Origin of the sequence: Micromonospora sp. DH13, from assembly GCF_020873825.1 — a bacterium.
Lineage (GTDB): Bacteria > Actinomycetota > Actinomycetes > Mycobacteriales > Micromonosporaceae > Micromonospora > Micromonospora haikouensis.
The window spans coordinates 1-113,271 of sequence record NZ_JAHWGR010000004.1 but is presented as its reverse complement, the minus strand read 5'-3'; the positions used below and the strand labels follow the sequence as shown (position 1 = coordinate 113,271).

Here is a 113,271-nt window from a genome sequence, read left to right as displayed (position 1 = left end):
CAGATGAAGCTGAGGGCAAGCCCTGGTCGAGGGCTCCGGTGTGAAGTTCTGCTTGGTCGCTGAACCAACTACCGGAGACCGCTACCAGTAGCGACTACCGCCACGCCGTCAACCGCGCCAAACAGGCCCACTACCAGCGAAGACACCGAATCCACCAGCTACGGCTGGAGTATTAGGCGGCGGCGCGGGGAGGCTACCCGCCCGGCAGTGGCGAGGTTGGTGTGGACGGCCGGATGTTCGGGGCCGCGGGTTCCCGGACAGGCCGAAGGAGTCCTCGCAGACTGCGACCATGCCGGTGACCGCCAGCCCTCGTCAGTTTCCCGACGACCCCAACTGCCGCGCCTGCGCGATCGCCGCTTCGACGGCCTGCCGGGCGCTGGTGGTACGCGCGACGACCAGTACCAGAACCTGCTTGATACCGTCCAGGGCCTGCAGCAACGGACCGGGCTGCCCGCCCTGCAGGACCATGGCGACCATGGGTCGCCGAGGTGAAACCGCCAGCCCGGTCATGCTGTAGCCGGCGGGTTCCCTGCACTGGCGGCCACGAGCAGGGACAGTTCGCGGACCAGATCGTCCATGGCTTGGCCACTCTGGGCGCGGACCAATCCGAGTGCGAGGTCGGCCAGCAGGTAGAAGCCGAGGGTGCGGGCCTGCTCGCTGGGGAACGCGGCGAGCAGTTCCTCGGCGCCGACGAGGTCACCGCGGTGCTTGGCCGCGATGACTCCGGCGGCGCGTTGGAGCAGCTCCGCTGCCGTGGGGGTGGCTTCACTCACCCGGGTCAGACCTTCGGACTCGTGGCGCGGGCGGCGTCGAAGCGGGCGATCACGTCCGACCAGTTGACCAGGTTCCACAGCCGGTCGACGTAGTCGGGGCGCACATTCTTGTACTGCAGGTAGTAGGCGTGCTCCCAGGCGTCGAAGACCAGCAGCGGCGTGGAGCCCTGGCCGACGTTGCCGTGGTGGTCGTAGACCTGCTCGACGATGAGTCGCTGCCCGAGCGGCTCCCAGGCCAGCACACCCCAGCCGGAGCCCTGCACGCTCTTGGTCGCCGCGGACAGTTGCCCGGCGAACGCGTCGAAGGAACCGAAGTGCTCGTCGATCGCCGCCGCCAGTTCGCCATCGGGCCGGTCGCCGCCGTCCGGGGACAGGTTGCCCCAGAAGATGGTGTGCAGCACGTGGCCGGACAGGTTGAACGCGAACGTCTTCTCCAGCCCGACCAGGGTGCCGAAGTCGCCCTTGGCGCGGGCCTCGGCGAGCTGTTCGAGGCCATCGTTGGCACCCTTGACGTACGCGGCGTGGTGCTTGCTGTGGTGCAGCTCAAGGATCTGTCCGGACATGGCCGGCTCCAGCGCACCGTAGTCGTAGGGCATGTCGGGCAGGGTGTAGACCGCCATCAGGATCCCCTCCGGTAGTACTGCCATAACTTCGCTGTTGCCACTATCTTGCAACAAGACGGCGGCTGTCGTGGGGAGTGGGGGCACCCTCGTGCGTTTCTTGCAACACAAGTTCGATCACCTTCACGGCCTCGCCCAGTAGCGCTCGGTGGCGAATCGGCTCGGGACGGATCATCAGGGTTTACAGCTGTTCGTGATGACCTCAATGTGGGACACCACGGCTTCCTCGTCCTCGACGCCCACGCGGAACATATCGATGACCAGGTCTGGACGCCCCGCGCCGACACGGCGCCGCACCGCGATCTGCTCTGTCGGGCCGCAGCCGGATGCCGGGGGCGGTCAGCTGTATGCCGTCATGCGTGGATACCGCCCGGTGAGGAGGTGGTCGCCGAGTTCCTGGGCCTTGTATGCGACGGGATCGTGCAGGGTGAGCGTGCGGGCGTCGCGCCAGAACCGGTCGAGGCCGGTGGCGCGGGCCGTTGCGCGCGCGCCGGTGAACTCGAAGATCCGGCTCGTCGCCTCCGTGGCCAGCCGGCTGGAAACGACCTTCGCGGCGGAGACGGTCAGTGCCGCCCGGCCGCGTTCGGTCGGGGTCAGGGCGGGGCCGCGGGTGTCGGCCTCGGTGAGGGCGCGGGTCGCCTGGTCGGCCAGGAGACGGGCCGCATCCAGGGTCGCGGCGAGCTCTCCGTAGCCCGCGAGCACGTGCGGGTCGTCGACGGCCCGCACGACTCCGCTCGCGGGCCAGGGGCGCGAACGATCGCGGGTGTATCTGGCGGCCTCGTCGATCGCGCCGGCAGTGATGCCGACGAGGACCTGCGCGAGGACTGCCTGGAAGGCCAGCGACACCAGGGACAGGCGTAGGTGGCGAGGGCTGGACTCGTCTTCGGCTGCCGGGAAGGTGCCCAGCACGTCGCCCTGGCTGACCCGGACGTCGTCGAAGGCGACGCTGCCGCTCGCCGTCAGGCGTTGGCCCAGGTTGTCCCAGTCCGGAGGGTGCGAGAGGCCGCCACCAGCGCGGTGCATGACGACGACGAGGCGGGCCGTGTGGTCCTCGCGCATCGCGCTGACAAGCAGGCGGTCGGCGACGGCGCAGCCGGTGGCGAACGCGCCGCGGCCCGAGACGCGGAGCCCGTCGCTGGTCGTGGTGGCCGTGATGGTGTCGCGTGGGTTGCTGACCGCGGCTACGAACACCCGGCCGGTGGCGGCCTCCTGGCGTAGCGAGGTCGCCAGCTCGGCGTTGTCGTAGAGCGTGGCCCGCCACAGGTGCAGGTAGTGGTAGCCGAGGAGGTGACCGATCGAGGCGTCGACGGCCGCCACGATCCGGGTCACGGCGTGTGTGGTGGGGTGGTCGTCGGGGTCGAGGGCGAGTAGGCCGCTGTCGCGCAGCAGGTCGATCTCGGCGTCCGGGGGCTGGTTGGCGTGGTCCCGCTCGACGGCGTCCGCGCGGAGCCGCTCGGCGACGGTGTGGGCGGTGGTGATCGCTTCTGCCGGGTTCATGACACCCCTGTCGGTTCGGGTGCGGGGCGGCGGAGCATCCGGTCCGCGAGGATCACGACCGGTGGCAGCAGCAGGCACTGGGCGGCGATGGCCAGCCAGAAGCCGGCGAGGTTCCCGGCGGACTCGAACAGCTGGTAGAGGCCCCCGCCCGCGAGGCCGCTGAGGAACGCGCCGCCGCCTTCGGCGAGCCGCTGCTGGCCGAAGACGACCGTGGGGGATCTGTCGGTGCGGGCGAGCGCTTCGAGGGTGTTCTTGAGGAAGAGCACGGAGTTGCCCGCGCCGATGGCGAGGACGCCGGCGGCGATCGCGATCTCGTTGCCTCCGGTGAAGGCGAGCATGCCGACGGCCAGGCCACCGAAGCCGAGGGCCATCGCGTGCGGGTACCGCATCCGCTCGACCCGCTGGGAGATCAGCGGCTGGATCACGGCCAGGATCAGCGAGTACGCCATCATGGCCGCCCCGTAGAACACGGCCAGCACCCGGCCCTCGGCGTACGACGACAGGTACTGGTAGAAGTGCATGTGCAGGTAGAGGGTCAGGGCGGTCACGGCGAACGGCAGCACCGCGATTCCGTGCAGGGCGCGGCGCAGCGGCTCGACCACCTCGTGGTCGGCTCGCCGTTCCCGGGGCAGGAGTGCGTGCCCGATCGTCATCGCCAGGTGCAGCACGGTGGCGACGGCGAACATCACGGTCGGGTCGTGGATGAACAGCGCGCCCGCCACCGGCCCGAGGGCGATGCCGACGTTGCCCGTGGCATAGCTCGCGGAGACCAGCCGTGGCCGCTCGTCCGGGGTCGCGCCGAGCACGGTGTAGCCCCGCACGCTGGGCGAGTAGACCGCCGAGGCCGCCGAGCGCAGGAACAGCGCGGCGATCGTCAGCGCCGGCCACGCGCCGCCGGCGAGGAAGCCCAGCGAGCCGAGCGTCTGCAGCACCATCGCGGCGAGCAGGCACCGTTGGAGGCCGAGTCGCTCGGCGAGGGCCGCGCCCGGCAGCCCGCCGGCGAACTGCACGAACGTGGCGAGCCCGAGGATGACACCCACCTGGTCCATGCCCAGGTTCATCCGGTCGCGGAGCAGGACCGCCAGGTACGGGTACACCGAGAAGTTGATCAGGTTGACGAGGAACCCGCTGCCGAGCAGCGCGAGTTGCACCCGGGTGAACCGGCGGATGCCGGTCACGCCTTGGTTCCCCGGACGATCAGCCTGGTGGCCGCGCCGTCGTACGGTCCGCCGTCGAAGTCGCCGAAGCACTCGACCTGTTCGAACCCGGCCTGCGCGACCATGTCCGTCAGCTCCGCTGCGCTGTAGACCCAGCAGGTGAGCGAGGTGTGCTGGGCGCGGTCGCCGCGGACCAGCGTCCAGTCGGTGCGGTACCGGGTCCAGTCGTCGAGGATCGTGTCGCGCATGACCACCATGCCGCCGGGCACGTCGACGATCTTCGGCGGCCCCACCCAGGAGGCGTAGACCTCCTTGCTCAACAGGTCGACGATCAGCGTTCCACCGGGCACCAGGCAGCGGTACGCGTTGCGCAGGACCTGGAGGTTGTCGTCGTGCTCGTCGAAGTACCCGAAGGACGTGTACATGTTCACCACGACGTCGAACGCGTCCGGCGACACGTACTCGCGCACGTCCGCGCGGACGAACGACGGCCCGGACCCGGTACCGGCCGCCTCGGCTTCGGCGCGGTCGAGCAGCTCGCGGTGGAGGTCCACGCCGGTCACCCGGTGGCCCTGACGCGCCAGCGGCACCGCGAAGAAGCCGACGCCACAGCCCTGGTCGAGCACGCGGCTTCCGGGCGGGAACGCCAACAGCGGCGAGGTGGCCACCAGCTCGGCGGCGTGCCGGGCCCGTTCGGCGGAGAAGAGCACGTCCGAGAAGCCGGACCACAGGGACAGATCCTCGTACCAGCTCACCGTGGCCTCCCATCGCGCGGCGCCCCGCGTCCTGTCGACATGTCGTATCGATGACCGGGAAAGTTCCTCACGACGGCACGACGCCCAGTCCGGGTGCGTCGCCCAGGACGATCCGGCCGCCTTCGAGACCGAGGCCCCGGAAGGGTGGTTCCCGCAGGTACAGGTGGCCGTCGAGGTCGATGTGGTCGGCCAGCGGTGCGAGCTGCGCGGCCTGGCTGATGGCCAGCTCCGACTCGCACATGCAGCTGATCATGGTGCCGAGCCCGGCCCGCCGGCCGGCCTGCATCACCCGCCGGGCGCCGCGGATCCCGCCGGCCTTGCACAGCTTCACGACGAAACCGTCGGCGTACGACCGGGCGGCCTGGACGCTCGCCTCGTCGGTGCAGCCCTCGTCGAGGAAGACCGGCAGCCGGTCGGGCACCTCCCGGTAGCGGTGGTAGTCGTCGATCGCGGTCACCGGGAACGGCTGCTCGATCAGTTGGATGCCGAGCCGCCGCAGGTGGGGGGTGAGCGCGCGGGCGGTGTCGAGGTCCCACGCCTCGTTGGCGTCGATGCGGACCGGCAGCGGGGTGACCGCCCGGATCGCTTCGAGGGATGCGATGTCGCCGGGGCCGCCGACCTTCACCTTGAAGGCGCCCACCGCCGGCGCGTTGCGGACCGCGTTCGCCGCCGCTTCGGGTCCTGCCATGGAGATCGTGTAGACGGTCGGTCCGAGCGCTCGGGCCGCGCCGGACAGCTTCCAGGTCGGCTGACCGGCGGCTTTGCCGATCCAGTCGTGCACGGCGCCGTCGAGTGCCATCCGGGCACCTGCGGGCGCGTCCCACCGACCGATCCGGTCGAGGACGTCCTCCGGGTCCCGCAGGTCCCGTCCGAGCACCGCCACCGCGTCGGCGTCGATTGCCGCCACGACGTCGTCGGCGGTGACGCCGTCGTACCCGGTCGGTGTGCCTTCGCCGTAGGCGGTGATCCCGTCGTGCGTCAGGGTGACCATGCAGGTCCCGACGGAGTCGATCTCGCCCCGGGAGCTGCGCACCACCTCGATGAGCCGCAGTGTCTCGCGGCGGACGGACAGTTCCATGGGCGAGTCCTCCCGATTGTGCGGCTTGCCGGAACCAGCGCAGGCCCGGCGACGACTATCAGACGCGGCGGACATCAACGGCGGCGAATGGAGTGGTGATGGAGTGGTTCGAGGACGAGGCGTTGTGGACCGGGTTCGCGGAGGTGATGTTCTCCGCCGGGCGTGCCGCCGAGGCCGAGGCGCGGGTGTCGACGTCTCCGCTGCTGCGCCTGCCCGCCGGGGCCGCCGTGCTGGATCTGGGGTGCGGGCCGGGGACGTACACGATTCCGCTGGCCCGCCGGGGCGCGGCGGTCACCGGCGTGGACCTCAGCGCGGCGCTGCTCGACCGGGCCGCGACGGCCGCGTCCGCCGCCGGTGTCGGCATCCGGCTCGTCCGGGCCGACATGCGTGAGTTCGTCGAGCCGGACCGGTACGACCTTGCGATCAGCATGTACACGTCGTTCGGGTTGTTCGCCGACCACGACCAGAACATGCGAGTGCTGCGCAACGTGCTGACCAGCCTCAAGCCCGGCGGTCGGGCGCTCATCGACCTGTACGGCAAGGAGATCGCGGCCCGCGACGGCCTCGCCCCGAAGATCGTCGACGTCGACGGTGGCACGCTCGTCGTGCGCGGCACGGTCCTCGCCGGCTGGACCCGGTTCCGGGACGACTTCCTCCTGGTCCGGGGCGGTCAGGCGCGCACGGCCGTCGTCGAGCACGCGCTCTACAGCGCCGCCGAGCTCAAGGGGATGCTCCGCGAGGCGGGCTTCGCCGACGTGGACTGCTTCGGCGGCTTCGACGGGGAGCCGTACGACAACCACGCCCGGCGGCTGATCGTGCGCGGCCGACGCGGCTAGCACGACTGGCGGGTGCGGACGTGGACCGCGCCCGCCGCGGCGACGGCACGGTGCGTGGCGATCTCGGCGGTCGGTCCTTCGGCGAGCACGATGCCGGCGTAGCCACGCCCGTCGGCGACGTGCGCGATGTGGGCGCCGATGGCTTTGGTCGGATACCAGCGCGGTTGTCCCGGATAGCGGTGCAGGTCGTCGGTCCCGTGCACGGCGACGAGTTCACCGGCCTGCTGCGGGTAGGCCAGGACGAACGCCACCGCGGGGCCTCCGGGCAGGGCCGCGTCGAGCAGGCGGGGGCGGCGGCCGAGCGCGAGGTCGACGAGGCCGGCGTAGACGTTGACGCCGAGCGCGCGGCACATCGCCTCGCCGACCAGCGCGCCGCCGATGCGGGGGTTCACCTCGATCAGCTGCGGCCCGTCGATGGTCATGGCGATCTCGATGTGCGCGAACCGGTCGGTGTAACCGAGGGCCGCCAGCACCGCGCCAGCCCACGCCTCGATCTCGCGGAGCTCGTCGGGTGGCAGCGCCACGGGGAACGCGGTCACGTCCTCCCGGAACCACGGCTGGGCCGACATGAGCCGGCTCGACAGTCCCAGCAGCCTGGTCTGCCCGGCCCAGGTCACGGTCTCGGCGCTGTAGACGGGCCCGGGCAGGAACGGCTCGGCGAACAGGCTCCCGAACAGCGCCGTGTCCGCGGCCTCGCGGCGGAGGCGGGCGAGGTCGTCGGCGTCGCGGACGAGCCACACGTTCGCGCTGCTGGTGCCGGCGGTGTCCTTGACGACAGCGGGCATCCCGACCGCCGAGGCGAGCCGGTCGAGGCTCACCGTGGCCACGTCGTCCACGGGGAAGGGCACGACCCGGCTCAGGCCGCTGCGGTGCAGCAGGTCGCGGACGCGCGCCTTGTCGCGGGCCAGCCGGATGACCGCCGGGTCGATGCCGGGCAGGCCGAACTCGGCGGCGAGTTCGGCGCCGGTCACTCCCCAGGTGTCCGTCGAGCTGATCAGGCCGCGCAGGTCGCCGATCGCGCGCAGGGCTCTGGTGACCTCCCGGCGGTCGTGCGTGTCGACCGGTATCACGTCGATCGTGCCCGGCGGCAGCGTGGCCAGCTCGTGGAGGTAGAGCGGCTCGACACCGGTCAGCAGCGCCAGCCGCTCACCGCAGGAGTGGGCGGCCCTGGCGAGGTGGGCGAGGCCGAAGGAGAGCATCTCGATGCACGCGATGGTCACGATGGATAGGTCGGGCGGGTGGGGCCCAGGGTTCCCGCCGATCGACGTCCATCGTTGATTCCGAGCGCGAGCAGGGTCTTTGTGTACGGATGTGCGGGCTGGTCGGTGACCTGCCCGGTCGGGCCCTGCTCGACGATCCGACCGCCCCTCATGACCGCGATCCGGTCGGCGAGCTGCGCGACGACCGCGAGGTCGTGGGTGATGAACAGGCAACCGAACTCAAGCTGGTCCCGCAGGTCGCAGAGCAGGTTGAGGACCTTCGCCTGCACCGACACGTCGAGGGCGGTGACCGGCTCGTCGCAGATCAGCAGCCGCGGTTGCAGCGCCAGCGCGCGGGCGATCGCCACCCGCTGCTGCTGCCCTCCGGAGAGTTGCCCGGGTCGGCGGTCACCCAGCGCGGGATCGAGCCCGACGAGGTCCAGCAGCTCGTCCACGCGCGCGGACCGGGACCGCGCGTCACCGATCCGGTGGATCTGCAGCGGCTCGGTGATCGCCTGCCGGATCGTCTGCCGAGGGCTGAGCGTCAGGAAGGGATCCTGGAACACCATCTGGATCTGACGACGGTGCGCCCGCAACGCCCGGCCCCGCAACGCGTGCACGTCGACGCCCGCGAGGTGAACCGTCCCGGTGCGGGGGCGGTGCAGGCCGGTGACGACCCGCGCCAGCGTCGTCTTGCCGCAGCCGGACTCGCCGACCAGCCCGACGATCTCACCGGCCGCCACCCGCAGCGTGACGTCCTCGACCACCGTCCCGACGGCACCGTAGCCGGCGCTCACCCGATCGACTGCTAGCACGAGCCCTCCCTGGTCGGCGGGTGCAGGCACGCCGACCGGTGCGCGGTCGCCGGAAGCAGCGGTTGCAGGGCCGGGGGCTCGTGGTCGCAGCTGTCCTGGCGTAGCGGGCACCGGGGCGCGAAGCCGCAGCCGGCGAGGTCGTCCGGGCCGCCTCCGGCGAGGCCCGGCATGGTGCGGAACCGGGTGCCCGGCGCCGTCCTGGGACGGGGCACGGCGTCCAGCAGCCCGCGCGTGTAGGGATGGTCCGGCTCGTCGATCAGGTCAGTGGCCGGGCCCGATTCCACGATCCGGCCGCCGTACACGACGGCCACGGTGTCGGCGACCCGCGACACCACCGCCAGGTCGTGACTGACGATGATCATCGCCATGCCCAGCTCGTCGCGCAGCCGCGCCAGCAGGTCGAGCAGCTGCGCCTGCACGGTCGCGTCGAGGGCGGACGTCGGCTCGTCGGCGACCAGCAGCTCCGGCTCACCGGCGAGCGCGATGGCGATCTGCGCCCGCTGACGCATGCCGCCGGACAGCTGGTGCGGGAACTGACGGGCGACCGCCAGCGGATCCGGCAGACCGGCCAGCCGCAGCAGCTCCCCGCTGACCCGGCGGGTCGCGGCCCGCCGTCCGCCCCGGCCGGCGTTGCGGACGGCCTCGTCGACATGCGCGCCGATGGTCCGCAACGGGTTGAGGAACGCGCCGCTGTCCTGGAAGACCACGCCGACCCTGCGGCCGTTGATCCGGCGCCGCTCGCCCGGGGCGAGACCGATCAGCTCGTGGGTGTCCAGCAGCGCGGAGCCGGTCACCGCCGCGCTCGGGTCGAGCAGCCCGAACGGCGCGAGAGCGGCCGTGGTCTTGCCGCTGCCGGTCTCGCCGACGAACGCGAGCACCTGCCCGCGCCGCACCTCGTAGGACATCCCGGCGACGACGCGCCGGGAAGCGCTGCCGTCGGGGTACGTGACGGACAGGTCCCGCACCCGCAGCACGGTGCCCGGATCGGGGGACGGCACCGACCGGGTGGCGCGGCGGATCCGTCCCGGGCGGACCAGGCGGATGATCGACGGTCGTTCCGCACCGGCCGCGAGCCGTTCGCCGAGCAGGTTGCTGGCGAACACCACGGCCGTGATCGCGACACCGGGCGGATAGGCCAGCCACCACGCGGAGGCCAGGAACGGCCGCCCCTCGATGAGCATCTGGCCCCACTCCGCGGACGGCGGGGCGACCCCGAGGCCGAGGAAACTCAGCGTGGCGACGGCGAGCACGACGGTGCCGACGTCGGTGCTGGCGTAGACCAGGCAGGGCCCGAGCGCCAACGGCAGCAGGTGCCGGCCGACGATCCGGCCGTGACCGGCGCCGAGCAGGCGCAGGGCGTCCAGGTGCGGGCTGCCGCGCAGGCTGGCGACGCGGGCCCGCGCGATCCGGGCGTACGGCGCCCACGACCACAGCGCGAGCGCGAGGATCAGGTTGTCCACGCCGGGGCCGCGTACTCCGATCACCGCGAGCGCCACCAGCATCCCCGGCAGTGACACGACCACGTCGATCACCCGGGAGACCACGCGGTCGACCCATCCGCCCGCGTAGCCGGCCACGGTGCCGACGACCGCACCGGCGGTCAGTGAGATGGCCAGCACCGCCGCCGTGATCGCCAGGGAGATCTGCGCGCCGTAGAGCAGCCGGCTGAGCTGGTCGCGGCCGAGCTGGTCGGTGCCGAGAAGGTGCTCGGCAGACGGCGACGCCAGACCGGCCGCGAGGTCGTTGGTGGTGGGGTCTGCCGGGGCGATCAGCGGCGCCAGCAGTCCCGCCACCGCGAACACGACCAGCGGCACCGCGACCAGCGTCGTCCGCGCCCTGCCGCGGTTCACGACGAGCTCCGGCGGGCGCGTGGGTCGATGAGGCCGTGCAGGACGTCGGCGCACCGGTTGGCCAGGATGAACCCGCCGCCCATGACGAGCACGGCGGCCTGCAGCGCCGGCACGTCCCGCGCCCCGGCCGCCTGCACGAAGTAGGCCCCGAGGCCGGGCCAGCCGAAGATCTTCTCCACCACGACGGTGGCGACCAGGAGGCTGCCGATGCCGAACCCCGCCACGGACAGGATCGGCCCGGCCGCGTTGGGCAGGCCGTCCCGGAGCACGATCGACAGCGGGCTGCTCCCCCGCGCCTGCGCCGCGCGCACGTACGGCCGGCCCAGCGCCTCACGCAGCGTGACCGCGACGACCCGGCTGAGCACACCGGCCGCCGGCAGACCGAGCACCGCCATCGGCATGAGCCACGTCCGCGGGCCCGCCATTCCCGACGTCGGCACCAGGTGCAGACGCAGCGCCAGGAACAGCACCAGCAGGTAGCTCAGCCAGAACGCCGGCACCGACGTGACCAGCAGCGCGCCGATTCGTAGGGCACCACGCAGCGGCCCTCGCGGCAGCACCGCCCCGGCGACGCCGACCGCCAACCCGACCACGAGCGCCACCGTCGCGGAGCCGGCGACCAGCCCGAACGTGACCCCCAGCCGGTCGGCGACCTCGGGTCCCACCGGCGTGTTCGTCCGCAGCGACAGCCCGAAGTCGCCGGTGCACGCGTCGGCGAGCCACCTCAGGTACCGCACCGGGGCGGGGTCGTCGAGGCCGAGCTCGACGCGGACCGCCTCGATCTGCTCGGGCGTGGCCGGTCGTCCGGCCCGGGTCGCCGCGAGCACCGCCGCCGGGTCGCCACGGGCGAGCAGGACCAGCGCGAACGTGCCGACCGACATGGCCAGCAGCACCCCGACCGTGTCGGCGGCCCAACGCGCGACGTACCCACCGGCGGCGACCAGGCGATCGGGCACCCTCACTCGACGGTGACTCCGGTCAGCTCCAGGTCGACGTCGGTGGGCGGCACCGCGAAGCCCTTGACGGCGTCCCGGACGGCCCACAGGCGCGGCCGGTAGACCAGCGGCACGAAGCCCGCGTCGGCGGCCACCGCGTCGTAGAGCGCCTGGTATGCCGCGCTGCGGGCGGCCGGAGTGGTGGCGTAGAGCGCCTTGTCGACCAGGTCCTCGGTGGCCGGGGTCGCCCACAGCGGGGCCCGGGCGCCGGAGGTGAACAGCGAGACGATCGACCCGGACGGGTCGTACGGCGCGCCGAGCCCCTCGAAGAACGTGATGTCGTACGCGCCCTCGGCCCGCTCGTCGTAGTAGGCGGCGGAGTCGACCGGGGCGATCTCGACCGTGATACCGACCTCCTTGAGCGACGCGGCGATCGCGGCGGCCATGGCGCGCGGGTCGAGCTGCCCCTCGGCCGGTGCGGCGGGGATGAGCATCCTGAGAGAGAGCTTCTTGCCGTCCTTGACGCGGGCGTCGCCGCTGGGCGTGTAGCCGGCCGCGTCGAGCGTGCGGCGGGCGGCGTCCTGGTCGACGACGACCGGCAGGTCGGTGCCGGAGTCGGGGACGCCCGGCGGGAACACCCGCCGGGCCGGCTCGCCGTAGCCCAGCAGCAGCGCCTTCGCCAGGGCGGCGGTGTCGACCGCCTGCCGGACCGCCTCGCGGACGGCCCGGTCACCGGCCGGGCCCTTCGCGTTGAACCCGAGGATGACCGAGACGTCGGGCGCGCCGGTGAGCAGTGCGACGTCGGCGCGGTCCGTCAGCGACCGGGCCTCCACCGGCGTGATCGGGGCCAGGTACGAGCCGCCGATGAGGTCGAGCTCGCCGTTGCCGAGCGCGTCGATGCGGGCCTGCGAGTCGGGGATGACCTTGAACTCGAGCTTCTCCAGCTTCGGCTTCGTCCCCCAGTAGGCGTCGTTGCGGGCCAGCGTGACGCCGGTGGCCGACTGGGATTCCACCGTCCAGGGCCCGGTGCCGACCGGTTTCTGGAACTCGCCGCTCACGGTCGCGGACTTCGGGCTGAGCAGCCGCACCGGCCGCACGATCGACAGCTCCTGCAACAGCGGCTCGTACGGCTCGGACAGCGTCAGCCGCACGGTGTCCGCGTCCGGGGTGTCCACGGCCGAGATGATCTGCGAGGCACGGAAGAACGTGAACTTCTTGTTCCCGACCCACCGGTCGAAGTTCCACTTCACGACGGCGGAGTCCAGTGGCGTCCCGTCGCTGAAGACGACCCCGTCGCGCAGGTCGAACGTGACCTGCTTACCGCCCTCGGCGACGGTCCACGACTGCGCGAGCCCCGGCTCCAGCTTGCCGCCCTCCGCGTAGGTGACCAACGGCTCGTAGATCGCGTCGAGCAGCAGGAAGTTGCCGGTGAACGCGTGCGGGTCCAGCGCTCCGGACTCCGCGCTCAGGCCGATACGCAGCACCGTGGAGCTGGCGCCGGCGGCACCGGCGTCGACGGTGCACGCACTGACCAACATGATCGACGCTACGAGAGGGGCGAGCGAGCGTAGTCGTGACACGGGCTCTCCTGGGCGGACGCTGACCAGACGGCTCGGCGGCGATTCGTCGGCCACCGCTGGAGTAGTCGGCGGCACAATGCCCCTGGTTCCCCCGAGATCGGTCAATTCGTCATTCGCGAAGATTCCCTGCGCACCGGAACCGGCACGGCCGTGGACGCGACCTGAACGAAGCGCTAGACATCGACCTGGATGACTGGCCTTGGATGCCCGCGCTCCGCCGCCCCCACCAGCGGCACAACACGAGGGACGACCACCCATGCCATTCACGGTCCCGCCCGAAGCCGTCACGACCGTCCACAGCCATGTCACCGACGCCCTCAGGACGCCACGCCTCATCCGCCTGTCGGACAACACCATGCTCGTCCGGTTCGAGACGCTGAAGATCTACGCCGCCCTCGGCGCCGTCCGGGCTTTGCTCGCCGACGGCACCGTACGGCCGGGAGACACCGTCGTCGACAGTTCGAGCGGCATCTACGCCCTGGCCCTGGCGATGGTCTGCCACCGCTACGACCTCCGCTGCCACATCGTCGCCTCGACCACCGTGACACCGACGATCCGGTCGCAGTTGGAAATCCTCGGCGCGACAGTGGACCAGATGCCAGCCGAGTCCGACCTGCGCCTCGATCAGGACCGCAGGGTCGCGCGAGTACGCCAACTGCTGCGCGCCCACCCCGAGATGCACTGGATGCGCCAGTACCACGACCCCAACCACTGCCTGGGATACGCGGAACTGGCCGACCTCGTGCGCATCGCGCTTGCCGGCAGACCCCTGACGGTAGTGGCCAGCGTCGGCACCGGCGCGTCGAGCGCCGGCCTGATCCAGCCGCTACGCCAGCACGACCCGTCGACCAAACTCGTCGGGGTCCAGCCGTTCGGCAGCGTCAGCTTCGGCAGCGAGCGCTTCCAGGACCCTGAAGCCATCATCGCCGGCATCGGCAGCGCCATCCCCTTCGACAACGTCCGCCCCGACCTCTACGACCGGTTGCACTGGCTGACGTTCCACTACGCCATGGCCGGCACGGTCGACCTGATGCGGACGCACGCCGTCTTCGCTGGCCTGTCCACCGGAGCGGCCTTCCTGGCAGCAGCATGGGAGGCGCAGCGCCACCCCGAACGCGAGCACCTCGTCATCGGCGCCGACACCGGGCACCGATACGTGGACCGGGTATTCGCCCGGCACGAGGAGGCCCTGGACCCGGCTCCGCTCAAACCCACCGAGATCGACGCCCTCGCAGACCTCGCATTCCCATGGTCGACCATGGACTGGGACCGGCGCGCCCACCCGGACCATGCACCACCCACCCGCACCGTTTCACGTCCCTACCCGGAGATGTACCGAGCACCCGATCATGAACAGGGATGCTGAGGGGTCATCAGCCCGGCCGGCACGGACAGATCGCCGTCGTGCAGGACCTCGATCCAGGCGAGAGGGCCGTTGGCAACGACCAGGCCGAGCAGGCACACCACCAGCCCCGGGCACTGGTCGCCGAACTCGGCGGCGAACGCCTCGAAGCGGGCTTCGGCGGCGGCGCACTGTTGGTGCACCGCCTGCGGCCAGACCCGGAGCCTCGCCCTCATCGATCTCCGGGCCCGCCGCACCCCCTCCGACCTGCAAGGTCAGCCTGAAGAAGGCTCAGCGATCGTGTCAGGAACCGCCCGCCGCTTCCGTGGCGCTTCCGCGGGTTTGAGCGGCGACCATGGTGACGAGGGTGTCGATCAGCTCTTCGGCGGTGGTGTGCCATTTTTCGCCTTCGAGCTGGCCGGTGAGTTCCATGCCGGCGATGCCGTCGGCGCTGGCGAGGAGTAGGGCGGCGTATCGGCGGGCGTGGTGTTCGCCGGTCACGGCGGCGACGACCTGGAGGGATTCGTCCTGCGTGGGCTGGGCAGCCCGGGCGAAGGCGGTGGGATCGCTGGCGGGGCTGCTGAACATCAGACGGTAGAGATGGGGTTGGCGGCGGGCGAGGTTGATGAATGCGGCGAGGAGGGCCCGCAGCTTTGCGGCCGGCGTGAGGTCGGGGTCTCGGTGGATGGCGCCAATTCGTTGACCGAGTTCGTCCCAGGCATGGCTGCCGACCGCGATCATGAGGTGCTCTTTGTCCGGGAAATGCCGGTAGGGGGCTCCACGGGTGACCCCTGCGCGCGCTCCAACGGCACGGAGGGTCACGGCTTCGAGGCCGCCGCGGTCAAGCAGCTCGGCCGCCGCTTCGAGCAGGGCCTGGCGTGTCGCGGCGGCGGTTTCAGCCCGGATCATGCGTTCATCCTATGGCCGGGTCAGGACGCCTTTGCCGACCGCAGGCGAGGGGGTGTGGCTACCGCCCCGGGGGTTGCTACGGCTGTTGGGCCAGCGACTCGAGGTGGTGGCCCAGGTTCCGTTCGAGGTCGTCGATCCCGATCCGGGCGATGAGTTTGCCGACGGCGCGCCCTCGAGCCTCGACGCCAGGTCCCGTGGTGGATCGGGCGGACTCGACGAACGACGCCAGCAGGTTCTCCTCCGGCGGCAGGGTAGAGCGGTTCACCTGGGTTTTGACCGCCGTGATGGCTTGTTTGTCGAAGCTGGCGATACGCCGGGCGACAGCGGCGACGAAGTCGTCGAGTTCGGCGTCGGGGATCGCCCGGGTGACCCAGCCGTACTGTGCGGCGCGGTCCGCGTCGTAGTCCTGACCGGTCAGGAGCACCTCCAAGGCCCGGTCGCGGCCGAGGAGGTGTGTCAGTCGCTCGGTGCCGCCGGCGCCGGGGACCAGACCGAAGCCGACCTCGGGCTGGCAGAAGATCGCCTGTTCCCGGCTGGCGTAGCGCAGGTCGAAGGCGGCGGTGTACTCCGCGCCGCCGCCACGGGTGCGGCCCCGGATCGACGCGATGCTGACGAACGGTGCGGCAGCCAGGCGCATGCCGAGTTCGACGAACCCGGGCAAGGGCCCGCTGCCGGCCATGTCCACGATGGCCGGGATCTGGTCGCTGTCGACGTGGTTGAAGAAGAATCCCGGCGTTGCACTGTCGAAGATGACGACGCTGACCTGTTCCTCGCCGCTCAGCCGGTCGACGATGTCCGACAGTTCAGCCACGGTGTCCGCGCCGATCAGGTTGAACGGTGGACTGGCGAACGTGACTCGACGTACCTTCGTCGCCTGGTCGTCCACTGTGAACTGCCTCGTGGAGGATCCTTCCGCTGGCCGGGTGGCGTAGGCGCGAGGTTCAGCGGCCCATAGTGTGGGAGTGCGCCATTTGCCGGAGTCCTTCTTCCACGGTGATCGCCGGCTGATAGCCCAGTCGAAGTCGTGCTCGGGTGATGTCGTAGACGCGGTCGCGGCCCATGAACGAGATGATCCAGGGGGTGAGCGGTGGTGCGGTGGCGCTGCGACGCGCCTTCGCAGCGGTCTGCATGAGCGTGGCCAGAGGTGAGGCCACTGCCCGGGAAACGCTGTTGGCCGCGCTGACGTCGACGCCGCGGGTGGCGAGCAGAGGCGTGAAGAAGTCACGGGCGGGGCGGGGGCTGCCGTCGGTGACGTAGCAGATCAAGCCGTGATCCCCACGGTCGAGTGCCAGCGTGATGATGTGGGCGAGGTTGTCGACGTGGCAGAAGTCGACCCTGTGCCGCCCTCCGTCGATCCAGGAGAATCGGCCGGCTGCGACGGAGTCGATGAATCCCTGCAAGGTGTGGGTCATGCCCTGGCCCCACAGGAACGGCGGCCGGATGACGACCAGAGACGTGTTCCCGTGCGGCAGGGCAAGCAGTTCCTGCTCGGTGCGCAGCTTCACGCGGCTGTAGGCGATGTTCGCCCTGCCCGTGTCGGAGCTCTCGTCGACGGTGTGGTCGTGATTGGTGCCGGTGGAGACACTGGCCGCGGACACCAGGACGAATCGCTTGACCCGTGCCTCCACGGCGGCCTGGTAGAGGGCGCGGGTCGGCAGCAGGTTGCGGTCGACGAAAAGCTGGTCGGATCCCCAGAAGGCCATGAAGGCCGCCGAGTGCACCACGGCGTCGACCTCGCCGAGAGTCTGTAGCCACGCGGGCCCGCTGCCGGAGTTGACCAGGTCCAACAGGTCGCCGCTGACGGGGAGCCCGCCGGCCGATGTGATCGCGTCCGCGGCCGCCGCGGACCGCGCGAGCGCGTGCACCGTGTGCCCGTCGTTGACCAGCCGCCGGAGGATTGCTCCTCCGGCGAAGCCCGATCCGCCCGTGAGAAAGATATTCATCGACACTCCTCGACGATTGCGTGACGCCCACGGCATACGTGCGGATGCCGGCTTCCGCAGGCCGAGGACCCCGGCCCTGCAAGATGACGGCGTCATCACAGCCAGCGTAGGCAATCGAGATGACACCGTCAACGCTCTGGGATGACTTTGTCATCATCGGGATAGCTCGGTGCCGACTCAGGCCTGCTCGAACGCCGACAACCCGTCGAGGAATCGACCAAGGGCGGAGGACTGGGGGCCGGGACAGCCAGCAGGGTTGACCGAGGCATCCCAGCCACGGTCAGGTGGGTGCCGGCCTGGTCGGGCTAACCCGCCCGGAGGGTGAGCAGGGTGATCTCGCTCGGCGCGAAGATCCGGAATGGCGGGCCCCAGAAGCCGGTCCCCCGGCTCGTGTAGAGCTGGGTCCGGCCGTGCCGGCTGAGGCCCTGCACGACCGGCTGGTCGAGCCGGACCAGGTAGTGGAACGGCCACATCTGGCCACCGTGGGTGTGCCCGGACAGTTGCAGATCCACGCCGGCCGCGACCGCGTCGCCGATCTGCTTCGGCTGGTGCGCCAGCAGCAGCACGGGCAGCCGCGGGTCGGTGCCGGCGAGCGCCGCCGCGTGGTCGGCCCGATGACCGGCGAGGCCGGACGAGGCGGCGGTCACGTCGTCCACCCCGGCGACGACGAGCCGTGCGCCGCCCCGCTCCACCACGAGGTGCCGGTTGTGCAGTGGCTCCCAGCCGAGGGTCCGCATGTGGTCGACCCAGCCCTGCGCCTGGCCGTAGTACTCGTGGTTGCCCGTCACGTACACCCGGGCCAGCCGGGCCTGCACGGCGCCCAGCGGCGCCGCCTGTGCCCGGCGCTGGTCGACCGTGCCGTCGGCGATGTCGCCGGTGTGGCAGACGATGTCGGGGGCCAGGTCGTTGACCACCTCGATGGTGCGGGCGGACCAGCGGGCCCGGTCGATCGGGCCGTAGTGGGTGTCGGTCAGCAGCACCACCCGGACCCCGTCGAGACCGGCACCCAACCGGTCGATGGTGACGTCCACCCGCCGGACCCGGGGCAACCGCATCGCCTCGACGTAACCCCAGACAGCCAGGACGATCGAGACGGCCGCCGCGCCGACCGCCACGGCTCGGGACCGCACCGGATCGGCGACCCCTGCGGCGGCCAGCGGGAGCCGGGCCACGTTGCCGAGCAGCGCCCAGACGAAGAGGATCCAGACCAGGCCGAGGAGCGTGTCCCCCGCGCGGGCCGCCGCGTCCAGCCGCCGGCGGCCGTGCCCGAGAGACATCAGAACGGGGAACGCGACCACCGCGACGACGAACACCGCCGTGCCGGCGGCCACCACCGGCGCCGGCCACCGCGCCGCCACCGTCAACGTCCACCACGGCAGCCCGAACAGCAACGCCAGGACCGCGATCAGCGTCGCCCCGGACACCAGCGGTCGCAGCAGCCCTCGCGCCGGCCGCACCTGTACGGCATCGCCAGCAGCCATCGTCGTCCTCCCGTCGGGCTCCGTGCAGCATGACACGGTCCGGGCCTGATCGACCACGCGCGGAAAGCGGAACGGATCCAGCCCGTAGGTGATCGATCCGCGCCCCGGGGGCGCCTCGGCTCGGGTGCGGCATGCCCTCCCGAGCGGCGCTGCCCGGCGTCCGGGTGCCCCGCCCCGGGCGGTCACCCGCCCTGCGCGGTCTCCTGCAGTTCAGCGGGCGCCCGCATCCGCCACGCATCGGTGATCAGTTCGGCCAGCCGCTCGACCGACACCTCGGTGAGGCGCAACATCACCAAGGGAAAGCCGTCGTAGCCGGTCGCCGTGAAGAACAGGTCGGGCTCGCCGAGGAGCAGCGCCTGCTTCTCCGCCTCGTCGCCGACGTAGAGCACCGCGATGTCGGTGCGGATGACCCGTGGCTTCCCCGGCAGGCGTTCCGGATAGGACCAGACGAATCCCTTGTTCTCCACCCGGAAGTCGAAGCCGTCGCTGTCGATCTCCACCACGTGGGGCAGCGCGAGCGCCAGACGGCGCACATCGTCGGCATCAGCCATCCGCAGAGGCTACAACGAGGCCTGATGACCCCCGTCCTTCCCCGAGGCATCCAACGCCGGCGATCCGGGTCGCCCGATCCCGCGAGGTCACCTGTCGCCTCCGGTGTCGGCCGGACCTACCGCATCCACCGCCGCCACGGCGTCCAGGTCCGCGACAGGCCGGCGGTGGGGCTGACCTGCCGCGGCGAAGGTTTCCCGAGCCACCTGGTACTGCCGCAGGGTCGCCTCCGCGATACGGTCCCAGGAGTAGGCCGTCCGCGCATGGGAGCCGGCTCGTTCGCCCAGGGTGCGGGCGCGGTGCGGATCCGCCAGCACCCAGCGGATCCATCCGGCCAGCGCGATGTGGTCCTCGGGCGGGGTGAGGATCCCGGTCTCCAGGTGGTCGATCTGCTCGGGGATCCCGCCGATCCGCGCGCCGATGACCACCTTGCCGACGGCCTGCGCCTCGCAGACTGCGATGGGGAAGGGATCGAACCTGCTCGGCACCAGCGCGATCTGCGCGTCCGCGTACAGCGTCTCCAGCCGGCTCCTGGCCACGTAGCCGAGGAAGGTGACCCGGTCGCGGACGCCGAGCGACCGCGCGAGACCTTCCAGTTGGGGCCGGGCCGGGCCGTCGCCCGCGACCACGAGACGGACGGGAAGATCGCGCAGCAGGCTCAACGCCGCGATCGACAGGTCACAGCCCTTCTGGTGGACCAGTCGTCCCACCTGGAGAAGTTCGACCTGCGGGGGGCGCGGCCCACCGCGCGACGACGCCGGGGCGTCCCGGGCGGTGTCGTGGAACTCCGTGCCGTTGGGGATGACCACGAGGTTCTCGACCGCCCGGCCGACGGACGTACGGACCCCCCGCGCGAGGGACTGGCTGACCGCGATGACGACGGTGCTGCGCTCCAACCCCCACCGTTCGAGCCGTTGTTCGTAGTCGAGCATGACCCGGTCGGAGGTGTCCTCGTCGAGGTGGGTGCCGCCCGCCGAACGGTCGTAGTGCTTCGTCATGACCAGCGGGAGATCCCACAGGTCTGCGACGGCACGTGCCGCCAGGACGGCTCGCGAGTCGTGGCAGTGGACCAGGTCGAAGCTGGCGGGCAGCTTCCCGGCGGCCGCCGCCATGCCCACGTTGCGGTGCAACATGCTCAACGTGGCTGACGCCTCACCGGGGAGGGACAGGATCTCCGCGCCCAGCGTCCCGCAGTAGTGGTCGTCACCGCCGCGGCCGCTCTCCGGTTTCGCCCCCGTCGTGATGACCGTCACCGAGACGCCCAGCCTGCGCAGAGCCCCGGCGAGGGCTGCGGCATGCACTCCGATGCCGCTGCGGGGCCGGGGAGGGTAGTCACTGCTGATCATCAGTACACGCATGCCGTCAACCACCGGGGAAGGAGACGAGGGCTCTTGATGGGGCGAAGCTAGTAGTGACCCAGCCGCTGGATGTCGTCCGACCGGGGATCGAGGCGCTTCCAGTCCGTCACGAACGACGGGGCGAAGCCCAGTGCGGTCAGGATCCGTTCGCCCCCGGACGCCTTCTGGAGCGAGCCGTGCAGCAGCGCCTCGTTGATCACCAGAGCGTCCCCGGCCCTCGCCCGGACGAATTCCAGCGACGGGAAGTTCTCCCTCGTGAGGGCCGCCCTCGGGTTGCCTGTCTCCGAGACCCACGCATTCGGCGAACCCGAGTCACCGTCCGGAAACCAGGCGAAGTTGGCCTTGTGCGATCCCTGCAGGTAGCAGAAGGGTCCATCGTCGTCACTCAGGACGTCGCTCAGATAGATCAGAACCTTGACGAACATGCAGTAGAGCTTCCCGTCATGGAACGTGTGCATATAGCTCATGTTCCGTCGGGCGACCCGGTCCCCCGCGTAATGCAGAACCTCGCCGCTGCCGTTGTGGAGATAGAAGACGCTCTGCCGGGTGCGCCGCAGCGCATAGCTCTCGATGAGCCGGTACGGCTGGTTGACGAGCGGTTCGACCAGCGCTCGCACCGCCTCACTGGCCGCCAACTCGGCGAAGTGGGCGCTGTTCCCCACCAGGTCTTCGACCTTCTCCTTCTCACCGTCGCCGAGTGCCGCCGTCGACGACAGGCGACGCACTTCGCCCCGGCACACCTCGACGGCGTCAGGGGAGAGGAACCCGGGTATCCGCAACAGCCCCATGGTGTCGAACAGGTACAGCTCGCGGGTGGACATGGGCTGCGTCTGCGACGGAGGGATGAGCATTGGGCCTCCTGAGGTCACGACCTCGGTACGGTCCACCCGGCATATCCGCCGCGCCGCTGGACAAGGGCCTCGTGGAACTCTGGGTGTGGTCCGGCGAGCCCGGACCAACTCCGAGCGTAGGAGGGGGCAAAGTCCGGACGGCGACACTGGCAGGTTCATGCCAGCCCGCCCGCGCAGCTCGGCGTGGACGCGAAGGCTAACCGGCGAACTCCCCCGGCACCGCCGCGCCCTCGTTCGGTCCACCGTCTCGACGTGTCCGGCCGAAGAGGAGGCCCTGAACAGCCGCCTCGTATCCCGCCTGGAAGCGGCTCTGCGCGCCGAGACGGGTCATCCACCGCGCCACGCTCCGGCGATAGGTGCGCAGGGACATGCCGACCCTGCGCGCGGCGGCCTCGTCCTTGAAACCGCTGACGAGCTGGTGCAACACCTCCCGGCTCAGCGACTCGGTGGACTCGTCGCCTGGGAACTCGGCGGGCAGGGCCAAGGCATGCGCGTGCATCGACCGAAGCATGAGCCCCAGGAAGGGAAGCTCCCGGCCGGCGAGGCCGCCACTGTCATACCCGCGCTGGTTCAGGGCGGACATCAGCAGTTTCCCATCCACCACGCTGAGTCGCGGCAACGGTTCCGAAGTCGTGAAGACGGATGCGCCGGAACGGACGAGCCGCCGGACCTCCCCGTCGATGGTCGTCTCACCGACCCGGCACTCGGCACTGACGTACGCCCTGACCCGAATGCCCGCCCGCGCCAGCCGGCACCCGGCGAGAACATCGAGCGCCGGGCCCGTTCGCTTCCACTCGGCGGGCAACGCCAGCAGAAGTTCGTGCCTGCTGCCGGCAATGGCCCGGTAGACGACCTCGGGACCGACCATCCTCATTTCCAGTGAACCGATGACGTCGCCGAGAACGGACCCACCAGACGGCGAAGGAAGAAATTCGACAGACCCGCCATCGTCGCGACGGCGATCTCTCGGAAGTGCGGAATCATTGATCAGATTGCCATCAGCGCGCACTTCTCCTCTTTTCATCCATGCCGCGACTCATCATGGATCCCACTGCGACCTCGACAACGGCGCTCAACGCGCCGAGCCGCGGATCAGCTTCATCGCCCAGCACCGACAGCCGGCCTGCGGCAAGCGTTCTCCCCGGCCACCCGCATAGCGGATACACCTTTAACGCAGTGACGAACACCGATCGTTCCATACGTCGACGCGCGATGTCCACAGTCCTTGTCGGAAGGTCATTCCACGCTGGCTGGATGCCCGACGTCACGGGTGGTGAGTCCGGAAGGCGTCTGCGGCCCGCACCGGGCGTCTCCGGCGACGACGGTGCTATGCGGGGCGGCGACGAGGGCGGGCCCGGTGCCCATATGCCTCCGCCTGGAGGCGGTAGAGGCTCGCGTACTCGCCCCCGGCCGCCAACAGCTCCGGATGCGTGCCCTGCTCGATGATCCTGCCGCCGGAGACGACGACGATGCGGTCGGCCAGGTGGACCGTCGAGAAGCGGTGGGACACCAGCACCGTGATCGCCCCGTCACCGCCGTACTCGCGAGCCTGCCTGGTGAAGAGTTCGAACAGGTCGTGCTCGGACTGCGCGTCGACGGCCGCGGTCGGCTCGTCCAGGACGAGGAGCAACGGGCTCGTGCGCATCAGCCCTCGCGCGACGGCGAGCCGCTGCCACTGCCCGTGCGACAGCTCGATCCCGCCGAAGAGCCTGCCGAGGAGGGTCTCGATGCCGTCGGGAAGTTCGTGGACGAACTGCGCGGCGGCGGCACGCCGCAGGGCACCGTCGACGGCGACGACGTCCCCGATCTTCCGCAGGTCCCCCGCGCCGACCGATTCCCGCACCGGGACCTGGAGCTTCAGGAAGTCCTGGAGCGTACCGGTGCTCGCCGCCGCCCATCCGGACGCGTCCAGCCGCGTGAGGTCGACCCCGTCGACGGTGATGGTGCCTCCGGTCGGACGGAGCACCCCCATGAGGAGCTTGATGAGGGTGCTCTTGCCCGCCCCGTTCTCCCCCACGACAGCGATCGAGCAGCCTGCGGGAACGACGAGGTCCACCCCGTCGAGTACGCGCTCCTCGGTGCCGGGATAGGTGAAGGAGACCCGGTCCAGGACGATTCCCCGGGTCAACCGCGTTGGCGGCGGCAGCACCCCGGCACGGGACGCCGACGCGTATCTCGTGAGCCAGAAGTGATGTTCGGCGATCCGCCCACCGGCAGCGACCTGGGTGATCGCATCGACCACCGCCTGCTGCTGGGTGCGCAGTTGACCGGCGAGCGAGATGAGCAGGACGGCACCACCCGCGGTGGTCTGCCCGGACGCCATCAGGTGCCCGACGAGGACGAGGGTGACGGCCAGGGCTCCGTAGTAGAGCGCCCAGCCGGCTGCCTCGATGCCCAGGCCCCGGAGCCGCGCCGCCCCCTCTTCGCGGGCGGCCCTCGTCCACAACTGCTGCGCGAGCCGGTTCAGCTTCTCGGCGTTCCCGCTGATCCGCACTTCCTTCGCAGGGCCGGGTCGCAGGCACAGCTCATGCAGCGCGGCCTCCTGCCGCAGCGGCTCCGCAGTCGCGTCGAACGCCTGCTGCTGGATCTTCCGGGCCCGGTTGGTCAGGACGAGGATCGGCAGGGCGCACGGCGCCAGAATGGTGAGCAACGGGTGGAGATCCGCCAACAGCCAGACGCTCAGGCACAGTCCGACTCCGGCGGACACGGCGTAGGCCGCCGCCCAGCCGGTGGTGGTCAGGGCAACCGTTCCACGCCGCAGCATCGTGATCTGGTTGAGGAACTCGGCGCGCTCCAGGTGCTCGATCGTCGGGATCCGGGCCGCTGTCTCCGTGATCTCCTGCTCCATGGCCATCTGGACGCGGTTGACGAGGTCGTTGCGGAAGTTGAGGGCCAGCCGCTGGCCCACGACCTGCATGACGTAGGCGAGGATGCCGACCACGACGGCCTCGACGAGCCCGGCGAGCATGCGGGCGCCCGCCGCATCGACCAGCCACCGTTGGGCGCTCGCGGTGGCGGCGACGAGGCCGGCCTGGAGCAGGACGATGACCCCGACGAAGCAGGTCACCCGGGGATCCGCGCGGTAGCTGAGCCGCAGGGTGTGGAGCGCCATCCGCAGGCTCGCCGGCACGGTCACCCCGGGGACTCCCGCTGCGGGTGCCGGGCCGTGAACCTCGACGCCTGGAGCGTGAAGAGCCTGGCGTACGTCCCGCCGTCGGCCATCAGGGAGTCGTGATCACCTTCTTCGGTGATCCGCCCACCGTCGAGGAGCACGATCCGGTCGGCCGCCCGGACGGTGGAGAACCGGTGTGAGATCACCACCACCGAGGCGGCCGGTATCGACCCCAGGATCCGCTGGTGGAACTCCGCCTCCGCCCTGACGTCGAGGTGCGCCGTCGGCTCGTCGAGGAGCACCACCTGCCGCCCCTTGTCGACCGCGTGGAGTGTTCGTACCATCGCGAGCTTCTGCCACTGCCCGCCCGAGAGGTCGGTGCCGGCGGTCCCCGTACGCCACAGCGACGTGTCCAGGCCGCGGGGCCGGCCCGCCAGCAGAGCCCCCGCCCCGGCACGCCGGATCAACTCGTCGAGCTCGGCGTCGTCGGTCTCCACCTCCGGGGCGGCCAGGGTGATGTTGTCGCGGAGGGTCAGCGGATAGTGGACGAAGTCCTGGAACAGCGCGGTGACCCTGCGCCGCCACGCCTCGGGGTCGAGGTCGCGCAGGTCGATCCCGTCCACCGTGATCCGGCCCCCCGTCGGCTCGTACAGGCCCGCGAGGAGCTTGATCAGGGTCGTCTTCCCCACCCCGTTCACCCCCACCAGGGCCAGCCGCTCCCCCGCCCGGATGGTCAGGTCGAGTCCGTTCAGGACAGGGCGGGGCTGGCCCGGATATTCGAAGAACACCTCCTCGAACCTGATGGTCGGGATCGTCGCGGGCGGCGGCTGCAGCTTCCGCCGCGGTTCGACCTGAACGCGCTCAAGGACGGCCAGCGCCCGCATCGGATCCTTGCCGTACTCGATGTCGTGTGCCTCGGCGCCGAGGGCGGCGACGGCGAAGATGCCCCAGGCAGCGACCAGACACGACGCCAATGCCCCCATGCTGATCCGGCCGTCGAAGGCCGCACGGCCGGGGACCCCGAGTGCCAGACCGGCACAGACCACGGCCAGCACGGCCGCCGTCTTCTGGCTACGGAGAACCCTCCGCCGCAACTTCCAGTAGTCGGCCAGCCAGGCGAGGTGGGCGGCGGCCCGGCGTTCGACCACCCACCCGGCGAGACCGAACAGGCGGACCTCCTTCGCGGCCTCGGGCCCGGCCGCCAACTCCGCCCAGTAGTCGACCTTGCGCCGCTCCGGCATCGCCGCGTCCTTGACCGACTCGAGGTGCATCCACTGCCGGACGGCGATCCACCGCGAGGTGACGGAGAGCAGGAACAGCACTGCCGCCAGGACCGGGAAGTAGGCGCCGAGCGCCACGGCCATGGCCGCCGCGGAGAGGATCCGGCCGGTCAGCGACAACTGGCCCACGGCCGCCAGACCGGCGGACCTGTCGCGCCACGCCACGCCCTGGTCCGCGGCGCGCAGCGCCACGTCCTGGAAGGCGGGATCCTCCAGGTGGGCCATGCCGGGCGGCCGGGAGGCGATACGTCGAAGCTCGGCGCGCACGGCACCGTCGACCTGCCTGGCGATCGAGGCCCGCAGGGTTGATCCGGCGATCTCCGCGAACTGCCGGACGAACATCAGGAGGGCGACGGCGACGGCCAGCCGGACGAACTCTCCCGACCTCGAGAGCATGGCGTCGACGAGTCCGCGGGTGGCCGCGACGGTGATCGGGCCGACCGCCACGACAACGACGAGGGATGCGACCAGGGCAGCCAGCCACCGTCGGTCCGCGTGGCGTAGCAGCCCGAGCAGCCTGCGCCGTTCGACGTACACCGCCCGCACGCCGGACGGGTTCACGTTCTCCCACAGCGGCGGCGGGCGAAGGGCCGCGCCGCTCATGGGTCAACCACGCTGTTCCGCGCCTTCGAGCTGCTGGAGCGCACGCCGGAACAGCTCGGGGAGCCGGCGGATGTTGTCCTCGACCTCCGCCGACTCGATGGACGCGAAGTAGTGGCACAGGACGCGGTTCTCCGCAGGCGGCAGCCTGCTCCACGGCCCCGAGCGATAGGGCTCACCGAGCGGCTGGGCCGCGTCACCGAGCCGCCCGCCCAGCACCGAGTAGAACATCTGGGTGACATGGCGGGGGCGGAACAGGATCTCCCGGGGCGTCCGATCCATCATGACCTCCAGGTAGTCGAGGTCGAGGAAGCGGCGACGGTGCGCGCAGACGAAACCGCAGCACATGTGCGGCACGTACGGCACGCCGGGTAACGCCTCGGGAATCCACCGCACACCGCCCGGCAGTCGCCCCGACGCGAACCGCTCCTGCGAGTACATGAAGGCCGGCTGCCGCTCGGTGGCGGCGGCCCACCGCATCACCTCCAACGGTTCGCCGAAGAAGAGGATGTCGCTGTCCATGCCGATGACCAGGTCGGCGTCACCGAGCAGGAAGTAGTCGACGAGTTGCAGGATGCGGACGTTCCTCCGCCGGACCTCCGCGAGGAGTGGATGGTCCCCGAGCATGGCCTGGACCATGTCGTCGGCGTCGGGCCGCCGGATGACGCGGACGCCCGGGACCTGTTCCTCCAGCAGCGCCCGGTCGGCGTCGGTCAACGAGCCGTCGTCGTGCACGACCGCCGCCACTCCGCGCCAGTAGCCGGCGAGTGACTTGATGGCGAACAGGTACAACGGAACGTGCTTGTGGGAGACCAGGGAGTGGACCTGCACCGGGGCGGCACCGTCGAGTTCGGCCGGAGGTGCCTGGAGCATCCGACGGTGCAGTTCGTCAGGCGAGGAATGTGGCATCAGCGTCACCTTCGCCGGAGACGGATCTGCCGGGCCACCCGCTACCGGCGTCGCGCCCATCAGACCTCCTCGACACGATGTCGCAAACGGTCTCGTCGTCCGACGACGGTAACGCGAGGAAGGCCGGCCGCCGGCTCGTCGGCCACATCCTGCCAACCCGGGCTCAGCCGGCGGAGCCCCGACCGGCACGACCAGCCGGCGTCGACGGGTCGGAGGTCGGTCAGCGGTTCCCGCCGCTCAGTGCGGCGTCCCCGGTTTCGGCGTGACGCGTACGTGTGCGCGTTCTCCCTGCCTGCCGACGAGGCTGAGGAACTCGACGGGCCCGGCGCTGGTGGCGCCGAACCAGTGGGGGGTGCGGGTGTCGAACTCGGCGGCTTCCCCGGGTTGCAGGGTGAGGTCGTCGTCGCCGAGGACCAGGCGCAGGGTGCCGTTGAGGACGTAGACCCAGTCGTAGCCCTCATGGGTGCGCAGCTCGGGTACGCGGTTGTCGTCGCCTGCGGGCAGGACGAACTTGTAGGCCTGGATGCCGCCGGGCCGGCGGGTCAGCGGCAGGATGGTGGAGCCGTCGCCGGTGGCGATCGGACGCAGGTTGATGCGGGGATCGCCGGTCAGCGGGGCGTCGACGAGTTCGTCGATGGTGACGTTGTGGGCGCGGGCGAGCGGGAGCAGCTGCTCGAGCGTGGGGCGCCGTAGGCCGGCTTCGAGGCGCGAGAGGGTGCTGGCGGAGATGCCGGTCTCCTCGGCCAGATCGGTGAGGGTGATGTTGCGGCGCTGCCGCAGCTGCTTCAGCCGCGGGCCGACCGCGTCGAGGGTGCGGTCCAGGTTCTCGTCCATGCACCCATTTTGCCATTCGGCAAGAAACTTTGCGCATCTTCGCCGGGGCGCCCAGGATCGGGTCACGACCGGAGGAGACCGCGAAAGGGCAGGTCACATGCGAGATCAGACAGAACTGGTGCGGGACGGGATCGTCGTCGAGGACACCGACAACCGGGCCGTCGCCCGGCTGACGAACGCGCAGGCCATCCGATGACGCACAGCTTCGACAAGGCCTACTGGCAACAGCACTGGCAGCAGACCCACGCCGGTCGGCCCGGCTCCATGGCCGGCAACCCACCCAACCCGTACCTCGCCCGCGAGACCGCCGGCCTGGCACCGGGCACCGCCCTGGACGCCGGATGCGGCGCCGGCGCCGAGGCGATCTGGCTCGCCTCCCGTGGCTGGCAGGTCACCGCCGCCGACATCTCCGCCGACGCCCTAGCCCACGCTGCCGGCCGTGCCGCCGCCAGCGGGCCGACGGAGCCCATCCGGTGGGTCGAGGCGGACCTGACCGTCTGGGAACCGGGCCGGCGCTTCGACCTGGTCACCACCCACTATGCGCATCCCGCGATGCCGCAACTGGCGTTCTACCAGCGCATCTGCGACTGGGTGGCACCCGGCGGCACCCTGCTGATCGTCGGGCACCTGCACACCTCGCAAGGCAACGGCCACGACCACGGTCACGGCCATGGCCATGGCCATGGCCACGGTCATCCCGCCGAGGCGACGGTCACCCTCGCCGACATCACGGCCGGCCTCGACGAAGCCGACTGGGAGGTCGTCACCGCCGAGGAGCACCAGCGCCCGATCCCCGGGCCCGGCGGCCAGCCGGTCACGCTGCACGACGTCGTCGTACGCGCCACCCGCCGCCGCTGACCCCACCCTCTCCCGACGCCGGGGACCGAGGTCCCTCCCGGCGTAGCCCATCGCGCCCCTTGGAAGGAACCCGCGCATGCCCGCCCCCGACAGATCCCCGAGCGTGAGCGTCCCCGACGCGACGATCCGCGACCCGCGCCAGCGCCGCGCCATCCTGATCGCGGTGTGTATCGCCCTGATGGCGGTCATCGCCTCGGTCTCCGGGCTCAACGTCGCTCAGCCGCAGATCGCCGTCGCGTTCGACGCCTCCCAGAGCACCGTCCTCTGGATGATCAACATCTACACCCTCAGCCTGGCCGCGCTGCTGCTCCCGCTCGGCGCCCTCGGCGACCGGGTGGGCCGCAAACCGATCCTGCTCGCCGGGCTGGCCCTGTTCGGCGTCGCCAGCGCGGCGGCGGGGCTGGCCACGTCCTCCGCGATGATGATCGCCGCCCGGCTGCTCGCCGGCGTCGGGGCCGCCATGATCATGCCGGTCACCCTGGCCGTGATCACCTCGACGTTCCCCGACGGGGAACGCTCCAAGGCGATCGGCGTCTGGACCGGCGTCGCCGGCGGCGGCGGCATCCTCGGCATGTACCTGTCCGCGGTCCTCGTCGACTGGGCGAACTGGCGGTGGCTGTTCCTGCTGCCGGTCGTGCTCGTCGCCGCAGCCACCGTCGCGGCCCTGCGAGCTGTCCCGAACTCCCGCGAGAGGTCGCCGCACGGTTTCGACCTGGTCGGGTCACTGACCTCGGTGATCGCCGTGGTCGCGCTCATCTACGTCCTGCACGAGGGCCCGGTCCACGGTTGGACCGCACCGGTCACCCTGGCCAGCCTGCTCGTCGGCGTGGTCGCCGCCCTCGGGTTCGTGGCCTGGGAACTACGCCGGGTGGCACCCCTGCTCGACGTGCGCCTGTTCCGCGACCGGCGCCTCGCCAGCGGCTCACTGGCACTGCTGGCCCTCTTCGGCGTCCAGGCCGGGATCTTCGTCGTGCTGTTCCCCTACTTCCAGGCCGTTCTCGGCTGGTCCGGACTGCGCTCCACCCTCGCGCTCATGCCCATGGCGGCGATGATGATGCTCGCCTCCGGACTCGCCCCGCGCGTGGCCGCCCGGGCCGGAGCCCGCGCGACGATGGCGGCCGGGATCCTGCTCGGCGGCGCCGGCCTGGCGCTGATGGCCGCCCTCGTCTCCGTCGACGGCGGCTACCTGACGATCCTGCCCGGCATGCTCGCCATGGGACTCGGCATGGGCCTGACCCAGACCCCCTCCACCGAGGCCATCACCTCCGCTCTGCCCCGCGAACGCCAAGGCGTCGCGTCCGCTCTCAACGACGTCACCCGCGAGTTCGGCACCGCCCTCGGCGTCGCCCTCCTCGGGGCGGTCCTGACCGCCGGCTACCGCGACGCCATCACCCCTCGCCTCGCCACGGTCCCCACCGGCACCGCCGACACCGCCCGCGAGGGCATCGCCAACGCCATCGACACCGCCGACACCGCCGGTGCCCAGGCACCTGCCCTCATCCGCGCCGCCCAGGAGTCGTTCGTCGACGGCTGGCAGCAGGCCATGTGGGCGGGAGTCGCCGTCATGACGATCCTCTTCGTCTACGTCCTGGCCCGGGGCCCGCGACGGACCATGCCCACCACGCCGGCCACCCCGTCGCAGCCGACCAGCGACGCCATCGCCGCGTGACACCCGATCCACCGTCAGCCGGCCGGCCCGGCCGTGACGCCGACACGGCGTTCCGGACGGGCCGGCGGTCGCGGCCCGGGCGTACCGTCCGACTCCATCGTGGCGCAGACCGCCTTCTCATGGCGGCGGTAGCTCCACCACCCGCGTCGCCCAGCGGCTCATCAGGACGGGGTCGTGGGTGATGAGCAGGACCCCCGCCGAACTGCGGCGCTGGTAGTCGGTGACGACGGCGGCGACGTGGGCCTGGGTGGAGGCGTCGAGCATGGCGGTGGCCTCGTCGCAGAGCAGGTAGTCGGGCCGGTGCACGAGGGCGCGGGCGAGGCAGGCGCGTTGCAGTTGCCCGTCGCTGACCGCGTGGGGGCGGCGGGCGAGCAGGTCGGGCGTGAGGCCGACCAGGTCGGCCAGGTCAGCGGTACGGGCGGACGCCTGGTCGCGGGACGCGCCGGTGGCGCGGAGCGGTTCGGCGATGAGGTCGGCGAGGCTCAGCCGGGGATCGGTGGCGGAGCGGGGGCTCTGGAACAGGATCGCGACGCGGGTCCGCAGGGCGGCGGGCAGCCGGTGCCGGGCACCGCCCACGGGGTGCCCGTCGATGGTGACGTGGCCGCTGTCGGGGGCGTGCAGGAGGGCGAGCACACGGGCGAGGGTGGACTTGCCGCTGCCGGAGGGCCCGTGCAGTCCGACCGTCTCGCCGGGGGCGATGTGCAGGTCGACCCGGTCGAGGACGCGCTGCCGGCCGTACGCGACGGTGACCCGCCGCGCGGCGAGCCCGCCGGCTGCGGCCCCGTGCACGGTGTCGTCGGAGGTGACGGTCATGCGGGCGCTCCCGGGGTGAGCCGGTGGTGGCAGGCGACCCGCCCCGCGCCGTCGGGCAGGAGGCGGGGTGGGATGTGGCAGGTGTCGGTGGCGCGGGGGCAGCGTGGGGCGAAGGCGCAGCCGTCGGGCAGGTCGGTGAGCATGGGCGGATGACCGGGCACGGGCGTGAAGGCCCGGTCGGGCAGGGCGTCGAGCAGCCCGGCGGTGTAGGGGTGGGCGGGCGCGTCGAACAGGGCGGCGGTGGGGCGGTGTTCGACGATGCGGCTGGCGTACATGACGGCGACGGTGTCGGCGACGCGGCGGGCGGCGGTGAGGTCGTGGGTGATAAGCAGCACGGCCGCGCCGGTGTCGCAGCGGCGGCGCAGCAGGTCGAGGGTGTGGTCGACCAGGGGCCGGTCGAGGCCGGTGGTCGGTTCGTCGGCGAGTAGCAGCGGCGGGTCGGGGGCGAGGGCCAGGGCGGTGGCCAGCCGCTGGGCCATGCCGCCGGACAGCTCGTGGGGGTAGCGGTCCAGGTCGCCGGGGTCGAGTCCGACGTCGGCGGCGATCCGGTCGGCGGCGGCGGGGGCGGCGCGGCGGGTGTGTCCGTGGGCGCGCAGGGTTTCCTCCAGCAGCCGCCGGCCGCTGCGGACCGGGGTGAGCGCGGTGGCGGGACTCTGCGGGACGAGGCCGACGGCGCGGCCGCGTACGTGGCGGGTGAGGTGTCGTTCACCGGCGTCGATCAGGTCGACCGGATGGCCGTCCGGCGGGTGCAGGTGGGCGCGTCCGGTGACGGTGGCGTTGCGGGGCAGCAGACCGAGCAGGGCGTGGGCCAGGACGGACTTTCCGCAGCCGGATTCGCCGACGACGGCCAGCAGTTCGCCCGGGTGCAGGGTGAGGCTCAGGTCGGTGACGGCGTGCACCACGGCGCCCCGGAGGTGGAAGCGGACGGTGAGCCCGTCGACGCCCAGCAGGGCGTGAGCGCGGCGGGTGTCGGTGGGGACGGTGGTGGTCACAGGTGCAGCTCCGCTCGGACGCGGGGGTCGAGGCGGTCGCGCCAGCGGCCGGTGAGCACGGCGAGGGCGAGGGTGACCGCGACGAGGAGGAGGCCGGGGACGATGCTGGCCCACCAGGCTCCGGTGAGCAGGGACCGCTGCCCGTCGTTGATCATGTTGCCGATGGAGGCGAGGTGCGGGGGCAGGCCGAGGCCGAGGAAGGACAGGGCGGTCTCGTGCCAGACGGCGTGCGGCACCATCAGGGTGGTGGCCAGGGCCAGTCGCGGCAGGACGTGCGGCAGCAGGTGCCGGGTGAGCACGCGGGTGCGGGAGGCCCCGCCGGAGATGGCGGCGTCGACGAACGGTCGGGTGCGCAGGCTGAGCAGCTCGGAGCGGACGATGCGGGCGGTGGACAGCCAGTGCGTCAGCCCGATGGAGGCGATGACGGCGCCGAGGCCGGGGCGCAGCATCGCGACGACGAAGATGCCCAGCAGCAGGTGCGGCAGGGCGGCGACGGTGTCGACGACGCGCATGAGGGCCCGGTCGACCCGGCCGCCGAGGGTGCCGGCGACCGCGCCGACGAGGCCACCGACGACGGTGGCGACCAGGGCGGCGACCGCGCCGACCAGCAGCGACACCCGCAGGCCGTAGAGGCTGCGCAGCGCCACGTCGCGGCCGAGGTCGTCGGTGCCGGCCAGGTGGTCGGGCGAGGGCGCGAGACGGGTACGGGCGAGGTCGACCGCGCTCTGGTCGAGTGGCCACAGCAACGGCGCGAGCAGGCATGCGGCCACCGCGGCGGCGAGGACGCCGACGGCCACGCCCGCGCCGAGGCGACCGGCGCGGGCCCGGGTCGGCGGGTGGGTGCGGGCCGGGGCGGTGGCCGGCGGCCGGGCGAGGTCAGTCATCGAGGCGTACCCGGGGGTCGGCGGCGGCGTAGGCGAGGTCGGTGGCGAGGTTCGCGGCCAGGACCACGACGGCGGTGGCCAGGGTGGTGGCCGCGAGCAGCGGGAAGTCGGCGCCCAGCGCGGCCGCGACGGTGACCGCGCCGAGGCCGGGCAGGGAGAACACGGTCTCCACCAGGACCGCGCCGCCGACCAGTTCGGGCAGATGCGTGCCGACCAAGGTGAGGAACGGCAGCAGCGCGGTGCGCAGCGCGTGGCCGAACAGGACGGTGCGGCCCGGCAGGCCGCGGGCGCGGGCGGCCAGGACGTGGTCGTCGCGCAGGCTCTCGGCGACGGCGTCGCGGACGAACAGCACGAACCACGGGGCCTGGGAGATTGCCAGCACCGTCACGGGCAGGATGAGGTGCCGGGCCACGTCGGCGGGGTCGGTGCCGGTCGCGGTGATGTCGGTGAGCCCACCGGCGGGCAACCAGCCCAGGGCGAGGGCGAACACGGCGATCGCCGCGAGGCCGATCCAGAACACCGGCATCGACTGCACGGCGTACGCGGCGGCGCGCAGCGCCCGGTCGAACCAGCCGCCGCGCCGGTACGCGGCGAGGGTGCCCAGCAGCACGCTGGCCACGAGGACCAGGGCGAGGGCGGTGCCGACGAGCAGCAGGGTCCAGCCGGCACGGGCGGCCAGCACGGAGGTGACCGGCTCGTGGCGGCTGGTCGACCAGCCCAGGTCGCCGCGCAGCAGGTTGCCGATCCAGCGGGCGTACTGCACGGGCAGCGGGTCGTCGACGCCCCAGTTCGCGCGGATCTGCGCGAGGTTCTCCTCGCTGGTGGTGAACGCCGCCGCGCCCGCGTACTGCTGCGCGGGGTCGATCGGGGAGGCCGCGCCGAGGGCGAACATGCCCATGCTGGTCGCGGCCAGCACGGGTACGGCCACCAGCAGCCGCCGCCGGACCACCGCCCCGGCCCCGGCCAGCCGCCGACGCCCGGTCGTCGCCGCGGTCACGGCTGCTTCGTCCAGGTGTGCACGTTCCACCAGAGGCTGTTGGCGACGTCGTGCTCGTGCGGCTCCACCCGCGGCGTCACCCCCGCCACGGTGTCCTTCACGACGTAGGTGTGCTGCAGGTAGGTGAGGAACACCCACGGCACGTCGGCGGCGAGCTGCTTCTGGAAGGTGGCGTAGGCGGCCCTGCGGACGGCCGGGTCGGCGCTGTCGCGGCCCTGCTGCAACGCGCCGTCGGCGACGGCGGACCGGTAGGAGCCGGGGTTGAAGAAGCCCTGCCCGGCGAGGGCCGAGCCGAACAGCTTGTAGGAGACGAAATCCGGGTCGTACGGGGTGCCGTAGCCCATCACCAGCGCGTCGGTCTTCATCCGTGGGGTGATCGCGTCCCAGGTCAGCCCTTCCGGGGTGACCCTGATGCCGATCTTCTTCGCGTCGGCGGTGACGGCGAGGGCCAGTTCCTTGCGCAGGCTGTCGGTGGCCGGGTACATCAGCGTGAACGCGGCCTGCCGGCCGCCCCTGGCCCGGATGCCGTCCGGGCCCGGCCTCCAGCCGGCGGCATCCAGGATCGCGGTCGCGGCGGCCGGGTCGGCGGTGGGCCGGCCGACGATCGACGGCTCGGCGAACTCCGAGGAGGGCGGCACCGGCCCGAACGCCGGCTCCCCCGCCCCGCCGAGGACGCCGGTCACCATGGCCTGCCGGTCCACCGCCGTGTTCAGGGCCCGCCGGATCGCCAGGTCACCGGTGACCGGGTTGCCCATGGGCAGCATGACGCCCCGGTAGTCGGCGGTCGGGACCCGCTGCACCCGGTAGCCGCCCTGCCCGTCGAAGCCGGTGGCCAGCTTGGGTGCCAGCTCGGCCGCGTCGAACTCCCCGGCCCGCATCCGCTGGGCGCGCACGTTGTCGTCGGCGACGAACGCGACCACGACACCCGGGTTCTTCGGCCGGCCGCCCCAGTGCCTGTCGTAGGCCGCGAGCACGAGCCGGTCCCCCGGCGTCCACGCCGTCACCCGGTACGGGCCGGTGCCGACCGGCCTGCGGTTGAACTCGGCCTTGTTGACGTCCTGCCCGGCGAACGCCTTCGCCGGGACGATCCCCAGCGCCAGCCGCTGCAGGAACGGCGCGTACGGGTGTTTCAGGGTGAAGACCACGGTGGCCGGGTCGGGCGCGGTCACGGAGGCGAGCATGTCCAGGTCGGAGCGCAGCGTGGAGTCGACCTTCGGGTCGAGCACCGCCCGGTAGGTGAAGACGACGTCCTGGGCGGCGAGCGGGGTGCCGTCGTGGAACAGCACGCCCTCGCGCAGCCTGGCCGTCACGGTCCTGCCGTCCGCCGACACGGTCGGCAGGTCGCGGGCCAGGGCGGGCACCAGCCGGTTGCCGGCGTCCCGGGCGACCAGCCCGTCGAAGATCAGCGACGCGCCGTCGACGCCGTAGTTCAGCACCGGGTTGAGGGTGTCCGGTTCACCCGCGGTGGCCACCACCAGCGTGCCGGCGTCGCCCGCCCCGCCGGACGACGCCGTCGGCGACGAGCAGCCGGCGACGGCGAGCAGGGCGGCGACGGCCGCCGCCGTCACGCGCGCGGGCAGGGGCTTGACCATGACGTACTCCAGGGATCGTGCGGCCACGGGCGGCGGCTCCTCGAACGTTCGTCGTCGCATGAGCTGGGCGGGCGCCCCGGCGATGGTTCGGATCATCGCGCCGCCGGAGCACCCGCCCACTGATGCCACTATCGCGCAGTTGCCAAAAGTTGGCAATAAGGCCCCATGGAGGTGCCCGTGACACCGCCCCCCGCCGGTGTCACCCCCGGCCTCGCACGGGCGCGATCCTCCACCGCGCGACTCCAGCGCCGCCCCGGTTTCGCCAACGCGACGGGCACTCACGGAAGCCGATTGCCGATAGTGTTCTCCACCACCCTGTCCGCTCGTCCTGAAGGGTTCTGCCATGAGCTTTGATCGTCGGCGGCTGTCGCGAACTGTCGCCGCCGCGCTGCTCCTCGCCGCCGGGGTGGCTGTCCCCGCCGGCCCCGCCGAGGCGGCGAAGAAGGGCCCGGACCTCGCGGTCGCCGCGTCCGGGACGAGGGTCCCGCTGGGGGTCGAGAGGAAGGTCGTCCATCTGAAGGTCAGCAACCTGGGGGACGAGACCCCGACCGACGTCGTCGTCAGGGTCCGCCAGCCGCAGGAGGGCCCCGGCCCCCTGCCGGTCGGCCTGATCTGGCACTCAAAGGGTGGCGTGGGCGAGTGCGACGGTGATTTCGGCGGGTTCTACTGCCGACTGTTGCCGGAGCTGATTCCGGGGCCGGGTGAGACCGTCGACGTTCCCGTCGACGCGACCGTCTACGGGGCTGCGGGTCCCTACGAGGGCAAGTTCGAGGCTTCGGTCACCATCGGGCCGGAGAAGGACGCGAACCCGGCCGACAACACCGGATGGTTCCCGCTGGAGCTGGTCGACCAGTCCAGTGCCGACCTCTCGGTGGTCGCCCCGGACGTGAAGCAGTCGGTGCGGGTCGGGGCCGACTACACGCCCGAGCCCACCGGGACGCTGCACCCGGGTGAGACGGGTGCGGTCCGGCACACCGTCGCCAACCAGGGCCGGAAGGCGGTCAGCGGAGTGCGGGTCACGCTGCGCCTGCCGGAGGGGGTGACCTTCACCAGCCAGCCGACCGAGTGTGTGCTCGCCGACGCCGGGCGGTCGGCGGTCTGCACCTACGAGAGCCTCACCCTCGTCCCGGCCGTCGAGGACACCGATCCGAACGACACGACCTACTCGGCGGTCGAGCTGTTCAACCTGGTGAAGACCGCGGCCTCCGCCACCGCCCCGGCGACGTTGCGGGGCGGAACCGTGCAGGTGGAGGGCCTCGCCGAGCGGTCGACGGACGGCCGCTCCAAGCCTGCGCGCACCGCGCTGCCCGCGAACGCCGTCGCCGTGCGGGTGGCCGACACGGACGACAGCGACAACGAGGACGGGTTCGCCGTGGTGCTGGCCGCGAAGAGCGGCGGCGACGATGGCGGCGAGGATGGTGGCGGCGGCGGTGACGGCGGGTTGCCGGTCACCGGGCCGCAGGCCGGTCTGATCGGCGGGATCGGCGTCGCGGCGCTGGCGGTCGGAGCCGCGTTGTTCCTCGCTGCCCGGCGTCGCCGGATGATCCTGGTGAGCCCCGGGGACGAGAGGTCGGCAGGCTGAACCGCCCCACCGGCCGGTGCGGCCGGACCGGCCCCGCTCGGGGGACGAGCGGGGCCGGTCGGCGATCGCCACCGCCTCAGGCGGTGCGGCCGGGTCGGGGTGCGACGGCCTCCGAGGCCGCCCGGGGCCCGTCGGCCGTGAGCATCACGCGAGGGGCGTGAGGTTGAACCGCTGGTTGGTCTGCCCGTGGCAGTCGTAGAGCTGGATCTGCGCCCCGTTGGCCGTGCTCCAGACGTCCAGGCAGCGCCCGGACTGCACGTTGCTGACGGTGCCGTTGGAGTTGACGTTCCACTGCTGGTTGGCCTGGCCGTGGCAGCCGTAGATCTGGACCGCCGCGCCGTTGCCCGTGCCCGCCGCGTCCAGGCACATGTCGCCGTACACCCGTAGTTGCTTGGTCGAGGTGTACGTCCACGACTGGTTGGACTGCCGGTTGCAGTCCCAGAGCTGCACCCGGGTGCCGTTGGCGCGGGAGGCGTTGGGCACGTCGACGCACCGGCCCGACTGCGCGCCGACGAGCTGGCTGGCGGCGCCGGGCGGGCTGGTCGGCGAAGGCCCGGTCGGGGTGGTGGTGGGGGTCGCCGTCGGGCTGGTCGGCGGGGTGGGCAGCAGCGGGCACGTGCTGCGGTAGGTGACCACGCCGCTGGTGTCGAGCAGCGGGCAGAGGAACTGGCTGTAGCGGGCGTCGTTGTCGATGAAGATCTTGAGGAACGGCAGCATGGTCCGGATCAGCACGGGGTTCGACCGGCCGACCATGAACCCGTGGTCGGCGCCCGCGACCTCCAGGTAGGCGCTCTCCGTGGTGCTCGGGAGGCTGTTGTAGAGGCCGGTGGCGTAGGACGGGGTGACCACCGTGTCGGCCTGCCCGGAGAAGACCATCGTGGGCACCCGGTCGGTGGCCAGGTTCGACGACGGCGAGTACGGCGCGATGCCGACCGCCGCCTTCAGCGACGAGCGCCGCATGGCCGCGCTCAACGCCCCACCGCCGCCCATGGAGTGACCGGCGACGGCCAGCCGGCTGGAGTCGACGCGGTCGCGGACCGGGCTCTGCTGGGTCAGGTAGTCCAGCGCGGCGAGCAACTGGGTGCCCCGGGCCGTGTCGAAGTCGTTGCGGCTGTTGGTCTCGATGCCGATCACGACGAAGCCGTGGGAGGCCAGCCACGGCCCCATCCAGGCCAGCTCGACGGAGAACAGCGCGGTGTAGCCGGGCGAGATCGCGATGGCGCCGAAGGTGCCCTGGCTGGTGTCGGTCGGGTAGTAGATCCGGCCGCCGTTGAAGCCGTAGCCGGTCGGGACGGCGACCGACGTGTTGGCGAAGGGGCCGTTCTCGGACGCGACGCTGGCCCGGGTGGGGTCCGGGCCCCGCTGGTACGGGTTGTCGGCGGCCGACGCCGACCCGGTCGCCACCGCGATGGTGAACAGCCCGACGGCGGCGGCGATGCCGGCTGCGGCCAGCTTGGCCAGTCGTCCCCGCAGGCCGGGGGCCACCCGGCCGGCGCTGGTGTCGTCCGGGGGCGGGGGGTGCGCGTGTCCTCGCACTGTCGGTTCCTCCTGGTGGTGGGGTGGGTGCGGTGGGTCCGGCCGGGCCGGGACGGGCCAGGTCTACGTTCACATCGATCGATGGTTACCAAGGCTGACAGACAACCCCGGGCGTTTCAACCGGTAGTTTCGAACGGAGTGCCCGAAAGTTTCGACCACTGCCGACCGATGACCTGGACCCGAAACGGCGACAACGGCACCGCCGGTGACGCGCAGTGCCGTTGTCGCCGTGACGATCAGGCCAGCCTCAGCTCCCCGCCCCGCCCCCGGGAGCCGGCCCCGCCGAGCAGGCCCCCGCCACCTCCAGGTGTCGGTTCCTCACGGACGCAGGGCCTTCGCGGCGGGGGTCCAGGTCGACTCGTCCGCGACGTCGGCGACCGTGATCCCCTTCGCGACCTTCTCCACCTCGGCCAGCGGCAGTCTGTTGCCGAGGCCCTGGCTGCTGACCTGGAGGACGACGCTGCCGTCGGCGCTCCAGACGTTGCAGAAGCCACCCCGCGCGGGGCCGTCGGTGGTGCGGTAGCACTTCGTCGTGCCGGGCTCCGGCGACTGGTTCGAGCTGGTGTTCGGCGTGACGAAGATGTGGAAGCCGTCCTTGATGGTGCCCTCGACCGCGTCGTACGGCAGGGTCAGGCCCGAGGTGGGCATGGCCGGCCTGGTGTACGTCGCGCCGCCGTAGTCACCGGCACGGGCCGTGGCGATGCCGCTGAGGCCGGGCATGGCGTGCGTGCCGCTTTGCAGCGGCAGGTAGCCGGCCGGCACGTAGCCCACCGTGAACGGCACCGGGGCCGGCTTCGGCCTGCTGGGCTTCAGGCCCTCGACCAGGCCGCCCAGGTCCCGGAAGCTCGGCGTGGCCTGGTCGCTGGAGATCGACGTGACGGCCGCCCAGGCGTCGTGGGCGTACTCCCAGGCGAACAGCTTGTTGCGCGCGTCCGTCGGGCCCTGCGGGTCGAGGCCGACCGGCAGCGTCGCCTGGACGGCCTTGCGACCGGCCACGGTGACCTTCTCGCCGCCCTTGATCTTGGCTGGGTCGAAGGCGCCCGGCCGGTAGACGGTCAGGTACGCCCACAGGCTCGGCTTCCCCTTGGCCGCCCTCTTCTTCCACTCGAGGATGTCGCCCCGCGTTCCAGCCTCCTCCTCGGCCGTGACGGGCTTGTCGTTCGAGGTGTGGCGGTCGGAGTAGACGGAGGCGATCTGGTAGGCGGTGGACGCGACGATCGGGTCCTGCACGTGCAGCGTGCCGGCGTCGTACCCCTCGAAGGTGAAGGTGAACGGCGGGGCGTCGGGCCATGTGGCCTCGGCGGGCCCGGCCGCCGCCGCGCCGGCCTGGGCCGGCGTGGCCGGGGTGTTCCGCTCGGCGCCGGAGGTCGGCAGCAGGAACGCGCCGGTGACCGCGACCACGACGAGACCGGCCGCGCCCGCCGACGCGAAGCCGGCCCGGCGTCGCCGCTCGGCCCGCCGCCCGGCCGCGACGATGTCGTCGACGGTGCGGGCCATCGGCGGCTCCTCGCCCGTCACGGCGTCCACGAATTCACGCAACTGCACTGGTCCACTCCTCCATCTGCTTCCCGGTGAGACTGATGTGTTCGCCGGCGAGGGCCTCGCGCAGCTTCGCCAGGCCACGGGAGGCCTGGCTCTTGGCCGTGCCCACCGTGCAGTCGAGCACGCCGGCCGTGTCCTCCAGGCTCAGGCCCAGGTAGTGCCGGAGCACGACCGCGGCCCGCTGCCGGGCCGGCACGGCGTCGAGCGCCGCCCGCAGGCGCATGCGCTCGTCGGCCGCGGCGGCCGGGTCCCGCAGCGCCACGTCCGGCATGGCGTCGCCGGCCGACCGCTCGCGTCGCCAGGGCCGGCGGGTCTCGTCGATCGCGGCCCGGTAGACCATGGTCTTGGCGTAGAGATCGGGCCGTTCCAGCTTCCGCCAGCGGGGGTAGAGCTTGACCAGCGCGTTGGCCACGGCGTCCTCCGCCGTGTGCCAGTCGCCGCAGGTCATGTACGCCAGCTTGCGCAGCGACGCCATCTGTGACGTCACGAACTCGCGGAACGCCTGCTCGTCTTCGGCTCTCAAGTCGACTGCCTCCTCATGACGGAGGTAGAACGGAGCCACCCGGCCGGGGAGTTGCACCGTCCGGGGAAGTAGTCGCCCGGAAACTCTGCGCAACCGCGCCGCGCGCCCGACGGGGCGGGGAGCGCCGCGACCGCAGCCCGGCGACCCAAGATCGAAACTATCGCTTGATGAATCCGCAACTTTCTGAAAACATATGACCATCAATACGTGAGCGTTAACACGGGCTGGTGGCAACCCCACGACTCCGGGAGGTGCTTCCGTCGACCACGCGGAGGAAGCCCGGACGCCCGTGGCCGCCACCACCCCGTGGCCCGGCCGGGCAGCCGGGCCGCTCACCCAAGCGGCAACCCGCCGGGCGTCACCTTCCGAGCCCCCTCCTGCCGGGCCGGCCGACGGGCGGCAACACGACCCCACCACGCACATGACGATCGATGGAAGGAACCAGGCAATGGTGAGGCAGTGGAAACACAGATACGTCCTCTCCTCCGTCGCGGCCGCGGCGGCGCTCGTCGTCGCCACCGCCGGCGGCGTGCTGACCGGCAGCCTCGGCCAGGCGGCGGAGGCCGCGACGAACGGCACGCTCGCGGCGACCGCCGGCTGTGGGAAGGCCCCCACGCTGACCAGCGGCACGCGCACGATCTCCAGCAGCGGGCAGAACCGCAGCTACATCCTGCGGATTCCCGACGGGTACGACAGGAACCGCCCCTACCGGCTGATCTTCGGCTTCCACTGGCTGAACGGCTCGGCCAACAACGTCGCCTCGGCCGGCTACTACGGCCTGCTGCCGCTGTCGAACAACAGCACGATCTTCGTCGCGCCGCAGGGCATCGACAACGGCTGGGCCAACACCAACGGCCGTGACCTGACCCTGTTCGACGACATCTCCCGGGTGGTCGAGAACGACCTCTGCGTCGACACGACGCAGCGCTTCGCGCTCGGCTGGAGCTACGGCGGGGCCATGAGCTACGCGGTGGCCTGCGCCCGGCCCACCGTCATCCGGGCGGTCAGCGTCCTGTCCGGGGCCAACCTCAGCGGCTGCAACCCCGGCACCCAGCCGGTGGCGTACTTCGGCATCCACGGCATCTACGACAGCGTGCTGAACATCTCGGCGGGCCGGTCGCTGCGCGACACGTTCGTCAGGAACAACGGCTGCACCGCGCAGAGCCCGCGCGAGCCGAGCCGGGGCAGCCTGACCCACATCACCACCGCCTACTCCGGCTGCCGGGCCGGCTACCCCGTGCAGTGGGCCGCCTTCGACGGCGACCACACCCCCAGCCCGGTGGACGGCTCCTCCAGCCCCAACGACTCCCGGACCTGGACCTCGGGCGAGATCTGGAAGTTCTTCAGCCAGTTCGCGTCGACCACGCCGCCGACCACCGCTCCCCCCACCAGCACGCCGCCGACCACCCCGCCCCCGACCTCCCCGCCGCCGACGACCCCGCCGCCGACCGGCGAGCCCGGCACCTGCACCGCCACGTACCGCGCGGTCAACAGCTGGCCCGGCGGGTTCCAGGGTGAGGTCACCGTGGCCAACGGCACCACCGCCACGCTGAACGGCTGGACCGTACGCCTGACGCTGGGCAGCGGCCAGGCCATCAGCAGCGTCTGGAACGGCGTCAACACGGGCACCACCGGCAACGTCACCGTCAAGAACGCCGCCTACAACGGCACGGTCGCCCCGAACGGCTCGACGACGTTCGGGTTCACCGCCACCGGCGACGGGCCCGCGCCCAGCAACGTCTCCTGCACCAGCCCCTGAGCACGGCACGATCAGGGCCCGGAGCCACTCGGCTCCGGGCCCGCCGGCCGTCAGCGCCCCGGCTCGGTCCCGGACGGCACCGCCCCGTCCGCGCGCGCGAGGTCGCGGGGCTCGTAGTCGAACCAGTCGAAGCGGACGCTGCCGGACCCGGCGTACATGCCGACGACCCGGCCGGTGAAGCCGCCGGCGACCTCCGTGGACAGGTAACGGCCGTCGAGCGTGCCCAGCACGTCGTACGTGCCGTCCGCCGCCTCGATGCCGAACCGGAGCACGTCGGGTTCCTTGGCCGGGTGCCAGTCGCCGGGCGACGGGGCGACCACGTCGACGCGCAGACACACCGGGCCGGCACCGACGGGCCGGGTGGCCACCGTGGACAGCACCGAACCGATCCGCGCGAGCACCCGCACCTCGCCGTCGCCCGCCTCGATCTCGTAGTGGTGCCGCTCGTCGAGGCGTACGGCGAGGCCGCCGCGCCCCCCGGTCGCGTCGACCAGCGTCCGCACCCGGCACGACAGGTGCTGCTGGCGGCGGCCGACGAACGTGACGTCGGGCTCGTCCAGCGACGCGCCGCGCGCCCGCAGCGTGAGCCAGCCGGGCCGTTCGGTCAGCGACCAGCTCCCGGCGGGTCGGGACCGCACCGACACCCAGCGCGGGTGCAGCCCGTCGGCGTCGAAGTCGTCCCGCACGGGCGACGTCGGCACCGGGTGCGCGGGCCACGGCGGCGCCTGCATGACCGGCTCGACCGCGCCCACCACCGGCCAGTCGTCGACCCAGGTAACCGGGGCCAGGAACGTCTCCCGCCCGAGCACGTGCCAGCCGGGGGTGCCGCCGCCGGGGCGTACGCCGAGCAGCACCATCCACCAGGTTCCGTCGGCCGCCTCGACGAGGTCGGCGTGGCCCGTGTTCTGGATCGGACGGTTGGTGCCCCGGTGGGTCAGGATCGGGTTGGCCGGGCACGGCTCGTAGGGCCCGTCGGGCGCGGGGGCGCGGGCGATCGAGACGGCGTGCCCGCGTTCGGTGCCGCCCTCGGCGATCAGGAGATACCAGTGGTCGCCGACCCGGTACAGGTGCGGGGCCTCCGGTGCCTGCGCGCCGGGCGCGCCGGACCACAGGCGGCGGGGCGGGCCGAGCGTCCGCCCGGTGTGCGGGTCGAGGCGCACCTGCTCGATGCCGGCGTAGGTGCACCAGCAGGTGCCGTCGTCGTCCCAGGCGAGGTCCGGGTCGATGCCGGCGATGCCGGGCAGCCGGACGGGATCCGACCAGTCGCCGGCGGGGTCGGTCGCGGTGTAGAGGAGGTTACCGCCGCCGTCGGCGCAGTTGGTGACGATCAGCCAGAAGCGGCCGTCGTGGTGGCGCAGCGTCGGCGCGTAGACGCCGGCGGACGACGGCATCGTCGCGGGCAGCACCAGTTGGCCGGGCCGGTCCAGCACGTTGCCGATCTGTGCCCAGTGCACGAGGTCGCGGCTGTGGAAGATGGGCACCCCGGGGAAGTACTCGAAGCTGGAGCAGGCCAGGTAGTAGTCGTCGCCGACCCGGCAGACGCTCGGGTCCGGGTGCAGACCGGCGAGCACCGGGTTGGTGAACGCGCCGTCGCTCCAGCCGGCGGTGCCGGGGGTCGTGCGGGCCTGGGCCGGAGTCATCTGCTGCCTCCCGGGGTCGAGGTGGCCCGCGCGGTGCGGGCCGTACCGCAGTCTCCCCGGCGGCGGGTTTCGGGTCAGCCCCCCGCGCAGCGTTCGACCGGCGACCCGAATCACCGCCGACAATGCAACAGCAGATCGACGGGACTCATTTTGAATTGCGCCTCCCGAGCGATTGGGAGCGACTGCCGCCGCTATTCTTGGCCCCCCTCACGACAGGTACGTGTTAGCGCAAACATCGTGACCCGGTATTCGGCACTCGCGGGCCCTTGCCCCATAGGTCGCGCTCACGTGATTCGCCGCGAACAGGGCGACTTGCACCTGATCGGAGCGCGGCTGATCTGCCGCTACGGGAGCGCTTCCACGCCGGGCGGCGACTGTTTCACGAAGATTTCCGGCAAGTCTCGGGAACGTCTTGACACCGCATGTGAGCGATAACACTATGAACCTCCCGTTACGTTGGCGGCAGGAGTTCGCATGAAAGTAACCGTGGGTCGTGGTGCCTCCGGAGGGCTACGACGGGTCTCACTGGCAGCCGTGGGGGCGCTCCTCCTGTGCGCCGGTGTCGTGACGATCGGCACAGCGGCGCAGGCGGCCGACGAGTGGTCCCCGGAGTCGTCGCACACGTCGACCGACCGGGGCGACGGCACGTACACCGTGCCGCTGCTGCGCTCCGACGTGCCGGACATCAGCGTCGAGCGGGTCCCGGCCGCCGAGAACGACGAGGGCCGCGACATCTACTACATGATCAGCACGACGATGCACCTGAGCCCGGGTGCACCGATCATGAAGTCGTACGACCTCGTCAACTGGGAGACGGTCAACTACGTCTTCGACCGGGCCAGCATCGGCGACTCGTTCTCCCTGCGCAACGGCCAGAACTCGTACGGGCAGGGGCAGTGGGCGTCGTCGCTGCGCTACCACGACGGCATGTACTACGTCGCGTTCAACACCAACAACCTCAACGGCGCGTACATCTACCGCACCGACGACATCGAGAACGGCGCGTGGCAGCGCACCGCCCTCGGCCGTGGCCTGCACGACCCGTCGCTCTTCTTCGACGTGGACGGCACGCCGTACATCTTCTACGGCTCGGGCGGCACCAGCGCCGTACGCCTCAACGCCGGCCTGACCGCGATCGAGCAGGACTACCCGAACATCTTCACGGCGGCCGACTACGCCGGCCAACCGTTCATCGGCGGCCTGTTCGAGGGCGCGCAGTTCTACCACATCGACGGCTGGTACTACGCCGTCATCATCACCTGGCCCTCCGGCCAGGGGCGTCAGGTCGTCATGTTCCGCTCGAAGGACCTGCTCGGGAGGTACACCTCGGCCGGCGGGGTCAACACCTACGAGGCGCGCGGCGTGCTCAACTCCAACGGCTTCGCCCAGGGCAGCCTCGTGCCGGTCGCGCGCGCCGGCGGCGGGACGGACTGGCACGGGATGTTCTTCCGCGACACGTTCCCGATCGGCCGCATCCCCGCCCTCATCCCCGCCACCTGGTCCGGCGGGTGGCCGACGTTCGGCAACAACGGGGTCGTGCCGGTCGACGGCGCGTTCACCAAGCCGATCCGGCTGAGCCCGGCCGAGGAGGCCCTCGAACGGCAGAAGAGCATCGTCGCCTCGGACGACTTCGCCAACGACGCGCCGCACAAGGCGTACCAGGACGAGGAGTGGACGATCCCGACGCCGCCCGACCTCGACGAGTCGCTCCTCGGCGTCGAGCTGCTCGGCAACGCCGGCTTCGAGTCCGGCAGCGTCTCGCCGTGGGCCGCGCAGTTCGGGGCGACTCTCGCCCTGGAGCCGGCCGACGCCGCCTCGGGCGCGGCGGCGCTGCGGGTCGGCAACCGCACGCTCAACGGCTCCGGCCCCCACCAGAATCTCGCCGGCAAGCTCCAGCACGGTGTGACCTACACGGTGTCGGCGAAGATCAAGTACACCTCGGGCCCGGCCAGCGTCCGGTTCAACCTGGCCGCCGACTGGGGCTCCGGCGTGCAGGTCATGACCTTCGGCACCGTCCCCGTCGGCCAGTGGACGACGGTCACCGGCCAGTACACGTTCCCGGCGACGGCGAACCTCGCCAACGTCAAGTTCGCGGTGGAGACGCCGTGGGGCAACCCGCAGCCGGCGTCGTCCACGGTGGAATACCTGATCGACGACGTCTCGGTCGTCGGGCAGCCCGTCACCACCGAACACCCGACCGAGGCGGAGATCGCCCCGAACGGCTCGCGGCTGGACCTGGCCTGGGAGTGGAACCACGCTCCGGACAACCGGTACTGGTCGCTCACCGACCGGGAGGGCTGGCTGCGCCTGACCACCGGCAAGGTGGTCACCGGCCAGTACGTCTACACGAAGCTGTCGAACCGGGCCGAACTCGCCTGGTTCGAGGAGGCGCGCAACACCCTGTCGCAGCGCACCTTCGGCCCGCGCCAGTCGGCCGAGACCCGGATGGACATCTCCGGCATGCGCAACGGCGACGTCGCCGGCCTGGCCGCCTACAACCGGGGCTTCTCGTACGTCGCGGTCAAGCGCGTCGACGGCCAGAACACCCTCGGCGTGGTCAACCGGGGGCAGCCGTTCGCGGTCGATCTCGACCAGGCCGCGCTGGAGAGCTTCCTGCCGGGTACGACGGTGCCGCTGGGCGACGCGACCGTGGTGCACGTGAAGGCCGATCTCGACTTCGCCGCGCCGGTCGGGCAGCTCTGGACCACCTTCTACTACAGCCTCGACGGGCTCACCTGGACGCAGCTCGGCAACCGGGTCGGCCCGCAGACGCTCGACGGCAGCCTCGCGCACTTCATGGGCCACCGGGTCGGCCTGTTCAACTACGCCACGCAGGCCACGGGCGGGCGGGTCGACTTCGACCACTACCTGCTCAGCGACACGCTGACCGCGCAGGGCCTGCCGCTGGACACCGGCGCGCTCGACGCGGCCATCGCGCACGCCGAGACGCTCGACAGCCGGCACTACCCGGCGGACGCCTGGGCGGCGATGCGGGCCGCGCTCGCCACCGCCAAGGCGGCCCGGGCCGGCCGGTTCGGCACCCAGAACCAGATCGACGCGCCGCAGCGGTCGCTCAGCTTCCAGTTGGCGCGGCTCGGCGTGCTCCGCGCCGAGCCCGAGCTGCCGGTGACGGCGAGCGCGCAGACGCGCTGCGTCGGCGGCCGCGCCTACGTCGCCGTACAGGCCACCAACGGCCACACCGCACCCGTCGACATCACCCTCGAAACCGCCTACGGCACCCGCACCGTCACCGCCGTCGCACCCGGCGCCAACGCCTACCAGTCCTTCACCACCCGCGCCACCTCCATCCCCGCCGGCACCGCCACCATCCGCGCCACCGGCACCGTCGACGGCACCACCGTCACCACCGTCGTCACCGCCAACCACCCCGCCCTCAGCTGCGGCGCATAGCCGACCGGCCCGAGAGGGGCCGGCGACCCACCACCAGTGCACGTCCCAACGAAGGAGCACACCGAGTGAGACAACGCTTGCGAGGGGCTACCCGGCGACGGGTGACCGCGATCGCGGCGGTCGGCGCCATGCTGGCCGCGGGGCTGGTCGCCACGTCGGCGCCGGCCCAGGCCGCCGAGGAGAACCTCATCGTGAACGGGGGGTTCGAGGCCGGCGTCGCCAACTGGTTCGTGAACAACGGCAACTCGACCGACGGCGCGACGCTGTCGGCGACGTCGGACGCCTACGCCGGGTCGGGCGCGGCGCTCGTCACCGGCCGGGCGACGACCGGTTCCGGGCCGATGCAGGATCTCAGCGGCAAGGTGCAGGCCGGGCAGACCTACGCCCTGACGGCCCGGATCAAGTACGAGAACGAGGCCGGGCCGGCGACGAAGCAGTTCTTCGCCACCATGCACTACGGCGGGTCCACCTACACCAACCTGGTGAGCGTGGTCGCGACGAAGGGGCAGTGGGCGCAGTTCAACGGGACGTTCACCATTCCGGCGTCCCAGAGCGTGTCGACGGCCCGGATCTTCTTCGAGACGCCGTGGACGAGCACGCCGTCCACCGACCCGGCCCTGCACCTCATGGACTTCACGCTCGACGACGTGTCGGTGATCGGCGCGCCGCCGCCCCCGCCGCCGTCGAGGACCATCGAGGTCGTCGGCAAGCTGCCCGGCGAGCACAACCCGTTGATCGGGCACAAGTTCGGCGCCGACGGCTTCGGCTTCGTGCACAACGGCCGGGTCTACCTGTACATGACCAACGACACCCAGGGCTACGCGCCCGACCCGGTCACGGGCATCTCGCCGAGCATCAACTACGGCAACATCAACCAGATCACGCTGATCTCGTCCGAGGACCTCGTGAACTGGACGGACCACGGCGAGATCCAGGTCGCGGGCCCGAACGGCGTCGCGCCGTTCACCGGCAACTCGTGGGCGCCGGGCATGGCCAAGAAGACGGTGAACGGGAAGGAGAAGTTCTTCCTCTACTACGCCAACGGCGGCGGTTCGAGCAACGTGATCACGGGTGACTCGCCGCTCGGCCCGTGGACCAGCGAGCGGACGAGCACGCTGATCAACGGCAGCACCCCCGGTGCCGAGGACGTCGCGTGGAAGTTCGACCCGGCCCCGCTGGTGGACGACGACGGCCAGGGCTACCTCTACTTCGGTGGCGGCCCCGCGTCGACGAGCATGCCGGCCGCCGAGCGCTTCAACAACCCGAAGAACATCCGGGCGATCAGGCTCGGCGACGACATGGTCTCCACCCAGGGTTCGGCCGTGGTGGTCGACACCCCGGTCTCGTTCGAGGCGGCCCAGGTCTTCAAGCGCCAGGGCAAGTACTACCTGTCGTACTCGTCGCACTTCGGGGGCGCGGACTTCGGCGGCAACCAGACCCCGCTGCCCGGCTACCCCGGCGGCGGCCAGATCGGCTACCTGATCTCCGACGACCCGATGTCCTGGCCGAAGGAGACCTACGCGGGCGTGCTGTTCCCGAACCAGTCGCAGTTCTTCGGCGCCGGCACGGGCGGCAACAACCACCAGTCGGTGTTCGAGTTCGGGGGCAGGTACTACTTCACCTACCACGCCCCGACGCTCAACAAGCGCATCAACGGCAACACCACGCAGGGCTACCGCAGCCCGCACATCCAGGAGCTGACGTTCAACCCGGACGGCACGATCCAGCAGGTCGTGGGCACCTACGCGGGCGTGGACCAGGTCCGCGACTTCGACCCGTACCGGTTGTTCGAGGCGGAGACCTTCGGCTGGAGCAAGGGCATCGCGACCGCGAAGGTCGACGGCGGCTCCGCCCAGTTCGGCACCTCCGCGCCGAACCTGGTGGTGCGTGACATCGACAACGGCGACTGGACGGCGCTGTCGTCCGTCGACTTCGGCACGGCCGGCGCGGCGAGCGTGACGGCGAAGGTGCGGGCGCTGGCCGCCGGCGGCCGGGTGCAGGTGCGCCTGGACGACGTGGCGGGCCCCGTGGTCGGCACGGTCGAGGTCGACACGCCCGCCGGCGAGTGGGCCGAGGTGACCGCCGCGCTCCAGGGCGTCAGCGGCGTGCACGACGTCTACTTCACCTACTCGGGCCCCGCCGGGGCGGACCTCTTCGAGCTCGACTCCTGGAAGTTCGCGGCCGCGACCGGTCAGCCGGAGCTGCCGGTGACGGCGAGCGCGCAGACGCGCTGCGTCGGCGGCCGCGCCTACGTCGCCGTACAGGCCACCAACGGCCACACCGCACCCGTCGACATCACCCTCGAAACCGCCTACGGCACCCGCACCGTCACCGCCGTCGCACCCGGCACCAACGCCTACCAGTCCTTCACCACCCGCGCCACCTCCATCCCCGCCGGCACCGCCACCATCCGCGCCACCGGCACCGTCGACGGCACCACCGTCACCACCGTCGTCACCGCCAACCACCCCGCCCTCAGCTGCGGCGGATGACCACCAACCCCCATCAAACACGGACGTCAACGGAGATCGCATGAACACATGGAAGCGTAAGCGGCTGTACGCGGCGGGTGCCGCGGCCGCCATCCTGGCCGGGACGGCGGCGCTGCCGGCACCGGCCCTGGCCGAGGACGGCGCCGACGTCCGGGTGACGGTCGACATCGAGGAGATCCGGGAGCCGGGCGTGCTCGCCCTGTCGGTCGCGGGCGACTCGGTCGCGCTGTCCGAGGACGGCTCGACCCTGCTGGTGCGCCAGTTCGTCGGCACCCTGCCGACGGTGACGGTCACCGACACCCGCACCGCCGACGAGGTGCCGGCCGGCGCGGCCTGGGCCGTGGTCGGCAGCGCGAGCGACTTCGTCGGCAGCTCCGGGCAGGCCCCGATCAGCGCCGGTCACCTCGGCTGGAAGCCGCGGCTCATCGACGGCGGCACCACCGGCTCGGTCACCGAGGGCGAGGAGGTCGTGACCGTCCTGGACGAGCCGACCCAGCCCGGCAACAATGTCGGCCTGGCCGACCAGGAGCTGCTGATGTCGACGTACGACTCGGGGGCGGTCGCCGGTGACTCGTACTCGGTCAACGCCGACCTGTACCTGCGCACCCCGGCGGACGTCGCCGCGGGCGCGTACACCTCGACGTTGACCCTGTCCCTGTTCGAATGATCACGCGCGGGGGCGGGGCCGGCAGCGGTCCCGCCCCCGCACCCCGCCGGAGGACGCCCGATGATCCGTTCCGTGCCGCAGGCGCTGCCGAGGCTGCTCGCCGTGCTGGCGGCGGTGCTCGTCGCCGTGCCGGTCGCGCCCACCGGTGCCGGCGCGGAACCCGCCGCGCCGAAGCTGACCTGGGCGGTGCAGCCGGCCGACCCGGACGGCCCGGACGGCCGGCGGTGGATCGAGCGCACCCTCGACCCCGGCCAGGTGGTGACGGAACACCTGGCCGTGCGCAACTTCAGCGCCGCCAGGGCGGTGTTCCGCCTCCAGGCCGCCGACGGCTATCTCACCGACAAGGGCCGTTTCAACATGCTGCCCTCGACCGAGACGTCGAAGGACGGCGGCACCTGGATCTCGGTGCGCGACACGGTCACCGTCGGCGCGAACGAGACGAAGGTGGTGCCCTTCACGATCACCGTGCCCGCCGACGCCGCGCCGGGCGACCATCCGGCGGGCATCGCGGCGTCGGTCACCAGCACCGGCGGCACGGTCGCCGTCGAGAGCCGGGTCGGCTTCCGAGTCATGCTGCGCGCCAGCGGCACGGCCACGGCGGCCCTGGCCGTCGACGACGTGACCGCCACGTACGCCCGGTCCTGGAACCCGTTCGCGCCGGGCACCCTCCGCCTGCGGTACGCGGTGGCCAACGGCGGCAACGTCTGGGCCTCCGGCCGGGGCCGGGTGACCGTCTCGGAGGCGTTCGGCCTCGCCAGGCGGGACACCACCGTCGAGGTGGAGGAGCTGCTGCCCGGCGGCAGCCGCGTGGCCCGGGCCAACGTCGGCGGCGTCTGGGGGCTGGGCCCGCTGCGGACGACCGTGACGGTGACCCCGGCGGCGCTCGGCGACGGGACCGTCGCCGACGTCCGGCAGGCCACGGCCACCGTGACGGTCTGGGCGGTGCCGTGGCCGCAGCTCGGCCTGCTGGTCGTTCTCGTCGCGGTCGCCCTGCTGCTGCGGGCCGTCCGTCGGCGGCGGCAGCGGCGGCTCGACCTGCTGCTCGACCGGGCCCGGCAGGAGGGCCGGGCGTCCGCGACCACGGTGGGAGCTTCGACGGACTGAGGCCGGCGACGTCCGGCCGGCGTGGACGGGCGCGTCGCCGGGTATGGTGCGGGGTGACGGTGTCGGCAGGAGGTTCCTCCGCCGTCGGGCATCGTGATCGGGCGCCGGTGTGAGCGCCGACTGGGACCATGCGGCAACACCACCCGCAGCCGCCCAGGTTCTTCCTCTCCAGAAACGGGACTCCCGCATGACTTTTCACGACGACGATCGATCGGCCCTGTTCCTCGTCACGCCGACCGCCGACGACCTCGACGACCGGGGCGTGACCTTCGACGGCAGCGAGGAGGCGATGCGGCGGCTGCGCCACCCGTTCGCGGTGGGCCCGGTCGACCAGGCTGCCGCCTCGACGGAGGCGGGCGACCGCCCGGGGCGGAACGCCTGACGGGCCCGCCACCTGTGGTATATATGGACATCGATTGATGTCCGGCGGTGCCGCGCCCCGGCCCCGCGCCCGCCACCGAGGAGGTCGGGATGACTCGGCACCGCTCCCGCCCGCACGCCTGGATCGCCGCGTTCCTCGCGCTGGTCGCCCTGCCGGCCGCCCTGCTCGTGCCGCCCGCGCCGGCCTCCGCCGCGAACACGCTCACCATGCTGGGCGCGGACGTCTCCAGCGTGCAGCGCAGCCTGGACCTCGGCGCGCGATATTACGACGCCGCCGGCACGGCGCGGGACCCGCTCGACATCCTCAAGGGCCTCGGCGTCAACTACGTCCGGCTCCGGGTCTGGAACAACCCCGCCAGCGGCTGGAACAACAAGGCCCGGGTGCTGGCGTACGCGCGGACGGTCAAGGCCAAGGGCCTCAAGCTGATGATCGACTTCCACTACTCGGACACCTGGGCCGACCCGGGCAAGCAGTACAAGCCCGCCGCCTGGGCCAGCCACGGCATCGGCCAGTTGCAGACGGACGTCTACAACTACACCTACGACGTCTGCTCCAGCCTCAAGGCGCAGGGCACCACGCCGGACAGCGTGCAGATCGGCAACGAGATCAACGTCGGCATGCTGTGGAACGACGGCAAGGTCGTCAACAACGACTTCACCAACCTCAGCCTGCTGCTCAAGGCCGGCTACCAGGCGACGAAGCAGTGCAACGGCGGCACTCAGGTGATCATCCACACCGCCAACGCGGACAGCATGGCCAACGCGCGCTGGTTCTACGACGGCATCCGGGCCAAGGGCGTCCAGTGGGACCTGACCGCCCTGTCCTACTACTGCATGTGGCACGGCAGCCTGGCCAACCTCTACAACGTCATCACCGACGTGCGGTCCCGCTACGGCCGGCCCGTCGTGCTCACCGAGACGGCGTACCCGTTCACCGCCGCGAACGCCGACGGCGAGCCGAACTCGATCAACGGTGGCGAGCCCTGCGCCGGCCACCCCGCGAGCTGGAGCGGGCAGGCCACCGAGTTCGCCTGGGTGCAGAACACCGCCCGCGACGCCGGTGCCGTCGGCGTCTTCTACTGGGAGCCGACCTGGTACGCCGTCCCCGGCAACGGGTGGGACCCGGCGAACATCAACGGCACCGGCAACCAGTGGGACAACATGGCCATCTTCAACTGGACCGGCCAGGTGAACCCCAACATCCGCTGGACGCCGTAGCCGGCCCGGCCACCGCGCGAACGGCGACCGGACCGGCTCAGGGGCTCAGGGGCTCAGGGGCTCAGGGGCTCAGGCGAAGTCGAACACGAGGGGGAAGGCCAGGACGACGACCCAGGCCCAGCCGGCGTACACGGCGAGGTAGCGGGTCTGCCAGCGTTCCAGGCGGGCGAAGGGCGCGCGGCCCCGGACGAAGCCGAGGAACAGCCACGCCGACCAGGCCAGGTTGGTCAGCAGGACGATGTTCTCCCCCAGCGCCGCCGTCTTGTTGGGGCTGAAGCCCCACTCGCCGATCCGGCTGGTGATCGCCACCAGCACCAGGACGTCGATGACCAGGGCGCTGACGACGAGCGCCAACTGGAGGCGGTCGAACAGCCCGGGCCGGGCGGCGGGGTCGCGGGCGGAGATGGCGTACAGCAGCAGGCCCAGCACGACGACGAGCAGCAGGTCGAACAGGATGAGCACGTCGCGCTTGACGTCGATGCCGCTGTTGGTCCAGACGACGGCGACCAGGAACGCCAGCAGGGTCGCCGCGAACAGCGGCGTGAAGACGCGGGTCAGCACCGGGGCCATGTTCTCGATGACGCTCTGCTTCGCCTCGACCAGCCACGCCGACACGACGACGGCCGCCATCGCGCCGCACGGCAGCAGCCACGAGCTGATGAACTGTTCGGCGTCGATGCCGATGGCCCGGAAGGTGCCGGCGGTGAAGGCCGTGAGCACGCCGCCGCCCAGGGCGAGGAGGCTGAAGTAGATCACCCACTCGCCGGTGAACCGGATGAAGTCCATCCGGCGCCGCTCGGAGCGCCAGTCGCCGCCCACGTAGGCGACGCCGACGACCAGCCACAACGCCAGCGGCAGATGGATCGCCGTGAGCCCGAAGGACTGCGAGTCCCCGGCGAGCGGGTACGCGTTCGCGGCGACCCCGCCGAGGGCGAACAGCGCCACGAGCGCCCCGACGACGCGGACGCCGACCCGGCGCTGCCAGGCGAAGTACGCGGCCAGCGCCGGCAGCGCGAACAGGCTCAGGTTGCGGGCGTAGAAGTCGGTGTCCTCGTCGGCCAGGTCGAACCCGAACCAGCTCGGCACCTTGATGGCGAGGGCCGCGAGGGCCGCGCAGAGCACCATGACGGGCAGCTCGCGGCGGGTGCGGGCGGCGGCGGGCGCGTCCGGCTCCCCCGGCAGGACGAGCTGTTTCCATAGCCGCTCGGAGTGCTCGCGGGCGAACTCCCGCGACAGCTCGTCGAGGCTGCCCATGCGCTTGACGGCGATGAGGAACGCCTCGTCGGTGCGCAGGCCCGCCTCGGTCAGCTCGGTGATCCGGCTGCGCAGGTGGTCCTCCAGCTCCTCGGTGTCGGCGTGGTGCAGCTCCCGGCGGCGGCGCGTGTAGGTCCGCCACTGGGCGATCTGGCCTTCCAGGTCGCTGTCGCTGTCGAGGGTCATCGTCCCGCCTCCCAGGCCGGTGCCACGATCGGGTTGATGGCCCGGGTCGTGTTCCAGACGCCGCGCAGGGCGTCGACGACCGCGGCCCACTGGCGGTGCTGCTCGACCAGCTCGGCCCGGCCCTGGTCGGTGATGCGGTAGTACTTGCGGCGGCGTCCCCCGGGCGGGGTCTGCCAGTACGACTCGACGTGCCCGACCCGCTCCAGGCGGTGCAGCAGCGGGTAGAGCAGCCCCTCGGTCCACTCCAGCCGCCCGCCCGAGAGCTCGTTGACCTGTTTGAGGATCGCGTAGCCGTAGCTCTCGCCCTCGGCGAGGATCCCCAGCACGAGCGGCGTCGCCGAGGCGGCGACGAGGTCCTTGGTGATGTGCATCCGACCACCTATCCCTAGAACTGCAATGCATAGTAGTTCTAGGTAACGCGCCCCGCAATCCCCTCCGGCGGGGCCATCCGGCCGGCCGGTCTTTTGCCGTTCCGGCAACTTCTCTTGTCGGATCGGCGGGCCGCGCGGCACGGTGGGCGCACGACGAGCGAAGGAGGCGCGCGGTGGACGAGGCGTACGACGTGGTGGTGGTCGGCGGGGGCGCGGCCGGGCTGAGCGGGGCCCTGGCCCTCGCCCGGGCGCGGCGGTCGGTGCTGGTGGTGGACGCCGGGCAGCCGCGCAACGCCCCGGCCGGGCACGTGCACAACTACCTGGGCCGAGAGGGCACCCCGCCGGCCGAGCTGGTGGCGGCCGGCCGCGACGAGGTGACCCGCTACGGCGGCGAGATCGTCGCCGGCCGGGTCGAGGCGGCAGCCCGGGAGGCCACCGGCTTCGTGGTCACGCTGGACGGCGGGCGGGAGGTGCGGGCGCGGCGGCTGCTGGTGGCGACCGGGCTCGTCGACGAGCTGCCCGACCTGCCGGGGCTGGCCGAGCGGTGGGGGCGCGACGTGCTGCACTGCCCGTACTGCCACGGGTGGGAGGTCCGGGACCGGCGCATCGGCGTCCTCGCCACCGGCCCGACGGCCGTGCACCAGGCGGAGCTGTGGCGGCAGTGGAGCCCGCACGTGCTGCTCCTGCTGCACGACGCGACGCTCGCCGCCGAGGACGTCGAGCGGCTCGCCGCGCGGGAGATCACCGTCGTGGCGGACCGGGTCGCGGCCGTCGAGGTCACCGACGACACCCTGACCGGGGTACGCCTGGCCTCCGGCGAGGTCGTCGCGCTCGACGCGGTGGTCGTCGCGCCCCGGTTCACCGCCCGCGCCGAGGTGCTGGAGTCGCTGGGGTGCAAGCCGGTCGACGTCGAGTTCGGCGGGCAGGTGATCGGCAGCCAGGTGCCCGCCGACCCGACCGGAGCCACCGCCGTGCCCGGCGTGTGGGTCGCGGGCAACGTGGCCGACGTACGCGCCCAGGTCGTCGCCTCCGCCGCGGCGGGCCTGGCCGCCGGCGCGGCGGTCAACGCCGACCTCGTCGCCGAGGAGGGTCGCGCCGCCGTGGACGCGTACCGGGAGCGGACGCGGACGATGTTCGAGGAGGCCGCCTGGGAGGAGCGCTACCGCGCCCGGCCGGCGGTGTGGAGCGGCCGGCCCAACCCCCAGCTCGTCGCGGAGGCGACCGGGCTGCCGGCGGGCCGGGCGCTCGACGTCGGCTGCGGGGAGGGCGCCGACGCCGGCTGGCTCGCCGGGCGGGGCTGGCGGGTCACGGCGGTCGACATCTCCGCCACCGCCCTGGAGCGGGCCGCCGCCCACGCCGCGGCGGCGGGTCCCGAGGTCGCCGACCGCATCGAGTGGCTGCACGCCGACCTGCGCGTCACGCCGCCGGCCGAGGGCGCGTACGACCTGGTGTCGGCGCAGTTCATGCACCTGCCGGGCGCGGCGCGGCGGGAACTGTTCGCGCGGCTCGCCGCGGCGGTCGCGCCGGGCGGGACGCTGCTGATCGTCGGGCACCACCCGCGCGACCTGCGCACCACCGCCCACCGGATGCACTTCCCGGACGCGATGTACACCGCCGAGGAGGTCGCGTCCGCCCTCGACCCCGCCGCCTGGCAGGTGCTGGCCACCGAGACCCGGGCCCGGGCCACGGTCGACCCGGAGGGCCGCGAGGTCACCATCCACGACGCCGTGCTGGTCGCCCGCCGCCGGGCGTGACCGGCCCCGCCCGGTGCGCCGCACGCGCGCACCGGGCGGGGCCCGGCGTCAGGCTCGGGCCGTCACGCTCCCTCAGGCGCGGGAGCAGGGGCTGCCGTTGAGCGTGAAGGCCGCCGGTGCGGCCGAGTTGCCGGTGTGGTTGGCCTGGAAGCCGATGGACACCGAGCCGCCGGGCGGGATCGCCGCGTTGTAGCTGACGTTGGTGGCGGTCACCTGCCCGCTGGTCGGGGCGTAGGTGGCGTTCCAGCCGCCGGTGATGCTCTGCCCGGCCGGCAGGGTGAACGCCAGGGACCACCCGTTGATCGCCGAGCTGCCCGTGTTGGTGATCGTGATGTCCTCGGTCAGGCCCGTGCTCCACGCGTTGACGGTCGCGCCGACCCGGCACCCGCCGGCCGGCGGGCCCGTCGTGGGCGACGGGGAGGGCGAGGGCGGGGTGGGCGGCGGGGTCGTGGGGGGCGGCGGGGTGCTGCCCGGGCCGCTGACCCGGTAGACGACCGTGCCGTGGCTCGGGACGCTGGCCGAGATCGTCCCGGTGGTGGTGCTGGTGCCGTTGGTCCACGCGTCGCGCAGGGTGAGGGTGCCGGGGCTCATGCCGATCGCGGGGGCCGTGATCGAGACCGTCGTGGTCGCGCTGCCCTGGTTGAACAGCGCCACCGCCACGTCACCGTTGGCCAGCTTCTTCGCCAGCACCCGGCGGGTGCCGTCGTTGGACACCTGCACCCCCTGGAGGCCGAGGGGGTCCTGGTTGATGGCGATCAGGTTCTGGTTCTTGAGGATCGTCTGCGTCGCCGCGTTCATCGACCGGATGTCGTTGCCCGCGATGAGCGGCGACGCCATGATCGCCCACATCGCGAAGTGGCTACGCATCTCCGTGTCGGTCATCCCGCCCCGGCCGACCTCCATCATGTCCGGGTCGTTGAACGCCCCCGGCCGGGCGTACGACGCCAGCGGCACGGTCACGTTGATGATGTTCTGGATCCCCATCGGGTAGCCGTTGGTCTGCCCGGTGTTCCACGCGTTGGTGATGTCCTCCGTGGTCCGCCACATGTTGGCCACGTCGCCCCAGTTGCGCTGGGGGCCCGTCTTCTCGTGGATGCTGTTCGGGTTGATGCTGAACACGATCGGCCGGCCCGTCGCCGCCAGCGCGTCGCGCATCTTGGCGAACGTCGCCACCTGGTCGTTGATCGTGCCCTGCGGGGAGCACCAGTCGTACTTGAGGAAGTCGACCCCCCACGCGGCGAACTGCCGCGCGTCCTGGACCTCGTGCCCGCGGCTGCCGGTCGCCCCCGGGTACCCGCCGAAGTACTGCGCGCAGGTCTTGTCCACCGGCACCTGGTAGATGCCGAACTTGAGACCCTTGCCGTGGATGTAGTCGCCCAGGGCCTTCATCCCGCTGGGGAACCGGGTCGGATCCCCCTGGAGGTTGCCGGCGGAGTCCCGGTTGGGGTTGAACCAGCAGTCGTCCACCACCACGTACTCGTAGCCCACGTCGCGCATCCCGCTGCTGACGATCGCGTCCGCCATCTGCCGGATCAACGTCTCGTTGATGTTGCAGCCGAACGTGTTCCAGCTGTTCCAACCCATCGGCGGGGTGCGGGCGACCCCGTTCTCCAGCGCCTGGCCAGCCGGCGCGTACAGACCCACGGCGGCGCCGACCAGCAGGAACCCGGCCGCCAGGGCGGTCACCCACCGGCGGCGGGAAGCGGTACGTCTCATCGTTGTCTCCTCTTCGGCGGCGGAGCCGACCGCCGCCGACGCTGGACCGGGGCGACTCTCGCCAGAAAACTATAGGCGTCGATGTTATCGGTAACAACAGCCACCGCCGGCCCCGTCGGCCGAGACCGCCCCGGCAACACCCCCCGCCAAGTGTGACGTGGATCACCACCGATGGGAAACCGGGGTGGGCCCGGGGATCGTCTTGCCTGTTGTGAGACAGAGCCTGGAGACCCTCGACGAGGGTGCGCTGCTGCGCCGCGTCGCCCGGGGCGACCGGCGGGCCTTCGACGAGCTGTACCGCCGTACGTCGCCCTGGTTGACCGCCCGGCTGCGGCGGCGCTGCGCCGACGACGACGTGGTCGCCGAGGTGCTCCAGGACACCTACCTGGCGGTGTGGCGGTCGGCCGGCAGCCAGGCCCAGCACGCGGGCGGCGGCAGCGCCGTCGGCTGGCTGTGGACGATCGCCGCCCACCGGCTGGTCGACGCGTTCCGCGCCCGCGCCCGCGCCGAGCGGGTCCCGGCGGTGCGGACCTTCGCCACCGTCGCCCCCGCCGCCGAGGAGGAGGCGCTGGCCGGCGGGATGGACGCCGACCTGGAGCAGGCGCTGCTGGCGCTGCCGCCCAACCTGCGCCGGGTCCTGCGCGCGATGGTGCTCGACGGGCTGACCACGCGGGAGACCTCGGTGCTGCTCGGCATGCCGGAGGGAACCGTGAAGACGTACGCGCGGCGGGCCCGCATCGCGCTACGGGAGGCGCTGTCATGACCGACCACCCCACCCCCACCCTCATCTCCCGGTACGCCACCGGCGACGACGGCGTCGACGACGTCACCGTCTGGGCCGTCGAGGCGCACCTGGAGTCCTGCGCCGGGTGCCGGGCGCTGCTGGCCGACGCGGCCGACCCGGCCGCCCGGCAACTGCTGGACCGGGTGGCCGTCGGGATCGCCGCCGGCCTCGACGCCGGGCCCGGGCCGGTGCGTCGCCGCCGGCTACGGCGCACCGGTGTCGCCGCGCGGCTCCTGCCCTGGCTGGCCACGACCACCGCGCTGGTGGTCGTCGCGGTCCTGCTGGAGATGGTGTCGGGCCGAATGCCGTCGCCGGTGCTGCTGGTCGCGCCGTTGGTGCCGCTGCTGCTGGTGGCCGCCGCGTGGAGCCGACGCACCGATCCGGCCTGGGAACTGATCGCCACCGTGCCCCGCGCGGGGCTGCCGCTGCTGCTGCGCCGGACCCTGGCGATCCTGACGGCGGTCGTCCCGGTGCTGGCCATGGCGGGCTGGTGGACCGGGCACTCGCCGGCGCTGTGGCTGCTGCCGTGCCTGGCCTTCACCGCCGGCGCCCTGGCGCTGGGCGGGCTGGTCGGGGTGGACCGGGCGGCGCTCGGGTTGGCGATCGCCTGGTCCGTCGGCGTGATCACGCCGAGCCTGGTCGGCCAGGAACTGCCGGTCGTCCTCCAGACCCGTAGCTGGCCCGGCTGGGCGCTGGCCACCGTCGCGCTGAGCGCGGTGGTGCTCCTGCGGGCCACCGACCACAGCCGGCTGCGCGCCGACCGGAGCTGACCGGTCGTCACCGGCGACCCCGGTCGTCCGGCCGGTACATCCCCTTCTCCGTCGGCGGGCACCGCCGACGACACGACGAACGGAGAGATCATGATGCGTGCCGTCAGCGCGGCGGAGACCGCACCGACCACGTACGCGTGGACCGTGCACGCCGAGAACCTGGCTGTCCGCGCCGGCCGACGCCTCGCGGTCAACGGGCTCGACCTGGCGCTGGGCACCGGTGTGCACGGGCTGCTCGGCCCGAACGGCGCCGGCAAGACCACCCTGATGCGGGCGCTCGCCACCGTGGTGAAGCCCGCCGGTGGGCGGCTCGACCTGCTGGGCGAGAACGTCAGCGGCCGCGCCGACCTGCGTCGGGTCCGCCGCAGGCTGGGCTACCTGCCGCAGCACTTCGGCTTCTACCCGCGCTTCACCGTCCGGGAGTTCGTCGAGTACATGGCCTGGCTCAAGGAGATGCCGAAGGCCGACATCCCCGGCGCGGTCCAGCGGGCCGTCGACCGGGTGGGCCTGACCGACCGGGCCGACGCCCGGATGAAGACGCTCTCCGGCGGCATGGTGCGCCGCGCCGGGATCGCCCAGGCGATCGTCAACGACCCGGAGCTGCTGCTGCTCGACGAGCCGACCGTCGGCCTCGACCCCGAGCAGCGGCTCGACTTCCGCGAGTTGCTCCGCGACATCGGGTCGGACAGCTGCGTGCTGGTCTCCACCCACCTGGTCGAGGACGTCGCCGTGGCCTGCACCGACGTGGTGCTGGTGCACGAGGGCCGGCTGGTGTGGCAGGGCACCACGGGGCAGCTCGCCGCGCAGGGCGGCACCGGCGACGCCGGGGACAGCGCCGCCGAGCGCGGCTACTCGGCGCTGCTGCGCGCCCACCGGGAGCGGGTGGCGGCATGACCGGGCGGATCATGCGGATCGAGGTACGCCGCTCGGCGGTCCCCGGCATCGCCCTGCTGCTGGTGATCGTCGGCGCCGCGCTCATGCTGACCGTCACCGGGGGGTACGCGGGGCGGTGGACGCAGTTGGCGGTGTACGCCCGGTCCACGCTGATGCTGCTGATGCCACTGGCACTGGCCGGCGGCGCATGGCTGGGCCGCCGCGACCGACGGCACCGGGTCGACGAGCTGTTCGGCACCACCGTCCGGCCCCGGTGGCAGCGCAGCGTCCCGCTCGCCGCCGGATACGCGCTCGCGCTGGTCACCGTGTACCTGCTGACGTTCCTCCTCGGGATCCCCTGGGTGGCGCCGACCGCCGGGTACTTCGCCGTCGCGACGATCCCGATCACCGCGGTCGGCGCGCTCGCGCTGGTCGCCGCCGGCTGGCTGGGCATGGCCGCCGGGCGGGCGGTGCCCCGGGTGGCCACCGCCCCGATCCTCGCGGTGGTCGCGTTCGCCGTGCTGACCTTCGTGCCCGACTACGTCTCGATGTCGGGCTACGACGAGAACTTCACGAAGGTCCGGCCCGACCCGGCGGTGCTGCTGCTGGCCCCTGCCATCAGCTCGTTGAACGACTTCAAGACGATCCCGTCGTCGGTCAGCCTGCTCCAGGCGCTGTGGCTGGCGGCCCTCGCCGCGACCGGGCTGCTGCTGCTCGGCGCGGTCGGCCGCCGCGCCGTCGCACTGGCCGTGCTTCCGGCCGTGGTCGGTGCCGCCGTGGCGGTGCCGTTGCTGCCCACCGGCGGCTACTCCGGGTCGGCCGTGCTCGATCCGGCCGCCGTCGAGCTGGTCTGCGACGACGACGGCCCCCAGGTCTGTGTGACCCGGGCGCACGCCGCGCTGCTGCCCAGGGTCGTCGGCCCGGCCCGGGAGACGCTGGCCCTCATCGACGCGAAGCTGCCCGGCACCGCCCCACCCGCGTGGAGGAGAGCACGCAGCTGCTCGACAACACGGTCCGGTCGGACGCGAACCATGTCCGCGACGACGGAACCCTGGTCTTCGACGCCCTATCGGTCGGCTGGACCGGCTTCTCCGACGTCTCGCCCGACGAACTGCGGGCAGCGCTGCTCGACGCCGCCTGGTGGCGGGAGTGCGGGACCGACCACACGACCTACCTGGCCCGTGCGGTCGCCGTCGCCTGGCTCACCGGCGGGCAGCCGGCCCTCGGTCAGGGATCGACCCCCGAGGAGCGGGAGAAGGTGGGCGCCGCCCTCCGGGAGCTGCGGAACCTGCCCTCCGACGAGCAGCGCAAGCGGGTGCAGGCGGCCCGCACCGCCGCGCTCGGCTGCGAGATCGACCGGTTCCACTCGCTGCTGTTCCTGGCGCAACCGTGAGGTGGCTCCGCCTGTACCTGCGGGCCCGGCGGGTTCCCCTGGCGCTGGCCGGCACGGTCTGCGCGGTCGGGTCGCTCTGGGCGAGCTGGCCGTACTTCTCCGACGGGCAGACCGTCAACGCCCGGGTGGTCAGCGTCGCCGCGCTGATCGCGGCGGTCGCCGTCGGCACCACGCTCGGCGGCGCCGACGACGCCCTCGACCACACGGCGTCGGTCAACTGGCCCGCCCGCCGCGCCGGGCACGTCCTGCTGGCCGCCGCCGCGATCGTCGCGCTGCTCCTGGCCAGCACGCTCACCGACGTGCGGTTCGAACCACTCGGCGTGGTGGCGCGCAACACGGCCGGCCTGCTCGGGCTCACCGCGCTCGGCGCCGCGCTGCTGGGTGCCGCGCTGTCCTGGATCGCCCCGCTGACCTGGACCCTCGTCGCGATGCTGCCGTGGCTGGGGCCGAGCGACCAGGTGCGGCTGCAGGTCGGTGCCTGGCTGGTCCAGCCGGCCGGCACCACCGCCGCGACGGTCTGCGCGACGGTCCTCGCGGTGGTCGGGCTCGTCGCGTACGCCCTGCGGGGCTGCCCCCGCCGCCCGGCCGCCGAGACGGCCCCCGACCGGTGACGTGGCCCGCATCGGGCCGGCGGCCGGATACGGGCCGGGCCGCGTCGGGGCGGAAGTAGCCCCGCCGCGGCCCGGGTTGGGCTGCCGTCAGCTCAGCTGACGGTCACCGAGATGGTGGTGGGCGGCTGCTGGAGCTGCCCGTAGTTGTCGACCGCCCGCACCGAGATCGTGTACGCGCCCGCCGGCACCACCGGCGACGTGTACGCGAAGTTCGACCCCGGCGAACCCGGGCTGGTGAGGAACGTGGCGATCCACGGGGCGGAGCCGCCGCCGAACGCGCCGGAGGAGTTCATCCCCTGGCCCGCGCCGTTGACGATCTGCACCTCCACCTTCGACATGCCGACGTCGTCCACCGCGCGCCCGGTCACCACGATCCGCGAGTCGCCGAAGACCGCGCCGTTGGTCGGGCTGAGGCTCGGCTCCAGGCGCGGGTCGAGGTCGCCCGGGTAGACGAGGTACTTGGCGGTGGCCCCGGAGGTCGAGCTGTCCTGCTGGCCCGACGTGTCGACGGCCCACGCCTCGACGCTGTACTCGCCCTTGGTCGGCAGGTCGATCGACAGGGTGAAGGTGGTGCTCGTCGCGCCGGGCGAGGCGAGCGTGGCGTTCACCGTGGCGAAGCTCGCCGCCATCGTGCCGTTGGGCTGCACGTACCGGCCGGTGTCCAGGTCGCGCAGCGCCACCCGGACGCCCTGCACGCCCTTGTCGTCGGTCGCGGTGCCGGCCAGGTTGAGGTGCAACTGCTCCACGTTCTGGTCGGTGCCGGTGAAGTTCAGCTTCCCGTTCGGGAAGGCGTCGCCCGGCACCTGGGCGGTGACGGCCAGCTTGCCCAGGTTGGCGTTCGTCGTGACCAGGCCCAGGTTGTCGGTGGCGCGTACCCGGAAGTCGTAGATGCCCGGGGTGAGCGCCGCGGTGGTGAACGACCAGTTGTACGACGCGGCGTTGAGGTTCGTCGGCGACACCCGGTGGTACGCCGCGACCGCGTCGGGGCCCCACGTGCCGTCGGCGGCCAGCGACTCGCGGGTGGTGGTGTTGCGCAGGTAGACCTCGACCGACTTCAGGGTGCCGTCGTCGCTGGCCGTGCCGGAGAAGGTGAGCGGGCTGCCGGGGGCCACGGTGACCGGGCCGGCGGCGGTGGGCGGGGTCATCGCGGCGGGCGCGGTGATGGCCACCGTCGGCGCCACGCCGTCCTCCGCGATGATCCAGTCCCGGTTCTCGCCGCGCAGGTCGCTCTGGCCGGCGGTGTCGATGGCGGTGGCGGTCATCCGCCACTCACCCTCGGTCGGCAGGGTCACCTCGACCTGCCAGGTCGTCGACACCGCGCCGATCACGTCCGGCTCGGTGCGGAACGTGTTGTAGACCGGCGCGACGGTGCCGTCGTCCTGGAGGTAGCGGTTGTCCGGGGTGCGGAACGAGTAGGTCAGCGCGTTGACGCCCTTGTCGTCGGTGGCGGTGCCGGTGGCCACGAAGGTCTTCGTGGCGAGCAGGCCGGCGGCCGGCGCGCTGAACTTCGTCGTCGGGGGCAGGTCGTCGAAGCTGAACGTCTCGATCTTCTTGACGGCCTTCGTCGCGTCGGTCTCGCTGCTGGTGCGGCCGAACGTCTTCGCCTGGATCTGGTATTCGCCGACGGGCAGCGAGACGGCCAGCGACCACATGGTCGAGGTGGCGTTCGGGCTGGCCAGGGTCGACACGATGACGGCGGACGAGCCCCACGTCTTCAGGTCCGGCTGGAGGTACTTCTTGGAGCCGCGGTTCTGGATCTCGAGCTGCACCTTCTTGACGCCGGACGGCGCGGTCGCCTGGCCCTCGATCGTGAACGAGCCGTTGGCGGGCTTCACCCGGCCCTCGATGGGCGTGTCGATCGTCGTCTCCACCGCCGAGGGCGCCGGCACCCGGCCCAGGTCGAAGAAGCCGACCCGACCCACCGTGAGGCCGCCCTTGGTGTTGCCGTCGCCGCCGACGAAGAGGCCGCGCGGGGTGGCCAGCATCGCCTTCTCGCCCTCGTAGGAGCTGGAACCCGGGTTCCACTCCAGGGCGGTGCCCGTCGCCGGGTCGAGCGCGCCGAGGTGGTCACGGCGGACCACCTGGTCGCCGAGGCCGTAGCCGCTGAGGCCCTGGCCCGTGCCGTACCCGACGTTGTCCAGGCCCGGCCACGGGACGTTGGCGGTCGGCGACTCCTGCCAGCTGAAGTGGCCGCCGACGTAGACGGCCGCCTCGGTGACGGCGACCGAGTAGATGCTGTCGAAGTGCCGGGAGATCCAGATCGGCTCGACGTGGTCGCCGCCGGCCATCGGGAACGCCATCGCGGTGTCGTTGATCGGCGGGCGGTCGCCGCCCGAGCCGCTGGTGACGACGAAGTACGAGTCGTCCGGCGAGATGTCGCCGCCGAAGGCCCGCTGGATGCCGCCGACGAAGGAGAGGTTGTCCTCCCACAGGCGGGTGCGCCACGGCAGGAGCGCCTTGGTGGCGGTGTCGATCAGGCCGACGCCGTAGCGGTCCTGGCCGGCGATCTGCCGGCCGGTGTGGACGACCATCAGCTTCGCGCCGTCGTGGGTCAGCTTGAGCTGCTGCACGGTGAGCATGCCGCCGACGCCGATGCCACCGGACAGCTGCAGGTCGAAGCCGGCGTCCACCGCCCCCGTGGTCGGGTTGAGCGCCGCCAGGCCGGTGCGGTTCGTGCTGTTGATCTTGGTGAACTGGCCGCCGACGTACACCGCGTTGTTGGTCACGGCCAGGGCGGTCCCGCGGCCGTTGCCCTGCGCGGTGAAGCCGGCGACCGGGGCACCGGTCACCGGGTCGAGCCGGGCGACCTTGCGCTTGGTGAGTCCGCCGACGGTGTTGAACGTGCCGGCCACGTAGAGCGCCGAGCCGTCCGGCGACGCCTCGACGGACTCGACGGCCCCGTCGAACGTCGGCCGGAAGCCGGTGTCGACCTTGCCCGTGTCGATGTTGTACGACGCCAGCCACCGCTGCGCGAGCGCGGTCTGCCCGACGTTGGCGATCCCGGTGAACGAGCCGGCGATGAACACCCGGTTCCCGATCACCTCGATGTCGGTGACCTCACCGTCGGTGATCCTCGGGACATCGTTGCGCGGTGCGCTGGGCACCAGGCCGGTGTGCCCCGGCCTTTCCACGACGAGCGCCTTGGCGGCAGGACCCGCCTGCCAGGCAGACACCGCCGCGATGACCGGTTGACCGATCAACACGACAGTCCCGGCCACCAGACCCGCGATCACGCGGCTCCGAACACGCATCGAGACAAACCCCCTGTTAGCGCCCGCATCGCGCCACCGGGTCGGCCCCGGCAGCGTCCACCCGCCGGCATGCCGAGGACACCGTAAGAGGCGAAACCGCCTCACCATCTCGTGCCTCGCCGGAATCAGGCCGATCGCCATCAGACATGATCCCGGCGACGGAACGCACCACCATCGGAGCGAATCTCACTCCACCGAACGGATCGGGCTCGGCGGCTGCGCCGGGGCCGGCCTCCGGCCCCGGGCAACGGATCGCGGCCCGACACCCGCGCCGGGACCAGCCTCAGGCCCCGCGCAACGGCCCGCCGGCTGCGCCGGGACCAGCCTCAGGCCCCGCGCAGGCGGGCGTAGACGTCGCCGGACCGGCCCGCCGGGCGGAACCGCTCCAGCAGCCGCACCAGCCCGGCCGCGTCGAGCCACTCGTCAGCGGCGTAGCGCATCGTCTCCACCGGCGAATAGTTGTAGCGGTACCCGCCGGCCGGGCCGCCCAGCCGGTCCACGATGTCGAGCGCGGCGAGGGCCGCGTCATGGGCCGGGGGGAGGTACTCGAAGGACAGCGCGGGCAGGGGCCGGCTGAGCCCCGACAGCACGTCCACCTCGAAGCCCTCGACGTCGATCTTGCAGAACGCGGGCACGCCGTGCGCGGCGACGAGGTCGTCGAGGGTCACCACGTCGACCTCGACGGACCGGTCCCAGCGGACCCCGGAGAAGCTGCTGTCCGCCGTGACCGACTCGATCCACTCGGTAGACATCGTCGAGACCGTCGGAGTGGCGGTGGACAGGGCGAGCCGCGCCCGGCCGGCGTCCGCGCCGACGGCCTCGGGCACGATGGTCACGTTCGGGTCCCGGCCGAAGAACAGGCGCAGGGCCCGCAGACAGTCGGGTTGCGGCTCCACCGCCACCACCCGCGCGCCCAACCGCCGCCAGGTGCGTACCCGGCCGCCGACGTGGGCGCCGATGTCGAAGCCGACGTCCCCGGGCTTGAGGAACTCCCGGTAGAGCTCCAGCGCCCGGCGGTGCTTGTGGGGTTGGCCGTGGTAGATGGCCAGGGAACGGGTGAGTCCCCAGGCCCGGCGCAACGTCCGCTGTCCGGGCCGCGGGTCGCTGGTCATGGTGGTCCTCCCGTCGCCCCGCCACCGGGACACCTCGGATCGTCGGCGCCGCCGCACCGCTCCGCCGTCCGGCTGTCCGGCTGTCCAACCGGCCGGCCGGCCGGTTGGACGCCGCGCGGCGCTGACAATGACTACGCGGGCAGCAGCGAAACGGTTCATCCGCCCGGGATGCCCGCCGGTCCACGAGAGAGGTGAGAGGGGAACCCTGCTATACCGAATGCGTTAACAGGGGGCCCTTCCTTACCGGCCCAGCAGGCGGTTGGCCACCCGGCGCAGGCGGTTGCGGACGCGCCGGTGCAGGGCGGGCTTCTTCTTCGCGGCGGGCACGACCCGCACCGGGGCGGCGCCGTCAGCGGCGCACCGGAAGGTCAGCGGGAGCCGCGCGTCCTCGGTCCACCCGTTCTCGGTGAGCCGGGCCTTGAGCAGCCAGGTGCCCTCGGTCCGGCCCGAGTTCAGGGTGGCGAAGTCCACCGTGGCGGTGGCGTGGTGCACGAGATGCACCCGCCCCTGCCCGGCGCCCTGGACCGGGGCGTCCTCGACCCGGAACTCGACCGGCAGGAAGCACTCCTCGCCACCCTCCTTGCGCCGGGCCACCACGTCGAGCCGGGCCATGGCCCGGCGGGCCGTGACGTCGAGGATCTCCGGGTCGAGGTCGACGGGCAGGACGATCTGGTAGCGCCCGTCGGAGGCGGTGAGGGCCACCGGCTGGTCGCCGGACGCGAGGTGCGCGGTGACGTCGACGGTGAGGACCGTCCCGTCCACCCGGTGGTCGTCGACCCGGGCCTGGACGCGGACGCCCGCCTCCCACTCGGCCAACTCGCGCAGCCCGGCGACGTCGTCGGCCGCGGTGAGGGCCGTGATCGCCCGTTGCAACGGCGGGAGCCCGGCGGCCACACCCGGCGCGAAGCGCTCACGGACGATCTTGCCGCACTCCAGCGCCACCTGCTCCACCCAGTCGGCCGGCTCCCGGAGGAACCGCTTGCCGCGCAGCCGGCTGACCATCTCGTTACGCAGCCAGCGCCGGTGCAGCTTGTCGCGCAGCGGCCCCGGCTCGGTGTGCGCGTCGACGACGTCCAGCACGTCGCGCAGGTTGGCGTAGTAGCCCGCCGGGTCCAGCCCCTGCGCCGTCACGTTGCCGGCGTCCTCGCGGCGGATGTGGTGGTAGCAGACGTAGTTCGACAGCACGGAGGTGCGCTTGGACAGCAGGAAGGCCCGGACCACGAAGAGGTGGTCCTCCAGCCGGCGCTTCTCCTCCACGAAGCGGATCTCGTGCTCTTCGAGAAAGGACCGGCGGAACAGTTTGTGTGCCGTCAGGCTGTCGATCAGCGGGGCATTGTCCAGCGTGGCGTCCGGGCGGTCCCGGCGGAACAGCTCGCGCGGCACCGAGCGCCCGTGGCCGGCCATCTTGCCGATCACGATGTCCGCGTCGTTCTCCACGGCGTACGCGTAGAGGCGTTCCAGGGCCTCGTCGCCGAACCAGTCGTCGTCGTCGGAGAAGAAGACGTACTCACCGCGGGCGTTGGCGACGCCGACGTTGCGCGGCCGGGACGGCCAACCGGAGTTGTCGATGTGCACCACCCGGATGTGCGGGTGCGCGGCGGCCAGCTCGTCCAGCCGGGCCCCGGTCGAGTCGGTGGAGCCGTCGTCGACGAAGACCGCCTCGAACTCCCCCGGCTGCAGCGACTGGCGCAACAGAGAGGCGATCAGCCTCTCGATGTGCGGGCCGGAATTGTAGGCCGGCACCACCACGCTGACTTTGGGAACATTCGTACTGGCCGTCATCGTCTTCTTCCCCGTCAGGTCCGTGAACCGGTATGCGAACAACCGACGAACATCATGGACCGGAACGGGCACCGTGTGGTGCCCCACGTGTGTCCATGCCGTTACGCCGGCCGGCCCGTCCCGCTCCACCTGGACTGCCTCGCCCCGGTCCGGAACACGGAACACGGTAGCGGTCCGGGCCACGGCGGGTGAGCACCCCCCTGCCGCCCGCCGGTCGCCGCGGCCCGCGCCGGAATGGGCGATTGTCACCATGTGACGCGATTGGCACGTTCGGCGGGGACGTCCCGCTGGGCCGGGCCGGCCAGCCGGCCGAGCTGGCCGGCGAGGTGCTCGGGGTGACCGGCGGCAAGCCGCTGGCCTGACCGCGACCCACGGCCGGGCCCGCTCACCCCGGCGGGCCCGGCCTGGTGGGTCGTGTGAACGGCGGGCGCCCAGGGTAATGCCCGGTCATGGGATCGCTGCGGACGTCGCCGCCACCGCCCCGCGCCGTCGAGATGCGGACCTGGGCCCTGTCCACCGGGGCGGAGCTGCGCGGCCTGCGCGCCTCCCTGCACGAGGCGTTGACCGGGCATGCGCTCGCCGAGGGCGAGGAGCTCGACGACATCCCCGAACGGATCGTGCTCGTCGCCACCGAGCTGGCCACCAACGCCCTGCTGCACGGGCTGCCGCCGACCACCGTCCGGCTGCTGCGCGACGACGACCTGTTCATCCTCGACGTCGCCGACCATGACCTGACCAGCGTGCCCGAGCTGGCCGACACCCGACCGCTGGGGGCCGGCGGTCGTGGCCTCCAGCTCGCCCGCGCCTTCTCGCTGGACGTCGGCTGGTACGCCACCGAGGGCACGAAGCACATCTGGGCGTCCTTCCCCCGGCGGGAGGCCGACGAGGCGGGCGGCACCCGCTGACGACGGGAGGCGGCACCCGCTGACGAGGGCGGGACGTTCGCAGGCAGTGGGCCGCCGAGGTCGGCGGGGATTGGCCGGACGGCCACCCGGGTATCGGTCCACGGCCGTCGGCGAGAGGGGAAGGGGCCGGCGGCGGAAGGGGGCCGTCATGGACGTCGAGAGCCGCCCGGACCCGGTCCGGTCACGCCGGATCAGGGCCACGTCGAGCCGCCGGCCGCGCACCGCCGGGCCGGACGACGACCTCGCCGGCCGCCTCGCCGAGATCGCCCGCGCGCTCCAGGACGAACCCGGCCTCGACGCCACCCTCCACGGGATCGTCCGGTGCGCCGTCGGCACCGTGCCGGGCGCCTGGCACGCCGCGATCACCGAGGTAGAGGGCCGGCACCGGGTGGTGACCAGCGCGGCGACGGGCAATCTGGTCCGCCGGGTCGACCAGGCGCAGTACGACACGGGTCAGGGCCCGTGCCTGACGGCGCTCTTCGAGCACCACACCGTGCGGATGCCCGACGTCGCCGCGGAGACCCGCTGGCCGGACTTCGTCCGCCGGATCGACGGGCTGGGCGTACGCAGCATGCTGTCGTTCCAGCTCTACCTGGCCCGGGACAACCTCGGCGCGCTGAACCTCTACGCGCGTGAGCCGGGGGCGTTCACCGACGCGTCGGAGCGGATCGGGGTGCTCTTCGCCGCGCACGCGGCCGTGGCGATGGGGGACGCCCGGAGGCTGGCGCAGCTCTCCCAGGCGCTGGACGTGCGGGACCTGATCGGTCAGGCGAAGGGGATCCTGATGGAGCGGCACCGGCTGACCGGGGAGCAGGCGTTTGAGCTGCTCGTCCGGGCCAGCCAGCGGCTCAACGTGAAACTGCTCGACGTCGCCCGCGACCTGATCGAGACCGGCGAGCTGGTCGACCGGCCGTGACAGGGAGCGCCGACCCGGGCGGCCGGCGTCATCGAATCGGCGTCGCGTCGTCAGCGGCCTCGGCCGGGATGGTCCCCAGGCCGAGCAGCTCCAGCACGCCGGTGATCTCCAGGACCCGGCGGACCGTGGGCTGCACGTCGGCGACGGTGAGGCGGCAGCCCCGGTCGGCGGCCCGGCCCTGGGCGCGCAGCAGCACCAGGATGCCGGAGGAGTCGAGGAACCGGACGCCGCCGAAGTCGAGCTCCAGGGCGGTCGGCGGTGCGCCGTCGAGCAGGTCGGCGAGGACCGAGGCCAGCTCACCCGAGGTGGCGATGTCGATCTCCCCGGTCACGACGAGTCGCCCCCGACCCTCGGCGACCGTGAACGGGCCGATCGACAGGCCACCGGGGGGTGGCAACGAAACGGACAGCGGCGTGGCGGGGCCCAACGGGAACTCCCCTGATCGGCACCGGCAGCGATCCCTCGTAGCAGAAGGCGGGTGCCGGTCGTCCCCAGGGTAGCCGTCATCTGCGTCGATCGCACTCACCCAGCGTGCCGGCAGCGCACCACCCCGTCCGAACGGGCCGCCGGGGCCGGACCTCAGAAGCCGTCCGGCACCGGGTCGTCGTACTGACCGGGCGGGCCGGTGAACACGGCACCGTCCACCTCGGGCCAGGCGTTCGGGAGGCAGCCGTGCAGGCCCAGGGTCTGCTGCTGCATGACCGGGGCGGGTCCCCCTTCGCGCGGGCACAGCTCGTGTCCCCGGCCGAGCCGGTGGCCCACCTCGTGGTTGAGCAGATACCTACGGTAGGTGGCGAGGTCGCCGGTGAACTGCGGCACACCGCCCGCCCAGCGGGCCACGTTGATCACCACCCGGTCGCCGTTGCGGCAGGACGTGTAGTGGTCGGTGACGTCCCCGCAGAGGACACCCCGGGTCACCGGGGTGGTGAGCGCGACGGTGAAGTCGGCCGGGTCGTCCGGGCCGACGCGTTGCAGCCGCCACCGGCCCGCCCCGGTCCAGCCCCGGGGGTCGGCGAGGATCGCGCCCACCTCCCGGCCGAACCGCTCCACGTCGACGCCGTCGATCCCCTCCTCCACCGTGACCCGGTACCGCAGCAGCTCACCGGAGCGCCCGGCGACGGCGCCCCGGAGGGTGGCGGCGCGGAAGTCGCCCGTACCCCGGGGTGGGAAGGTGATGTCGGCGGGCGCCTGCGCGGCCGGGGTCGCGGGCCGGGCCGGGGCCCGGGTGGTCGGCGAGGCGAGGGTGGGCGCGGCGACCCCCGCGGCCGCGACCGGCCTGGTCGCCTGGTCCGGCCCGCCCCGGCGGACGGCCCCGGCGCCGGCCGTGGCCAGGGCGACCACGGCCAGGGCGACGCACGCGACCACCGGCCCGTTCCGGGTGGCGGCGCGCCGCCGGCGGTGGCCACCCGGGCCGGACCTGGCATGGGTACGACTCGACAACTCGCGCTCCGTCCCGTCGATCCGCTGTCGGTGCACGGAGGGATTCCGCACCCGTGCACGGATGGATACGGACGGCGACCCGGAGCGGATGAGGCGTCCGGCGGTCATTTCGTCGGCCGTGGCGGCGCTCACGCCCGGCGGGTGCTGCTCCGGCGGTACGGTTTCCCGGCGGCACCTGGTCGACGGCTCCGCCCCGACCAGCGGACGTTCCGCCACCAGACCCTGAGGAGCAGCTCGTGCCGGACGCCGACGCGCTGGTCGCCGACGCCCTCGCGGCGGCGCGCGGCACCGACGTACGCGCCGCCGAGCGGCAGTTGGACCGCCTGGTGGTCGGCGCCGGCGTGCCCGACGGGCCGGCGGCGGTCGACGCCGCCCTGACCGCGCGCCTGGTGGGCGGCGTGGGCCGGCTCTGGCCCCGGGGCTGGCAGCCCGTCGACCTGGTCCGCATCGCGACCCGCCGGCTCGGCCCGGCGGCCGGGCGGCTCGTGGCCGACCTGGCCGCCGCCCAGCGCAGGGTCCAGCCCGATCCGGTGCCGACCTGGTGGGACGACCAGCTCGCCAGCCTCGACGCGGCCGTGTGGTGGGACGACGACCGGCGGCACCTGACGGCCTGGGCGGCCCGGGAGGGCACCGACCGGATCGCCGCCCTGCGCGACGCCGTCGACGTGCTGGCGCTGGTGGAGGGGCTCCCGCCGATCGCGGTGCTGCGCCCGCCGCCCGGCGTGGCCGCCCCGGCCACGGCCGTCGGGCGCGGCGGCAGCGGGTCACGGATGCTCGACCGGGTGCGGGCGCTGCTGGCCAAGGCCGAGTCGACGACCTTCCCGGCGGAGGCGGAGGCGCTGACCGGCAAGGCGCAGGAGCTGATGGCCCGGCACAGCATCGACGCGGCCCTGGTCGAGGCGACGGCCGAGCGGGGCGACGCGCCCGGCGGGGTGCGCCTGGGCACCGAGCCGCCGTACCCGGGGGCGAAGGCGCTGCTGGTGCAGGAGGTGGCGGCGGCGAACCGCTGCGAGTCGGTGTGGTCCGACGACCTGGGCTTCGCCACGGTGCTCGGCTTCCCGGCCGACCTGGCCGCCGTCGAGCTGCTCTACACGTCGCTGCTGGTGCAGGCCACCGCCGCGATGCTGCGGGGGCGCACCGAGCGCCGGGTGCGCGGCGGCAGCCGGCGCACGAAGGCGTACGACGAGTCGTTCCTCAACGCGTTCGCGCTGCGCATCGGCGAGCGGCTGCGGGCCGCCGCCGACGAGGCGGGCCGAGAGGCGGCCCGGGAGGCGGGCGGGGAGCGGCTGCTGCCGGTGCTCGCGTCCCGCGCGACCGCCGTGCGGGAGCGGCTGGACGACCTGTTCCCCGGGGTGACCAGCAAGCGGCTCACCGTCGCCGACGAGGAGGGCTGGGCGTCCGGCACCTCCGCCGCCGACCGGGCGGCGCTGCACCCGGGCGGATCCGCCCCGGCCCGGGTGTCGGGTTCGGCGCACCGGCTCCGACCCCCTGCCGGGACGCGCCGACGGGGCGCGGCCGACACGTGAGGAGTACGCCGTGAAGTACATGCTGCTGATCTGGAACCGCCCCGGCTTCGTCGACGGCATGTCGGAGCAGGACCGGGCCGCCCTCTTCGGCGAGGTCGACGAGATCATGCGGGAGCTGACGGCCTCCGGCGAGCTGGTCGGCGGGCAGGCGCTGGCCGACCCGTCGCAGACCCGCACGGCCCGGCTGGCCGGCGACCGGGTCGAGGTCACCGACGGGCCGTTCATGGAGAGCAAGGAGCAGTTCGCCGGCTATCTCACCGTGGACTGCGAGTCGATCGAGCGGGCCGCCGAGATCGCCGCCGGCTGGCCGGACGTGGTGCGGGGGTTCGGCGTGCTGGAGGTGCGGCCCATCATGGACGAGGCCGGGGCGGAGATGTGACCGGTGCCGGGCCGGCCGTCGCGGGTGCGGGCGGCTCCGGTCCGACCGGCCCCGGCGGTGCGGGCGTGGGTGACCTGCTGCGCGGGCTCGCGCCGCAGGTCCTCGGCCTGCTCGTGCGCCGGCACGGCCAGTTCGACGCCTGCGAGGACGCCGTGCAGGAGGCGCTGCTGGCCGCCGCGACCCGCTGGCCCGCCGACGGGGTGCCCGACAATCCCCGGGCGTGGCTGCTCACCGTGGCGACCCGCCGGCTCACCGACGCCTGGCGCAGCGAGCACGCCCGCCGGGACCGCGAGGTCGCGGTGGCCCTCCGGGAGCCGGCGTACGCGGCGGTGGCCCCGCCGCCCGACGAGCAGCCGCCGACCGGCGACGACACCCTCCTGCTGCTCCTGCTCTGCTGCCACCCGGCGCTGAACCGGTCGGCGCAGGTCGCGCTGACCCTGCGCGCGGTCGGCGGGCTGACCACCGCCCAGATCGCCCGCGCCCACCTGGTGCCCGAGGCGACGATGAGCCAGCGCATCCGCCGGGCCAAGCAGCGGATCGAGGCGGCCGGGGCCCGGTTCGTCCTGCCCTCGCCCGCCGAACGCGACGAGCGGATGCGCGCCGTGCTCCAGGTGCTCTACCTCGTGTTCAACGAGGGCTACACCGCGTCCAGCGGGCCGGACCTGCAGCGCGCCGAGCTGACCGCCGAGGCGGTCCGGCTGACCCGGGAGCTGCGCCGGCTGCTGCCCGACGACGGCGAGGTCGCCGGGCTGCTGGCGCTGATGCTGCTCACCGACGCGCACCGGGACGCACGCACCGGCCCCGACGGCGAACTGGTGCCGCTGGCCGAGCAGGACCGCAGCCGGTGGAACCGGGCCGCGATCGCCGAGGGCACCGCCCTGGTGACCGAGGCGCTGACCTGGTCGCCGCCCGGGCCGTACCAGCTCCAGGCGGCGATCGCGGCGGTGCACGCCGAGGCCCCGAGCGCCGCCGACACGGACTGGCGGCAGATCGTGGCGCTCTACCGGCTGCTGGGCCGGCTCGCCCCGAACCCGATGGTCACCCTCAACGAGGCGGCGGCAGTGGCCATGGTGGACGGTCCGCGCGCCGGCCTGGCCCTGCTCGCCCCGCTCGACGGCGACGAGCGCGTCGCCGGGCACCACCGGCTCGCCGCCGTGCGGGGCCACCTGCTGGAGCTGGCCGGGGACCCGGCCGCCGCCCGGGACGCGTACCGAGCGGCGGCCCGATCCACCACCAGCCTCCCCGAGCGCCGCTACCTGGAATCCCGCGCCGCCCGGCTGGCCTGACGGGGTTCTACTTGGTCGCGGCCGGTTCCACCGCCGGGCAGTGGGTGTCGGGGGCGGGGGGAGTCAGCTCGATCAGGTAGCGGTCGATCGTGGCGCCCATGCAGGGGCTGGTGGTGTAGCTGCCGTGCCCCCACCCCTCGTACGCGAGCAGGACGCCGTGGAGCTGGCGGGCGACGGCGGCGGCCCGGCCGAACTCGCTCACCGGGTCGTGCCGGGTGGCCGCCACCAGCACCGGCACGTCGGTGCGTCCCCGGAGCCGGTGCTGCGGGTTGCCGACGGGTGCGCCGAGGCACAGGGCGAGCGCCTGCACCACCAGCGGATACCGGACGTCGGGCGCGATCGCGGCGAGCCGGCGCAGTAGCCGGGCGTACTCGGTGTAGTTGTCGACGGGCAGGCTCCAGTCCTGGCAGAAGACGGCGAGCGGGTTCGCTGCGGTCGCCGGTGTCCCTGGGCCGGCGGTGGCGGCGGCAGCGGCAGCGGCGGACGCCGGGGTTGCCGACCAGGTCGCGATGCGGCCGGCGAGTACCGCCCAGTCGGGGCCGTAGAGGTCGCGCTGGGCGCGGGCGGTCAGCGCGAACGGGGTCAACGTCGGATCGGGCAGCTCGCCCCGCTCGGCCCGGTCGAGCAGCTCCGCCCAGCGGGCCCGGACGTCCTGGCCGTGCAGGACGCAGTCGGCGGAGCGGTCGCACCACGCCACGAACTCGTCGAACGAGTCCTGCGCGGCGGCTGCCTGGCTGGCCAGGAACGGCCGCATCGGCAGGCTGTGGTCGATCACGCTCTCCAGCACCATGGCCCGCACCCGGTGCGGATACTCGTCGGCGTACTGCGCGCCGAGCAGCGTGCCGTAGGAGCTGCCGTGGAAGGTCAGCCGCTCCTCACCGAGGGCGGCCCGGACGGCGTCGAGGTCGCGTATCGCGCTGCGGGTGTCGACGTGGTCGAAGATGGGGCCGGTGCGGGCCCGGCAGTCCGCGCGCAGCTCCGCGTTGTCGCGTACGGTGGCGTCGAACTGCGCCTGGTCGGTGATCACCTGCGGGACCCGGGCGAGCAGGTCCGCCGCGCAGACCACCGGGTTGCTGCGGCCAACGCCGCGCGGGTCGAAGCTGACGATGTCGAAGCGGCGGCGCTGCTCGGCGCTGAACCGCACGCTCTCCACCACCTTCTGCACGCCGGAGTCCCCCGGACCGCCGGGGCCGAAGAACAGCACGCCGACGCGGGCGGCGGGGTCGGTCGCCGGCCGGCGGGCCAGGGCGAGATCGAACCGCTGCCCGGCCGGGTCGGCCCAGTCCACCGGCAGCGACAGGGTGCCGCACTCGACGGACCCGTCCTCGGGGCAGGGCACCCACCGGATCGGCCCGAACGCCGTCGGCCCTACCGTCGGCTTTGCTGCCGGATCGGCGCGGGCCGCGCCGGGCGGGCCGGCGAGGAAGGTGCCGGCGACGACCGCCGCCAGCGCCGCGCCGACGGCCCGGCGGAGGCCGGTGCGCGGCGGCGGGTCGGTGGCGGATTTGCGGGTACGCAGCATGAGATGCTGTCCTCTCGTCGAAGGAGCGTTGCGCTGAGAACTCGCCCACGGGCGAGGTGATGCTGCTTCCACCTGGGTCGTCGAGTTGCCGCTCGGCGGCCCAGGGCCATCGTTGGTTGCCGGCGCTCAGTCGACGTCCCGCAGGACGCGTTCCAGCGCGGCCGTCCGGGTCGCCAGTTCGCCGAGCCGGGCGTCGATCGTGGCCAGGAGCCGCTCGTTGGTCTCCTGGGCCCGCGCCGACGCCTCGGCGAGCCGGCGGTAGTCGTCCTCGCGCCCGCCGGACAGCCTGGCCCGGCGGTTCTTGGACAGCTGCACGACCAGCACCGTGAAGACGGTGACGAGCAGGGTGAAGATGCCGGCCGCCCCGATCACCTCGGTCCAGTCGTGGCCGCTCATCCCGGTCATTCCCCCTCCTGTCCGGCCGTGTCCGGCGGGGTCAGCGTCTCGACCGCCCGCCGGATGGTCTCGGGGGTGAGGGTGAACACGAACGGATTCACCTCGTAGTACTTCATTGCCCTCCCGTCCTCGGAAAGCTCCAGGCGCGCGGAGACCAGCCCGGCCGCCGCCAGCTTGCGCAGGTGGACCTGGAGCAGGGCCCGGCTGATGCCCAGCTCGCGTGCCAGCCGGCTGACGTAGGCGCGTTCCCTGGCCAGCGCGGCGACCACCCGGAGGCGGTGCGGGTTGGCCAGGGTCGCCAGCACCCGCAGGAGGTCGTCCCCGGTGGGCGGCTCGTCGCTCATAACCAACCCTTGCACATGCAAAGGAAAGTTAGCAGGGCTGGTTGCGCGGTCACAAGTGGACGGTCCCCGACTTCGGGCAGGGGTGATCCCCGGGTTGTCCCCGAGACCGCCGGCGGATCAGAAGAGGCGGCCCCGGTACGGGTGCAGCCGGCCCCACGTCGACCATTGCCAGTGCGTCCAGACAGACCAGCAGGTGCTTGGAGACGTCGGTGATCAACCAGGCGCCGAGCACCCGCAGGCGCTGGTCGTCGACCTCGAACGTCGGCAGCCGGTACTGGTCGGTCGAGAACCTGATGCCGTTCACAGCGGAGCCCTTCCAGGTCAGACGACGGGCCAGCCATGGGTGAACCCGCCCGCGCCTTGTTCCTGGTCCGCTACGACCCGTGGGGCGCGGTGGTGACGTCCTTGCCGCTGCCCTCCGCCCTGGCGATCAAGAGAAAGAGATCCACCTGGGTCAGGCGTGGCAGTCCCGGGCCAGCTTCGGCGGGATGTCGACGAACGTCTCCCCCAGCCACTTCGCCGGGCTGGCCGCCTTCGCGCCCCCGTCGAGCTGCTTCGCGACGTCCGTGATCAGCTTCTCGATCTCCGGGTCCTCGGCGCGCGCCGCCTGCCTGCGTACGTCGCCGGCCAGCCCCGCGATGGTCCGCTTGAGCCGGTCGTTGAGCTCGTCGGGGGTGGTCTCCTTGTCCCGGGTGACGGCGGCCGAGTCGGCGGCGAGCTTCTTGCTGCCGGCGAGGATCAGCCGGTCGACCTCCCCGCACACCTCTGCGGTGTTGGCGGCGGTCACGGCGGGCGTGGACGCCGACGGCGTCGAGGTTGCGGCGAACGGCTCGACCGAGTCGGTCGGCGCGGTGGAGGCGGTGGGCGCGGCGGTGGCGGGCGCGGCTGCCGGGTCGTCGGTGGTGTCGTCGGACTGGCAGCCGGCGGCGAGTGCGAGCACGGCCACCAGGGCGGCGGCGCGGAGCGCGGTCACGGCAGGACGAGACATGTTCTCCCCGTTCGGTGGTGGACCGTCCCAGCATGCCGGCCGCCGTCGACCCCGGCACGTCGGCCCGCCGAGGTCACAGACGCAAGCGGGCACGAACGCGCGCGCCGGGCCGGCAACAGGGGCCGACCCGGCGCGCGCGACGGGACGTACGACTCAGCTCTTGAATGCGTCCTTGATCTTCTCGCCGGCCTGCTTGAGGCTGGCCTTGGCCTGGTCGTTGCGGCCCTCCGCCTCCAGGCGCTCGTCGTCGGTGGCCCGGCCGGCGCCTTCCTTCAGCTTGCCGGCGGCGTCCTCGGACGCGTTGGCGATCTTGTCATCGAAACCCATCATGAACCTCCAACGTCCTGGTCACTGCGGTGGTGCGACACCCATTCAGTACCCCGACGCGGCCCGCCAAACCCTCAACCGACGCGGGCCGGCCGGAAGCGGCGCAGGCGGAGGCTGTTGGCGACGACGAAGACCGAGGAGAAGGCCATCGCCGCGCCCGCGATCATCGGGTTGAGCAGGCCCGCGGCGGCCAGCGGGAGGGCGGCCACGTTGTAGGCGAACGCCCAGAACAGGTTGCCCTTGATGATCGCCAACGTGCGGCGGGACAGCCGGATCGCGTCCACGGCAGCCGTCAGGTCGCCCCGGACGAGGGTCAGGTCGCTGGCCTCGATCGCCACGTCGGTGCCGGTGCCCATGGCCAGGCCCAGGTCGGCCTGGGCGAGGGCGGCGGCGTCGTTGATCCCGTCGCCGATCATCGCCACGGTGCGGCCGTCGGCCTGGAGCTGCTTCACCACGTCGACCTTGTCGGCGGGCAGCACCTCGGCGGTCACCTCGTCGATGCCGACCTCGGCGGCCACCGCCCGCGCCACCGTGGCGTTGTCGCCGGTGAGCAGGATCGGCGTGAGGCCGAGGGCGCGCAGCCCGGCGACGGCCGCCGCGCTTGTCGGTTTCACCACGTCGGCCACCGCGAGCATCCCCCGGGCCCGGCCGTCCCAGCCGGCCAGCACCGCCGTCCGGCCGGCGGCCTCCGCGTCGGTCACCGCCCGCTCGATCTCATCCGGTACGTCGAGTCCGCGCTCCCGCAGCAGCCGGGGCCGCCCGACGGTCAGCTCGCGGCCGTCGACCGTGCCGGTGACGCCCAGACCCTCCACGTTGGCGAAGCCGGTGACCGGGGCGAGCGGCCCCGCGTCGGCGGCACCGGCGGCCACGGCGCGGGCGATGGGGTGCTCGCTCGCGGCCTCCAGCGCCCCGGCGAGCCGGAGCACCTCGGCGGCGTCCTCGCCGTCGGCGGGCAGCGCGTCGACCAGGGTCATCCGGCCGGTGGTGACGGTGCCGGTCTTGTCGAGTACCACCGTGTCGACCTGCCGGGTGGATTCCAGCATCTCCGGGCCCTTGATCAGGATGCCGAGCTGCGCGCCGCGCCCGGTGCCGACCAGCAGGGCGGTCGGGGTGGCCAGGCCGAGGGCGCACGGGCAGGCGATGATCAGCACCGCCACGGCGGCGGTGAACGCGGCCGTCGGACCCGCCCCCGCGCCGAGCCACCAGCCGAGGGTGCCGGCGGCGAGCGCGATCACGATCGGCACGAACACCCCGGAGATCCGGTCGGCCAGCCGCTGCACGGCCGCCTTGCCGGTCTGGGCCTGCTCGACGAGCCGCGCCATCTGGGCGAGCTGGGTGTCGCCGCCGACCCGGGTGGCGGTGACCACCAGCCGGCCCCCGGCGTTCACGGTCGCGCCGACGACGGTGTCGCCGGGGCCGACCTCGACCGGCACCGACTCGCCGGTGAGCATGCTGGCGTCGACGGCCGAGGTGCCCTCGTCGACCACCCCGTCGGTGGCGATCTTCTCGCCGGGGCGGACCACGAACCGGTCCCCCACGGCGAGCCGGTCCACCGGGACCCGGGTCTCCACGCCGTCGCGCAGCACGGCGACGTCCCGCGCGCCCAGCGTAAGCAGGGCGCGCAGCGCGGCACCGGCGGTCCGCTTGGAGCGCGCCTCGAAGTAGCGGCCGGCAAGGATGAACACGGTCACCCCGGCCGCCGCCTCCAGGTAGATGTTGCCGGCCCCGTCGGTGCGGGTGATGTCGAGCCGGAACGGGTGGGTCATCCCCGGCATGCCGGCGTCGCCGAGGAACAGCGCCCACAGCGACCAGCCGAACGCGGCCAGGGTGCCCAGCGACACGAGGGTGTCCATGGTGGCCGCGCCGTGCCGCAGGTTGATCAGGGCGGCCCGGTGGAACGGCAGGCCGCCGTAGACCACGACCGGGGCGGCCAGGGTCAGCGACAGCCACTGCCAGTAGTCGAACTGCCAGGCCGGGACCATGGCGAGCACGACCACCGGCACGGCCAGGGCCACGGACACCCGGAGCCGGGTACGCAGCCCGCGCAGCTCGTCCACCGGCTCGGCGGCGGCCGTGGCCGACTCGGGCGATGGCGAGGGCGACGGTGGGGGCGGCAGGGCGGCCGTGTAGCCGGTCTTGGTGACGGTGGCGATCAGGTCGTCGGGGGTGACGTCGTCGGCGTACGAGACGGTGGCCTTCTCGGTGGCGTAGTTGACCGTGGCGGTCACGCCGTCCATCCGGTTGAGCTTCTTCTCGATCCTCGCGGCGCAGGACGCGCAGGTCATGCCGCCGATCGCCAGCTCGATGCGGTTCGGTGCGACCGGTAGCGGTCGCGTGGGCGAGCTCATCGCTGCCTCCCGTCAGTCGTGCCCGTGCCCGGGGGCGCCGTGGTCGGCGTCGGCGGTCGGGATGCTGGTGGCGGCCGGTGTGCCGGTCGTCGTAGGTGTGCCGGTCGTCGTAGGTGTGCCCGACGCGCCGGGGCCGGCTCCGGCGGGGGTGCCGGCGACGACGGTGAACTCGGCGATGCGCACCGTGTCGCCGTGCCGGAAGCCGAGGTAGAGCCGGTAGGTCCCGGCCGAGGGGAACTCGGCGGAGAACGTGACCGCCGGCCCGGCCGGGGTCGCCCCGTCACCGGGCGCGCCCTCCGGGTGCACGTGCAGGTACGCCAGGTCGCCCTGCCGCAGGGCCACCAGGTGCCCGTACGCGCCGAGGTACGGCTGCAGGTCGGTGACCGGCGTGCCGTCCCGGCTGACGGTCAGGGTGAGCCGGCTGGCCCGGCCGGGCTGGGCCGCGCCGGCCAGGGTGACGGTGTAGCCGTCGACGGTCGTGGCGGTGGCGGGCGGCGGCAGCGGCCGGGCGTCGAGCGCGCCGGGGACGGTGACGTCGACGCCGAGGGTCAGCGCCGGCCCGCCGGCCGGGGTGAAGTCGGCGAACGCCCGCCAGACGCCGGGGCCGGCGAGCGGGGACGCCACCCGCCAGGTGCCGTCCGGCCCCGCCTCGGGGTGGACGTGCCGGAAGCCGGAGAGGTCCCGCCGGGCGACGATCAGGTGCATCCGCTTGTCGTGCGCGACCTCGTAGCGGGTGACCGGCTGCCCGTCGGGGCCGGTGATCCGGAAGGCGAACTCGCCGGCCGGTGCGGCCAGCGGGGCGAGGGTGTAGCCCCGGTCGGAGACGAGCAGCCCGCCCGGCAGGTGGGCGGCCGGCGCGTCCCCGGCGTCGGCGTGGGTGGTGCCGTGGGCGGGGTCGTCGGCGTCGTGGCGGACGTCGGCGGCCGGGGTGACGGGGCCGACCACCTGGCCGACCCCGTACGCCGCGCCGAACACCGCCGCCAGGCCGAGGGCGAAGCCGCTCAGCTTCGTCGCCGTGTTCATCGTGTGCCTCAGTTTCTCCGCGGGGGCGGCGTCACGCGTCGACGAGGGTGTATCCGGCCTCGTCGACGGCGGCGCGCACGGTTTCGGTGTCCAGCGGGTTGTCGCTGGTGACGGTGACCCGGCCGCCCTCCAGGTCCACCTTGACGTTGGTGACGCCGTCGATCGCGCCGACCTCGGTGACGACCGAGCCGGCGCAGTGCCCGCAGCTCATCCCCCGCACCTCGTACGTCGTGCTGACCATCGCTCTCTCCTTCCGCTGCACCTCACGTTACCCCCGGGGGGTAAACGCGAGGCGGACCACCGTCTCAGGAACGCCAGGAATACCGGGTGGGGGTATCCGACGCAGGGAACCGTACCATACCCCTGAGGGGTATGTTAATCTCGGTCGCATGACCGGCCCCACGCCCGCCCCGACCCGGGGGTACACCGCCAGCAAGGACCAGTTGCTCGCGCGGCTCCGCCGCGTGGAGGGTCAGGTCCGCGGCATCGAGAAGATGGTCGACGAGGACCGCTACTGCATCGACGTGCTCACCCAGATCTCCGCGATCCAGGCGGCCCTGGACAAGGTCGCCCTCGGCCTGCTCGACGGGCACGCCCGGCACTGCCTGCACGAGGGCGCGGTCGAGGGCCGGGCCGACGAGATGGCCACCGAGATGATGGCCGCCGTCGGCCGCCTCATGAAGCGCGGCTGACGCCCGCCCGGCCCCACCGACGCCGCTGGGCCCTCTGACCCCGCCCGGCCCTCTGACCCCACCCGCGCAGCGCCGCTCGCGACTCGCCCCGCGCGCCGACAGGCGCTTGATCGACTTCATGTCGGCGACATGGGGGCATCCCGAGCTGCGGATACCCCCACCTCGCCGGCATGACGCGTGGGGCCCGGCCGTCAGAGCCGGCCGAGGATCTTCCTCATCTGGTCGATCTCGCCCTGCTGGCTCGTGGCGATCTGCTGGGCCAGCGCCTTGGCCTCGGGGTTCGCCCCCTCGGCCAACTCCTCCCTCGCCATGGTGATCGCGCCCTCGTGGTGGGCGATCATCAGGGTCAGGAACTGCCGGTCGAAGCCGACGCCGCGCGCGCCGGCCAGCTTCGTCATGTCCGCCTCGGACATCATCCCCGGCATCTCGTGGTCCATCTCCGGCATGCCGTGCCCGTGCCCCGGGGCAGGCGACGGGACCGGCCGGCCCCACCCCGTCAGCCAGCCGGTCATGGTGGCGATCTCCGGCGCCTGGGCGGCCTTGATCGCGGCCGCGAGCCGCTTGACCTCCGGGTCCGCGGCGCGGGTCTCGGCCAACTCGGCCATCTCCACGGCCTGCCGGTGGTGCGGGATCATCATCTGGGCGAACATCACGTCGGCGTCGCCGAACGCGGCCGGCCCGCGCGTCGGAGTCCCGGCGGCGCTGGCGCCGGCAGCGGCGGTGCCGGCGGCCGGCTGGTCGTGGCTGGGCGAACCGTGGTCGGCGGAGCCGCAGGCGGCCAGGCCCAGGACGGCGGTCAGGGCCACGCCGGCAAGGGCGGCGCGGCGCGCGGTCGTACGAGTGGTCATGGTGAATCCTTCGGTCTCGGTCACGTACGAGGGCAGGACGGAGACACGGGTCACCGGCAGAGCCGGGCACCGCGCCGGGGCGTCCTACGTACGCGACACCGAGACCTCGGCCAGCCGAAGGCCGAGCGGGCGGGATGGCGGGGCGCGCGGCCCGGCGGACACGCCACCGGCCTGCCAGCCGGGCGGGCCGGGTGCCCGGGCACGGGTCAGCAGGAGCACGGCGACGAGCAGGGCCACCCCGAGCGCGCCGAGCACCGCCAGGCAGGCGCTCCACCCGGACGGCCCGTCGGCGCGGCCACCGTCCGGCAGCAGCCGGGCGGGCGCACACCCACCGGCCGGACAGCCGGCGCGGGCACCCAGGGTGACGGCGGCGACCATGCCGCCGACGGGGACGGCCATTCCACCGGCGAACGCCCAGAGCGCATCCGCGCCGCCGGCAAGCGCCACAGGGACAGCCGCGCCGCCGGCAAGCCCGACGGGGACAGCGGGCGCCACGGGACCGCCCATGCCGCCGACGAGTGCCACGGGACCGCCCGTGCCGTCGGCGAACGCCGCTGGGGCCGGGTGGCCGTCGCGCGGTGCTGCCCCGTCGTGGCCGGCGTGGGTGCCGCCGGAGTGTGCGCCGTGGCCGAGGGTGTGCATGGCGGCGAGGCCGATCAGGGTGCAGAGCAGCAGCGCGAGGCGACCCCACCGCCCGCCCGTCACCGCCGTCGTCCCCACACCACCACGCTAGAGCCTCGCCCGGGGTCGACTCACCTCGCCTCGCGGATGCGGGCGCGGAATGTGACCCGGCACTGCGAGCCGGGTTGCGGCCCCGGCCGGGATCAGCCGGGGGTGAGGCGGACCCGGCGGAGCAGTTGGGCGTTCAGCGCCACCACGATCGTGGACGCCGACATCAGGATCGCCCCGACCGCCGGACTCAGCGCCACCCCGGCCCAGGCCAGCACCCCGGCGGCCAGCGGCAGGGCCACCACGTTGTAGCCGGCCGCCCAGGCCAGGTTCTGCACCATCTTGCGGTAGGACGCCCGGGAGAGCCGGGCCACCGCCGCCACCCCGCGTGGGTCGGACGAGGCGAGCACCACCCCGGCGGACTCGATCGCCACGTCCGTGCCGGCCCCGATGGCGATGCCTACGTCGGCGCGGGCCAGCGCCGGGGCGTCGTTGACCCCGTCGCCGACCATCGCCACCGTCAGCCCACGTCGTTGCAACTCGGTGACCTTCCCGTCCTTGTCCGCCGGCAGCACCTCCGCGAAGACCTCGTCCACACCGGCACGGAAGCCGAGATCGGCGGCGACCGCGTCCGCCACCGCCCGGGCGTCCCCGGTGATCATCGCGATGGTGCGGATGCCCTGGGCACGCAGCTCGGCGATCGCCTCGCGGGCCTCGGGGCGTACTTCGTCGGCGAGGGCGAGCGCGCCGAGCACCGTGCCGGGGAGGCGGACCAGGTGCAGCACGGCGGCCCCTCGCCCCGCCCAGTCGGCGGCGGCCTGCTCCAGCTCGGTGGGGAGGCCCACGCCCAGCTCGCGCAGCAGGGCAGGCCCGCCCACGGCGTACTCCGTGCCGTCGATCGTGGCCCGCACCCCACGGCCCGGCAGGGCGCGGAAGCCGGTGGCCGGTGCGGGGCCGCCGCGCTGTTCGGCGGCGGCGACGATCGCGCGGGCCAGTGGGTGCTCGCTGTCCGCCTCGACGCCGGCGGCCAGCCGCAGCAGTTCGTCCTCGCCGGTGCCCGCGACGGCCGCGACGCCGGTCACGGCGTGCTCGCCCCGGGTGAGGGTGCCGGTCTTGTCGAACAGCACCGCGTCGACGGTGCGCATCCGCTCCAGCGCGAGACGGTTCTTCACCAGGATGCCGGAGCGCGCCGCCACCGCCGTGGACAGCGCGATGACCAGCGGGATCGCGAGCCCCAGCGCGTGCGGGCAGGCGATGACCAGCACCGTGACGGTCCGCACGACGGCCTCGTCGGTGTCGCCGAGGAGGGACCAGACCACGACCGTCACCACGGCGGTCGCGGTGGCGACGTAGAACAGCCAGGCCGCGAAGCGGTCCGCGAGCACCTGGGCCCGGCCGCTGGAGCGCTGGGCCTCGGCGACCATGCGCTGGATGCCGGCGAGGGTGGTTTCCTCGCCGGTGGCCTGCACCTCGACCCGGAGCGCGGAGTCCGTGGCCACCGTGCCCGCCACCACCCGGTCGCCGACCGACCGGGCGACCGGGCGGGACTCGCCCGTGATCATGGACTCGTCCAGCTCGGCGGCCCCGTCGACGACCCGGCCGTCGGCCGGCACCCGACCGCCGGGCCGGACCAGCAGCACGTCGCCGACGTGCAGCGCGGCCACGGGGACCCGCTCGGTGCCGCCGTCGGGCCCGACCCGCTCCGCGTCGTCGGGCAGCAGCGCGGCCAGCGCCGCGAGGGCGCCCCGGGCCTGCCCGATCGCCTTCATCTCCTGCCAGTGCCCGAGCAGCATGATGGTGACCAGCGCCGCCAGCTCCCACCAGAAGTCCAGGTCGAACGCGCCGGCGCTGGTGGCCAGCGACGCGGCGTACGCCACGCTGATCGCCATCGCGATGAGCAGCATCATCCCGGGTGCCCGGTCGCGCAGCTCCCGGACCGCGCCGACCAGGAACGGCCACCCGCCCCACCAGAAGACCGCAGAGCCGAGCACCGGGCCGACCAGGGCCCGGCCGGGGAACTCCAGCGAGTAGCCGAACCAGTCCATCACCATGTGGCTGGTGACGACGATCGGCAGGGTCAGCGCGAGGCAGACCCAGAACCGGCGGCGGAACATCTCCGGGTCGTGCCCGGCGTGCTTGTCGTGCTCGGCGTGCTTGTCGTGCTCGGCGTGCTTGTCGTGCCCGGCGTGCTCGTCGTGGGCCATGTCTCCAACATGCCCTGCCGCCCGCTGAATCGACAGCATGTCGGCCAGATGGCGGTATCAGGGCGGCCGGAACACCGCCATGTCGCCGACATGGTGTCGGCCGACCTGCGTTCGCAGGTGAGGGTGGCTACGATTCCGGGCGATGGGACGTGGGATCCCGCTCCGGGCGGCCCGCAGGGCGGAGACCGGGCCGCCGGTGGGGCGGGGCGGGGCTTCGGGCGGCCCGCGGGACGGGCAGGTCCTCCGGCGGCCGGCCCGGTGTGGTCGTCCGGGCAGCCGGCCCGGATCGATCGCCCGCGACGCTGAACCGTCCGGGCCGCCGAGCCGTACCCCGCGCTGACACCGTTTGGAGATCGTCGATGGGCGCCGACCACAACCGACCCGCCCCGCCCACCCCACCGAGGGTGCGGCGGGTCCTCGTCGCGACCGTGGTGCCCCTCTTCGTGCTCACCGTGATCGCGGCGGTCGTCCTGTGGCCCCGCGGCGGCGGCCCCGAGGTCGACGGCGGCTCGCCGGTGCCCCGCTATCACGGCACGGTGACCCGGGTGGTCACCGAGGAGTGCCCGCCGCAGCCGGAGACGCCGGAGGGCGGCGGGCCGGGCGTCGCGGACGGCCCGTGCGGCACGGTGACCGTCCGGGTGGAGCAGGGGCCCGACGCCGGGCAGCAGGTCGAGACGCCGATCCCGACCGGCCCCGGCGCGCCCACCGTCGCCGTCGACGACCGGATCGTGCTGGTGAAGCTGACCGACCCGGCCGACCCGGCGGCGAGCGCCTACAACATCGCCGAGCACCAGCGCGGCGCCCCGCTGATCTGGCTGGCGGTGGTGTTCGCGCTGGCGATCGTCGCGTTCGGCCGCTGGCGGGGGGTGGCCGCCCTGGCCGGGCTCGCCGCCACCTTCGCCATCCTGCTGACCTTCGTGCTGCCCGGCATCGGCGCGGGCGGGTCGCCGCTGCCGATCGCCGTCGTCGGCTCCGCGTTGATCATGTTCGTGGTGTTGTACCTCACCCACGGGGTCACCGCGCAGACGTCGGTGGCCGTCCTCGGCACCCTGGGCAGCCTGGTGCTCACCGGCCTGCTGGGCACCCTGGCCACGGCGGCCACCCACCTCACCGGGTACGGCAGCGAGGACGCCACCACCCTGTCGATGTTCCGGGGCGACGTGGACCTGCACGGCCTGCTGCTGGCCGGCATCATCATCGGTTCGCTCGGGGTGCTCGACGACGTCACCGTGACCCAGGCGGCCACGGTCACCGAGCTGGCGCACGCCAACCCGGGGTTGTCCCGGTTGCAGCTCTACCGGGCGGCCACCCGCGTCGGCCGGGCGCACATCGCCTCCACGGTCAACACGATCGTGCTGGCGTACGCGGGCGCGTCGCTGCCGCTGCTGCTCCTGCTCACCGCCGACTCCCGCCCCGTGACCGAGATCCTGACCAGCGAGTTCCTCGCCCAGGAGATCGTCCGCAGCGCGGTCGCCACGCTGGGCCTGATCGCCGCCGTGCCGCTCACCACCGGGCTGGCCGCCGTGGTCACCGCAGCGGGGCGCACGGCGGCGGGACACACCGCCACGGGGCACACCGCTGAGGGGCACACCGCCGCGTCCCGGCCCGGCCCGGCGGACGGCGGGGACGTGCCGGCGGCGCGTACCCCCGGGGGCGGGCGGCGGACCGCGGACCGCAATCTCGCGCTGGAGGCGCTCGGCGGCGGCCGGGCGGTCGAGGGGTTCCCCGACGACCACGCCCCCACCCACCCCCCGGCCGGACGGCCGCACCGAGAAGGAGGCACGGACACCGCATGGTGACACTTCACAGCGTGACCGGTGGCGGCATCCGCCCTGAGAAGCGCATCACTGATTACCGATGGCGATTACGAAATGACGCTTTTAGTCGGCATCCGGACGTAGCTCCCCGCATGGGCTCTCGGGTAACCTCGCTGCCGGTCACCGCCGAAGGCGCGAAGCGGCGCCTGCGGTGCCGCCGCCCAATCGCCGCGAGGCGAGCCGGGGAACCAGGTGCCCGGGGTGAATCCGCGCGAGCGGTAGGGGCCGCTTCCGCCCCGAACCCGTCAGCTAACCCGGTCGGCGGTCGATGGAAGGGAACATTGTGACGGCACCCCTGCACCGCTGGTTGACACCCGTGGTGGCCGTGCTCGCTGCCCTGGCGGTCGTCGCCGGGCCGGCCGCCCCGGCGCTCGCCCTGCCCGCCGCCGCCCCCCAACCCTCGGGGCACGAGGAGGACGACGAGCCCCAGCTCATCACCGACGTCATCGAGGCGACGAACCGGGACTACGCCCAGGCGAAGTCGAAGCTCGAGAAGTCCAAGAAGCGCCAGGCCCAGCTCGCCGACGAGGTGCGCAAGGCCCAGGAGGAGCTGGACGCGCTCGCGCCGCAGGTCGGCGAGATGGCCGCGCAGTCGTACCGGACCGGCCGGGTCGGCGCGATGGCGATGTTGCTGGAGAGCAACACACCGGACTCGTTCGTCAAGCGCGCCTCGGCCCTCGACGAGCTGAACATGGTCAACGCCAACAAGCTGGCCGAGGTCAGCGCGGCGAAGAACCGCGCCGAGCAGGCCAAGCTCGCGCTCGACGCCGAGGTGCGCGAGCAGCAGAAGCAGGCGTCGGTCATGGCGAAGAAGAAGTTCGACGCCGAGAAGGCACTCGCCCTGGTCGGCGGCAAGGGCTTCACCGGCGGCCTGGTCAACGCCACCTCCCCGGTCGCGAGGATCGGGCCGGGCCGGACGTCGGACGGCGACTGGCGGCCCGAGTCGTGCAGCGAGAACGACCCCACCACCTCCGGCTGCATCACGCCCCGCACCCTGCACGCCTACAAGGAGACCAAGCGGGCCGGCTTCAACCGGTTCGTGGGCTGCTACCGGCCGGGCGGGCCGTGGGAACACCCCAAGGGCCGGGCCTGCGACTGGTCGCTCCAGAACAGCGGGTTCTCCCCCTGGCACAACAACGACACCCGGATGTACGGCAACAACCTCGCCGCGTTCCTGATCCGCAACGCCGACCGGCTCGGCATCTACTACGTCATCTGGAACCGGCAGATCTGGTTCCCGGCGACCGGCTGGAAGTCCTACAGCGGGCCGTCCAACCACACGGACCACGTGCACATGTCGCTGCTCTGACGCGGCGCGCCGCGCACGACGAGAGGGGCCGTCCCGCTGTGGGGGCGGCCCCTCTCGTCGTGTCTCGGGCGGCGGTGCGCGTCAGGGCCGGGGGTGAGCGCCGGGCGGCGGGGGTGCGTCAGGCGGCGGCGCGGGCCGGGGTGGCGTCCGCGGCCATGGCGGCCGGCACGGCGGCCACCGTCCGCACCCCGCCGGCACTGAGCCGGTACGACATCCCGACGACCGCGCAGCGGCCCGCGTCGACCTCGGCGGCCAGCACGGGCGACCGGTCGAGCATCGCCTCGACCGTGCACGCGATGTGGATGTCGACGATCTCGTCGATGCCCTCGACGCCCCGCTCGGCGGCCCGGTGCAGGCTGGGCACCACGGCGTCCACCACGGCCCGCAGGTTGCCGGCGGGCTCGCTGCCGGTGCCGGCCGCCGCCTTGGCCGCCTGCACCGCCCCGCAGGAGTCGTGGCCGAGCACCACCACCAGGGGGGTGCCCAGCACGGTCACGGCGTACTCGACGCTGCCCAGCACCTCGGGGCCGACGGTGTGCCCGGCGGTGCGGACCACGAAGAGGTCCCCCAGGCCACGGTCGAAGATGATCTCGGCGGCCAGGCGGGAGTCGGAGCAGCCGACGATCACCGCGAACGGGTGCTGCCCGTCGGCGACGGCCGCCCGGTGGTCGGCGTCCTGGTTGGGGTGGCGCGGCGTTCCGCTGACGAAGCGGTGGTTGCCGGCGTGCAGTTCGGCGAGGGCCCGGGCCGGGGTGCAGGCAGCGCCCGGCTCGCCCGGTCGCCCGACGGACGAGAGGGGGTCTAGCTGCCCGGAGCCCGGCTGAGCCATCGACATGCTGGAATGCTCCATGCCCCATCACCTCGTCATTCACGCGCACGACCAGTTCCCCCACGGTCACACGCAGCGAAAGGCACGTCAAGCGTTACGTGATACACATTTCCTGCTTTGGGAAGGGCTTGCGCGGGCCCGCGCTCCGGCCCGCGTCGGCCCAGGGGCGTGGGCGTCGTCGCCGAGCCCTAACATGTCCGACATGGCGACGACAGCAGGTGGGAACGGGAGCACCCGGAACTGGACGTTCCTCACCAACCACGGCCATGTCCTGCTCGCCATCGCCCGCAACCCGACCGCCCGGCTGCGCGACGTCGCGGACGAGGTGGGCGTGACCGAGCGCGCGGCGCAGGCGATCGTGGCCGACCTGGAGGCCGGCGGCTACCTGCGGCGGACCCGGGTCGGCCGGCGCAACGAATACACGGTCAACCCCAGCGGCCACTTCCGCCACCCGGCCGAGGCGGACCGCCAGGTCGGCGACCTCCTCGCCCTCTTCACCACCGACCAGCCCGAGCGGGACGCCCCGGACCAGACCGGACGGAGCGCCCTGGACCAGGTCGGGCGGATCACCCCGGGCGGGCACACCCCAGGCCGGGCCGAAGGGGACGCCGGGTGACCGGGCGGGCCGGGCTGCGACGGGGCGCGCTGCCCGCGCTGGCGGCCCTGCTCGCCACCGCCGTCGTGCCGCCCGCCCCGGCGTCGGCCGCCCCCAGTTGCGGGCCGACCGGCAGCCCCGCGCCCACTGCGGCACCGTGGGCGCTGACCCGGCTCGACCCGGGCGCGGCCTGGCGGGTCACCCGGGGCGAGGGCGTCACCGTGGCGGTCGTCGACTCCGGCGTGTCGGCCACCCACCCGCTACTGCGGGGCCAGGTGCGACCCGGCCGGGACTTCAACGCGCTGCCCCCCAACGAGGGTCAGTGCGACGCGGCCGGACACGGCACGATCGTCGCCGGCATCATCGCCGGCCGGGAGGGCACCGGCTCGCCGTTCACCGGCGTCGCACCGGCCGCCCGGATCCTGCCCGTACGCGTGCTGCCGGACACCCGGCGCACCAACGACGAGGGCCTGCCGGCGCAGATCGGCCTCGCCATCCGCTGGGCCGTCGACCAGGGCGCCGACGTGATCAACCTGTCCCTGGTCACCCTGCCCCGGCCCGAGCTGGCCGCCGCCGTCGAGTACGCCCTCGCCAAGGGCGTCGTCGTGGTGGCCGCCGCCGGCAACCGCCAGGAGCAGCAGCAGGACCTGCCGGCGTACCCGGCGGCGTATCCCGGGGTCATCGCCGTGGCCGGCGTTGACGCGCAGGGCGGCCACGTGGGCAGCTCGGTCAGCGGCGACTACGTGGACATCGCCGCCCCGGGGCTGGACATCGTCGGCCCCGCGCCCCGGGGGCAGGGGTACCTCGCCGAGCCGCAGGGCGGCACGAGCTTCGCCGCCGCGTACGTCTCGGGGGTGGCCGCGCTGGTCCGCGCCGCGCATCCGGACCTCACGCCGGACGGGGTGGCCTACCGGCTCACCCGCACGGCGGACAACCCCCCGGACGGGCACAACGCCGAGGTCGGCTACGGGGTGGTGAACCCGTACCGGGCGGTGACGAGCGTGCTCGGCACGCGCAGCGACCCGCCGCCCGGGGCGTTGGCCGCGCCCGCCCCGCCGCGGGACCCGCTGGGCTGGCAGCGGGCCGTGGCGGTCTGGGTGGCGGCGGCCGGCGCGGTGCTGGCCGGCGTGCTGCTGGCCGCCAGGCCGATCCTGGCCCGGGGACGGCGCCGCGGCTGGCGGCCGGGCCGCCGCCCCACCCCGGCCGGGGGATGACCTCGGCCGGGCCGCCGCACCGTCAGCGCAGGATGCCGGGGGTGGCGTCGCCGCCCGCGCCCCAGACGTCCTCGTCCTCCTCCAGCCAGGTGTTGCGCACCTGCTCCTCCTCGGCATAGCCGGCCCCGCCGCCCGCGCCGGCCACGCCGCCCCGGCCCGCCGTCGCGCCACCCGGCCGACCGGCACCGGCGGCCCGGCCGCCCGCGCCCCGGGCACCGGCGGCACCGCCGCCCATGCCGGGGGCCATCATGCCGCCCGCGCCCGGCTTGCCCGCGCCGAGCCGGCCGCCCGCGCCCCGGCCGGCGCCCCGGCCCGCGCCGGCGGCACCGCCGCCGAGCATCGGCGGCAGCCCGGGGCTGACCGTCTTGCCGAGCGCGCCGCCGCCGGGGATGCCGCCGCCCGCGCCGCCACCGGACAGACCCGCGCCGCTGCCGCCGCCCAGCCCGCCCGAGCCGAGGCCGGTGGTGGTCGGCCCGCCGGCACCGGCCAGGCCGGTCCCGTAGCCGTCGTCCAGCCCGCCCGGGTCCACGGACCCGGTGTCGGGGAGGTCGGTGACCGGGGTGAGGTCCGGGTGGGTCGTCGACCCGAAGTCGGGCTTGCCGTCGCCGACGTCCGGCAGCTTGCCGAGGCCCGTCGGGGACGCGCCGCCGACGCCGCCGGTGGAAGGCATGCCGCCCACCGAGGGGACCCCGCCGGCACCCCCGCCGCCCGGGCCGCCGCCGAGGTTCGGCACCTCCGTCGGGCCGGTCCCCAGGTTGTTGGAGGTCACCGTGCCCGGCGCCTCCATGGTGCGGTCCTTGAAGTTGCCGTTGACCTCGTCGTAGACCTTGCGGGCGTCGCCCTCCTGGTCGGAGAACCAGCCGGTCACCCAGTCGCCCACCTTGCCGAGCTGCTCGGCCGGCCAGCTGCCCATGACCTCCGCCGTGACCCGGGTCTCGAAGAGCCCGACCCCGAGGGTGATCTCGCCGTTGCGGGCGGCCAGGACGTCACCGACACAGGCCGCCGGGATCGGCATCTTGTTCTGGGCGTCCTCCAGCTGGCGGGCGGCCGTCTCCAGGGTGGTCACGATGCTGACCTTGCCCCGCCCCGGGTTGTCGATGTCGTCGACGATCGACTTGGCGTTCTTGGCGAGCCCCTCGATGTGCGTCTTGAACGACTCGTACGCCGGGCCCTTCCAGACCGCGCCGAGGTCCTTGACGTTCTTCTCCAGGCTCTCCCGGACCTGATCGACGTTCTTGATCAGCTCCTGCCAGCCCAGCGCGGCGCTCTGCACGTCGGCCGGGCGGCCCTCGACGAGGACCTCCCGGGCCATGTCCTCCCAGCTCTTGTCCCCCATGCTCCGCTCCCGTCGATCTAGCTGCCGCCGCGGGCGGCGTCGGTGAAGGCCTGCTGCATCTCCTGCGCGGTCATCTCGTTGGCCCCCTCGGCGGTCTCGTAGTTGCGCTTGACCGTGCGCAGCGCCTCGGCCGCCGAGTACAGGTTCTCCGAGAGGGTGCGCAGCCCGCCCTCCGTGCCGGTGTAGACCTGCTGGTGCCGCTGGGCGAGCTGGAGGGCGTACGGGAAGCCGCCGAGCGGCCCCTTGCCGGCGACGGCCTGGCCGCCCCCGAGCTTCTCGGAGATGTCGGCCATGTCGTAGGAGAGCCGGTGGAGGTAGCTGGCGTGCGTCTCCAGCCAGGTGATGGCCGAGTCGAGGTTGCCGGCGTCCCACTCCGTCTGGACGCCCTTCTCGCCCTTGCCGGCGACCACACCGCTCGGCGTCTCGGCCTGATCCACGCCGGTCCGGTCGAAGCTGATCCCCCGGATGTCGCCCATCCCCGGGTACAGCGGGTTGATCGGCAACGGCACGGGCAGGTCGACCTCCACCCGGTCCGGGTCGTTCCGTTCGTCGCTCATGGTGCCCTCCCCTGGCCCCGTATCTCAGGTGTCGGTGTCAGCGCGGCTGCGGGCCCGGCGGCCCCGCCGGGTCGTGCGGGTGCCCGCCGGCCGGACCCGGCGGCGGCCCGTGCGGGTGCGGGCCCGGCGGCGGGGCGTACCCGTGCGGGCCCGGCGGGTTGTGCGGGTACGGGCCCGGCGGGCTCTGCGGCCGAGGGCCCGGCGGGCCGGACGGGACCCGGCGGCGGGCCGCCCGGCGGTTGACCACGACCAGCACCACGATCACCACGCCGGCCAGGAGCACCGCCAGCAGGCAGAGCGCGAGCTGGATCGGGGCGTTGTCCGCCAGGCCGAAGGAGACCGCCGGCCGACCGTCGTCGGAGTCGTCGGCCGGGGAGTCGGCGTCGGGGTCGCCCGGCCTCGGGGAAGCGCCGGTCAGCAGCGGATTGCCGTCCACCTCGGGCACGGTGGCGGTCAGCGCGGCCAGCACGTCGACCCCGCCGAAGCCGTACTCCGGGTCGCGGCCGGGTGCGCCCCGGTCGCGCGCGGTGCGGATCAGCCGGTTGACCACGTTCGCGGCGTCGAGCCGGGGATAGCGGGACCGCACCAACGCGGCGACCCCGGAGACGATCGCCGCCGCGTCGCTGGTCCCGTCGCCCACGCCGTACCCGTTCGGCGACACCGGCGGCGGCACCGAGCTGATGATCCGCTCACCAGGCGCGGCGAGCACCAGCTCCGGGCCGGTGACCGACCCGCCCCACCGCGAGCCGTTCTTCGCGGTGCCCCCGACCGCGAGCACGCCGGGCACGTTGGCCGGAGTCGGCACGGCCTGGTTGGTGCTGCGGTTGCCGGCGGCGGCCACCAGCACCGCGCCCTTGCCGAGCGCGTACCGGACGGCCTCGGTGACCTGCGGATCGTCGCCGGCGGTGCCGACGGACAGGTTGATCACGTCGGCTCCGGCGTCGGCCGCCCAGCGGATGCCACCCGCGATGTCGTATTCGCGGGGCTGGCCCAGCGCGACCGGCAGGATCCTCGCCTCCGGGGCGATGCCGAGCAGGCGCATGGGCCCGCCGCCCCGACCGGCGATGATGCCGGCCATCGCGGTGCCGTGGCCATGCTCGCGATCCGGGTCGGCGTGGCCGTCGGCGCGTACCGCGCTGGACAGCGAGGTGCCCTTCAGGACCTGACCGCGCAGGTCGGGGTGGGCGGCGTAGACCCCGCCGTCGATCACCGCGACCGTGACGCCCTTGCCCCGGGACAGCTTGTGCGCCTCGGGAATGCGCAACGAGTCGAGGTGCCACTGGAGGCCGCGCACCGTGTCGGCGGCGCGCGCCGGGGCGGGCGCGGCGAGCAGGCCGCCACCGGCGAGGGTGACCAGCGCCAGCGTGGCGGCGGCGGACCGCAGCAGCGGTCGGCGGTGTCCCCCCGTGTGCATCGTTCCCCCCGGCTCTCGTCGGCCCTCACGCAGAACGGCTCCGATCCGGCTCGACCGGACCGGAGCCGTTCCCGCGTCAGCTCAGCTGTTCCACACCTTGGAGTTGCTCATCTCCGTGGTGACGTAGTTCTCGCGGGCGATGCCGACCGCGCCGCCGATGTCGTTCAGGATCTTGTTGATGTCCCGGACGGCGGCGTCCCACTGCGCCTGGTGCTGCTCGTAGGCGGTGCGGTCCTCGCCCTCCCAGTGCAGCTTGCTCAGCATGGACCGCAGCGTGTCGAGCTTCTCGTCGATGGTCCGCGAGATGGCGGTCATCTGCTGGTTGCTGCTCTCGAGAACCGCGTAGTCGACCTTGATGCTCATGATTTCCTCCCCTACGCCTGGCTGCCGGTCACGGGTTCAGCGCAGCGTGGAACTTGTCCAGCATCTGCTGCTGCTCCTCGTCGTTGACCTGGTGGGTCGTGCCGGACTTGTCGAGCAGGTCGGCGATGTTGTCCATCGCGGTCAGCAGCTTGGCCGTGTCCTCGTTCCAGCGCAGCATGAGCTGCTGGAAGCCCGAGGATGCCTGCCCCTTCCAGGCCATCGCCAGGTCGTCGACCACGTTCCACAGCTTCTTGAGCTCACCGTCGACATCGCCGCGCGTGGACCGCACGTCATTCGCCGCGGTATGCAGAGTCGATGCGTCGACCTCGAACGCCATGCTTCACACCCTTCCGTCATCGTTGTGGCGGCGGAAATCTGCCGCGCCCCTCCCCCGTGGCAAGGCGACCAACCCCACCGACGGACATTCAGGATGCACCGTAACCGACCCCGTCCACGCCGCGCAGCCCTGTCAGCACGCCGCCGTCGCCGCGCCGGGGCGGTTCCTGCGGGGGAAGGTCCTCATCGGACCCGGTCCACGAACGTCAGGAGGGCTGGCGGTAGGACCGCACGTGCATCGCCACGCCGAACACCAGAATCGCGGCCAGCAGCACCACGACCGGCCAGAGCACCGGCTTCTCGAAGGCCCGCTCGATCACCACCGGCAGCAGCGCGGCGACGCCCGTCAGGGCCGCGATCTCGGTGGCCCGCCTGGCCCAGGTCGCCTTCGAGAGCTGGGCGATCAGCCCCAGCACGAGAAAGGCCGGGATGCAGACCAGGGAAAGCATGGTGAGCGCAAACAAGGTCGCCGCCTCTCACTGGTAGAACTTGGAGTCCTTGACCCAGTCGATCTTGATGTCCTTGATGTCCGGGTCGGCGCCGGTGGCCGCCCAGCCGGGGCGGGAGTCCGACACGAAGGCGAACCGGTTGTTGTTCTGCAGCCCCGCCATCAGGCTGGTGAACAGCGCGCTGATGTCGCCGAAGACCAGGGCGAGGATCGCCACGCTCACGGTCAGCCCGGCCACCCCGATCGCCTCGGCGATGGGCGCGGTCGCCGGGAACGCCTGGAGGGCGACCGCCGCGATCACCGCGATCAGGATCGGGACGAGCGCCTCGACCAGCGCGTTCACGGCGTCGTTGAAGGCGTCGCGGGCGGCGGTGAGGCTCTCCTTGTTGGCGGTGAACGCCTCGGCCAGCGAGTTGATCTCCGCCCCCAGCTTGCGGAGGAAGAGCTCGAACGCGTCCCGGTCGTCGAAGTCCCACTCCTCGTCGGACGGCGGCACCTGCCCGAGGGCCTCGCCGAACTGGTCCGCGCCGAGCAGCCGGGCGGCGTCGCCCCACTCCTTGATGGACCTGTTGACCTCGTCGTTGTCGAACGTCTCGAGGTAGGCGATCCACGCGCCGAGGAGGCCCGCGCCGACCAGCCACGCGATGTTGGCCCGGGCCGCCGGGAGCAGCCCCCGCACCGGTGCCGTCGCCGCGGCGACGGTGTGCGTGCCGGTCACCGTTCCGGCCGCGTTCGCGATCAGGATCTCCGTCATCGGCTGCTCCCCCCGTGGTGCTCCCGGGCGGTCACTTGACCACCCAGGGCTGGTCCGACTTCTCCCAGTTCTTGGCGGTCTGTTCGAGCTGCTCGGCCGCCCGGTGCAGGTGCTCGACGCCGGTCTTCACGTTTTCCAGGTGGCCGTCGACCGAGGCGTTGTGCGCATCGACGGTCGCGCCGCCGAGGAACGTCAGCGACCCGCTCGGCAGCTTCACGCTCTCCAGCAGCGCCTGCACGTTGCGCAGGTACTGGATCGGGCCGTCCGGGGCGTCCAGCTTGCGGCCCGCCTTGCGGATCGCCTCGACGTCGACCTTGTTCGCCATCCGTGTCTCCCTGCCGGGCTCAGCGGCGCAGGCCGCGGAACGGGTCGTCCAGGTCCACCCCGAACCGGCGGAACCAGTCCTGGGGGGTCAGGGTGCCGTCCTGGGCCTTCCTGACCAGCTCGGAGCCGCCGAGCATCTCGGTGAGCAGCTCCTGCTGCTGCTCGCCGAAGGCCGCGTACGCCGCGTCGATCGCGGCCTGGAGCGACTCCGCGAGGGAGAAGCTGTCCAGCCGCATCGCCCGGGCGTTGATCTCGATGTCGCCGATCTTCATCTCGCCGTCGACCGTGACCCGGACCAGGCCGTCCGGGCTCTCCCCCGGCACCCGCAGCTCGGCGCGCCGCCGCTGCAACTCGGCCAACCGGCGCTGCTGCTCCTGCGCCTGACGCAACATGTTCTCGACGGCGCCGCCGCCCCCGTATCCCCCCGAGGTGCTCACCACGGTCCCTTCTGCACGATCGACGATCGGCCCGACGCTACCGGACCGGGTCACTCCGCGTCCGTCCCCGGCCCCGACGGAACGCGGCTAGGCCGGATCGGACCAGGCCGTCTGGATGAGCTGCTGGCCGTCGCGCCGCCGCACCAGCGTGCCCCGGCCCGGCGGCTGCGGGCTCGGGCGCAGCGTGCCGAAGACCGGCCCCTCCTCCCGGGCGCCGGACATCAGCAGGCCGGGCGAGTCCAGCTCGCGCAGGCGTTGCAGCACCGGCTCGTACAGCGCCCGCGCCACCCCGCCCATCCGGCGGGTGACGATCAGGTGCAGGCCGATGTCGCGGGCCTGCGGCAGCAGCTCGTGCAGGGCGCTGAGCGGGTTGCTGCCACCGGAGGCGACCAGGTCGTAGTCGTCCACCAGGATGTAGAGGTCCGGCCCCTTCCACCAGCTCCGGTCGCGGAGCTGGGCGGTGGTGACGTCGGGGCCGGGCAGCCGGTTGGACAGGGCGCTGCGGATCGACGCGAGCCCCTGGGCGAAGACCTGGTTGGACGGGGCGTAGTCGAGCAGGTGCTCGCCCTCGACCGCGCCGAGCAGGCCACGCCGGTAGTCGGCGATGACCAGGCGGGCCTGGGCCGGGGTGTAGCGCTCGACGATCCCCCGGGCGATCACCCGCAGCAGGTTGGTCTTGCCGCACTCGGCGTCGCCGAACACCGTCAGGTGCGGCTCGCTGGCCAGGTCCAGGTGGACCGGGGCGAGCGCCTGCTCGTTCACCCCGATCGGCAGGCCCGGCGCCGACCGGTCGGCCACCCGGGCCAGCTCGGCCAGGGGCAGCCGGCGCGGCAGCAGCCGTACCTTCGGGGCGGGGGTGCCCGGCCACGCCCGCGCCACGTGCCCGGCCAGGGCGACCGACGCCTCCGTCAGGTCGTCGACGTCGCGGCGGCCGTCGATCCGCGACACCGCCGCCAGGAAGTGCAGCTTGTCGCGGGTCAGGCCACGACCGGGGGTCTTCTCCGGCACGTTCTGCGCGGCCCGCCGGTCGATCTCCGACTCGGCCGCGTCGCCGAGGCGCAGCTCCAGCTTCGTGCCGAGCAGGTCGCGCAGGTTGATCCGGATCTCCGCCCAGCGCACCGCCGTGATCACCACGTGGATGCCGAAGCCCAGCCCCCGGTTGGCCAGGTTGGTGATCGTCTGCTCCAGCTCCTCGTACTCCTGGCGCAGGGTGTTCCAGCCGTCCACCACGAGGAACACGTCGCCGAACGGGTCGTCGGCGAACTCGCCGGCCGCCCGGCGACGCCGGTACGCGGCCACCGAGTCGATGCCGTGCTGGGCGAACCGCTGCTCCCGCTCGTCGATGATCCCGACCACCTCGGCGACCGTGCGGCGGACCGCCTCGGTGTCCCGCCGGCCGGCCACCCCCGCCGTGTGCGGCAGCCCGTCCAGGCTGCGCAGCGCCCCGCCGCCGAAGTCGAGGCAGAAGAACTGCGCCTCGCGCGGGGTGTGGGTGAGCGCCAGCGAGGCGAGCAGCGACCGCAGCAGAGTGCTCTTGCCGGACAGCGACGCGCCGACGATCACCACGTTGCCGCCCGCGCCGGCCAGCTCCACCATCATCGGGTCGCGCCGCTGCTCGTACGGGCGGTCGACCACCCCGACCGGGACGGTGAGCCGGCCCCGGCCCGCCCAGCCGGCGGTGGTCAGGCCGTACGTCGGGTCGACGGCGAGCTGGCCGAGCAGGTCCGCAAGGCTCGGCGGCTCCGACAGCGGCGGCAGCCACACCTGGTGGGCGGGGCGACCCTGGCCGGCGAGCCGACCGATCAGCACGTCGAGCATCGCCACGGCCTTGCCCTCGGCCGGCTGCTCCGGCTCGGCCACCGGCTCCGCCGTCAGGTCCGGGGCGGGCACCGGCACGAACTCCGTGCCGTACGGCACGATGCGGCGGCGCACCAGCGCCTGCGCCGAGCGCGCCTGCTCGCCCGGGGCCCGGTACGGGCCGGACACGTACGCGGCGCGGAACCGCAGCATGGTGGCGGTGTCGGTCTTGAGGTAGCCGTGGCCGGGGGCGCTGGGCAGCTCGTACGCGTCGGGCACGCCGAGCACGATCCGGCTCTCCACCGCCGAGAAGGTGCGCAGGCCGATCCGGTACGACAGGTGCGTGTCGAGGCCGCGCAGCTTCCCCTCCTCCAGCCGCTGGCTGGCGAGCAGCAGGTGCACGCCCAGCGACCGGCCCAGCCGGCCGATCATCACGAACAGGTCGATGAAGTCGGGCTTCGCGGCGAGCAGCTCGCTGAACTCGTCGCAGATGATGAGCAGGCTCGGCATCGGCTCCAGCGCCTCGCCGGCGGCCCGCGCCTTCTCGTACTCGTAGCGGGAGACGTAGTTGCCGGCGGCCCGCAGCACCTCCTGGCGGCGGTTCATCTCGCCGGCCAGGGCGTCGCGCATCCGGTCGACCAGCGGCAGCTCGTCGGAGAGGTTGGTGATCACCGCGCTGGTGTGCGGCAGCGCGTCCAGGGAGGCGAACGTCGCGCCGCCCTTGAAGTCGACCAGGACGAAGTTCAGCTCCTCCGAGGAGTGGGTGACGGCGAGGGCGGCGACCACCGTACGCAGCAGTTCGCTCTTGCCGGAGCCGGTCGCGCCGATGACCAGGCCGTGCGGGCCCATGCCCTCGTGGGCGGACTCCTTGAAGTCCAGCTCGACGACGTTGCCGTCGGGGCCGACGCCGAGCGGGATGCGCAGCCGGTCGCGGTGGCTGCGCGGCCGCCACGTCTGCCGCACGTCGACGGCGGCGGCGTCGCCGACGCCGAGCAGGTCCGGCAGCTCGGTGCTGCGGGCCAGCGGCTCCTCCGCGCCGGCCTGCTGCTGGGAGAGGCGGTAGGGGGCGAGCTGCCGGGCCAGCCCCTCGGCCGCGGCGGCGGTGAGCCGGTCGGGGCGGCCCAGCCGGGTGGTGGTCGCGCCCCGGACCAGGTCGACGGCGGTGCCGTCGCCGACGTCGAGGCAGAGCAGCCAGCGGCCGGCGTCGCGGGGGACGGCCCCGGAGAGGTCGACGACGGTGGTGCCGAGCAGGCTCGGCCCGGTGAGCTGGCAGGTGGCGGCGACCTCGCCGCCGTCGACGACCACCACCAGGTGCGGCGCGGTGGTCAGCGGCTTGGCGTCCGGGCTGAACCGGGCCCGGCCGGCCAGCTCGTCGGCGAGGGACTCCTCGGCCTCGGCGAGGGTGGCGAAAACGAGGCGGCGGGCCCCCGCCGCGTCGGCGCGGCCGGGGTGCTGGGCGTGCGGCAGCCACTTCACCCAGTCCCAGGCCGGCTGCCGGTCGTCGGCGGCGACCACGACGACGACCAGGTCGTCCGGGGCGTGGAAGGTGGCGAGCTGACCGATCGTGGCCCGGGCCAGGTCGAGCACCGGCTCCCGCTCGCCGCGCAGCACCACCCGCGAGAACGCCCGCACCGACAGCGCGGTGGGCAGGTCCGGCACCGTGGAGTGGGCGCGGACGAACCGGCGCAGCGCGATCGCGCTCATCGGCTCCAGGTCCTCCACCGGCTTCGTCTCCGGCGGCACGATCTCCACCGCCAGCCGCTGCGGGCCGACGGCGATCCGCGCCTCGCCGAAGTCGTCCTCGGTGACCCGGCGTTCCCACAGCCGGCGCGACGCGGCGATCGACCAGAGCGCGTCGGGCTCCGGGTGCCGCCAGGTCATGGCGGCCCGCTGCTGCTCGGCCGCGCGCCGGGTGCGCTTGCGCATCTGGGCCAGGTAGCGCATGTAGTCGCGGCGCTCGGCGTTCAGCTCGGCCTTGTCGTTGCCGCCGTTGCTCAGCGAGCCGATCGCCATGCCGAGCATGGAGACCCCGAAGAGCCCACCCGCGACGTACGTCATCATGCCGCCGCCCCGGCCGGCGTAGAGGAACGCCATCGCGCCGACGCCGCAGACCATCGGCAGGATCATCAGGAGCTGGCCCATGCCCCGGGGGGTCGGCTCGGGCAGCTCCGGCGGGGACTCCAGCAGCACCTCGCCGCGCGGCAGGGCCGGCCCCGGTTGACGCGGAAGCCGACGGAACACGACGGTGCTCACGGCGTTCTCCTCCCCCAGAAGCGGCCCGGACGCCGGCCGGCGCGGCGTGACGTGCGGCCGGGGTGGCGCGACGACCGGGCGCGGGCCGTCGGGTGGGCATCGTACGTGGGGGCCATCGTAGGTAATCTCCCGTGGGCGTCGGGGACCCACTTCGGCGGCGGCCCGGGCGGGTGGAGCGCAGGCGAACGCGAGGAGGCCACAGTGGCGACGAGGACGGCGACCGGCGGCCTTAGCCGGGTCACCATCGTGGCGCCCCGGACCAGGATGGACCTCGCCCTCCCCGCCGACGTGCCGCTGGCGGACCTGCTGCCGACCCTGCTGCGGTACGCGGGTGAGGACCTCGCCGACGAGGGGGTGCGGCACGGCGGCTGGAGCCTGGCCCGGCTCGGCGGACAGCCGCTCGACGGTGGGCGTACGGCCGCGCAGCTCGGCGTCCGCGACGGCGAGGTGCTCTACTTCAACCCCCGCGCGGCGGCGGCCCCGGAGATCGTCTTCGACGACGTGGTGGACGCGGTGGCCACGGCGACGAATCAGCGCCCCGGCAGCTGGCAGGTGAGCACGAGCCGCTCGTTCGCGGTGCTGTTCGCGGCGGCGGCGCTGTCGGCCGGCGCGCTGGCGGCGCTGTTCACGGGCCCGCCGCAGCTGCCCGGGGCGATCGCCGCCCTGCTGGTGGCGGTCGCCCTGCTGGTCGGCGCGGCCGTGCTGTCCCGGGCGGCCGGCGACAGCCGCACCGGCGCGGTGCTCGCCCTGGTCGGCCTCGGCCACGCCGCCGTCGGCGGCCTGCTGGTGCTGGCCGGCGACCGGGGCCTGGGCGAGCTGGCCGGCCCGCACGTGCTGCTCGCCGCGACCGCCGTGGTGGTGTTCGGCGCGGTCGCCGCGCTGGCGGTCGGCGACCGGCTGCCGCTGTTCTTCGGCGCGGTCGCCGTCGGCGGGGCGGTCGGCTTCGGCGCGGTGGTGAGCCTGGCGTTCTCGGTGGGCGCGCCGGCCGCCGCCGCGGTGGTCGCCACGGTCGCGTTCGCCACCCTGCCGGCGCTGCCGATGGCGGCCTACCGGCTGGCCCGGCTGCCCGTGCCGTCCATCCCGACCGGCCCCGACGACCTCAAGACCGACACGGAGACCGTCGACGGTCGCAGCGTGCTGCGGCGCAGCGAGCGGGCCGACGAGTTCCTCACCGGCCTGCTGTGGACGGTCGCCCTGCTGGTGCTGGGCGGGGAGGCCGTGCTCGCCCTCGACGGCCGGCTGCCGGCGGTGCTGCTCTGCCTGGTGCTGGCCCTGCTGTCGCTGCTGCGCGCCCGGCCGTTCCTCGGCCGCGCCCAACGCGTTCCGGTGCTGCTGGCCGGGGGCCTCGGGCTGGGCCTGACGGCGGCGGCCACGTTCGCCGCGGGCGGGGCGGCCGTCCGGCTCGGCGTGGTCCTCGGCGGGCTGGTGGTGGCGGCCGTGGTCAGCCTGATCTACGGGCTGACCGTCGCGGGCAAGCGGATCTCGCCGGTCTGGGGACGGCTGCTGGACATCGTCGAGGTCCTGCTGATCATCTCCCTGGTGCCCCTGGCGGTCTGGGTCTGCGGCCTCTACGGCTGGATCGTCAACCTCCGCCCCTGACCGCCCTGCGGGGAGGGCTCAGTCGGGTCGGTGGTCGACGACGCGGCGGGCCGTCGGGGCGGCGGCCCAGGCGGCGGGGCCGTGCTCGCCGTCCAGCGGCCGGGCCGGCGTGCCCGCCCGGCGGGCGACGTCCCGGACCACCGTGACCAGCGCCTCGACGTGGTCGGCCGGGGCGGCGACGCGCAGCAGCGGCGGGCCGGGCCGGTCGCCGGGGCGGGCCACGGCCGCGAACGTGTGCGACGGCGCGGAGGTGGCGGTGACGGCGTCCACCAGCGGCCCCCAGGTGGCGCCGGCGCGGGCGCGCAGGGCCAGGCAGCGCTGGGTCCAGCCGCCGCCGCGCAACCCGGTCCAGGTCTCCGCCTGCGGCTCGGGCGTCAGGTCCAGGCCGGCCCCGGAGACCAGCGCGGCGCGCAGCTCGTCCCGGCCCAGGACCCGGTGGCGCAGGCCGGCGGCGTGCAGCGCCTTGCCGAGCCGGCCGACCGCGGCGGCGACGGTGCGGTGCACGCCGAGCGTCCCGCCGCCCCGGGTCACCGCCTCGGCGCGGGCGTCGCGCACGGACAGCCGTACGGCCACCCAGACGGTGCGGTGGGCGGCCGGGGGCGCGCCCGGTGCCGGATACCAGACGAGGGTGTGCGAGACGACCTGGGCCAGCGACACCGGCGCGGTGAACTCGGTGAGCACGGCCAGCGCCCGGTCCACCACCGCCGCGTCGATCGAGCCGGCGGGAGCGCCGGGCGGCGGGTCCAGCGCCACGGCGGCGAACCAGCCCCGGACGTCCTGGCCGACGCCGAGGCGGGTGCCGCGCTCGGTCAGCTCGATCATGGTCAGCTCGGGGGCGACGACGGCCAGCCGCGCCTCGCCCGTGTCGCCGCCCGCCGCCGCCCGCGCCTCCTCCCGGCGCAGCCGCAGCCGGCGGCGCAGCAGCAGGTCCTCGTACCACCAGCGGCCGCCCCGGCGGGCGAAGGCGGCGGCGACGGCCGCCACCGCGACGACCCCGACGACGCCGACCAGCCACGGGGGTCCGCCGAGCGCGGCGTAGCCGGCCAGCGCGGCCAGCTCCGCCACGACGAGCTGGCCGACGACGACCGGGCCGAGCCGGCCCCGGCTGCGCCGGTCGGCGGGGACCACCGCGCGGTCGGGCGGGGCGGGCCGGGCGGGCGGATCGGCCGGGCCGGCGGCCGTACGACCGGGTGGCGCCTGGACCTGCGTCATCGGTGGCGTCCCTTCTCGACAGCGGCTCTCCTGGCGGGCGGCCTGGCGGGCGGCGGCCCCCGCCCCGCGTGGACGGCGGCCCCTTATCGTAGGGAAGCCCGTGGCGGCGCTCGGACCTGATCGCCACGGCCCACCCCGTCGTCGGGCTCGATCGTCGCGGCCCGACCCGCCGCCGGAGGTAGCTCATGCGGACCCGCCGCGACCAGGTGCAGGCGTACCGCTTCGTCACCCGCCGGATCGTCTCCGCGCTGCTCTCCGGCGACCCCGAGACGACGAACCTGCCGATGCGGCGGCTCGGGCTGGCCGTGGTCGGCAGCGTGGTCGCCGCGGCGGTGGTGCTCGGCGGCGTCGGCGCATACGGCCAGCTCACCGGCAACGCCGCGCCGCTGGAGGCGAACACGCTGGTGATCGAGCGGGAGACCGGCGCGACGTACGTCTACGTGGACGGCCTGCTGCACCCGACCCTGAACTACGCCTCGGCCCGGCTCGTCCTCGACGAGGCGGACCCGACGGTGCGGACCATGTCGCGGGCGTCCATCGCGGACCGGCCGCGCGGGCGCACCATCGGGATCGTCGGCGCGCCGGACGCGCTGCCCGACCGGAAGGCGCTGGTCGGGCTGCCCTGGTCGGTCTGCGACGTGCCGGACCCGGCCGCTCCCGACCGGTCGACCACGCACGTGGTGATCGACCGGCCGCTCGCCGGCGGCACGCCGCTGGGCGACCGCGCGGTGCTGGCCACCGTGGACGGCCGGCGCTACCTGCTCACCGGCGACGCCCGGCTGCGGATCGCCGGCGGGGACCCGGCGACCGCCGCGCTGCGGATGGCCGGGGCCACCACGCTCACGGTCGGCGAGCAACTGCTCAACGCCGTGCCGGCGGGGCCGGTGCTCCGCGAGCCGCAGCTGCCCGGCGACGGCGAGACCGGCCGGCAGGCCGTGGGCGACGGGCCGGCCCGGGTCGGCGACGTGTTCCGGGCCGCCGGCCAGCACTACGTGCTGACCCGGGAGGGACTGGCGTCGATCGGCGAGGTCAGCGCCCTGCTGCTGTTGCGCGACGGCGGCCGGATCACCGACATCACCCCGGACGAGGCCGGCCGGCTGCTGACCCGGCAGCGGGTGGAGCCGGAGGGCACGCCGCGCACCCTGCCGACGCTGCACCCGGTGCAGGCGGGCCGGACGGTGCTCTGCGCCACCTACCGCAGGTCGGCGGCCGACGCGCCGCCCACCACCACCCTGGAGGTCTTCGACCGGGTGCCGACCGAGCTGACCGGCCCGGCCGCGACCCCGGTCCGGCAGGGGGCCCGCGACGCGGTCCGCACCGCCGAGCAGGTGCTGCTGCCGGGCGGCAGGGGCGTGCTGGTCCAGGCCGCGCCGGGCGCCGGGGAGGGCGGCGCGGGCGCGCCGGGCTCGACGGTCTACCTGGTCACCGCCCAGGGGGTACGCCACCCGCTGGGCACCCGGTCGGGCGACGCGCTGACCGCCCTCGGCTACGGCGGGGTGCAGCCGCTGGCGGTGCCCGCGTCGCTGCTGGCCCTCATCCCGACGGGTCCCGCCCTGGAACGCCAGGACGCGCTCGCCTACTTCGCCCCGGGCACGTAGCCGCTGCCGCCGGGCACGTCGGCGCTGCCGCACGGGCACGCAGCCGCTGCCGTGGGGCGTCGTCACGGGTCGCCCGGTCTGGTCGCCGTCCACTAACCTGATCCTCGCCAACGGTTATCGACGACGTACGGGGAATGCCATGACCGGGCGCACGACAGTCGACGTACTGTCCCTGGAGGACTTCCAGCGACGGTTGGCCGCGCGGCTCACCGAGGCCGAGGCCGTGCTCAGGAAGCTCACCACCGAGTTGCAGTGCCGGCCGCCGGATCTGGGCACGTTCGCCGACGCGACCAGCAACGCCCGCCGCTACTCGGCCCTGCAGACGAGCTACGCGCAGCGGGTCGAGCGGCTGCGCGACGCGGTGAAGGCGGCGCAGAGCGCGACCGGCACGATCCTGACCAACTACCGGACCACGGAGGCGCGCAACGCGGCCAACGCCGCCGACATCGCCGCCGCGCTGACCGGGGTCGACGACGCGCTGAACGGGAGGGACGACCCTCGTGTCTGAATACACGGCGCGCTACGAGAACGTCAGCCACCAGCGGCTCTACGACGCCGTGCGGGCCGGCGACCCCGAGCAGATCGACGGTCTCGCCAGCAGCTGGAGCTCCATGAAGGGCACCCTCGACGACCTCGCCCGCGACCTGCGCGCCGACCTGGAGAAGCTGGCCAACGGCTGGACGGGCGACGCCGGCCGGGAGTTCCAGCGGCGGGTGTCGCTGATCGTCGACTACTCGACGACCCTCTCCGAGGGGATGGCCGACGTGCGGCAGGGGCTGACGCTGATGGCCACCGACCTGCGCGCCGCGCAGAAGCAGGCGGAGAGCCCGGCCGAGACCGACGACCACGACAAGACGGTCTCCGGGGCGATCACGGGCGGCCTCACCGGCGGCCTGCCGGGCGCGATCGTCGGCGGCTTCCTGGGGCACGAGCAGGACAAGGCCGAGCAGGAGAAGGCGCACCGGCGGATGGTCCAGGTGGTCGCCGAGCTGGCGGCCGGCTACGACCTGTCGGCGTACGGCCGGCTGGTCGACCCGCCGCCGCCGGACGGCGACCTGCCGTACGACCCGAGCACCAGCACGTCGACGCCGACGGCCGGTCCCGGGGCCCACGCCCCGAGGAGCGCGCCGGGCGGCGGCTTCGGCAACCCGACCACGGGTCACGCGACGGTGGACGCCCCGGGCAACCTGACGGACGGGCCGAACACCGGGACGACGGGCGGGAACGACGACGGGTCGACGTCGCCGGGCGGCACGGACGGGACCGGCGGCACCGACCTCGACACCGGCACGTCCCTGGCCGGCGCTGCGCCGCTCGGCGGCGGCGTGCCGGCTGGCCCGGTGGGCACGGCGGGCGGCGTGACGGCCGCCGCGTCGGCCGGGGCCGGGGCGGGGCTGCTCTTCGGCGCGCCCGCCGGGGCGCCGGTCGGCGTGCTCGGCGGCGGCACCGGCTCCCTGGCCGGGTCGGCCCGCACGGGCGCGACGGTGGCGGCCCGGCCGGCGGGTGGCCTGGCGGGGGCCGAGCACCGGGCCGCCACGGGCGTGGGCCGGGTGGGCGCGAACGGCACCGGCGGCGGCCGGGCGGGCGTGCTCGGCGGGCGCGGGCGGGCCGACGACGACGAGTCCGACGAGCGGCTGACCTGGCTGACGGAGGACGACATGGTCTGGCGGGACGGCGACCCGGGAGTCCCTCCGGTGCTCGACGCCGGCTGACGCTTCCGCCACGCGTACGCTGCGGGGCCCTCCCCGACGGGGAGGGCCCCTCTTCCGACCTGCCTATCCACCATGTGTATACGTGGTGTGTATAGTCGCGGCCATGTCGATCGGTCAGACCTTCCTCGGGCTCCTGGAGTCCACCCCCCGCCACGGCTACGACCTGAAACGCGCCTACGACGAGCGCTTCGGCCAGGCCCGCCCGCTGCACTTCGGCCAGGTCTACGCCACCCTGTCCCGGCTGCTGCGCAACGGCCTCGTCGAGGTCGACTCGGTCGAGGCCGGCGAGGGCCCCGACCGCAAGCGGTACGCGATCACCGAGGCCGGGGTGACCGACGTGCGGCGCTGGCTGTCCCAGCCGGAGAAGCCCGAGCCGTACCTGCACAGCGTCCTCTACACCAAGGTGGTGCTGGCGCTGCTCACCGGCCGCTCCGCCGCCGACCTGCTCGACACGCAGCGTGCCGAGCATCTGCGGCTGATGCGCGAGCTGACCCGGCGTCGGGACTCCGGCGACCTGGCCGAGCGGCTCATCTGCGACCACGCCCTGTTCCACCTGGAGGCCGACCTGCGCTGGCTGGAGCTGACGGCGGCCCGGCTGGACGAGCTGGCCGAGGCGGTGCGGCGATGACGGGCATCCACGCCGACGGCGGTGCGGCGATGACGGGCACGCGCGCCGACGGCGCAACGCCGGCGGACGGCCACGACCGGAGCAGCCCGGCGGAGGAGCTGCTCGTCGCCGAGGGGCTGCACCTCGCCTTCGGCCCCACCCCGGCGCTCGCCGGGGCGTCGCTGACCGTCCGGGCCGGCGAGGTGCTGGCGGTGCTGGGCCCGTCCGGCTCCGGCAAGTCGACCCTGCTGCACTGCCTCGCCGGCATCGTCCGCCCCGACTCGGGGCGGGTGACCTACCGGGGCGCGGACCTGACCGCAATGTCGGACCGGGAGCTCAGCGCCCTGCGGCGGGGGCAGTTCGGCTTCGTGTTCCAGTTCGGGCAGCTCGTGCCCGAACTGACCTGCCTGGAGAACGTGGCCCTGCCGCTGCGGCTGGAACGGGTCGGGCGGCGGGAGGCGGAGCGGCGCGCCGCCGAGTGGCTCGGCCGGCTGGAGGTCGGCGACGTGGCCGGCAAGCGCCCCGGCGAGGTCTCCGGCGGGCAGGGCCAGCGTGTCGCCGTGGCCCGGGCGCTGGTCACCGCCCCCCGGGTCGTCTTCGCCGACGAGCCGACCGGCGCGCTGGACTCGCTGCACGGCGAGCGGGTCATGCGGCTGCTGACCGGGGCGGCCCGGGACACCGGTGCCGCCGTGGTGCTGGTGACCCACGAGGCGCGGGTGGCCGCGTACTCGGATCGGGAGGTCGTGGTGCGCGACGGCCGCACCCGCAGCCTGGAGCCGGCCGCGTGACCGGGCCGCGTAAGCGGGGCCGGGTGCTGGCCGACCTGTGGATGGGCGCGCGGATGGCCGTCACCGGCGGCCGGGACGGGTGGACGCGGGCGGCGCTGACCGCGCTCGGCGTCGGCATCGGGGTGGCCATGCTGCTGCTCGCCGCCGCCGTGCCGGGCGCGCTCGACGCCCGGGCGGTCCGCAACGAGGCCCGCAACGACACCGGGTGGCGACCCGAGCGGGTCGCCGCAGCCAACACCGTGCTCGTCGCCCTTGCCGACACCGAATTCCGGGACCACCCGGTGCGCGGCCGGATCGTGCGCGCCGAGGGGCCGGCCGCGCCGGTCCCGCCGGGGCTGGCCCGGCTGCCCGGGGCCGGCGAGGTGGTCGTCTCCCCGGCGCTGCGGGACCTGCTCGACTCGCCCGACGGCCCGCTGTTCGCGCCCCGGCTCGGCGGCGGGCGGGTCGCCGGCACGATCGGCGCGCAGGGCCTCGCCGGCCCGGCTGAGCTGGCCTTCTATCTCGGCAGCGCGGACCTGACCGACGAGTGGGCCGTGCGGCGCGACCAGTTCGGCGGCGGGGAACCCGGCGAGGAGTTCTCGCCCGTGCTGATGGTCCTCGTCGTGGTCGTCGTCGTGGTGCTGCTGCTGCCGATCGTCGTCTTCGTCGGCGCGGCGGTCCGCTTCGGCGGGGACCGCCGGGACCGCCGGCTCGCCGCCCTGCGCCTGCTCGGCGCCGACACCGCGATGGTCCGGCGGATCGCCGCGGGCGAGGCGGCGGCCGGCGCGGTGTTCGGCCTCGCCGTCGGCGGCGTCCTGTTCGCCGCCGGCCGACAGCTCGCCCCGCTGGTCACCCTCCGCGACATCAGCGTGTACGCGGCGGACCTGCGCCCCGCCCCGGCCCTGGTGGCGGCGGTCGCGGTCGCGGTGCCGGTGCTCGCCGTGCTGGTGGCGCTCGTCGCGCTGCGCCGGGTCGTCGTCGAGCCCCTCGGGGTGAGCCGCCAGGGCGCGGCCGTGCGTCGCCGCCTGTGGTGGCGGCTGCTGCTGCCGGCCGCCGGGCTGGCGCTGCTCTACCCGCTGACCGGTGTGGGCGAGGGCCGCGCCGACACCGCCGACTACCAGGTGGCGGCGGGGGCGGTGCTGCTGCTGGTCGGCACGGTCACCCTGCTGCCCTGGCTGGTCGACCTCGCCGTACGCCGGCTGCGCGGCGGCCCGGTCCCCTGGCAGCTCGCGGTGCGCCGGTTGCAACTGGACAGCGCCACCTCCGCGCGCCTGGTCAGCGGCGTGGCGGTGGCGGTGGCGGGCAGCATCGGCCTGCAGATGCTCGTCGCCGGGGTGGAGGCGCGGTTCACCACCCGCACCGGCCAGGACACCTCCCGGGCCCAGGTGTTCGTCAACTTCGACGAGCTGCCCGATCCCGGCGCGGCGCTGGCCCGGCTGGCCGCCGCGCCGGGCGTCACCCGCAGCGCGGGCACGTCGGGCACCTTCGCGCTCGGGAGGGGCGCGGCCAACCGCACCGCCGAGGTGCGCATCGGCGACTGCGCCACCCTGGCCGAGTACGCCCGGCTCGGCCCCTGCGCCGACGGCGACGTCTTCCTCGCCCAACCGCCGGCCGGCGAGCAGCAGCTCACCGGCTTCGGCCCCGGCGACCGGGTGACCGTGAGCGGAAGCGAGACGGCCTGGACCCTGCCGCGGCGGCTGCGCACCGTGCCGGCGATACCGGACCCCGCCGGCTGGATCGGCGCGGGCCTGCTGGTCACCCCCGGTGCGGCCGACGCCGCCTGGACCGGGCTGCGAGCGCAGGCGCTGCTCAGCCTCGACCCGGACGACCCCGACGCGCTGGAGCGGGTCCGCAACGCCGCCGCCGAGGTGGACGTGCGCGCCCGGGTCATGGCGCTGGACGAGGAACGCCAGGCCACGCAGTTCGTCAACGTCAAGCGCGGCCTCGTCGTCGGCGTCGCGGTGACCCTGCTGCTGCTCGGCGCGAGCATGCTCGTCGGCGTGCTTGAGCAGTTGCGGGAGCGCCGCCGCCTGCTGGCCATGCTGGCCGCCGTCGGCACCCCGCGCCGCACGCTAGGCCTGTCAGTGCTGTGGCAGGCGGGCGTGCCGGTGCTCGTCGGGCTCGGCCTCGCCGTCGCCTTCGGCCTGGGCCTCGGGGCGGTGCTGCTGCGCATGGTCGGCGCGCCGGTCTCGGTGAGCTGGCCGGTGGTCGGCCTCGGGGTCGCCCTCGGCGGCGGCGTGGTGCTGCTGGTCACCGGCGCGAGCCTGCCCGCCCTGTGGCGGCTGACCCGGCCGGCGGGCCTGCGGACCGAGTGACGCCGGCCCGGAGCCGGCCGGCCGACGCCGCCCCGGTCACTCCCCGCGCCGGCCGACGAGGGCCGGCGCGGGCCGGGCGGGCGGG

Annotated in this window: 102 protein-coding genes, 2 pseudogenes and 1 riboswitch; of the genes and pseudogenes, 35 read left to right on the top strand and 69 right to left on the bottom strand. The window is 73.5% G+C overall.

Annotated features, from left to right (window positions below):
* Nucleotides 1-312 precede the first annotated feature (312 nt).
* The 7 genes and pseudogenes from LPA42_RS05285 to LPA42_RS05255 form a co-directional block, all read right to left on the bottom strand.
* Nucleotides 313-513, bottom strand: a pseudogene (locus LPA42_RS05285) (DUF6244 family protein); the annotation flags it as partial.
* Nucleotides 507-773 carry a hypothetical protein gene (locus LPA42_RS05280; RefSeq protein ID WP_077935914.1) on the bottom strand — a complete coding sequence of 89 codons (267 nt, stop codon included), beginning with the start codon at nt 771-773 and terminating at the stop codon, nt 507-509. The pseudogene LPA42_RS05285 and the gene LPA42_RS05280, both read right to left, overlap by 7 nt.
* Before the next feature lie 5 nt (nt 774-778).
* Nucleotides 779-1,393 (bottom strand): superoxide dismutase, encoded by a 615-nt coding sequence (locus tag LPA42_RS05275; RefSeq protein WP_074475095.1) that lies wholly within the window; start codon nt 1,391-1,393, stop codon nt 779-781.
* A gap of 339 nt (nt 1,394-1,732) precedes the next feature.
* Entirely contained in the window at nt 1,733-2,890 is a 1,158-nt protein-coding gene (locus tag LPA42_RS05270; protein WP_077935913.1) for an acyl-CoA dehydrogenase family protein, read from the bottom strand.
* Nucleotides 2,887-4,068 carry an MFS transporter gene (locus LPA42_RS05265; protein ID WP_096761567.1) on the bottom strand — a complete coding sequence of 394 codons (1,182 nt, stop codon included), beginning with the start codon at nt 4,066-4,068 and terminating at the stop codon, nt 2,887-2,889. Before LPA42_RS05265 ends, LPA42_RS05270 begins: the two co-directional genes overlap by 4 nt.
* On the bottom strand, nt 4,065-4,802 hold the full coding sequence (locus tag LPA42_RS05260) for a bifunctional 2-polyprenyl-6-hydroxyphenol methylase/3-demethylubiquinol 3-O-methyltransferase UbiG (protein ID WP_077935911.1): 738 nt from the start codon (nt 4,800-4,802) through the stop codon (nt 4,065-4,067). Before LPA42_RS05260 ends, LPA42_RS05265 begins: the two co-directional genes overlap by 4 nt.
* A gap of 67 nt (nt 4,803-4,869) precedes the next feature.
* A complete protein-coding gene (locus LPA42_RS05255; protein ID WP_158229370.1) occupies nt 4,870-5,880 on the bottom strand; it encodes an enolase C-terminal domain-like protein in 1,011 nt (336 codons plus the stop codon).
* Nucleotides 5,881-5,978: 98 nt separating this feature from the next.
* Between LPA42_RS05255 and LPA42_RS05250 the strand changes: the two genes are divergently transcribed.
* Nucleotides 5,979-6,716 carry a class I SAM-dependent methyltransferase gene (locus LPA42_RS05250; RefSeq protein ID WP_077935909.1) on the top strand — a complete coding sequence of 246 codons (738 nt, stop codon included), beginning with the start codon at nt 5,979-5,981 and terminating at the stop codon, nt 6,714-6,716.
* Here the strand turns inward: LPA42_RS05250 and LPA42_RS34360 are convergent.
* The 5 genes from LPA42_RS34360 to LPA42_RS05225 are packed head-to-tail and all read right to left on the bottom strand — an operon-like array spanning nt 6,713 to nt 13,053.
* Nucleotides 6,713-7,936 carry an ATP-grasp domain-containing protein gene (locus LPA42_RS34360; protein WP_077935908.1) on the bottom strand — a complete coding sequence of 408 codons (1,224 nt, stop codon included), beginning with the start codon at nt 7,934-7,936 and terminating at the stop codon, nt 6,713-6,715. The two genes, LPA42_RS05250 and LPA42_RS34360, sit on opposite strands and share 4 nt — an antisense overlap.
* The gene (locus LPA42_RS05240) at nt 7,933-8,730 is read right to left on the bottom strand and encodes an ABC transporter ATP-binding protein (RefSeq protein WP_077935907.1); all 798 of its coding nucleotides are present in this window, start codon (nt 8,728-8,730) and stop codon (nt 7,933-7,935) included. The genes LPA42_RS34360 and LPA42_RS05240 overlap by 4 nt, the downstream gene beginning before the upstream one ends.
* The gene (locus tag LPA42_RS05235; protein ID WP_077935906.1) at nt 8,724-10,580 is read right to left on the bottom strand and encodes a dipeptide/oligopeptide/nickel ABC transporter permease/ATP-binding protein; all 1,857 of its coding nucleotides are present in this window, start codon (nt 10,578-10,580) and stop codon (nt 8,724-8,726) included. The genes LPA42_RS05240 and LPA42_RS05235 overlap by 7 nt, the downstream gene beginning before the upstream one ends.
* Nucleotides 10,577-11,536, bottom strand: coding sequence for an ABC transporter permease (locus LPA42_RS05230; protein ID WP_077935905.1), 960 nt, complete (start codon nt 11,534-11,536; stop codon nt 10,577-10,579). The genes LPA42_RS05235 and LPA42_RS05230 overlap by 4 nt, the downstream gene beginning before the upstream one ends.
* Before the next feature lie 2 nt (nt 11,537-11,538).
* On the bottom strand, nt 11,539-13,053 hold the full coding sequence (locus LPA42_RS05225) for an ABC transporter substrate-binding protein (RefSeq protein WP_158229369.1): 1,515 nt from the start codon (nt 13,051-13,053) through the stop codon (nt 11,539-11,541).
* A gap of 298 nt (nt 13,054-13,351) precedes the next feature.
* Between LPA42_RS05225 and LPA42_RS05220 the strand changes: the two genes are divergently transcribed.
* Nucleotides 13,352-14,461 carry a pyridoxal-phosphate dependent enzyme gene (locus LPA42_RS05220; RefSeq protein ID WP_077935926.1) on the top strand — a complete coding sequence of 370 codons (1,110 nt, stop codon included), beginning with the start codon at nt 13,352-13,354 and terminating at the stop codon, nt 14,459-14,461.
* On the opposite strand, the gene LPA42_RS05215 is transcribed toward LPA42_RS05220, so the two are convergent.
* From LPA42_RS05215 to LPA42_RS05150, 14 genes are all read right to left on the bottom strand, one after another.
* The gene (locus LPA42_RS05215; RefSeq protein WP_077935903.1) at nt 14,443-14,673 is read right to left on the bottom strand and encodes a hypothetical protein; all 231 of its coding nucleotides are present in this window, start codon (nt 14,671-14,673) and stop codon (nt 14,443-14,445) included. The genes LPA42_RS05220 and LPA42_RS05215 overlap by 19 nt on opposite strands.
* 67 nt (nt 14,674-14,740) lie before the next feature.
* Nucleotides 14,741-15,346, bottom strand: coding sequence for a TetR/AcrR family transcriptional regulator (locus LPA42_RS05210; RefSeq protein ID WP_077935902.1), 606 nt, complete (start codon nt 15,344-15,346; stop codon nt 14,741-14,743).
* A gap of 76 nt (nt 15,347-15,422) precedes the next feature.
* Nucleotides 15,423-16,232, bottom strand: a complete 810-nt coding sequence (locus LPA42_RS05205; RefSeq protein WP_077935901.1) for an enoyl-CoA hydratase/isomerase family protein — start codon at nt 16,230-16,232, stop codon at nt 15,423-15,425.
* Nucleotides 16,233-16,287: 55 nt separating this feature from the next.
* A complete protein-coding gene (locus LPA42_RS05200; protein WP_077935900.1) occupies nt 16,288-17,289 on the bottom strand; it encodes an NAD(P)-dependent oxidoreductase in 1,002 nt (333 codons plus the stop codon).
* A gap of 305 nt (nt 17,290-17,594) precedes the next feature.
* Complete coding sequence (locus LPA42_RS05195) at nt 17,595-18,770, bottom strand: metallophosphoesterase (protein WP_077935899.1); 1,176 nt, start codon at nt 18,768-18,770, stop codon at nt 17,595-17,597.
* A gap of 182 nt (nt 18,771-18,952) precedes the next feature.
* Entirely contained in the window at nt 18,953-19,321 is a 369-nt protein-coding gene (locus tag LPA42_RS05190) for an MmcQ/YjbR family DNA-binding protein (RefSeq protein ID WP_077935898.1), read from the bottom strand.
* Nucleotides 19,322-19,408: 87 nt separating this feature from the next.
* The gene (locus LPA42_RS05185) at nt 19,409-20,677 is read right to left on the bottom strand and encodes a glycosyltransferase family 4 protein (RefSeq protein ID WP_077935897.1); all 1,269 of its coding nucleotides are present in this window, start codon (nt 20,675-20,677) and stop codon (nt 19,409-19,411) included.
* Between the two features lie 47 nt (nt 20,678-20,724).
* Entirely contained in the window at nt 20,725-21,528 is an 804-nt protein-coding gene (locus LPA42_RS05180; RefSeq protein ID WP_228986368.1) for a phytanoyl-CoA dioxygenase family protein, read from the bottom strand.
* Between the two features lie 196 nt (nt 21,529-21,724).
* On the bottom strand, nt 21,725-22,537 hold the full coding sequence (locus LPA42_RS05175; RefSeq protein WP_144082529.1) for a response regulator transcription factor: 813 nt from the start codon (nt 22,535-22,537) through the stop codon (nt 21,725-21,727).
* Entirely contained in the window at nt 22,527-22,715 is a 189-nt protein-coding gene (locus tag LPA42_RS05170) for a hypothetical protein (protein ID WP_144082528.1), read from the bottom strand. The genes LPA42_RS05175 and LPA42_RS05170 overlap by 11 nt, the downstream gene beginning before the upstream one ends.
* A gap of 140 nt (nt 22,716-22,855) precedes the next feature.
* The gene (locus LPA42_RS34355; protein ID WP_077935894.1) at nt 22,856-24,664 is read right to left on the bottom strand and encodes an ABC transporter ATP-binding protein; all 1,809 of its coding nucleotides are present in this window, start codon (nt 24,662-24,664) and stop codon (nt 22,856-22,858) included.
* Nucleotides 24,661-26,523 (bottom strand): ABC transporter ATP-binding protein, encoded by a 1,863-nt coding sequence (locus LPA42_RS05160; RefSeq protein ID WP_077935893.1) that lies wholly within the window; start codon nt 26,521-26,523, stop codon nt 24,661-24,663. The genes LPA42_RS34355 and LPA42_RS05160 overlap by 4 nt, the downstream gene beginning before the upstream one ends.
* A 3-nt stretch (nt 26,524-26,526) precedes the next feature.
* Nucleotides 26,527-27,429 carry a hypothetical protein gene (locus LPA42_RS05155; RefSeq protein ID WP_144082527.1) on the bottom strand — a complete coding sequence of 301 codons (903 nt, stop codon included), beginning with the start codon at nt 27,427-27,429 and terminating at the stop codon, nt 26,527-26,529.
* A gap of 237 nt (nt 27,430-27,666) precedes the next feature.
* Complete coding sequence (locus LPA42_RS05150; RefSeq protein ID WP_077935891.1) at nt 27,667-28,263, bottom strand: helix-turn-helix domain-containing protein; 597 nt, start codon at nt 28,261-28,263, stop codon at nt 27,667-27,669.
* Nucleotides 28,264-28,455: 192 nt separating this feature from the next.
* Here LPA42_RS05150 and LPA42_RS05145 point away from each other — a divergent pair, with 192 nt between their 5' ends.
* Together LPA42_RS05145 and LPA42_RS05140 are read left to right on the top strand one after the other, a co-directional pair.
* Nucleotides 28,456-29,121, top strand: a complete 666-nt coding sequence (locus LPA42_RS05145) for a class I SAM-dependent methyltransferase (RefSeq protein WP_077935890.1) — start codon at nt 28,456-28,458, stop codon at nt 29,119-29,121.
* 76 nt (nt 29,122-29,197) lie between these two features.
* Nucleotides 29,198-30,790, top strand: coding sequence for an MFS transporter (locus LPA42_RS05140; protein ID WP_228986367.1), 1,593 nt, complete (start codon nt 29,198-29,200; stop codon nt 30,788-30,790).
* Between the two features lie 117 nt (nt 30,791-30,907).
* On the opposite strand, the gene LPA42_RS05135 is transcribed toward LPA42_RS05140, so the two are convergent.
* The 5 genes from LPA42_RS05135 to LPA42_RS05115 are packed head-to-tail and all read right to left on the bottom strand — an operon-like array spanning nt 30,908 to nt 36,095.
* Nucleotides 30,908-31,603 (bottom strand): ABC transporter ATP-binding protein, encoded by a 696-nt coding sequence (locus LPA42_RS05135; protein WP_077935889.1) that lies wholly within the window; start codon nt 31,601-31,603, stop codon nt 30,908-30,910.
* Complete coding sequence (locus LPA42_RS05130) at nt 31,600-32,595, bottom strand: ABC transporter ATP-binding protein (protein ID WP_228986366.1); 996 nt, start codon at nt 32,593-32,595, stop codon at nt 31,600-31,602. The genes LPA42_RS05135 and LPA42_RS05130 overlap by 4 nt, the downstream gene beginning before the upstream one ends.
* Nucleotides 32,592-33,479, bottom strand: a complete 888-nt coding sequence (locus LPA42_RS05125) for an ABC transporter permease (RefSeq protein ID WP_077935887.1) — start codon at nt 33,477-33,479, stop codon at nt 32,592-32,594. Before LPA42_RS05125 ends, LPA42_RS05130 begins: the two co-directional genes overlap by 4 nt.
* Nucleotides 33,472-34,476: an ABC transporter permease gene (locus tag LPA42_RS05120; protein ID WP_077935886.1), complete on the bottom strand. Its 1,005-nt coding sequence runs from the start codon at nt 34,474-34,476 to the stop codon at nt 33,472-33,474. The genes LPA42_RS05125 and LPA42_RS05120 overlap by 8 nt, the downstream gene beginning before the upstream one ends.
* Nucleotides 34,473-36,095, bottom strand: coding sequence for an ABC transporter substrate-binding protein (locus LPA42_RS05115; RefSeq protein ID WP_228986365.1), 1,623 nt, complete (start codon nt 36,093-36,095; stop codon nt 34,473-34,475). The genes LPA42_RS05120 and LPA42_RS05115 overlap by 4 nt, the downstream gene beginning before the upstream one ends.
* Before the next feature lie 316 nt (nt 36,096-36,411).
* Between LPA42_RS05115 and LPA42_RS05110 the strand changes: the two genes are divergently transcribed.
* Complete coding sequence (locus tag LPA42_RS05110; protein ID WP_158229367.1) at nt 36,412-37,650, top strand: hypothetical protein; 1,239 nt, start codon at nt 36,412-36,414, stop codon at nt 37,648-37,650.
* Nucleotides 37,651-37,794: 144 nt separating this feature from the next.
* Here LPA42_RS05110 and LPA42_RS05105 read toward each other — a convergent pair whose 3' ends face one another.
* The 3 genes from LPA42_RS05105 to LPA42_RS05095 all read right to left on the bottom strand — a co-directional run bounded on the left by LPA42_RS05105 (nt 37,795) and on the right by LPA42_RS05095 (nt 41,251).
* A complete protein-coding gene (locus LPA42_RS05105) occupies nt 37,795-39,186 on the bottom strand; it encodes a ricin-type beta-trefoil lectin domain protein (protein ID WP_077935885.1) in 1,392 nt (463 codons plus the stop codon).
* A 318-nt stretch (nt 39,187-39,504) separates the two neighbouring features.
* Nucleotides 39,505-40,731 carry a hypothetical protein gene (locus LPA42_RS05100; RefSeq protein ID WP_228986364.1) on the bottom strand — a complete coding sequence of 409 codons (1,227 nt, stop codon included), beginning with the start codon at nt 40,729-40,731 and terminating at the stop codon, nt 39,505-39,507.
* Nucleotides 40,718-41,251, bottom strand: a complete 534-nt coding sequence (locus LPA42_RS05095; protein ID WP_077935884.1) for a SigE family RNA polymerase sigma factor — start codon at nt 41,249-41,251, stop codon at nt 40,718-40,720. The genes LPA42_RS05100 and LPA42_RS05095 overlap by 14 nt, the downstream gene beginning before the upstream one ends.
* Before the next feature lie 448 nt (nt 41,252-41,699).
* Here LPA42_RS05095 and LPA42_RS05090 point away from each other — a divergent pair, with 448 nt between their 5' ends.
* Nucleotides 41,700-43,010, top strand: coding sequence for a cellulose binding domain-containing protein (locus tag LPA42_RS05090; protein WP_228986363.1), 1,311 nt, complete (start codon nt 41,700-41,702; stop codon nt 43,008-43,010).
* Between the two features lie 50 nt (nt 43,011-43,060).
* On the opposite strand, the gene LPA42_RS05085 is transcribed toward LPA42_RS05090, so the two are convergent.
* The gene (locus LPA42_RS05085) at nt 43,061-44,650 is read right to left on the bottom strand and encodes a glycoside hydrolase family 43 protein (protein ID WP_077935882.1); all 1,590 of its coding nucleotides are present in this window, start codon (nt 44,648-44,650) and stop codon (nt 43,061-43,063) included.
* Between the two features lie 474 nt (nt 44,651-45,124).
* Between LPA42_RS05085 and LPA42_RS05080 the strand changes: the two genes are divergently transcribed.
* The 6 genes from LPA42_RS05080 (at nt 45,125) to LPA42_RS05055 (ending at nt 53,923) form a co-directional block, all read left to right on the top strand.
* A complete protein-coding gene (locus LPA42_RS05080) occupies nt 45,125-48,061 on the top strand; it encodes a family 43 glycosylhydrolase (protein ID WP_228986362.1) in 2,937 nt (978 codons plus the stop codon).
* Between the two features lie 101 nt (nt 48,062-48,162).
* Entirely contained in the window at nt 48,163-50,553 is a 2,391-nt protein-coding gene (locus tag LPA42_RS05075) for a family 43 glycosylhydrolase (RefSeq protein WP_228986361.1), read from the top strand.
* A gap of 40 nt (nt 50,554-50,593) precedes the next feature.
* Nucleotides 50,594-51,220 carry a hypothetical protein gene (locus LPA42_RS05070; protein ID WP_077935879.1) on the top strand — a complete coding sequence of 209 codons (627 nt, stop codon included), beginning with the start codon at nt 50,594-50,596 and terminating at the stop codon, nt 51,218-51,220.
* 60 nt (nt 51,221-51,280) lie between these two features.
* Complete coding sequence (locus LPA42_RS05065) at nt 51,281-52,324, top strand: hypothetical protein (RefSeq protein WP_077935878.1); 1,044 nt, start codon at nt 51,281-51,283, stop codon at nt 52,322-52,324.
* 187 nt (nt 52,325-52,511) lie between these two features.
* A complete protein-coding gene (locus LPA42_RS05060; RefSeq protein WP_077935877.1) occupies nt 52,512-52,706 on the top strand; it encodes a hypothetical protein in 195 nt (64 codons plus the stop codon).
* An 89-nt stretch (nt 52,707-52,795) separates the two neighbouring features.
* Complete coding sequence (locus LPA42_RS05055) at nt 52,796-53,923, top strand: glycosyl hydrolase 53 family protein (protein ID WP_043963826.1); 1,128 nt, start codon at nt 52,796-52,798, stop codon at nt 53,921-53,923.
* 69 nt (nt 53,924-53,992) lie between these two features.
* Here LPA42_RS05055 and LPA42_RS05050 read toward each other — a convergent pair whose 3' ends face one another.
* Together LPA42_RS05050 and LPA42_RS05045 are read right to left on the bottom strand one after the other, a co-directional pair.
* Nucleotides 53,993-55,363, bottom strand: a complete 1,371-nt coding sequence (locus LPA42_RS05050; RefSeq protein ID WP_077935876.1) for a permease prefix domain 1-containing protein — start codon at nt 55,361-55,363, stop codon at nt 53,993-53,995.
* The gene (locus tag LPA42_RS05045; protein WP_077935875.1) at nt 55,360-55,734 is read right to left on the bottom strand and encodes a PadR family transcriptional regulator; all 375 of its coding nucleotides are present in this window, start codon (nt 55,732-55,734) and stop codon (nt 55,360-55,362) included. The genes LPA42_RS05050 and LPA42_RS05045 overlap by 4 nt, the downstream gene beginning before the upstream one ends.
* Nucleotides 55,735-55,907: 173 nt before the next feature.
* On the opposite strand from LPA42_RS05045, the gene LPA42_RS05040 reads away from it, so the two are divergent.
* Entirely contained in the window at nt 55,908-57,488 is a 1,581-nt protein-coding gene (locus LPA42_RS05040; protein WP_077935874.1) for a bifunctional NAD(P)/FAD-dependent oxidoreductase/class I SAM-dependent methyltransferase, read from the top strand.
* A 72-nt stretch (nt 57,489-57,560) separates the two neighbouring features.
* On the opposite strand, the gene LPA42_RS05035 is transcribed toward LPA42_RS05040, so the two are convergent.
* Entirely contained in the window at nt 57,561-59,204 is a 1,644-nt protein-coding gene (locus tag LPA42_RS05035; protein ID WP_228986360.1) for a cellulose binding domain-containing protein, read from the bottom strand.
* 211 nt (nt 59,205-59,415) lie between these two features.
* On the opposite strand from LPA42_RS05035, the gene LPA42_RS05030 reads away from it, so the two are divergent.
* The 3 genes from LPA42_RS05030 (at nt 59,416) to LPA42_RS05020 (ending at nt 61,652) form a co-directional block, all read left to right on the top strand.
* Nucleotides 59,416-59,967, top strand: coding sequence for an RNA polymerase sigma factor (locus LPA42_RS05030; RefSeq protein WP_077935866.1), 552 nt, complete (start codon nt 59,416-59,418; stop codon nt 59,965-59,967).
* Nucleotides 59,964-60,758: a zf-HC2 domain-containing protein gene (locus tag LPA42_RS05025; RefSeq protein ID WP_096761563.1), complete on the top strand. Its 795-nt coding sequence runs from the start codon at nt 59,964-59,966 to the stop codon at nt 60,756-60,758. The genes LPA42_RS05030 and LPA42_RS05025 overlap by 4 nt, the downstream gene beginning before the upstream one ends.
* Nucleotides 60,759-60,848: 90 nt before the next feature.
* The gene (locus LPA42_RS05020; protein WP_077935865.1) at nt 60,849-61,652 is read left to right on the top strand and encodes an ABC transporter ATP-binding protein; all 804 of its coding nucleotides are present in this window, start codon (nt 60,849-60,851) and stop codon (nt 61,650-61,652) included.
* A 535-nt stretch (nt 61,653-62,187) separates the two neighbouring features.
* Here LPA42_RS05020 and LPA42_RS05015 read toward each other — a convergent pair.
* Both LPA42_RS05015 and LPA42_RS05010 read right to left on the bottom strand, forming a co-directional pair.
* A complete protein-coding gene (locus tag LPA42_RS05015; protein ID WP_077935864.1) occupies nt 62,188-62,430 on the bottom strand; it encodes a hypothetical protein in 243 nt (80 codons plus the stop codon).
* A gap of 6 nt (nt 62,431-62,436) precedes the next feature.
* Nucleotides 62,437-62,577, bottom strand: a complete 141-nt coding sequence (locus LPA42_RS05010) for a hypothetical protein (RefSeq protein WP_158229366.1) — start codon at nt 62,575-62,577, stop codon at nt 62,437-62,439.
* Between the two features lie 33 nt (nt 62,578-62,610).
* Between LPA42_RS05010 and LPA42_RS05005 the strand changes: the two genes are divergently transcribed.
* A complete protein-coding gene (locus LPA42_RS05005) occupies nt 62,611-63,024 on the top strand; it encodes a hypothetical protein (RefSeq protein ID WP_077935863.1) in 414 nt (137 codons plus the stop codon).
* On the top strand, nt 63,021-63,635 hold the full coding sequence (locus LPA42_RS05000; RefSeq protein WP_077935862.1) for a hypothetical protein: 615 nt from the start codon (nt 63,021-63,023) through the stop codon (nt 63,633-63,635). Before LPA42_RS05005 ends, LPA42_RS05000 begins: the two co-directional genes overlap by 4 nt.
* Nucleotides 63,636-63,727: 92 nt before the next feature.
* Here the strand turns inward: LPA42_RS05000 and LPA42_RS04995 are convergent, their stop codons facing one another.
* From LPA42_RS04995 to LPA42_RS04985, 3 genes are all read right to left on the bottom strand, one after another.
* A complete protein-coding gene (locus LPA42_RS04995; RefSeq protein WP_228986359.1) occupies nt 63,728-66,766 on the bottom strand; it encodes an Ig-like domain-containing protein in 3,039 nt (1,012 codons plus the stop codon).
* A 446-nt stretch (nt 66,767-67,212) separates the two neighbouring features.
* Nucleotides 67,213-67,998 (bottom strand): FkbM family methyltransferase, encoded by a 786-nt coding sequence (locus LPA42_RS04990; RefSeq protein WP_043961628.1) that lies wholly within the window; start codon nt 67,996-67,998, stop codon nt 67,213-67,215.
* A gap of 240 nt (nt 67,999-68,238) precedes the next feature.
* Entirely contained in the window at nt 68,239-69,780 is a 1,542-nt protein-coding gene (locus LPA42_RS04985) for a glycosyltransferase family 2 protein (protein WP_077935870.1), read from the bottom strand.
* Between the two features lie 449 nt (nt 69,781-70,229).
* Between LPA42_RS04985 and LPA42_RS04980 the strand changes: the two genes are divergently transcribed.
* Both LPA42_RS04980 and LPA42_RS04975 read left to right on the top strand, forming a co-directional pair.
* Nucleotides 70,230-70,685, top strand: a complete 456-nt coding sequence (locus tag LPA42_RS04980) for an ATP-binding protein (protein WP_077935860.1) — start codon at nt 70,230-70,232, stop codon at nt 70,683-70,685.
* 148 nt (nt 70,686-70,833) lie between these two features.
* On the top strand, nt 70,834-71,601 hold the full coding sequence (locus LPA42_RS04975) for a GAF and ANTAR domain-containing protein (RefSeq protein ID WP_077935859.1): 768 nt from the start codon (nt 70,834-70,836) through the stop codon (nt 71,599-71,601).
* Between the two features lie 28 nt (nt 71,602-71,629).
* Here LPA42_RS04975 and LPA42_RS04970 read toward each other — a convergent pair whose 3' ends face one another.
* Both LPA42_RS04970 and LPA42_RS04965 read right to left on the bottom strand, forming a co-directional pair.
* Nucleotides 71,630-71,932, bottom strand: coding sequence for an STAS domain-containing protein (locus LPA42_RS04970; protein ID WP_158229365.1), 303 nt, complete (start codon nt 71,930-71,932; stop codon nt 71,630-71,632).
* Between the two features lie 248 nt (nt 71,933-72,180).
* Entirely contained in the window at nt 72,181-73,041 is an 861-nt protein-coding gene (locus tag LPA42_RS04965; protein ID WP_308291145.1) for a DUF3152 domain-containing protein, read from the bottom strand.
* Nucleotides 73,042-73,277: 236 nt separating this feature from the next.
* On the opposite strand from LPA42_RS04965, the gene LPA42_RS04960 reads away from it, so the two are divergent.
* From LPA42_RS04960 to LPA42_RS04950, 3 genes are all read left to right on the top strand, one after another.
* The gene (locus tag LPA42_RS04960; RefSeq protein WP_077935857.1) at nt 73,278-74,567 is read left to right on the top strand and encodes a DUF2786 domain-containing protein; all 1,290 of its coding nucleotides are present in this window, start codon (nt 73,278-73,280) and stop codon (nt 74,565-74,567) included.
* 19 nt (nt 74,568-74,586) lie between these two features.
* On the top strand, nt 74,587-74,946 hold the full coding sequence (locus LPA42_RS04955; protein WP_228986398.1) for a YciI family protein: 360 nt from the start codon (nt 74,587-74,589) through the stop codon (nt 74,944-74,946).
* 65 nt (nt 74,947-75,011) lie between these two features.
* A complete protein-coding gene (locus LPA42_RS04950; RefSeq protein WP_077935868.1) occupies nt 75,012-76,232 on the top strand; it encodes an RNA polymerase sigma factor in 1,221 nt (406 codons plus the stop codon).
* A gap of 7 nt (nt 76,233-76,239) precedes the next feature.
* On the opposite strand, the gene LPA42_RS04945 is transcribed toward LPA42_RS04950, so the two are convergent.
* The 9 genes from LPA42_RS04945 to LPA42_RS04905 all read right to left on the bottom strand — a co-directional run bounded on the left by LPA42_RS04945 (nt 76,240) and on the right by LPA42_RS04905 (nt 83,421).
* Complete coding sequence (locus LPA42_RS04945) at nt 76,240-77,754, bottom strand: alpha/beta fold hydrolase (protein WP_077935855.1); 1,515 nt, start codon at nt 77,752-77,754, stop codon at nt 76,240-76,242.
* Nucleotides 77,755-77,880: 126 nt separating this feature from the next.
* Complete coding sequence (locus LPA42_RS04940) at nt 77,881-78,159, bottom strand: hypothetical protein (RefSeq protein WP_052503604.1); 279 nt, start codon at nt 78,157-78,159, stop codon at nt 77,881-77,883.
* A complete protein-coding gene (locus LPA42_RS04935; RefSeq protein WP_077935854.1) occupies nt 78,156-78,494 on the bottom strand; it encodes a helix-turn-helix domain-containing protein in 339 nt (112 codons plus the stop codon). Before LPA42_RS04935 ends, LPA42_RS04940 begins: the two co-directional genes overlap by 4 nt.
* A 49-nt stretch (nt 78,495-78,543) precedes the next feature.
* Nucleotides 78,544-78,798, bottom strand: a complete 255-nt coding sequence (locus LPA42_RS04930; protein WP_077935853.1) for a hypothetical protein — start codon at nt 78,796-78,798, stop codon at nt 78,544-78,546.
* A 150-nt stretch (nt 78,799-78,948) separates the two neighbouring features.
* Complete coding sequence (locus LPA42_RS04925) at nt 78,949-79,467, bottom strand: hypothetical protein (protein WP_077935852.1); 519 nt, start codon at nt 79,465-79,467, stop codon at nt 78,949-78,951.
* Between the two features lie 168 nt (nt 79,468-79,635).
* Nucleotides 79,636-79,809, bottom strand: coding sequence for a CsbD family protein (locus LPA42_RS04920; protein WP_043961622.1), 174 nt, complete (start codon nt 79,807-79,809; stop codon nt 79,636-79,638).
* A gap of 74 nt (nt 79,810-79,883) precedes the next feature.
* Nucleotides 79,884-82,157, bottom strand: a complete 2,274-nt coding sequence (locus LPA42_RS04915) for a cation-translocating P-type ATPase (RefSeq protein WP_077935851.1) — start codon at nt 82,155-82,157, stop codon at nt 79,884-79,886.
* A gap of 12 nt (nt 82,158-82,169) precedes the next feature.
* Nucleotides 82,170-83,180: a hypothetical protein gene (locus LPA42_RS04910; RefSeq protein ID WP_077935850.1), complete on the bottom strand. Its 1,011-nt coding sequence runs from the start codon at nt 83,178-83,180 to the stop codon at nt 82,170-82,172.
* Nucleotides 83,181-83,211: 31 nt separating this feature from the next.
* On the bottom strand, nt 83,212-83,421 hold the full coding sequence (locus tag LPA42_RS04905) for a heavy-metal-associated domain-containing protein (protein WP_043961619.1): 210 nt from the start codon (nt 83,419-83,421) through the stop codon (nt 83,212-83,214).
* Nucleotides 83,422-83,569: 148 nt separating this feature from the next.
* Here LPA42_RS04905 and LPA42_RS04900 point away from each other — a divergent pair, with 148 nt between their 5' ends.
* Nucleotides 83,570-83,872 carry a metal-sensitive transcriptional regulator gene (locus LPA42_RS04900; protein ID WP_091283084.1) on the top strand — a complete coding sequence of 101 codons (303 nt, stop codon included), beginning with the start codon at nt 83,570-83,572 and terminating at the stop codon, nt 83,870-83,872.
* A 191-nt stretch (nt 83,873-84,063) separates the two neighbouring features.
* On the opposite strand, the gene LPA42_RS04895 is transcribed toward LPA42_RS04900, so the two are convergent.
* The 3 genes from LPA42_RS04895 to LPA42_RS04885 form a co-directional block, all read right to left on the bottom strand.
* Nucleotides 84,064-84,720 carry a DUF305 domain-containing protein gene (locus LPA42_RS04895; RefSeq protein WP_077935867.1) on the bottom strand — a complete coding sequence of 219 codons (657 nt, stop codon included), beginning with the start codon at nt 84,718-84,720 and terminating at the stop codon, nt 84,064-84,066.
* Between the two features lie 84 nt (nt 84,721-84,804).
* The gene (locus LPA42_RS04890) at nt 84,805-85,440 is read right to left on the bottom strand and encodes a hypothetical protein (protein ID WP_144082524.1); all 636 of its coding nucleotides are present in this window, start codon (nt 85,438-85,440) and stop codon (nt 84,805-84,807) included.
* A 104-nt stretch (nt 85,441-85,544) separates the two neighbouring features.
* The gene (locus LPA42_RS04885; protein ID WP_228986358.1) at nt 85,545-87,593 is read right to left on the bottom strand and encodes a heavy metal translocating P-type ATPase; all 2,049 of its coding nucleotides are present in this window, start codon (nt 87,591-87,593) and stop codon (nt 85,545-85,547) included.
* Between the two features lie 359 nt (nt 87,594-87,952).
* Between LPA42_RS04885 and LPA42_RS04880 the strand changes: the two genes are divergently transcribed.
* Together LPA42_RS04880 and LPA42_RS04875 are read left to right on the top strand one after the other, a co-directional pair.
* Nucleotides 87,953-89,392, top strand: a complete 1,440-nt coding sequence (locus LPA42_RS04880; protein ID WP_077935844.1) for a YibE/F family protein — start codon at nt 87,953-87,955, stop codon at nt 89,390-89,392.
* Between the two features lie 166 nt (nt 89,393-89,558).
* A riboswitch (cyclic di-AMP (ydaO/yuaA leader) is annotated at nt 89,559-89,689 on the top strand.
* Between the two features lie 4 nt (nt 89,690-89,693).
* Entirely contained in the window at nt 89,694-90,719 is a 1,026-nt protein-coding gene (locus LPA42_RS04875) for a hypothetical protein (RefSeq protein WP_043961613.1), read from the top strand.
* Nucleotides 90,720-90,837: 118 nt separating this feature from the next.
* On the opposite strand, the gene LPA42_RS04870 is transcribed toward LPA42_RS04875, so the two are convergent.
* Nucleotides 90,838-91,569: a carbonic anhydrase gene (locus LPA42_RS04870; RefSeq protein WP_228986357.1), complete on the bottom strand. Its 732-nt coding sequence runs from the start codon at nt 91,567-91,569 to the stop codon at nt 90,838-90,840.
* A gap of 172 nt (nt 91,570-91,741) precedes the next feature.
* Here LPA42_RS04870 and LPA42_RS04865 point away from each other — a divergent pair.
* Nucleotides 91,742-92,050: pseudogene (locus LPA42_RS04865) on the top strand (helix-turn-helix transcriptional regulator); the annotation flags it as partial.
* A 110-nt stretch (nt 92,051-92,160) separates the two neighbouring features.
* Nucleotides 92,161-93,357: a type VII secretion-associated serine protease mycosin gene (mycP, locus tag LPA42_RS04860; protein ID WP_228986356.1), complete on the top strand. Its 1,197-nt coding sequence runs from the start codon at nt 92,161-92,163 to the stop codon at nt 93,355-93,357.
* Nucleotides 93,358-93,379: 22 nt separating this feature from the next.
* Here the strand turns inward: mycP (LPA42_RS04860) and LPA42_RS04855 are convergent, their stop codons facing one another.
* The 10 genes from LPA42_RS04855 to eccCa all read right to left on the bottom strand — a co-directional run bounded on the left by LPA42_RS04855 (nt 93,380) and on the right by eccCa (nt 103,376).
* On the bottom strand, nt 93,380-94,693 hold the full coding sequence (locus LPA42_RS04855; RefSeq protein ID WP_077935843.1) for a WXG100 family type VII secretion target: 1,314 nt from the start codon (nt 94,691-94,693) through the stop codon (nt 93,380-93,382).
* A gap of 17 nt (nt 94,694-94,710) precedes the next feature.
* Complete coding sequence (locus LPA42_RS04850) at nt 94,711-95,250, bottom strand: hypothetical protein (RefSeq protein ID WP_077935842.1); 540 nt, start codon at nt 95,248-95,250, stop codon at nt 94,711-94,713.
* Between the two features lie 37 nt (nt 95,251-95,287).
* The gene (gene mycP, locus LPA42_RS04845) at nt 95,288-96,664 is read right to left on the bottom strand and encodes a type VII secretion-associated serine protease mycosin (protein WP_077935841.1); all 1,377 of its coding nucleotides are present in this window, start codon (nt 96,662-96,664) and stop codon (nt 95,288-95,290) included.
* A gap of 81 nt (nt 96,665-96,745) precedes the next feature.
* Nucleotides 96,746-97,027, bottom strand: coding sequence for a WXG100 family type VII secretion target (locus LPA42_RS04840; protein ID WP_043961611.1), 282 nt, complete (start codon nt 97,025-97,027; stop codon nt 96,746-96,748).
* Nucleotides 97,028-97,055: 28 nt separating this feature from the next.
* Nucleotides 97,056-97,364: a WXG100 family type VII secretion target gene (locus LPA42_RS04835; protein ID WP_043961610.1), complete on the bottom strand. Its 309-nt coding sequence runs from the start codon at nt 97,362-97,364 to the stop codon at nt 97,056-97,058.
* Nucleotides 97,365-97,569: 205 nt separating this feature from the next.
* Complete coding sequence (locus tag LPA42_RS04830; RefSeq protein ID WP_077935840.1) at nt 97,570-97,812, bottom strand: hypothetical protein; 243 nt, start codon at nt 97,810-97,812, stop codon at nt 97,570-97,572.
* A gap of 27 nt (nt 97,813-97,839) precedes the next feature.
* Entirely contained in the window at nt 97,840-98,565 is a 726-nt protein-coding gene (locus LPA42_RS04825) for a hypothetical protein (RefSeq protein WP_077935839.1), read from the bottom strand.
* A 31-nt stretch (nt 98,566-98,596) separates the two neighbouring features.
* Nucleotides 98,597-98,890: a hypothetical protein gene (locus tag LPA42_RS04820; RefSeq protein WP_077935838.1), complete on the bottom strand. Its 294-nt coding sequence runs from the start codon at nt 98,888-98,890 to the stop codon at nt 98,597-98,599.
* A 19-nt stretch (nt 98,891-98,909) separates the two neighbouring features.
* Complete coding sequence (locus LPA42_RS04815) at nt 98,910-99,329, bottom strand: YbaB/EbfC family nucleoid-associated protein (RefSeq protein WP_228986355.1); 420 nt, start codon at nt 99,327-99,329, stop codon at nt 98,910-98,912.
* Nucleotides 99,330-99,413: 84 nt separating this feature from the next.
* Nucleotides 99,414-103,376 (bottom strand): type VII secretion protein EccCa, encoded by a 3,963-nt coding sequence (gene eccCa / locus LPA42_RS04810; RefSeq protein ID WP_077935837.1) that lies wholly within the window; start codon nt 103,374-103,376, stop codon nt 99,414-99,416.
* 201 nt (nt 103,377-103,577) lie between these two features.
* Here eccCa and eccD point away from each other — a divergent pair, with 201 nt between their 5' ends.
* Complete coding sequence (eccD, locus tag LPA42_RS04805; RefSeq protein ID WP_077935836.1) at nt 103,578-104,975, top strand: type VII secretion integral membrane protein EccD; 1,398 nt, start codon at nt 103,578-103,580, stop codon at nt 104,973-104,975.
* Nucleotides 104,976-104,993: 18 nt separating this feature from the next.
* Here the strand turns inward: eccD and LPA42_RS04800 are convergent, their stop codons facing one another.
* Nucleotides 104,994-106,187, bottom strand: a complete 1,194-nt coding sequence (locus LPA42_RS04800; RefSeq protein ID WP_077935835.1) for a type VII secretion protein EccE — start codon at nt 106,185-106,187, stop codon at nt 104,994-104,996.
* A gap of 185 nt (nt 106,188-106,372) precedes the next feature.
* Between LPA42_RS04800 and eccB the strand changes: the two genes are divergently transcribed.
* The 6 genes from eccB to LPA42_RS04770 all read left to right on the top strand — a co-directional run bounded on the left by eccB (nt 106,373) and on the right by LPA42_RS04770 (nt 113,186).
* A complete protein-coding gene (gene eccB, locus LPA42_RS04795; protein WP_077935834.1) occupies nt 106,373-107,785 on the top strand; it encodes a type VII secretion protein EccB in 1,413 nt (470 codons plus the stop codon).
* 139 nt (nt 107,786-107,924) lie between these two features.
* Nucleotides 107,925-108,293 carry a hypothetical protein gene (locus LPA42_RS04790; protein WP_077935833.1) on the top strand — a complete coding sequence of 123 codons (369 nt, stop codon included), beginning with the start codon at nt 107,925-107,927 and terminating at the stop codon, nt 108,291-108,293.
* Complete coding sequence (locus LPA42_RS04785) at nt 108,286-109,497, top strand: WXG100 family type VII secretion target (protein WP_228986354.1); 1,212 nt, start codon at nt 108,286-108,288, stop codon at nt 109,495-109,497. The genes LPA42_RS04790 and LPA42_RS04785 overlap by 8 nt, the downstream gene beginning before the upstream one ends.
* A gap of 103 nt (nt 109,498-109,600) precedes the next feature.
* On the top strand, nt 109,601-110,125 hold the full coding sequence (locus LPA42_RS04780; RefSeq protein WP_091283060.1) for a PadR family transcriptional regulator: 525 nt from the start codon (nt 109,601-109,603) through the stop codon (nt 110,123-110,125).
* The gene (locus tag LPA42_RS04775; RefSeq protein ID WP_228986353.1) at nt 110,122-110,892 is read left to right on the top strand and encodes an ABC transporter ATP-binding protein; all 771 of its coding nucleotides are present in this window, start codon (nt 110,122-110,124) and stop codon (nt 110,890-110,892) included. Before LPA42_RS04780 ends, LPA42_RS04775 begins: the two co-directional genes overlap by 4 nt.
* On the top strand, nt 110,889-113,186 hold the full coding sequence (locus tag LPA42_RS04770) for an FtsX-like permease family protein (RefSeq protein WP_198956429.1): 2,298 nt from the start codon (nt 110,889-110,891) through the stop codon (nt 113,184-113,186). The genes LPA42_RS04775 and LPA42_RS04770 overlap by 4 nt, the downstream gene beginning before the upstream one ends.
* The last annotated feature ends 85 nt before the right edge of the window (nt 113,187-113,271 follow it).

Coding starts and splice junctions, on each gene's coding strand:
- LPA42_RS05275 (WP_074475095.1), bottom strand. CDS start 1,393: ATGGCGGTCTACACCCTGCCCGACATGCCCTACGACTACGGTGCGCTG.
- LPA42_RS05270 (WP_077935913.1), bottom strand. CDS start 2,890: ATGAACCCGGCAGAAGCGATCACCACCGCCCACACCGTCGCCGAGCGG.
- LPA42_RS05255 (WP_158229370.1), bottom strand. CDS start 5,880: ATGGAACTGTCCGTCCGCCGCGAGACACTGCGGCTCATCGAGGTGGTG.
- LPA42_RS05250 (WP_077935909.1), top strand. CDS start 5,979: ATGGAGTGGTTCGAGGACGAGGCGTTGTGGACCGGGTTCGCGGAGGTG.
- LPA42_RS05225 (WP_158229369.1), bottom strand. CDS start 13,053: ATGTTGGTCAGTGCGTGCACCGTCGACGCCGGTGCCGCCGGCGCCAGC.
- LPA42_RS05220 (WP_077935926.1), top strand. CDS start 13,352: ATGCCATTCACGGTCCCGCCCGAAGCCGTCACGACCGTCCACAGCCAT.
- LPA42_RS05215 (WP_077935903.1), bottom strand. CDS start 14,673: ATGAGGGCGAGGCTCCGGGTCTGGCCGCAGGCGGTGCACCAACAGTGC.
- LPA42_RS05210 (WP_077935902.1), bottom strand. CDS start 15,346: ATGATCCGGGCTGAAACCGCCGCCGCGACACGCCAGGCCCTGCTCGAA.
- LPA42_RS05200 (WP_077935900.1), bottom strand. CDS start 17,289: ATGAATATCTTTCTCACGGGCGGATCGGGCTTCGCCGGAGGAGCAATC.
- LPA42_RS05195 (WP_077935899.1), bottom strand. CDS start 18,770: ATGGCTGCTGGCGATGCCGTACAGGTGCGGCCGGCGCGAGGGCTGCTG.
- LPA42_RS05190 (WP_077935898.1), bottom strand. CDS start 19,321: ATGGCTGATGCCGACGATGTGCGCCGTCTGGCGCTCGCGCTGCCCCAC.
- LPA42_RS05185 (WP_077935897.1), bottom strand. CDS start 20,677: ATGCGTGTACTGATGATCAGCAGTGACTACCCTCCCCGGCCCCGCAGC.
- LPA42_RS05180 (WP_228986368.1), bottom strand. CDS start 21,528: ATGCTCATCCCTCCGTCGCAGACGCAGCCCATGTCCACCCGCGAGCTG.
- LPA42_RS05160 (WP_077935893.1), bottom strand. CDS start 26,523: ATGAGCGGCGCGGCCCTTCGCCCGCCGCCGCTGTGGGAGAACGTGAAC.
- LPA42_RS05155 (WP_144082527.1), bottom strand. CDS start 27,429: ATGCCACATTCCTCGCCTGACGAACTGCACCGTCGGATGCTCCAGGCA.
- LPA42_RS05150 (WP_077935891.1), bottom strand. CDS start 28,263: ATGGACGAGAACCTGGACCGCACCCTCGACGCGGTCGGCCCGCGGCTG.
- LPA42_RS05145 (WP_077935890.1), top strand. CDS start 28,456: ATGACGCACAGCTTCGACAAGGCCTACTGGCAACAGCACTGGCAGCAG.
- LPA42_RS05140 (WP_228986367.1), top strand. CDS start 29,198: ATGCCCGCCCCCGACAGATCCCCGAGCGTGAGCGTCCCCGACGCGACG.
- LPA42_RS05135 (WP_077935889.1), bottom strand. CDS start 31,603: ATGACCGTCACCTCCGACGACACCGTGCACGGGGCCGCAGCCGGCGGG.
- LPA42_RS05125 (WP_077935887.1), bottom strand. CDS start 33,479: ATGACTGACCTCGCCCGGCCGCCGGCCACCGCCCCGGCCCGCACCCAC.
- LPA42_RS05110 (WP_158229367.1), top strand. CDS start 36,412: ATGAGCTTTGATCGTCGGCGGCTGTCGCGAACTGTCGCCGCCGCGCTG.
- LPA42_RS05090 (WP_228986363.1), top strand. CDS start 41,700: ATGGTGAGGCAGTGGAAACACAGATACGTCCTCTCCTCCGTCGCGGCC.
- LPA42_RS05085 (WP_077935882.1), bottom strand. CDS start 44,650: ATGACTCCGGCCCAGGCCCGCACGACCCCCGGCACCGCCGGCTGGAGC.
- LPA42_RS05080 (WP_228986362.1), top strand. CDS start 45,125: ATGAAAGTAACCGTGGGTCGTGGTGCCTCCGGAGGGCTACGACGGGTC.
- LPA42_RS05070 (WP_077935879.1), top strand. CDS start 50,594: ATGAACACATGGAAGCGTAAGCGGCTGTACGCGGCGGGTGCCGCGGCC.
- LPA42_RS05065 (WP_077935878.1), top strand. CDS start 51,281: ATGATCCGTTCCGTGCCGCAGGCGCTGCCGAGGCTGCTCGCCGTGCTG.
- LPA42_RS05060 (WP_077935877.1), top strand. CDS start 52,512: ATGACTTTTCACGACGACGATCGATCGGCCCTGTTCCTCGTCACGCCG.
- LPA42_RS05055 (WP_043963826.1), top strand. CDS start 52,796: ATGACTCGGCACCGCTCCCGCCCGCACGCCTGGATCGCCGCGTTCCTC.
- LPA42_RS05050 (WP_077935876.1), bottom strand. CDS start 55,363: ATGACCCTCGACAGCGACAGCGACCTGGAAGGCCAGATCGCCCAGTGG.
- LPA42_RS05045 (WP_077935875.1), bottom strand. CDS start 55,734: ATGCACATCACCAAGGACCTCGTCGCCGCCTCGGCGACGCCGCTCGTG.
- LPA42_RS05035 (WP_228986360.1), bottom strand. CDS start 59,204: ATGAGACGTACCGCTTCCCGCCGCCGGTGGGTGACCGCCCTGGCGGCC.
- LPA42_RS05025 (WP_096761563.1), top strand. CDS start 59,964: ATGACCGACCACCCCACCCCCACCCTCATCTCCCGGTACGCCACCGGC.
- LPA42_RS05020 (WP_077935865.1), top strand. CDS start 60,849: ATGATGCGTGCCGTCAGCGCGGCGGAGACCGCACCGACCACGTACGCG.
- LPA42_RS05010 (WP_158229366.1), bottom strand. CDS start 62,577: ATGAGGGCCAGCGTCTCCCGGGCCGGGCCGACGACCCTGGGCAGCAGC.
- LPA42_RS04990 (WP_043961628.1), bottom strand. CDS start 67,998: ATGACCAGCGACCCGCGGCCCGGACAGCGGACGTTGCGCCGGGCCTGG.
- LPA42_RS04985 (WP_077935870.1), bottom strand. CDS start 69,780: ATGACGGCCAGTACGAATGTTCCCAAAGTCAGCGTGGTGGTGCCGGCC.
- LPA42_RS04980 (WP_077935860.1), top strand. CDS start 70,230: ATGGGATCGCTGCGGACGTCGCCGCCACCGCCCCGCGCCGTCGAGATG.
- LPA42_RS04975 (WP_077935859.1), top strand. CDS start 70,834: ATGGACGTCGAGAGCCGCCCGGACCCGGTCCGGTCACGCCGGATCAGG.
- LPA42_RS04955 (WP_228986398.1), top strand. CDS start 74,587: ATGCTGCTGATCTGGAACCGCCCCGGCTTCGTCGACGGCATGTCGGAG.
- LPA42_RS04945 (WP_077935855.1), bottom strand. CDS start 77,754: ATGCTGCGTACCCGCAAATCCGCCACCGACCCGCCGCCGCGCACCGGC.
- LPA42_RS04940 (WP_052503604.1), bottom strand. CDS start 78,159: ATGACCGGGATGAGCGGCCACGACTGGACCGAGGTGATCGGGGCGGCC.
- LPA42_RS04935 (WP_077935854.1), bottom strand. CDS start 78,494: ATGAGCGACGAGCCGCCCACCGGGGACGACCTCCTGCGGGTGCTGGCG.
- LPA42_RS04920 (WP_043961622.1), bottom strand. CDS start 79,809: ATGGGTTTCGATGACAAGATCGCCAACGCGTCCGAGGACGCCGCCGGC.
- LPA42_RS04915 (WP_077935851.1), bottom strand. CDS start 82,157: ATGAGCTCGCCCACGCGACCGCTACCGGTCGCACCGAACCGCATCGAG.
- LPA42_RS04910 (WP_077935850.1), bottom strand. CDS start 83,180: ATGAACACGGCGACGAAGCTGAGCGGCTTCGCCCTCGGCCTGGCGGCG.
- LPA42_RS04905 (WP_043961619.1), bottom strand. CDS start 83,421: ATGGTCAGCACGACGTACGAGGTGCGGGGGATGAGCTGCGGGCACTGC.
- LPA42_RS04900 (WP_091283084.1), top strand. CDS start 83,570: ATGACCGGCCCCACGCCCGCCCCGACCCGGGGGTACACCGCCAGCAAG.
- LPA42_RS04895 (WP_077935867.1), bottom strand. CDS start 84,720: ATGACCACTCGTACGACCGCGCGCCGCGCCGCCCTTGCCGGCGTGGCC.
- LPA42_RS04885 (WP_228986358.1), bottom strand. CDS start 87,593: ATGGCCCACGACGAGCACGCCGGGCACGACAAGCACGCCGAGCACGAC.
- LPA42_RS04880 (WP_077935844.1), top strand. CDS start 87,953: ATGGGCGCCGACCACAACCGACCCGCCCCGCCCACCCCACCGAGGGTG.
- LPA42_RS04870 (WP_228986357.1), bottom strand. CDS start 91,569: ATGGAGCATTCCAGCATGTCGATGGCTCAGCCGGGCTCCGGGCAGCTA.
- LPA42_RS04855 (WP_077935843.1), bottom strand. CDS start 94,693: ATGGGGGACAAGAGCTGGGAGGACATGGCCCGGGAGGTCCTCGTCGAG.
- LPA42_RS04850 (WP_077935842.1), bottom strand. CDS start 95,250: ATGAGCGACGAACGGAACGACCCGGACCGGGTGGAGGTCGACCTGCCC.
- mycP (WP_077935841.1), bottom strand. CDS start 96,664: ATGCACACGGGGGGACACCGCCGACCGCTGCTGCGGTCCGCCGCCGCC.
- LPA42_RS04840 (WP_043961611.1), bottom strand. CDS start 97,027: ATGAGCATCAAGGTCGACTACGCGGTTCTCGAGAGCAGCAACCAGCAG.
- LPA42_RS04835 (WP_043961610.1), bottom strand. CDS start 97,364: ATGGCGTTCGAGGTCGACGCATCGACTCTGCATACCGCGGCGAATGAC.
- LPA42_RS04830 (WP_077935840.1), bottom strand. CDS start 97,812: ATGCTTTCCCTGGTCTGCATCCCGGCCTTTCTCGTGCTGGGGCTGATC.
- LPA42_RS04825 (WP_077935839.1), bottom strand. CDS start 98,565: ATGACGGAGATCCTGATCGCGAACGCGGCCGGAACGGTGACCGGCACG.
- LPA42_RS04820 (WP_077935838.1), bottom strand. CDS start 98,890: ATGGCGAACAAGGTCGACGTCGAGGCGATCCGCAAGGCGGGCCGCAAG.
- LPA42_RS04800 (WP_077935835.1), bottom strand. CDS start 106,187: ATGACGCAGGTCCAGGCGCCACCCGGTCGTACGGCCGCCGGCCCGGCC.
- eccB (WP_077935834.1), top strand. CDS start 106,373: ATGCGGACCCGCCGCGACCAGGTGCAGGCGTACCGCTTCGTCACCCGC.
- LPA42_RS04790 (WP_077935833.1), top strand. CDS start 107,925: ATGACCGGGCGCACGACAGTCGACGTACTGTCCCTGGAGGACTTCCAG.
- LPA42_RS04780 (WP_091283060.1), top strand. CDS start 109,601: ATGTCGATCGGTCAGACCTTCCTCGGGCTCCTGGAGTCCACCCCCCGC.
- LPA42_RS04775 (WP_228986353.1), top strand. CDS start 110,122: ATGACGGGCATCCACGCCGACGGCGGTGCGGCGATGACGGGCACGCGC.